This window comes from Streptomyces sp. NPDC005576 (assembly GCF_042871745.1).
In the GTDB taxonomy this organism is placed as follows: domain Bacteria; phylum Actinomycetota; class Actinomycetes; order Streptomycetales; family Streptomycetaceae; genus Streptomyces.
Genome location: NZ_JBIAJC010000008.1, coordinates 1 through 113290, shown reverse-complemented (window position 1 = coordinate 113290; position 113290 = coordinate 1). Strand labels below are relative to the sequence as shown.

The 113290-nt window shown below is 70.5% G+C and carries 104 protein-coding genes, 4 pseudogenes and 1 riboswitch (1 of these 109 cut by a window edge); of the genes and pseudogenes, 36 read left to right on the top strand and 72 right to left on the bottom strand.

Annotated elements, in window-relative coordinates:
* Positions 1-252, bottom strand: partial view of an endonuclease domain-containing protein gene (locus ACFYPN_RS15865; RefSeq protein WP_389298624.1) — the 5' end (the start) only. 276 nt of this gene lie to the left of the window's left edge; only the first 252 of its 528 coding nucleotides appear in the window; it begins with the start codon at positions 250-252; its stop codon lies off the left edge, out of view.
* A 180-nt stretch (positions 253-432) separates the two neighbouring features.
* Between ACFYPN_RS15865 and ACFYPN_RS15860 the strand changes: the two genes are divergently transcribed.
* Positions 433-696 (top strand): hypothetical protein, encoded by a 264-nt coding sequence (locus ACFYPN_RS15860; protein ID WP_389298622.1) that lies wholly within the window; start codon positions 433-435, stop codon positions 694-696.
* A gap of 56 nt (positions 697-752) precedes the next feature.
* Here the strand turns inward: ACFYPN_RS15860 and ACFYPN_RS15855 are convergent, their stop codons facing one another.
* From ACFYPN_RS15855 to ACFYPN_RS15755, 21 genes are all read right to left on the bottom strand, one after another.
* Positions 753-1541 (bottom strand): hypothetical protein, encoded by a 789-nt coding sequence (locus ACFYPN_RS15855; protein ID WP_389298621.1) that lies wholly within the window; start codon positions 1539-1541, stop codon positions 753-755.
* Entirely contained in the window at positions 1541-2419 is an 879-nt protein-coding gene (locus ACFYPN_RS15850) for a hypothetical protein (RefSeq protein WP_389298619.1), read from the bottom strand. Before ACFYPN_RS15850 ends, ACFYPN_RS15855 begins: the two co-directional genes overlap by 1 nt.
* The gene (locus tag ACFYPN_RS15845) at positions 2416-2754 is read right to left on the bottom strand and encodes a hypothetical protein (protein ID WP_389298617.1); all 339 of its coding nucleotides are present in this window, start codon (positions 2752-2754) and stop codon (positions 2416-2418) included. The genes ACFYPN_RS15850 and ACFYPN_RS15845 overlap by 4 nt, the downstream gene beginning before the upstream one ends.
* Positions 2751-3086 carry a hypothetical protein gene (locus tag ACFYPN_RS15840; RefSeq protein WP_389298615.1) on the bottom strand — a complete coding sequence of 112 codons (336 nt, stop codon included), beginning with the start codon at positions 3084-3086 and terminating at the stop codon, positions 2751-2753. Before ACFYPN_RS15840 ends, ACFYPN_RS15845 begins: the two co-directional genes overlap by 4 nt.
* Positions 3083-3820, bottom strand: a complete 738-nt coding sequence (locus ACFYPN_RS15835; RefSeq protein ID WP_389298613.1) for a hypothetical protein — start codon at positions 3818-3820, stop codon at positions 3083-3085. The genes ACFYPN_RS15840 and ACFYPN_RS15835 overlap by 4 nt, the downstream gene beginning before the upstream one ends.
* Positions 3817-4146: a hypothetical protein gene (locus tag ACFYPN_RS15830; protein WP_389298612.1), complete on the bottom strand. Its 330-nt coding sequence runs from the start codon at positions 4144-4146 to the stop codon at positions 3817-3819. The genes ACFYPN_RS15835 and ACFYPN_RS15830 overlap by 4 nt, the downstream gene beginning before the upstream one ends.
* Positions 4147-4228: 82 nt before the next feature.
* Positions 4229-4855 (bottom strand): phiSA1p31-related protein, encoded by a 627-nt coding sequence (locus ACFYPN_RS15825; RefSeq protein WP_389298610.1) that lies wholly within the window; start codon positions 4853-4855, stop codon positions 4229-4231.
* A 69-nt stretch (positions 4856-4924) separates the two neighbouring features.
* Entirely contained in the window at positions 4925-5713 is a 789-nt protein-coding gene (locus ACFYPN_RS15820) for a hypothetical protein (protein WP_389298608.1), read from the bottom strand.
* Positions 5710-6555, bottom strand: coding sequence for a PD-(D/E)XK nuclease-like domain-containing protein (locus ACFYPN_RS15815; RefSeq protein WP_389298606.1), 846 nt, complete (start codon positions 6553-6555; stop codon positions 5710-5712). The genes ACFYPN_RS15820 and ACFYPN_RS15815 overlap by 4 nt, the downstream gene beginning before the upstream one ends.
* Before the next feature lie 133 nt (positions 6556-6688).
* Positions 6689-6913, bottom strand: a complete 225-nt coding sequence (locus ACFYPN_RS15810; RefSeq protein ID WP_389298604.1) for a hypothetical protein — start codon at positions 6911-6913, stop codon at positions 6689-6691.
* A 113-nt stretch (positions 6914-7026) separates the two neighbouring features.
* Positions 7027-8163: a hypothetical protein gene (locus ACFYPN_RS15805; protein ID WP_389298603.1), complete on the bottom strand. Its 1137-nt coding sequence runs from the start codon at positions 8161-8163 to the stop codon at positions 7027-7029.
* Positions 8163-8330, bottom strand: coding sequence for a hypothetical protein (locus ACFYPN_RS15800; RefSeq protein ID WP_389298601.1), 168 nt, complete (start codon positions 8328-8330; stop codon positions 8163-8165). The genes ACFYPN_RS15805 and ACFYPN_RS15800 overlap by 1 nt, the downstream gene beginning before the upstream one ends.
* Before the next feature lie 32 nt (positions 8331-8362).
* Complete coding sequence (locus ACFYPN_RS15795; protein ID WP_389298599.1) at positions 8363-8995, bottom strand: hypothetical protein; 633 nt, start codon at positions 8993-8995, stop codon at positions 8363-8365.
* A 109-nt stretch (positions 8996-9104) separates the two neighbouring features.
* Positions 9105-9617 carry a hypothetical protein gene (locus ACFYPN_RS15790; RefSeq protein WP_389298597.1) on the bottom strand — a complete coding sequence of 171 codons (513 nt, stop codon included), beginning with the start codon at positions 9615-9617 and terminating at the stop codon, positions 9105-9107.
* Between the two features lie 97 nt (positions 9618-9714).
* Complete coding sequence (locus tag ACFYPN_RS15785; protein ID WP_389298595.1) at positions 9715-10062, bottom strand: phiSA1p31-related protein; 348 nt, start codon at positions 10060-10062, stop codon at positions 9715-9717.
* On the bottom strand, positions 10059-10328 hold the full coding sequence (locus ACFYPN_RS15780) for a hypothetical protein (protein ID WP_389298593.1): 270 nt from the start codon (positions 10326-10328) through the stop codon (positions 10059-10061). Before ACFYPN_RS15780 ends, ACFYPN_RS15785 begins: the two co-directional genes overlap by 4 nt.
* Before the next feature lie 91 nt (positions 10329-10419).
* On the bottom strand, positions 10420-10701 hold the full coding sequence (locus ACFYPN_RS15775; RefSeq protein WP_389298591.1) for a hypothetical protein: 282 nt from the start codon (positions 10699-10701) through the stop codon (positions 10420-10422).
* Positions 10698-10970: a hypothetical protein gene (locus tag ACFYPN_RS15770; RefSeq protein WP_389298589.1), complete on the bottom strand. Its 273-nt coding sequence runs from the start codon at positions 10968-10970 to the stop codon at positions 10698-10700. The genes ACFYPN_RS15775 and ACFYPN_RS15770 overlap by 4 nt, the downstream gene beginning before the upstream one ends.
* Positions 10967-11605: a hypothetical protein gene (locus ACFYPN_RS15765; RefSeq protein ID WP_389298588.1), complete on the bottom strand. Its 639-nt coding sequence runs from the start codon at positions 11603-11605 to the stop codon at positions 10967-10969. Before ACFYPN_RS15765 ends, ACFYPN_RS15770 begins: the two co-directional genes overlap by 4 nt.
* Before the next feature lie 90 nt (positions 11606-11695).
* On the bottom strand, positions 11696-11992 hold the full coding sequence (locus tag ACFYPN_RS15760) for a hypothetical protein (RefSeq protein ID WP_389298586.1): 297 nt from the start codon (positions 11990-11992) through the stop codon (positions 11696-11698).
* A 25-nt stretch (positions 11993-12017) separates the two neighbouring features.
* Positions 12018-12245, bottom strand: coding sequence for a helix-turn-helix domain-containing protein (locus tag ACFYPN_RS15755; protein ID WP_389298584.1), 228 nt, complete (start codon positions 12243-12245; stop codon positions 12018-12020).
* Between the two features lie 174 nt (positions 12246-12419).
* Here ACFYPN_RS15755 and ACFYPN_RS15750 point away from each other — a divergent pair, with 174 nt between their 5' ends.
* The 5 genes and pseudogenes from ACFYPN_RS15750 (at position 12420) to ACFYPN_RS15730 (ending at position 15242) form a co-directional block, all read left to right on the top strand.
* Entirely contained in the window at positions 12420-12887 is a 468-nt protein-coding gene (locus tag ACFYPN_RS15750; RefSeq protein WP_358760131.1) for a hypothetical protein, read from the top strand.
* A gap of 153 nt (positions 12888-13040) precedes the next feature.
* Complete coding sequence (locus tag ACFYPN_RS15745; RefSeq protein ID WP_358760129.1) at positions 13041-13238, top strand: hypothetical protein; 198 nt, start codon at positions 13041-13043, stop codon at positions 13236-13238.
* A gap of 107 nt (positions 13239-13345) precedes the next feature.
* Positions 13346-14692, top strand: a complete 1347-nt coding sequence (locus tag ACFYPN_RS15740) for an integrase (protein ID WP_389298582.1) — start codon at positions 13346-13348, stop codon at positions 14690-14692.
* Positions 14677-14814, top strand: a pseudogene (locus tag ACFYPN_RS15735) (undecaprenyl-diphosphatase); the annotation flags it as partial. The gene ACFYPN_RS15740 and the pseudogene ACFYPN_RS15735, both read left to right, overlap by 16 nt.
* A 203-nt stretch (positions 14815-15017) precedes the next feature.
* Entirely contained in the window at positions 15018-15242 is a 225-nt protein-coding gene (locus ACFYPN_RS15730; RefSeq protein WP_358760125.1) for a hypothetical protein, read from the top strand.
* Positions 15243-15331: 89 nt separating this feature from the next.
* Here the strand turns inward: ACFYPN_RS15730 and ACFYPN_RS15725 are convergent, their stop codons facing one another.
* The 3 genes from ACFYPN_RS15725 to ACFYPN_RS15715 all read right to left on the bottom strand — a co-directional run bounded on the left by ACFYPN_RS15725 (position 15332) and on the right by ACFYPN_RS15715 (position 17217).
* Complete coding sequence (locus ACFYPN_RS15725; protein WP_358760123.1) at positions 15332-16111, bottom strand: ABC transporter permease; 780 nt, start codon at positions 16109-16111, stop codon at positions 15332-15334.
* 168 nt (positions 16112-16279) lie between these two features.
* A complete protein-coding gene (locus tag ACFYPN_RS15720; RefSeq protein WP_266701666.1) occupies positions 16280-16546 on the bottom strand; it encodes a hypothetical protein in 267 nt (88 codons plus the stop codon).
* Positions 16547-16593: 47 nt separating this feature from the next.
* Positions 16594-17217: a flavin reductase family protein gene (locus ACFYPN_RS15715; RefSeq protein WP_389298580.1), complete on the bottom strand. Its 624-nt coding sequence runs from the start codon at positions 17215-17217 to the stop codon at positions 16594-16596.
* A 117-nt stretch (positions 17218-17334) separates the two neighbouring features.
* Between ACFYPN_RS15715 and ACFYPN_RS15710 the strand changes: the two genes are divergently transcribed.
* The 3 genes from ACFYPN_RS15710 (at position 17335) to ACFYPN_RS15700 (ending at position 20041) form a co-directional block, all read left to right on the top strand.
* Positions 17335-18375 (top strand): recombinase family protein, encoded by a 1041-nt coding sequence (locus ACFYPN_RS15710; protein WP_389298578.1) that lies wholly within the window; start codon positions 17335-17337, stop codon positions 18373-18375.
* 605 nt (positions 18376-18980) lie between these two features.
* Positions 18981-19463, top strand: coding sequence for a DUF6924 domain-containing protein (locus tag ACFYPN_RS15705; protein WP_389298577.1), 483 nt, complete (start codon positions 18981-18983; stop codon positions 19461-19463).
* A 62-nt stretch (positions 19464-19525) separates the two neighbouring features.
* Positions 19526-20041: a hypothetical protein gene (locus tag ACFYPN_RS15700; protein ID WP_389298575.1), complete on the top strand. Its 516-nt coding sequence runs from the start codon at positions 19526-19528 to the stop codon at positions 20039-20041.
* 140 nt (positions 20042-20181) lie between these two features.
* On the opposite strand, the gene ACFYPN_RS15695 is transcribed toward ACFYPN_RS15700, so the two are convergent.
* The 3 genes from ACFYPN_RS15695 to ACFYPN_RS15685 form a co-directional block, all read right to left on the bottom strand.
* Entirely contained in the window at positions 20182-20682 is a 501-nt protein-coding gene (locus tag ACFYPN_RS15695) for a hypothetical protein (protein WP_358760115.1), read from the bottom strand.
* 47 nt (positions 20683-20729) lie between these two features.
* Complete coding sequence (locus ACFYPN_RS15690; protein ID WP_358760113.1) at positions 20730-25430, bottom strand: DUF6531 domain-containing protein; 4701 nt, start codon at positions 25428-25430, stop codon at positions 20730-20732.
* A 409-nt stretch (positions 25431-25839) separates the two neighbouring features.
* Positions 25840-26016, bottom strand: coding sequence for a TIGR02391 family protein (locus ACFYPN_RS15685; RefSeq protein WP_389298573.1), 177 nt, complete (start codon positions 26014-26016; stop codon positions 25840-25842).
* A gap of 132 nt (positions 26017-26148) precedes the next feature.
* Between ACFYPN_RS15685 and ACFYPN_RS15680 the strand changes: the two are divergent.
* The 3 genes and pseudogenes from ACFYPN_RS15680 to ACFYPN_RS15670 all read left to right on the top strand — a co-directional run.
* Positions 26149-26208 (top strand): annotated as a pseudogene (locus tag ACFYPN_RS15680) (hypothetical protein); the annotation flags it as partial.
* Entirely contained in the window at positions 26209-26418 is a 210-nt protein-coding gene (locus tag ACFYPN_RS15675; protein WP_389299007.1) for a hypothetical protein, read from the top strand.
* A pseudogene (locus tag ACFYPN_RS15670) lies at positions 26319-26815 on the top strand (IS5 family transposase). The gene ACFYPN_RS15675 and the pseudogene ACFYPN_RS15670 overlap by 100 nt, the downstream one beginning before the upstream one ends.
* 226 nt (positions 26816-27041) lie before the next feature.
* On the opposite strand, the gene ACFYPN_RS15665 reads toward ACFYPN_RS15670, so the two are convergent.
* Together ACFYPN_RS15665 and ACFYPN_RS15660 are read right to left on the bottom strand one after the other, a co-directional pair.
* Positions 27042-28010: a TIGR01777 family oxidoreductase gene (locus ACFYPN_RS15665; RefSeq protein ID WP_389298572.1), complete on the bottom strand. Its 969-nt coding sequence runs from the start codon at positions 28008-28010 to the stop codon at positions 27042-27044.
* Positions 28011-28564: 554 nt separating this feature from the next.
* Positions 28565-28930 (bottom strand): flavin reductase family protein, encoded by a 366-nt coding sequence (locus ACFYPN_RS15660; protein ID WP_389298570.1) that lies wholly within the window; start codon positions 28928-28930, stop codon positions 28565-28567.
* Here ACFYPN_RS15660 and ACFYPN_RS15655 point away from each other — a divergent pair.
* Positions 28824-29063: a hypothetical protein gene (locus tag ACFYPN_RS15655; RefSeq protein ID WP_389299005.1), complete on the top strand. Its 240-nt coding sequence runs from the start codon at positions 28824-28826 to the stop codon at positions 29061-29063. The genes ACFYPN_RS15660 and ACFYPN_RS15655 overlap by 107 nt on opposite strands.
* 440 nt (positions 29064-29503) lie before the next feature.
* Here the strand turns inward: ACFYPN_RS15655 and ACFYPN_RS15650 are convergent, their stop codons facing one another.
* The 6 genes from ACFYPN_RS15650 to ACFYPN_RS15625 form a co-directional block, all read right to left on the bottom strand.
* On the bottom strand, positions 29504-31486 hold the full coding sequence (locus ACFYPN_RS15650) for an amino acid transporter (RefSeq protein WP_389298983.1): 1983 nt from the start codon (positions 31484-31486) through the stop codon (positions 29504-29506).
* A 306-nt stretch (positions 31487-31792) separates the two neighbouring features.
* The gene (locus ACFYPN_RS15645; protein ID WP_389298568.1) at positions 31793-33439 is read right to left on the bottom strand and encodes an ATP-binding protein; all 1647 of its coding nucleotides are present in this window, start codon (positions 33437-33439) and stop codon (positions 31793-31795) included.
* A gap of 214 nt (positions 33440-33653) precedes the next feature.
* Positions 33654-34847, bottom strand: a complete 1194-nt coding sequence (locus ACFYPN_RS15640; protein ID WP_389298566.1) for a PP2C family protein-serine/threonine phosphatase — start codon at positions 34845-34847, stop codon at positions 33654-33656.
* Between the two features lie 279 nt (positions 34848-35126).
* Positions 35127-42518: a MupA/Atu3671 family FMN-dependent luciferase-like monooxygenase gene (locus ACFYPN_RS15635; protein ID WP_358760098.1), complete on the bottom strand. Its 7392-nt coding sequence runs from the start codon at positions 42516-42518 to the stop codon at positions 35127-35129.
* Positions 42515-45934: a beta-ketoacyl synthase N-terminal-like domain-containing protein gene (locus ACFYPN_RS15630; protein ID WP_358760096.1), complete on the bottom strand. Its 3420-nt coding sequence runs from the start codon at positions 45932-45934 to the stop codon at positions 42515-42517. The genes ACFYPN_RS15635 and ACFYPN_RS15630 overlap by 4 nt, the downstream gene beginning before the upstream one ends.
* Positions 45934-47247 (bottom strand): MFS transporter, encoded by a 1314-nt coding sequence (locus ACFYPN_RS15625; protein WP_358760094.1) that lies wholly within the window; start codon positions 47245-47247, stop codon positions 45934-45936. Before ACFYPN_RS15625 ends, ACFYPN_RS15630 begins: the two co-directional genes overlap by 1 nt.
* A 522-nt stretch (positions 47248-47769) precedes the next feature.
* Between ACFYPN_RS15625 and ACFYPN_RS15620 the strand changes: the two genes are divergently transcribed.
* The gene (locus ACFYPN_RS15620) at positions 47770-48078 is read left to right on the top strand and encodes a glycosyltransferase (RefSeq protein ID WP_358760093.1); all 309 of its coding nucleotides are present in this window, start codon (positions 47770-47772) and stop codon (positions 48076-48078) included.
* A 129-nt stretch (positions 48079-48207) separates the two neighbouring features.
* Here the strand turns inward: ACFYPN_RS15620 and ACFYPN_RS15615 are convergent, their stop codons facing one another.
* Positions 48208-49110 carry a Gfo/Idh/MocA family oxidoreductase gene (locus ACFYPN_RS15615; RefSeq protein WP_358760091.1) on the bottom strand — a complete coding sequence of 301 codons (903 nt, stop codon included), beginning with the start codon at positions 49108-49110 and terminating at the stop codon, positions 48208-48210.
* 421 nt (positions 49111-49531) lie between these two features.
* Here ACFYPN_RS15615 and ACFYPN_RS15610 point away from each other — a divergent pair, with 421 nt between their 5' ends.
* Positions 49532-49972 carry a hypothetical protein gene (locus tag ACFYPN_RS15610; RefSeq protein ID WP_358760089.1) on the top strand — a complete coding sequence of 147 codons (441 nt, stop codon included), beginning with the start codon at positions 49532-49534 and terminating at the stop codon, positions 49970-49972.
* 101 nt (positions 49973-50073) lie between these two features.
* Here ACFYPN_RS15610 and ACFYPN_RS15605 read toward each other — a convergent pair whose 3' ends face one another.
* From ACFYPN_RS15605 to ACFYPN_RS15560, 10 genes are all read right to left on the bottom strand, one after another.
* The gene (locus ACFYPN_RS15605) at positions 50074-50553 is read right to left on the bottom strand and encodes a hypothetical protein (RefSeq protein ID WP_358760087.1); all 480 of its coding nucleotides are present in this window, start codon (positions 50551-50553) and stop codon (positions 50074-50076) included.
* A 258-nt stretch (positions 50554-50811) separates the two neighbouring features.
* The gene (locus tag ACFYPN_RS15600) at positions 50812-51504 is read right to left on the bottom strand and encodes a uracil-DNA glycosylase (protein WP_389298562.1); all 693 of its coding nucleotides are present in this window, start codon (positions 51502-51504) and stop codon (positions 50812-50814) included.
* Positions 51505-51584: 80 nt separating this feature from the next.
* Positions 51585-53162 carry an ABC transporter substrate-binding protein gene (locus ACFYPN_RS15595; protein WP_358760083.1) on the bottom strand — a complete coding sequence of 526 codons (1578 nt, stop codon included), beginning with the start codon at positions 53160-53162 and terminating at the stop codon, positions 51585-51587.
* A 115-nt stretch (positions 53163-53277) separates the two neighbouring features.
* On the bottom strand, positions 53278-54033 hold the full coding sequence (locus ACFYPN_RS15590) for an SDR family oxidoreductase (RefSeq protein WP_358760081.1): 756 nt from the start codon (positions 54031-54033) through the stop codon (positions 53278-53280).
* 20 nt (positions 54034-54053) lie between these two features.
* Positions 54054-54815 carry a 3-oxoacyl-ACP reductase FabG gene (gene fabG, locus ACFYPN_RS15585; RefSeq protein WP_389298559.1) on the bottom strand — a complete coding sequence of 254 codons (762 nt, stop codon included), beginning with the start codon at positions 54813-54815 and terminating at the stop codon, positions 54054-54056.
* Between the two features lie 270 nt (positions 54816-55085).
* Positions 55086-55469 carry a DUF3037 domain-containing protein gene (locus ACFYPN_RS15580; RefSeq protein ID WP_358760077.1) on the bottom strand — a complete coding sequence of 128 codons (384 nt, stop codon included), beginning with the start codon at positions 55467-55469 and terminating at the stop codon, positions 55086-55088.
* Positions 55466-56311, bottom strand: a complete 846-nt coding sequence (locus tag ACFYPN_RS15575; protein WP_389298557.1) for a HipA family kinase — start codon at positions 56309-56311, stop codon at positions 55466-55468. Before ACFYPN_RS15575 ends, ACFYPN_RS15580 begins: the two co-directional genes overlap by 4 nt.
* A 647-nt stretch (positions 56312-56958) precedes the next feature.
* A complete protein-coding gene (locus ACFYPN_RS15570; RefSeq protein ID WP_389298555.1) occupies positions 56959-58407 on the bottom strand; it encodes a glycosyl hydrolase in 1449 nt (482 codons plus the stop codon).
* A 160-nt stretch (positions 58408-58567) separates the two neighbouring features.
* Entirely contained in the window at positions 58568-58735 is a 168-nt protein-coding gene (locus ACFYPN_RS15565; RefSeq protein ID WP_389298553.1) for a hypothetical protein, read from the bottom strand.
* A 96-nt stretch (positions 58736-58831) separates the two neighbouring features.
* The gene (locus ACFYPN_RS15560) at positions 58832-60472 is read right to left on the bottom strand and encodes a ricin-type beta-trefoil lectin domain protein (protein ID WP_358760069.1); all 1641 of its coding nucleotides are present in this window, start codon (positions 60470-60472) and stop codon (positions 58832-58834) included.
* A gap of 1418 nt (positions 60473-61890) precedes the next feature.
* Here ACFYPN_RS15560 and thpR point away from each other — a divergent pair.
* Positions 61891-62505 carry an RNA 2',3'-cyclic phosphodiesterase gene (thpR, locus tag ACFYPN_RS15555; protein WP_389298551.1) on the top strand — a complete coding sequence of 205 codons (615 nt, stop codon included), beginning with the start codon at positions 61891-61893 and terminating at the stop codon, positions 62503-62505.
* Between the two features lie 310 nt (positions 62506-62815).
* On the top strand, positions 62816-64780 hold the full coding sequence (locus ACFYPN_RS15550; RefSeq protein ID WP_389298549.1) for an FHA domain-containing protein: 1965 nt from the start codon (positions 62816-62818) through the stop codon (positions 64778-64780).
* Positions 64781-64845: 65 nt separating this feature from the next.
* Here ACFYPN_RS15550 and ACFYPN_RS15545 read toward each other — a convergent pair whose 3' ends face one another.
* On the bottom strand, positions 64846-65691 hold the full coding sequence (locus ACFYPN_RS15545; protein WP_389298547.1) for a prephenate dehydratase: 846 nt from the start codon (positions 65689-65691) through the stop codon (positions 64846-64848).
* A 420-nt stretch (positions 65692-66111) separates the two neighbouring features.
* Here ACFYPN_RS15545 and ACFYPN_RS15540 point away from each other — a divergent pair, with 420 nt between their 5' ends.
* Positions 66112-68295, top strand: coding sequence for a discoidin domain-containing protein (locus ACFYPN_RS15540; RefSeq protein ID WP_389298545.1), 2184 nt, complete (start codon positions 66112-66114; stop codon positions 68293-68295).
* A 90-nt stretch (positions 68296-68385) separates the two neighbouring features.
* Entirely contained in the window at positions 68386-69501 is a 1116-nt protein-coding gene (locus ACFYPN_RS15535; protein WP_389298543.1) for a DUF1996 domain-containing protein, read from the top strand.
* Between the two features lie 117 nt (positions 69502-69618).
* Here ACFYPN_RS15535 and ACFYPN_RS15530 read toward each other — a convergent pair whose 3' ends face one another.
* Complete coding sequence (locus ACFYPN_RS15530; RefSeq protein ID WP_358760057.1) at positions 69619-70659, bottom strand: LacI family DNA-binding transcriptional regulator; 1041 nt, start codon at positions 70657-70659, stop codon at positions 69619-69621.
* A 22-nt stretch (positions 70660-70681) separates the two neighbouring features.
* A complete protein-coding gene (locus ACFYPN_RS15525) occupies positions 70682-73177 on the bottom strand; it encodes a glycoside hydrolase family 3 C-terminal domain-containing protein (RefSeq protein WP_389298541.1) in 2496 nt (831 codons plus the stop codon).
* Positions 73178-73544: 367 nt separating this feature from the next.
* Here ACFYPN_RS15525 and ACFYPN_RS15520 point away from each other — a divergent pair, with 367 nt between their 5' ends.
* Positions 73545-75350 carry a gamma-glutamyltransferase gene (locus tag ACFYPN_RS15520; RefSeq protein ID WP_358760053.1) on the top strand — a complete coding sequence of 602 codons (1806 nt, stop codon included), beginning with the start codon at positions 73545-73547 and terminating at the stop codon, positions 75348-75350.
* A 153-nt stretch (positions 75351-75503) separates the two neighbouring features.
* Here the strand turns inward: ACFYPN_RS15520 and ACFYPN_RS15515 are convergent, their stop codons facing one another.
* Entirely contained in the window at positions 75504-75923 is a 420-nt protein-coding gene (locus tag ACFYPN_RS15515) for an arsenate reductase ArsC (protein WP_358760051.1), read from the bottom strand.
* A 94-nt stretch (positions 75924-76017) separates the two neighbouring features.
* Here ACFYPN_RS15515 and ACFYPN_RS15510 point away from each other — a divergent pair, with 94 nt between their 5' ends.
* The 3 genes and pseudogenes from ACFYPN_RS15510 to ACFYPN_RS15500 all read left to right on the top strand — a co-directional run.
* Positions 76018-76326 carry a metalloregulator ArsR/SmtB family transcription factor gene (locus ACFYPN_RS15510; RefSeq protein WP_358760049.1) on the top strand — a complete coding sequence of 103 codons (309 nt, stop codon included), beginning with the start codon at positions 76018-76020 and terminating at the stop codon, positions 76324-76326.
* A complete protein-coding gene (arsB, locus tag ACFYPN_RS15505) occupies positions 76323-77435 on the top strand; it encodes an ACR3 family arsenite efflux transporter (RefSeq protein WP_358760047.1) in 1113 nt (370 codons plus the stop codon). The genes ACFYPN_RS15510 and arsB overlap by 4 nt, the downstream gene beginning before the upstream one ends.
* A gap of 20 nt (positions 77436-77455) precedes the next feature.
* Positions 77456-78345, top strand: a pseudogene (locus ACFYPN_RS15500) (IS5 family transposase); the annotation flags it as partial.
* Positions 78346-78365: 20 nt separating this feature from the next.
* Here the strand turns inward: ACFYPN_RS15500 and ACFYPN_RS15495 are convergent.
* From ACFYPN_RS15495 to ACFYPN_RS15485, 3 genes are all read right to left on the bottom strand, one after another.
* A complete protein-coding gene (locus ACFYPN_RS15495) occupies positions 78366-78887 on the bottom strand; it encodes a nuclear transport factor 2 family protein (RefSeq protein ID WP_358760045.1) in 522 nt (173 codons plus the stop codon).
* A gap of 7 nt (positions 78888-78894) precedes the next feature.
* Complete coding sequence (locus ACFYPN_RS15490; RefSeq protein ID WP_358760044.1) at positions 78895-79821, bottom strand: methyltransferase domain-containing protein; 927 nt, start codon at positions 79819-79821, stop codon at positions 78895-78897.
* A gap of 479 nt (positions 79822-80300) precedes the next feature.
* Positions 80301-80675 (bottom strand): metalloregulator ArsR/SmtB family transcription factor, encoded by a 375-nt coding sequence (locus ACFYPN_RS15485; RefSeq protein ID WP_358760042.1) that lies wholly within the window; start codon positions 80673-80675, stop codon positions 80301-80303.
* Positions 80676-80950: 275 nt separating this feature from the next.
* Between ACFYPN_RS15485 and ACFYPN_RS15480 the strand changes: the two genes are divergently transcribed.
* Both ACFYPN_RS15480 and ACFYPN_RS15475 read left to right on the top strand, forming a co-directional pair.
* Complete coding sequence (locus ACFYPN_RS15480; protein WP_358760040.1) at positions 80951-82369, top strand: NAD(P)-binding domain-containing protein; 1419 nt, start codon at positions 80951-80953, stop codon at positions 82367-82369.
* A 399-nt stretch (positions 82370-82768) separates the two neighbouring features.
* Positions 82769-82930 carry a hypothetical protein gene (locus tag ACFYPN_RS15475; RefSeq protein ID WP_358760038.1) on the top strand — a complete coding sequence of 54 codons (162 nt, stop codon included), beginning with the start codon at positions 82769-82771 and terminating at the stop codon, positions 82928-82930.
* A 23-nt stretch (positions 82931-82953) separates the two neighbouring features.
* Here ACFYPN_RS15475 and ACFYPN_RS15470 read toward each other — a convergent pair whose 3' ends face one another.
* On the bottom strand, positions 82954-84579 hold the full coding sequence (locus tag ACFYPN_RS15470) for an FAD-dependent monooxygenase (protein ID WP_358760037.1): 1626 nt from the start codon (positions 84577-84579) through the stop codon (positions 82954-82956).
* Positions 84580-84807: 228 nt separating this feature from the next.
* On the opposite strand from ACFYPN_RS15470, the gene ACFYPN_RS15465 reads away from it, so the two are divergent.
* Both ACFYPN_RS15465 and ACFYPN_RS15460 read left to right on the top strand, forming a co-directional pair.
* Positions 84808-85317 carry a Rieske (2Fe-2S) protein gene (locus ACFYPN_RS15465; protein WP_389298537.1) on the top strand — a complete coding sequence of 170 codons (510 nt, stop codon included), beginning with the start codon at positions 84808-84810 and terminating at the stop codon, positions 85315-85317.
* An 83-nt stretch (positions 85318-85400) separates the two neighbouring features.
* On the top strand, positions 85401-85871 hold the full coding sequence (locus tag ACFYPN_RS15460; RefSeq protein WP_389298535.1) for a pyridoxamine 5'-phosphate oxidase family protein: 471 nt from the start codon (positions 85401-85403) through the stop codon (positions 85869-85871).
* 11 nt (positions 85872-85882) lie between these two features.
* Here the strand turns inward: ACFYPN_RS15460 and ACFYPN_RS15455 are convergent, their stop codons facing one another.
* The gene (locus ACFYPN_RS15455) at positions 85883-87214 is read right to left on the bottom strand and encodes an aminotransferase class I/II-fold pyridoxal phosphate-dependent enzyme (RefSeq protein ID WP_389298533.1); all 1332 of its coding nucleotides are present in this window, start codon (positions 87212-87214) and stop codon (positions 85883-85885) included.
* Between the two features lie 35 nt (positions 87215-87249).
* On the opposite strand from ACFYPN_RS15455, the gene ACFYPN_RS15450 reads away from it, so the two are divergent.
* Positions 87250-87969, top strand: coding sequence for a pyridoxamine 5'-phosphate oxidase family protein (locus tag ACFYPN_RS15450; protein WP_389298980.1), 720 nt, complete (start codon positions 87250-87252; stop codon positions 87967-87969).
* An 88-nt stretch (positions 87970-88057) separates the two neighbouring features.
* Here the strand turns inward: ACFYPN_RS15450 and ACFYPN_RS15445 are convergent, their stop codons facing one another.
* Both ACFYPN_RS15445 and ACFYPN_RS15440 read right to left on the bottom strand, forming a co-directional pair.
* Positions 88058-89116, bottom strand: coding sequence for a DMT family transporter (locus ACFYPN_RS15445; protein WP_389298531.1), 1059 nt, complete (start codon positions 89114-89116; stop codon positions 88058-88060).
* A gap of 66 nt (positions 89117-89182) precedes the next feature.
* Positions 89183-89578 carry a cupin domain-containing protein gene (locus tag ACFYPN_RS15440; protein ID WP_358760027.1) on the bottom strand — a complete coding sequence of 132 codons (396 nt, stop codon included), beginning with the start codon at positions 89576-89578 and terminating at the stop codon, positions 89183-89185.
* Positions 89579-89630: 52 nt separating this feature from the next.
* On the opposite strand from ACFYPN_RS15440, the gene ACFYPN_RS15435 reads away from it, so the two are divergent.
* Complete coding sequence (locus tag ACFYPN_RS15435; RefSeq protein WP_389298529.1) at positions 89631-90623, top strand: GlxA family transcriptional regulator; 993 nt, start codon at positions 89631-89633, stop codon at positions 90621-90623.
* A 113-nt stretch (positions 90624-90736) separates the two neighbouring features.
* On the opposite strand, the gene ACFYPN_RS15430 is transcribed toward ACFYPN_RS15435, so the two are convergent.
* A complete protein-coding gene (locus ACFYPN_RS15430; RefSeq protein ID WP_358760023.1) occupies positions 90737-91387 on the bottom strand; it encodes a PadR family transcriptional regulator in 651 nt (216 codons plus the stop codon).
* A 184-nt stretch (positions 91388-91571) separates the two neighbouring features.
* On the opposite strand from ACFYPN_RS15430, the gene ACFYPN_RS15425 reads away from it, so the two are divergent.
* Positions 91572-92006 (top strand): GNAT family N-acetyltransferase, encoded by a 435-nt coding sequence (locus tag ACFYPN_RS15425; RefSeq protein ID WP_389298526.1) that lies wholly within the window; start codon positions 91572-91574, stop codon positions 92004-92006.
* A 129-nt stretch (positions 92007-92135) separates the two neighbouring features.
* Positions 92136-92957 (top strand): PhzF family phenazine biosynthesis protein, encoded by an 822-nt coding sequence (locus ACFYPN_RS15420; RefSeq protein ID WP_358760020.1) that lies wholly within the window; start codon positions 92136-92138, stop codon positions 92955-92957.
* Positions 92958-93048: 91 nt separating this feature from the next.
* On the opposite strand, the gene ACFYPN_RS15415 is transcribed toward ACFYPN_RS15420, so the two are convergent.
* Entirely contained in the window at positions 93049-93789 is a 741-nt protein-coding gene (locus tag ACFYPN_RS15415; RefSeq protein ID WP_358760018.1) for a CPBP family intramembrane glutamic endopeptidase, read from the bottom strand.
* Positions 93790-94013: 224 nt separating this feature from the next.
* Between ACFYPN_RS15415 and ACFYPN_RS15410 the strand changes: the two genes are divergently transcribed.
* Together ACFYPN_RS15410 and ACFYPN_RS15405 are read left to right on the top strand one after the other, a co-directional pair.
* On the top strand, positions 94014-95807 hold the full coding sequence (locus ACFYPN_RS15410; RefSeq protein WP_358760016.1) for a VWA domain-containing protein: 1794 nt from the start codon (positions 94014-94016) through the stop codon (positions 95805-95807).
* Between the two features lie 80 nt (positions 95808-95887).
* Positions 95888-96091, top strand: a complete 204-nt coding sequence (locus tag ACFYPN_RS15405; RefSeq protein WP_358760014.1) for a hypothetical protein — start codon at positions 95888-95890, stop codon at positions 96089-96091.
* 62 nt (positions 96092-96153) lie between these two features.
* Here ACFYPN_RS15405 and ACFYPN_RS15400 read toward each other — a convergent pair whose 3' ends face one another.
* Positions 96154-97659, bottom strand: coding sequence for a glutamate--cysteine ligase (locus tag ACFYPN_RS15400; RefSeq protein ID WP_358760012.1), 1506 nt, complete (start codon positions 97657-97659; stop codon positions 96154-96156).
* Between the two features lie 496 nt (positions 97660-98155).
* On the opposite strand from ACFYPN_RS15400, the gene ACFYPN_RS15395 reads away from it, so the two are divergent.
* Positions 98156-98746 (top strand): hypothetical protein, encoded by a 591-nt coding sequence (locus tag ACFYPN_RS15395; protein WP_358760010.1) that lies wholly within the window; start codon positions 98156-98158, stop codon positions 98744-98746.
* 326 nt (positions 98747-99072) lie between these two features.
* Complete coding sequence (locus tag ACFYPN_RS15390; protein ID WP_266702118.1) at positions 99073-99279, top strand: DUF5999 family protein; 207 nt, start codon at positions 99073-99075, stop codon at positions 99277-99279.
* Between the two features lie 151 nt (positions 99280-99430).
* Here the strand turns inward: ACFYPN_RS15390 and gcvP are convergent, their stop codons facing one another.
* Positions 99431-102316 (bottom strand): aminomethyl-transferring glycine dehydrogenase, encoded by a 2886-nt coding sequence (gene gcvP / locus ACFYPN_RS15385; RefSeq protein ID WP_389298522.1) that lies wholly within the window; start codon positions 102314-102316, stop codon positions 99431-99433.
* A 190-nt stretch (positions 102317-102506) separates the two neighbouring features.
* Positions 102507-102603, bottom strand: a riboswitch (glycine riboswitch).
* A gap of 130 nt (positions 102604-102733) precedes the next feature.
* Between gcvP and ACFYPN_RS15380 the strand changes: the two genes are divergently transcribed.
* Positions 102734-103105, top strand: a complete 372-nt coding sequence (locus tag ACFYPN_RS15380) for a PRC-barrel domain-containing protein (protein WP_389298520.1) — start codon at positions 102734-102736, stop codon at positions 103103-103105.
* Here the strand turns inward: ACFYPN_RS15380 and ACFYPN_RS15375 are convergent.
* The 10 genes from ACFYPN_RS15375 to ACFYPN_RS15330 form a co-directional block, all read right to left on the bottom strand.
* Positions 103027-104559: a DNA polymerase IV gene (locus ACFYPN_RS15375; protein WP_358760004.1), complete on the bottom strand. Its 1533-nt coding sequence runs from the start codon at positions 104557-104559 to the stop codon at positions 103027-103029. The two genes, ACFYPN_RS15380 and ACFYPN_RS15375, sit on opposite strands and share 79 nt — an antisense overlap.
* A gap of 87 nt (positions 104560-104646) precedes the next feature.
* Positions 104647-105264: a MerR family transcriptional regulator gene (locus tag ACFYPN_RS15370; RefSeq protein WP_358760002.1), complete on the bottom strand. Its 618-nt coding sequence runs from the start codon at positions 105262-105264 to the stop codon at positions 104647-104649.
* A gap of 168 nt (positions 105265-105432) precedes the next feature.
* Positions 105433-105906, bottom strand: coding sequence for a bifunctional nuclease family protein (locus tag ACFYPN_RS15365; RefSeq protein WP_266702124.1), 474 nt, complete (start codon positions 105904-105906; stop codon positions 105433-105435).
* Between the two features lie 53 nt (positions 105907-105959).
* Positions 105960-106703, bottom strand: a complete 744-nt coding sequence (locus ACFYPN_RS15360) for a MerR family transcriptional regulator (protein WP_358760000.1) — start codon at positions 106701-106703, stop codon at positions 105960-105962.
* Between the two features lie 44 nt (positions 106704-106747).
* Positions 106748-107512, bottom strand: coding sequence for an FHA domain-containing protein (locus ACFYPN_RS15355; protein WP_358759998.1), 765 nt, complete (start codon positions 107510-107512; stop codon positions 106748-106750).
* A gap of 202 nt (positions 107513-107714) precedes the next feature.
* On the bottom strand, positions 107715-108515 hold the full coding sequence (locus ACFYPN_RS15350) for a DUF881 domain-containing protein (RefSeq protein WP_389298517.1): 801 nt from the start codon (positions 108513-108515) through the stop codon (positions 107715-107717).
* 5 nt (positions 108516-108520) lie between these two features.
* On the bottom strand, positions 108521-108853 hold the full coding sequence (locus ACFYPN_RS15345) for a small basic family protein (RefSeq protein ID WP_031069011.1): 333 nt from the start codon (positions 108851-108853) through the stop codon (positions 108521-108523).
* The gene (locus ACFYPN_RS15340) at positions 108850-109770 is read right to left on the bottom strand and encodes a DUF881 domain-containing protein (protein WP_358759994.1); all 921 of its coding nucleotides are present in this window, start codon (positions 109768-109770) and stop codon (positions 108850-108852) included. The genes ACFYPN_RS15345 and ACFYPN_RS15340 overlap by 4 nt, the downstream gene beginning before the upstream one ends.
* Before the next feature lie 111 nt (positions 109771-109881).
* Complete coding sequence (locus tag ACFYPN_RS15335) at positions 109882-112377, bottom strand: mannose-1-phosphate guanyltransferase (RefSeq protein WP_358759992.1); 2496 nt, start codon at positions 112375-112377, stop codon at positions 109882-109884.
* A gap of 110 nt (positions 112378-112487) precedes the next feature.
* The gene (locus ACFYPN_RS15330) at positions 112488-113096 is read right to left on the bottom strand and encodes a CDP-alcohol phosphatidyltransferase family protein (RefSeq protein ID WP_358759990.1); all 609 of its coding nucleotides are present in this window, start codon (positions 113094-113096) and stop codon (positions 112488-112490) included.
* Positions 113097-113290: the final 194 nt, after the last annotated feature.

The window sequence follows — 113290 nt, the reverse complement described above, 5'->3', positions numbered from 1 at the left end:
CGCCTTCTCGCGGAAGGGGAGGGAGGCAGGGCCCCAGACGACGGCCCGGTCGTGGCGGGACATGACCGAGTTGCAGCGGTCGCAGAGCAGTCCTCGGACGAACCAGGCGCCACCTCCGTGGAAGTGGTCGACGACAAGCATTCCGCGGGTGGTCTCGGCTTCAGGGGTGCGGCATATCTCGCAGCGCTCCTGAGCTCGGCGGCGCATGTCGTCGTACTGGTCGCAGGTGAGGTCGTAGTTCAGGAAGTGCACGCAGGTATTGCCGGGTGTCGCGTGACGGCTCTCTGTGTGCCGGTTCGGCAGCGGGAGCGCTTCGGGCATGGGTGATGAGGGATGAAGAGTGTCTTCGCTCTGCATAGAATGAGAATAGCGTTCACGCATCGCGTTCACAATGCGCGGCCACATAGCGCTTTCGTCACAAGGTGTGTCACCATGGGTCGCATGGACGCCCTCGACCTGGAGATTCAGACCGCAGCCCGCCGTCGCAGCGAAGCCGAGACGGCCTTTCTGCGCGCAGACGCAGAGCTTCGGGAGCTCCTGATCAAGGGGCGTGCGGCCAACAAGGGCCCCTCGCATATGGCGAAGCTGACCGGATTCACCCGCGAGTGGATCTACAAGATCGCGCCCGACCCGGAGAAGTCGCGCCAGGGCGCCATCCAGCGCCGGCTCGACAAGCTGAACACCGACTCCGACTGACGTCATGTCCCTCTCCTCCCTGGCCCCGCGGTCTCCCGCGGGGCTTCGCTGTGTGGTCAGGCGGCTTTGAGCTGGGCGCGGTGGTCGGCTTGCGCGTGGCGGCAGGGTTCGCAGGCAGGGATGTGGAGCCGGTAGTGGGCGCGGTAGCCCTCTGGGGTTCCGCACTGGCCGGTCCAGTCGGCGCACGCTCCGGGGTCGTCGATGGTGTCGTCGTCCCACGCCCCGATGGGCGCCCACTGGTGCTTTGCCGCGGTCCGGCGTGCGGAGTTCGCTCGATGGGCGGGGATGCCCTGCTCGACGGGGTCGAGCCGCCACAGCTCGTCGTACAGCGCCCTGGTGGCCCGGACAGTGCTGACCTGGATGAGGTCGCTGACGATGGTTCGGCCGAAGTTGCCCCGATCGACACCGAGCCGGCGTGCCAGTTCGGACTGCGGCCAGCCCTTCACGGCGAGCGCCTGGAGGCGGCGCCGCGTACCGGTTCCGTCGATGGAGACGCGGGCGCCCATGTTGTCGAGGGTGGGCTCCACGGCGAGCAGGGCGAGGGCAACGTGCGGGCGCATGCGGCGGGTCGGCCCGAGGTTGCGGGGCCTGTCGCCGTAGAGAAGTTTCGAGACTCCGCCGGTCGAGACGCCCGCGAGTTTCGCTACCCGGATCCAACCGATGCCAGCTTCGCCGAGTTCTCTTACGTGGGCGCGGACAGGTTCAGCGTCAACGAAGGGCTGCCAGCGCCCGTAGGCGATGACGCGGCGGCGGGACCGGTCGTACTCGGCTGCGGCGTTGGAGCAGGGGAGGCAGCGGCATGCCTCCAGGTGGTACTTGGCGCTCGTGCCGTGGGGGCGGGCCATCACGCCGCCGCCTTGGTGCGGTCACGGCGTTCGCCGACGCGGAGCTCGCGGATGATGGCGTGGACGGTGGAGACAGCCATGCCGAGCCGGCGGGCAATGTCGTCCTCGCACACGCCGAACTGGTCGAGGTGCTCGACGTCGGCCCGGCGGAGCGAGGCGAGTTCGTTGCGGCTCGGTTCGGCCTGGGGGTCTTCGACGTTGGGGTGCGCTTTGGGGTCGTCGATTGCCTCATCACCCCAAGCGGCGGCGGTGACCCACCCTTCGCGGGCCGCGACTCGGAGGGCGAGTGATCGTGCTTGCTGGTGAACCCCGTGCTGTTCTGGCGTGAGGATGAGGAGTCGCCGGTATGCGATCTTGACTTTGCGGGCGGTGGCGACGGTGACCCGTTCGGCGCGCGCCAGGCTGGTCAACGCTCTGTCGTTGAAGCCCATCTCGTTGGCGAGTGCGACGAAGCTCCACCCCGCAGCAACGAGGGCCTGAATACGTCGGCGTGTTCCTGTGGCGTCGATGCGGCTGCCGTTGCTGAGATTGCAGTCCTGGATGCGTACCCGAAGGATGGCGTCCGCAGATTCGCGGCGGATCTTCGTGGTGGGCTTGCCTGCCGGGATGCCGTAGACGATGCGGGCGACGGTCTGCCGGGTGACGCCCGCTGCGTCGGCGATGACGTCGACGGGTGCGCCGGCCTCCCGGAGCTGGTTGATGTACTGGAGGACAGGTTCGGCGGGGGTGAAGGGGTTCCACGTGCCGTAGGCGCTGTGACGGCGCCTCTTCTTGGCGTAGGCGCTGTAAGCGACCCTGCAGGTGAGGCATTTGCAGCCGTGGTACTTGTGCCGGGACAGGGTTCCGTGGTCGGGCAGGGGCTTGGCGGTGGTGGTCACTTCTCCCCCTCGCGGGCGTGGTCGGCTGCGGCGAGCTGTGCTTCGAGCCGCTGGTTGATGAGTTGGTGGGGCATGGCGAGTTGGGCGTCGGCCCGGCGCGCGACGGTGTGGAGCCGGTTGGTGCGGGCGGTGTAGTGCCGACGGACCGCGCGGCGGTGGGTGGCCCGCTCGATGCGGCGGTCGACCCACTGCTTGGCCCGCCAGGCGCCGACGACCACGGCGGTGAGGACCACACCAGGCCCGTAGTAGAGGGCCCAGTCGATGCCGGTGGCGATCACGTCGTGGTTGATGACGAGCACCTGGGCGCCAGCGAGGAGAAGGTCGAGGTCGCTCACGCGGCGGCCCTCCGTGCTGCGGCGGTGCCGCGCCAGCGTCGGACGGCGGACTTGTCGCGGGTGAGACCGAACCCGTCCGCGCGGAGGAGTCCTTCGCGGTGGAGGGTGGCGGTGAACCGGCCCCAGTCGTGGTCGCGGTCCGGGGGGTCTGGGAGGTCGTTCTCCTTGGCGATCTTCCAGCAGAGGAACGGGGTACCGGCCGCGGCGGCGGCCTCGAAGACGGGCCGTATCTCGGCGGCCCACGTGTCGTAGTCCTCGATCCGGCGACGGGCCCTGGAGACTGCGGCGGCGGGGAGCGTGCCGTCGAGGGTCGGCTGCTCGGCGATCGTCATGACGCGGACTCCTCGTCAACGGGGGCGGCTTCCGTTCCGGCGGGCAGGTGCCGCCGGACCCGGTCGGGAAGGGTGATGCCGAGCTCGGCGTAGGCCTCGGCGAGGTACGTCCTGAATTCGGGCTGGTGGGCGCGTATCAGCCGGTCGATGGCGATCTCGCCCGCATGCCGCCGCATCTCCTGAACGGTGGCCCCTGCCGCGGCGGCCACTTCGGCGTCGTGCTTGCGGAAGGCGTGCTTGCGGAGCAGGTCGGCGTGCGCCTCGGCTTTCAGGCGGCGGCACTCGCTGAGCCGGAGGGCGAGGTTGTCCCCGTAGCCGGCGGCCCGCTTGCGCCAGTCGTGCGTGGCGAGGCTCTTGTCGCCCTTGCGCTCGCCGTACTGCTGGTTGAGGTCTCCTTGCAGCTGCCCAAGTTGCCGCTTCCACCGGGTGAGGTTGAGGTGGTGCCGGAGTGCTGCCCGGTCGCCCGGGGCCCCTTCGCCTCGGGCGTCTTCCGCTACGACCTCGCGGAAGTCGATGTCAGGGAGTGACGCGAGGCGCTGGATGTCGGCGAGGGTGGCGTCTGCTGCGTTGGGTACGGGCGCGGCCGGCGTCTTGGTGAGGTGCCACCAGGTGCAGGGGCACTCGTAAGGGCGGAGGGGCAGGCCCGCCTGGTGGGTGACCCGGTGGGCGGCCCTGGTCGCGGCTTCGAGGGTGGCGTAGCGGGACTTGGTCGGGTGGGGACACGGGGGCGTCATGCCGAGACCTGCTTGAGCTTGATGGTGCGGCCCTGGTGGGCGGGCTCGAAAGCCCAGTGGCTGCGGTTGCCGGCAAAGGACGGCACGTCGACGAGGTCAGGGCCGAGGGCGACGGCGCCGAGGACGAGGGCCTCGTGAATGGTGGCCCGGTCGAATGTCTTCAGGTGGGCGTAGGGGCCGTCGGCGCCATCGCGGAGCTCGGGCACGATCAGGGCGGCGTGGCGGCTGTTGCGCTTGATGTAGCAGGGCCGGCCGAACGAGGACCGGAAGGCCAGCAGGTTGATGAGGTCGCGGACTGCGGGGCGGTAGGTGGCGGCCTTGGCCATGACGTGTTCCTTTCGGGTGTGGTGTGCTGGGGGTGGGGGCCGCTCGTATTTCGGGTACGAGCGGCCCCGGTGTGCGGGTGGGTTAGAACGGCACGTCGACGGCTTCCTCGGCGCCCCCAGGAGTCAGCGGCCGGTGGAAGATGTAGATCGCGTCGAGCGTCGACGTGGAGCCGGTCGCCTCGCAGCGCATGAGCGGCCCCTGGTCGAACTTGCCGGTCCACTCCCAGGTGTTGCCGTCGCGGTCGACCCACGGGCGATTCAGGTCCCAGGTGGTTCCGCCCAGGTCGGTCCACTGCTTCGTGACAGGGTTGACACGGTCGTGCGGCCCGATCCATGCCTGCTTCGGATCGATATCGCGCTCTTCGAGCCGCTCGTCGACCGCCTGGTCGACGTTCATCCCGTAGGCGTCGAGTTCCTTGGTCAGGTCGCGAGCTGATCGCCAGGACCAGAGGTCTTGGCGGCCAAGGTTGTCGGCGACGTGGTCGACGATGATTCGTCGCATGTTCGCCAGATCGTTGCGGAGCTTCGTGTTGGCGTCGCGGAGGTCGGCGAGCGTGGCCGCGTTGTCCTCGTCGCGGGCGAGGGCGGCGTAGCCCTGTCCGATGGCGGCGGAAACTTCCGCGATCCGCATGTCGGGCGGGTTTTCGTTGCAGTGACGGGCTGCGGTGTCGAGGTGCTTCTCGGCTTCGGCCCTGTGGTTGATGGTCATGGTTGTGGTCTCCTTGGAGGTGGCGCCGCCCGCATTGCCCGCGGGCGGCGCCGTTGTGTGCGGGAGGGGTTACGCGGCGGTGCCGGGCTGGGCGACGTCGGGCCAGTCGGTGGAGTCGGCCGCGGCGTCGTAGTCCCAGGTGCCGTCAGCGGGCTGGTCGTCGCGGGTGACGGTGTACGTCTCCTCGGCGGCCGGCTGCGGTGTGGCCGCCGGGGCGGTGAGGGCTGCGACGGACAGCGGGGCACGGGCCTGGGCGACCTCACCGTGGACGGTGCCCTCCAGTTCCTCGGACACGTAGGCCATGCCGTGCAGGGCGTCGGAGGCGATCAGCCGGCACAGTTCGCCGGTGGCGCGGGCGACGAGCATGGCCTTCGGCTGCTTCTTCCACTGGTCCTTGCCGAGGAGGCCGAGGAGTTGGGCGCGCGGGATGTCCCAGAGGACTTCCTGCCAGGTCTCGGAGTGCTTGCGGCGGCCTCGCATCCGGCAGTGCTTGTCGGTGGACTCGACGAGTTCGATCTCGTGCCCCTGCTTCTGGATGACGGCGCGCATGGCGTGGGCTCGGAGGGCGGGGGTGCCCTGGATGATGTCGATGGACTTGAGGGTGGCCATGGGCTTGAGGCCGAGTTCGGAGCCGGCGAGGATCGCGGCGGCGATGTCACCGGGCTTGCCGCGCAGGGACTGCGGGACGAACGAGGTGACGGCGAGCTTCTGGGCCATGTCGTAGGCGAGGCTGGCCTCCTGCGCCCAGGCCATGAGGGCGTTGGTCCCCTGGGTCGGCGCCGGGGTGGGCAGGGTGTTGGGCTGCTCGGTGGTGGCGACGGTCTGCTCGTTGCGGGTGGCGATCTCGTTGTTGGTCATCGCATGTACTCCTCGGTTTCGGTGAGGACGGCCCAGGTGGGCATGGAGATGGTGGGGATGTCGGTGACGGGGCCGGTCCAGTCGGGCCAGATGCCGGTCTTCTCGCAGTCGGCGTAGATGCGGAGGGCGCGTTCGTTCTTGGCGCGGCCGATGTTTCGGTCGTGGTCGGCGAGCTCCCGCACGGTGACGAGGTAGGGGGCGACCTTGGACTGGAAGACGAAGACGAAGCGGACGTCCTCGGGCTGGAGTGCAGCCCAGATGCCGTCGGTGTAGAGGGCGTCCTGCTGGTGGTACCCGTGGTCCCGGATGGCCTTGGAGACGGTGTCCGGGTCGGCGGCCTTGATCGTCTTGTAGTCGACGCACAGGGTCAGGCCGGGCAGTTGTTTCAGGAAGTCGGGGCGGATGCGGCAGCGGACTCCGGTCCCCGGGTCGGTCCAGAAGATCGACCGCTCCGCCACCCCGCTGCCAGGGGCGAATAGCGGGCCGGCCAACGGGTGCTGGCGGATCACGGCGGCCATCTCCTGGACCATGTCGTGGTCCTTGGTCAGCAGTGGCACCTTGCCCTCGGCGTAGGCGTTGTCGCGCTCGATCTGCGCGTCCTTCTTCCGCCAGTCCGGGTAGTCGATGACCGCGAGTTCCGGACCCTCCCTCAGCGCCAGGAGGTGCGCGGCGTGCCCGAGGTCGAACTCCTTCCTGGGTGCCTGCGGGTGGTCGCGGTCGTACTTGAACTGGGCGGGGCATCCGGGGTTAAGGAGTTTCCGGAGGCCGGTCGAGGAGATCGACTCGCGGTCGGCGTGGTAGTCGTCCGCCGACATGCCGTCGACGATGGCCGGCGATGCCACGACCGGAGGTTCGAGGATTGCGGTCACTTGGTGCCGTCCTGTTCGTCGAGGCACTTCTCGCAGACGGGCCCTTCGGGCTGGCGGGAGAACGGTCCGTTGGTGTTGTCGCAGCGGACGCAGGCGATGGGGCTCATCAGAACGGGGCCTCTTCGTAGTGGCGGGTGGTGCGGGGCCAGAGTGGGATGGTCCAGGTGCGGAGTTGAGCGAGGCAGTGGCACTCGTCCCAGTCGGTGTGCGTGTTGGTGGTCCAGCCGCCCCATGAGCCCCGGCAGTCGGGGCAGTTCGGGTTGGGTTCGTGGCCGATGTACACGGCCCGCCGGATGGCACTGAGGCGCCAGCGGCCGATGTGGATCTTCATGTGCTTCTCCGGTTCGAGGTGGGTGCCGTGGGCCGCCGGCCTGGGGGTGGATGGCGGCCCACGGCGGGCAGACGGAGCAGGGGAGGGCTCTACGTCTGCCGGTCTGTGGATGACTAAGCGGCTGCGGCGGCCTTTGTCGGGTCGCCGATCGGTAGCACGATGTAGCGGTAGGCCTCGTCATCGGCCCCGGTGAGAACGGCCGGCCCCTTCGGTCCGCTGAAGTCGACCCGCGCCGAGCCTTCGACGTGTGCCAGCCCATCGGTCAGGAAGTAGCCCCGGAAGGGGATCTCGAAGGCGCCGCAATCGCCGCTCAGCTCCGCGTCGATGCGGACCTCGGCCGAGTCGAGGTCGCTCGCCGAAACCGCTACGGTCTCCCCGTCGAAGCGCAGCCACACGGGCCGCTTGGTCGAGGTGTTGACCATGGAGACGGTCCGGATCGCGTCGCCCAGCTCTGCGGCATCGAACATGGCCGCGGCCATGAACTGCTTCGGCTCGGCCCGTTCGACCTTGGGGAAGGATTTCGGCGTCGTGAGCTTCGTGACTACCTGGCGCCCCGAGCCCCCGATCCCCGCGACACCCGCTCCGTCGACGGGGAGGGACAGCGCGAGTTGGCCCTTGGCGAACGACCTGATGCGTTCGAGCGCCTGGATCGACACAATGGCGAAGGCGTCACCCAGCTCCGTTCTGGGCTCCCAGGGGATCTTTGTGAAGGCCACCCGGAAGCGGTCTGTAGTGGCGAGCTGCAGAACCCCGTCGGCAGCAGTCAGGCGCACACTCCCGATGCCGGAGAGGTCGTTGACCTCGTTCTCGCTCGCCTTCACCGACGCTGGCTTCACCTTGGTCAGCGCCCTAGTGAAGGCGGGGCCGTCAACGAAGCCGGCAATCTCGGGTGGCTCGGGAGTCGTGGGCCACTGACCCGCGTCGCTCGGCCGGATGTCGATCCGCACGCCAGGGGCCGTGAGGATCCCCGAGCCTTTGGCGCACTCGATCGTGACCTCGTTCTTGCGGAGGCCGCTGACGACCCCCGCCAGGAAGGCCCCCGGCAGGAGGCTCACGCCCTCGGTCTCAATGTCGGCGTCGACCGTCGCATGCAGAGCGGTCTCGCCGTCCCACCCAGAGATGCGCAGGCGGCCATTGGTCGCCTCGAACCTTATGGTCATCATCACCGGGTAGAGCGGATTCTTCGGGAGCCCGCGCTCGACCCACTTCACGGCGGCGGCCAGCTCCGGCTGGGGAACGGTGAGCTGCATCAGGCCGCGTCCTGCACCGTGGTGTCCACGGCGAGGTCGAACAGGGTCTCGGTCTGCGCGCAGCCCTGGGGCTCGGTCGGCTCGTCGGCCACCACCCGTGGGCGGGATCGCCCGGTGGTGACCAGGTCAGAGAGGGGGAACAGGGCGGGCTGGGTGTACTCGGACATGCTCGTCTTCCTTCTTGATCGCGGGGGTGGGGTTATGCCGCGGCGGCAGCGAGCTGCGGCACGTCGTCCATGGAGCGGATCAGCTCGCAGCCTGCGCACTCGCAGCGCTCGCGATTGCCTCTGCCACCCGATTCGGCGTGCAGTCGCTGCCCCTCAGTGGTGATGAGGTTGCGGAGCCGCAGGATTTCCTCGCGTTGCTTTTCCGTCAGGCTGATCGCCTGGTTCTGCTGGCGGGCCTCGTCGAACTGCCCCTGTCCGTGACCCACCAGGCCGGACATCAGCCACTTGGCACGGACTGCCGCTTCCTTCAGTGCGCGGGTCTGCTCTGCGGAAGCCCGTCCGTCAGGCAGCTCTGCCGCCTGGTGCAGGACTTCGTTGATACGTCCGGCTGATCGCGTCACCAGCTGCTGGAGGTACATGCCGCCCAGGGCGATCCGGTCGTCTGCCACCGCCCTGCGTGCCGCCGCGCGCACACTTCGTTCCCACTTCGCCCGGTCGGCCACGAGGTTGCTGTGCGCGTTCTCGATGGTGCGCTTCTCGGTATGCACTCGACCGAGCTCTCGAGAGAGGAGATCCGTGTCTGGCAAGGCGGTGACGTCCTCACCGAGTCGGGCGTACTCGTCCCGCAGATCGGTGACTCGTTGATTGGCGGTCTTGAAGTCCATTGCGTCTCCCGTGAGATGCTGGTGGTGGACGCCCCGCCACTTCGATTGGCGGGGCTTCTGTGTTGGGTCGCCGGGGCCGGCCGGTCTGCTCACGGCCGGCCCCGGCGGGTCAGGCGGCGACGACGCGCAGGGACTGCGTGGTCTCCGAGTCGGTCGGCACCCACGTCGGAGTGCGCGGGTCATCAGCGACGGGTGCGTCAGCGACACGGACCCTGCGGCCGATGCCGAGCGCCTCCCACAGGGGGCGGACGTCGATCGGGGTGGTCGCCTGGTCCTCCCCGGCGGTCGTGTCGCGTACCGCGTCGGGGACGGTGATCGCACCGGCGTTCGCGTCGGCCGCCAGGTACGGAGCCAACTGGGTATGCAGGTACGCGACCTCGGCGAGCGCTTGGTCGCGCTCGGCGGTGCGGTCGTCCAGCTCGGTGCCAAGGCAGAGAACAACCTGCTCAGCCTCCGCCCGGTGCGTGCGGGCCTCGGCAAGTCGGGCGTCCAGGGCGGTGATCGTCCTGCTGGCTCCGACCACCTGGCTCCGCAACTGCTGGAGCTCCTGCTGGAGTTCGGCCCGGCTGGCGAGACGGTGGCGGGCCGGCTTGGTGCGGCGCGGTATGAGGTGCAGGCTCACTTGGTCCCCCGGTTGATGCGGTCTGAGATGCGCTGGCCGAACAGGATGAGGAAGAGAACGGCAGCGAGGAGTAAGGCGGCGATCACCTGGGCGGCGGTCACGACGCCCCTCGGTGCAGCGAGGCGAGGAAGGAGCGGAAGGTGGACTCCTCCAGCGGTGCCGGCACGAACGGGTGCCCGGTCAGGCGCGGGAGGCTCGCGGCCACCGGGTCGCCGGTGATCGCGGCGACCCGCTGGGCGTGCGACGAGCGGGGGCTCATCGGGATGAGCGGCCCGTGGTCGCGGTACACGGTCGGCAGCGGGAGCGGGGAACCGCCACCGTCCGCCTCCATGAGCGGCTCACCGTCGAGCGTGTAGCGGCCGGTCCACGACCACTCGATACCGAGCACGTCGACGTGGCTGACGCCGAGGTCGAAGGTCACACCGTCGTGCGTGTACGTCCTCATGCCGCCACCGGCCCACGCTGGTACGGGACGCCGATGCTGCGGACCCCGTCCTCGGCGGCGACCTCGTTCGGGACGTCGGCCGCGAGGTCCACGCTGTCCTGGTCCTCGTCGAGGACCCACAAGAGGCGGCTGAGCATGCTGGTCAGGTGGGTGTGCGACCGGACCAGGGCGAGGTCATCGTTGACGTCGAGAGCCTCGGCGGTACGGAGGACAGTTGCGGCATCCTCGATCGCGGTGGTCAGCAGGCGGGTGGCGAACGTGCTCACAGGAGTCCTCCGAGGGCGATCAGGGCGGCGTTCAAGATCCACACGTACAGGGCGAGCGAGATGACAACAGCGGCGAGGAAGCGCGGGCCGGTCATGACGTACTGCCGGGCATCTGTTCGCCCGCCGTGACGTTCCGGACGATGCGAATGTCCGCCTCCGGGGCCTGGAGCTGGAGCGTCCACTGGCCGTCGACCTCGGCGTGGAAGGAGATCCGCTGCCCTTCCGACTCCGTTGCGAACTCACCGTTGGAGAGGGCCCGGATCCGGATGCGCAGGCTGCCGTGGGACACCTGGTGGGCGATGACGGTCTCGACGTGTCCGGACCACCAGGTGATCTCGTACTGCTGCGGCGGGGTGTTCTCGTAGTGGCTCATCCGGTTCTCCGGCGCGGGGTGTGGTGGAGGTTTACGAGGGCGGGGACTGTGGAGTCCGGGTCGGCGTCGTAGAGGAGGTGCCGCTGCTCGGCGGCGATACCAGCTGCGATGCGGGCGGCGGCGCCCTGGTCCACGTTCGCGTTCACGTCCGCGTCGGCCGGGGTGATGCAGCGGACGCACGACTCGTCGTCGCAGTCGTCGTGGTGCAGCTCCGGGATGAACGGGTTGGCCGTCAGGTCGAGCAGGTAGTCGAACGTCTCCCGGTTCATGCGGCCACCTGCTTCCGGGCGGCGGCGTGCAGGTCGATGGCGTGGCGGATCGCGTGGCACGAGTGCAGGAAGCCGGGGTTGTAGTCGGAGAAGTTCCATTCCCACGTCTCGCCGAACGACCAGCCCTTGTAGTCGAAGGAGTCGAGCGCGGACCGGGCGCCGGCCTCGTTGTCGATGTCACCCATCTCGAAGATCTCGGTGGTGACCTCGCGTCCCAGGCCGCGCGGCGCGCTTCCCTCGCGGATGGCCTGGACGACGTGTTCCTTCACCAGTCGCTCGAAGGTGTCCGGGTCGAACCCTTCGATCTCGTCACGGCCAGCGCGGACCTTCTCCTGCCAGTAGCCGGGGTTGATCTCCCCGCTGAACGCGGTGCGCCGGAACAGCACGAACATGTCCGGGGTCGCGTCGATGTCGAAGTGGAACGTCCAGCCGGACTTCACGACGAGGTTGTACGGCCAGGTGATCAGCTCGAAGGGGTACTGGCCGGGCTTCTCCGGGTTGTCGAACCGCAGGTGCCGGTACAGGCCGTCCTCGTGGAGCACGGTCATCGTGTGGTTGGCGAACCGGGCGGCGATCGTCTGGTCGGCCGTGGGGTTGGTGACACCCGCAGTGGCAGGTGTGGGATTCTGGGGCACAGTGGCCCGCCTTTCATCAGGAACAGGTGTGTGGTGGGTCCGAGGCCGTTCCCGAGGCTGGCGTTTCGGGGGCGGCCTCATTTGCTGCCGTCAGGCGATGGCGGCGAGCGGGGCCTTGCGGGTCATGCGCCGCTTGCGGGTCACGCTGTTGCCGTGGCGCCGATTGCGGTGCAGCTCGGCGATCTCCGCGAGATCCGAGTCGGAGAACTTCAGCTGCCCGGCCATGCGAAGGCACGGGAAGCCGAGCTTGTTGACTCCGTCGCGGAGCCACTTCTGGCCACGCTTGTCGTCCGGGTCCTTCTCATCGGACAGTCCGAGCCGGTCGCACGCCTGCTTGACGTTGTAGTAGTGCTCAAGGACGGGCTTCGGCTTCGTGGGGGCTGCCATGTCTCTCCTTCCTGCGCCAGCTCCATCAGGCGAGGAGCCGGCTGTCGTCTTGGCTGATCTGGAGGGTGGTGCGAAGCGCCTGGTACGTGGGGGGCCTCAGGTGACGCCGTGATCCGTTCTCGATCTGCGAGAGGTAGGGCCTCGCTATACGGGCTGTGGCGGCGCACTCGGCCTGGCTGAGGCCGAGTTCCTTGCGGCGGGTGCGGATTTCCGCCCCGTCCACCTCGTAGGTGGTGGTTGGGGGTTGTTCCATGGAGAGAATCTAGAGGAACAAGTTAGAGGTTTCTAGAGATACTGCGCGGTAACTTCTAACTTTCTCCAGTTACCTCTAGCCATCTCTCCGTGAACCTCTAGGTAGAGGTCAAGATCTAGCCACACCGGGCGGTACTTCTGGCGGTAGCTAGAGGTAGCTGGGATGATGGCGACCATGGCCGCCACCCCAGACCGCACCGCACGTCGCCTGGCACTCCTCGCCGCTCTCGTGACGCAGCGCCGCACATCCCTCCACCTGGGGATCGACGAGGCGGCACGCCTCTGCGACCTCGCCCCCATGACCTACCGGCGGGTCGAAGGAGGCAAAGACAACGAAGGCGCCTCGGCGGTGCGGGCCACCAGCTACGCCAAGGTCGAGACCGGATTGGGCCTCGTGCCCGGCTCCTGCATCGCAGTCCTCAAGGGCGCCGACTCCATCAAGCTCGTCGACGGCGGCGAACTCATCGCCGGAGCGCAGATCACCCGGCCATCACGTGATCAGATCGCCAGCGAACTACGCGACGCAGTAAGCAAAGTCGCCGGCCTGCACGCCCCCGAACTCACGCACGGCCAGACCGACAAGATGACCGCTGACCTCATGAAGGAACTCCAGAAGCGCGGCGTCCTGCCACCCTCGCGATGATTCGCGCACCCCCTTCGTACAACCATTTCTGCGTAACAGGACTGTGACCGTCCGTTGGCGGAAAATGTTCAACTACCGGCTGACTGGGACCGGTTCGGTGTGCAACGATTCGAACTGACCTGGAGGGGTCTCCGCGAGTAGACAGGGGGACTCATGAGCACAGTCATCGAAGTTGACCTCGGTCCTGGGCACTACGCCCACGGGCTCGAAGTCAACGAAGAGTGGATGTGCGTCCTCAACCCTGCTGTGGCAACCGACACGAGCATTCAGGAGCTCGTCCGGCAGTTCATGGCACGCGAGGGCAGAGACTGCCGGAAGTGTCGCGGCTGCATTGTGGGCACGGCACAGTAAGGAAGTCACGCGGAGTCGGGCGGCAGGGGTGCCCGCCGGCTTCCGCAACACCCTCCAGGAAAGGGGCCGTCATGCCATGGCCTGAGAAGCGCGTCGACACTTGGCGCGTGCGCTGGGACACGGGGAAAGTGCACCCCGAGACCGGCCGACGAATGTACGACAGTGCGTCCGGCTTCAAGGACGAGACCGCGGCCTACGAGTACGGCCTCGACCGCGAGTCCGATGTCCGCAACGACCGGTACATCGCACGCCGCGACGGCGCAGTCCTCATGAAGGAGTACGTCGCGGACTGGCTCGACGGCATCGATGTCGGGCACCTCCGTGAACGAGCCTGCCGGTCCATGTCCAGGCTGTACATCGTCCCCCGGTGGGGCGAGACCCCGGTCGGCGACATCAAACCTTCCTCGTACCGGGCCTGGAGGAAAGAGCTTCTTGCCCGCCCCAACGTTGGTGCCGACTACGGGCGGGAGATCCTCGGACTGTTCGCCATGATGATGGACGACGCCGTTGAGGACGAGCTCCGCAAGGCGTCTCCCGTGTCCCACAAGCGGCGGCGCGGTAAGTACGCCAAGAAGGTCAAAGAGAAGAAGCGCCACATGGATATCGCCGATGTTCACCAGCTGGCGTGCAACGCCTTGATCTACTGGGGGTTCCCCGGCTACGTGTTCGTGCTCACCATGGCATGCACCGGGATGCGTCCGGGCGAGCTGTACGCGCTGCGCCGCGAATACGTGCACCCTCAGTGGCCGGCATCCGATCCGGATGAGGAGCAGCGCGAGGAATCGCTTGAGCGATACGCCGGCGCTGACGTGATGCCCGCGGTGCGGGTGGAGTACCAGCATCAGTGGAAGGACAGCGTTCTGACGCTGCTGCCGCCGAAGTACGACTCCTGCCGCACCCTGGTGATTCCGCCGTTTCTTGCCGAGCTGCTGGAATTGCTGATGGGTAGTCACGAGAACGAGTGGGTGTTTCCTTCAATCAATAACGGCCCACTGGCGAAGGCGAACTTCTCGTACCACTACTGGCGGCGCATTGCGGACGGGCGTCCGGCTTCGGCGGAGTTCGACCGTGTCCGCCTGGGGCAAAGCCAGTCGGTGGTGTCGCGGCGCCCTTTGCCTGGATGGGAGGGCGTGAAAGCGTATGCGGGAAAGCGGCTCTACCTGTTGCGTCACGGGCATAAGGAGTGGCTGGACGAGGATGGGCATAGCCGTGTTGCCGTTGAGTCCCGGATGGGGCACGAGCTGCCTGGCGTGGAGGGGACGTACAGCAACGTCACTCCGGCGATGGAGCGTGCCATCATGGAGTCACTCCAGGCCCGGTGGGAGAAGTTCGTTCTCACCCTGGGAGACGAGTGGGAGCCTGTTTCTCCCAAGCCTCTCCCAGTTGATCTTGCCGGGTGGGTTAAAGCCCAGGTCGCAGCGTTGCGGGAGGCTGACCGATCCAGTGGTTCATGAAGTTCATCTCGTCCAAGAGCTTCATGCCCTTCGTCTACTACCGCGTGATCCTCGGCATCCTGCTCTTCGCCCTGGTCAGCGCAGGTGTGCTGAGCCCCCACGCGGGCGAGTCGGCGGGCTGACCAGCCTCCGTGCAGGCAGAATGCCCCCAGGTTCCTCCTGGGGGCATTCTGGTTACAGGGGGACAATTCCTCCCCCTCTCACCGGGTCGATCTCCCATTCGTCTCCCATTCGTCTCCCACTGGCCCGGGCCGGAACAGCGAGGGGAGCCACCGCCAGCCCCGCGCCGGATGCGACCGGTCCCATCCCGACGCAATCTGGGCGCATGGCAACTCCCCCGATCGTCATACACCGGCCGACCCCCACGGGCGGCCGTCGCGTGACCGTCCACTACGAGGGCCGCGACGAGATACTGGGGCTCGCCCATTCGGACCGGGACGTCATCGTCTTCCTGGCCGAGGCCGGGCTGGACGACCCCGACCGGATACTCGACAACCCGATGTGGGTCGAGTGGCGGGGCGGCCGGGCCCACCGGTACGAAGCGGCGTGAGACCGGACCGCGCCGCCCCGGGGCGTACGGGCCTACGGGTCGTACGAGTCCCGGGGATGGGGTCGTGCGGGTCCTGCGGGTCGCGCACGTCACCCCCGTGCGGTCCGGAAGACGCGGTGGCGGGCGACGAGTTCGAGGGTGATCGCCACCGCGATCGACTGCACGGCCATCAGCGCGACCAGTACGAAGAGTTGCACCGCACCGGCCATCAACGGACTGGCGCCTCCCAGCAGCATCCCGACGAACGCACCCGGCAGCGTGACCAACCCGACGGTCCGTGTCTGATCGAGCCCGGGCAGCAGCGCGTCGGATGCGGAAGGTCTGGCGATCTCCACCCGGGCGTCCCGGTCCAGGAACCCCAGTGCCATGGCCGCCTCCACCTCGCCCCGCCGCTGCTCCAGCTCGTCCAACGCCCGCCGCCCGGCCTGGACGGTCACCGTGAGCGCCCCCCCGATGAGGATCCCGGTGACCGGGATCAGCGCGACGCCTCTCACCGGAACGAGTCCGGTCAGCAGCAACGAGCCGACCACCGGCACCACCCCCGCGGCGATCGGTACGCACGTCAGCCACCAGGTGTGGTTGTCGGTGATCCGGCGCCCGGCCGTGCGCACCGCGACGGAGAACATGACGACCAGGAACGCCAGCAGCCCCAGCACCTCGGTGACCGCCCACGTGATGACGAAGGACACCACGGCCAGTTGCACCGCCGCACGCACGCAGGCGAGGAGGATCTCCCGGGCCCGGCGCGTCTGATCGTCCGGAGACAGCCGGCCCAGACCCACCACGGCCGCCGCCACCAGCACGAGCACACCCAGGAGGATGCCGAGGGTGAGGTTGACCGGGAGAAGGGATGCCGCGCTCAGTGTCACCGGCTCACCCTATGGGTGGCCCCGGTCGCCCGGACCCGTGCACCGGAACGCTCGCGCCCCGGTCGGCCGGGACCGCCCCGGTACCGAGCGGAGGCGGGCCCGGCGCCGGCGGCGGCGGACGGCGCCGGTGCGGGGAACGGAGCGCGGCGCCGGATCAGGGGGCGCAGGTCACGGCGTGTCGCCCTGCCAGTCCCACCGGTGGAGGTCGCCCCGGCGTGGGCCGTACTCGGCCCGGCCGCCCGGGCCGTACGCCCCTATCTCCGTGATCAGGGCCGCCCCCTCGGCCAGAGCCGTCTCCGACCAGCCGGTCACGTCGAGGAGCAGCCCGTCCAGGGGGCCGCCGACCAACTCTCGGTAGGTGTGCCCGGGGCGCGGTCCGGGATCCGGGTCCTCGTGGTCGGCGCCGTACACCCGACGCCGCATCAGCTCGTCCATACGGGCAGGATCGCACCACCCACTGACAACCGCAGTGCGCGGACCGCTTACCGCGCTTCAGACCCCTCGTCCTTCTGCCACTGGGCCCAGGGCACCCGGGAGATCTCGCGGATACCGCCGAGCGTCCCCCATTCGTCCTTGCCGAGCCGGGTGAGCGGGCGCATCCGGGTGATCTCCGGGTGGCCGTCCACCAGGACCGCCTCATCGACGGCAGCGTGCACCACCCGGCCGAAGACCACGGTGGAGTCACCGAGGAGCACGGTGCTGTGCAGCTCGCATTCGAGCGCGACCGGCGACGCCGCGACCCGCGGCGGGGCCACCCGGAGACTGGGCTCCGTCGCGACGCCGACCGCGTCGAACTCGCTCGTACCACGGGGGAAGTCCGTACTGGTGGCATTGATCTGCTCGAAGAGATGTTCGGGGGCGAGGTTCACCACGAACGCTCCCGTCTGCTCGATGTTGCGCAGCGAGTCCTTCCGCCCGACCGAGGTGAACTGCACGACCGGGGGTGTGACACAGGCGATGGTGAAGAAGGAGTGCGGTGCGAGGTTGGCGGTGCCGTCCGCGGCGACGGTGGAGACCCACGCGATCGGCCGGGGCACCACCACCGCGGTCAGCAACTGGTAGAAGGCTCGGGACTGCATGGTCTGAGGATCGAAGTCGACGCGCATGATCAGCAGTATCGCGTGCGGCCGGCGGATTCCAGCCAGGTATCCCGGCTTCGCCCCATCGCGCATTCCGCGGAAGGTGTCCGGTGACGGCAGGATCGCGCACCACCGGAGCCACCCGTGTCCGCAGCACCCCTCTGGGACGACTTCGAAGTCCCCGCACACGCCCGTAACGGCCGCACCACCCTGAACCCGTACGACGAACTCTCGGCCTTCGTGCCAAAGCGCCCCGGCGCCCATCTACGCATCTCCTCCGACCGCTTCGGTCTCGAAGCCGGGGTCGACCGGCAGTACGAGGACGCCGAGGACACCCGCGCACGGCTGGGCTGGGGCCCGTTCGCCCAGATCTACAAGGAGAACGACACCTCCGCCTTCAAGAAGCGCAAGGTCGTCCGCTCCGACGGCACCATCGACTGGGTGGTCGTCCGTCCGGAATTCCGCCGCCTCCTCGCCGACCTGGCAGCCGGCGTAATAGACGGCGTCATCTTCTACGACCTCGACCACCTCGTCCGCCAGCCGCGTGACCTCGAAGACCTCATCGATGTCATCGAGTACGTACAGCGACCGGCACTCGGCGCCACCGGCAGCCGCATGAACCTCGTCAACGACAGCGACCGCCACATGGCCCGCATGCTCTGCGTCATGGCCCTCAAGTCCTCCGAGGACACCGGCCGCCGCGTCGCCCGCATGCACCTCTCCACCGCCCAGGAGGGGAAGATCCAGGGCCGGATCGCCTACGGATGGATCCGCAAAGGGGCTGACAAGGGAAAGCGAATCCCGGAGGAGGCTGCCCGCGTCGCCTGGATCTACGAACAGTGCCTGTCAGGAGAGAGTGGCCACGCCATCGCCACCACGCTCAACGCCGAGGGCGTTCCCTCCCCCGCAGGCACCAGGTGGTCATCGGTGATGGTGAACAAAATGCTGCGCAACCCGCGCTACGCCGGGATGGTCTCGTACGGCGGAAAGCACCGTGTTGGATCGGCGCACACGGACGACGGTTGGTCTCTCGTTCTCTTCGACGACAACGGTCATCCGATCCTCGGCAACTGGGAACAGATCGTCACACCCAAGGACTGCGCAACGAACTTTCCGGAATTCTCGCCTGTGGCCGCTGATCGCGTGGCTGGGAGTCGACTGGCATCCGTCTCCCGCGTCTACTGAGCCATGACCCACGTCATGGCCCGCCGCCTCACCGACGCGAGCACCCCCATCTGGCGCTACCCGCAGACGGTGACCGCGTGAACGTCCAGCCCCAGCTCGACGCGCTCGGCATCCATGAAGACGCCGCCCAGGCCATGGCCGACGACCTCCGAACCCAGATCGGCGAACTACGTGTCCGGCTACGGGAGGCCGGGACCCACCTCGAACACCTCGCGACCACCCGCAAGACCGCCCCACCGCCCTCGCCGACCGCGTCCCCGCCCGAGCCGCCTCACCGGACCTGCCCGAACACCCGGGCTACCCGCGCATCCTCGCCGTCTTCAACGAGGCCACCGGTCCCCTTCGGGCCCGTGACGTCTACCAAGCCCTCGACCACGAACTGCTGCCGAAGAACATCGAGGGCCCCCGCGCCAAGCTGAAACGCCTGGTCACGCTCGGCATCCTCACCGAGGTCGACACCGGCAGCTTCACCAGGAAGCAGTAGCCGACCGAAGCCCTGCGACCATCAGCCGCCCCCAGGGTGAGTGGGTGCTTCAGTGCCCTCGCGCAACATGCATGCCGAATACGTGGGACAGTGACCTGCGCGGATGGGTGGGGAGAGCCGCATGGGTGACCGTATTGAGTGGCCGGCGGGGCGTGACAAGGACGCCGCGCTGATCATCAGGACCGACTATCACGATGAGCGAGCGTGGGCGGCCGTGAAAGCCGCGCTGATGATGACCTGGGGTGAAGAGGACGACTTCGAGCCGTACGTCCACATCGTCGATGAGCCGCAATGGAGGGGATTCACGCCGGCTCAGGCTCTCTCCGAGGCATCCGCGTACGCAGAGCGCCGCGGTGTCGTCTACCTCGCAGACCGCGCCTCGATGCAGGAAACCCCAGTCACGTTGCTGGCGCTGTCTCTGCTGACCAGGGAGCAGTGCGAAAGCGACGAGGAGTTCGAGGCGTACGGCGGCGCCTTCCGCGTGGTGCCGTACGGGATCCATGAGATGAACGCGAACCTGATGCTCGCCAACCTGGACTTCGGCGATTTCGCGGAGGTGGCCAGGAACGATTCCGAGGGCGTCTTCCGAGGATTTGCCGACTGAAGAGCTCAGCCACACCCAGCCACATCGCGAGCGGCCGCCCAGCCCTTCGAAGGCGTTGGAAAATGCTGTCGCAGGCAGCTCAAGACCTACGCGGACGTGGCAATGCGACCGCGGCAGCATGGGCCCTGGGTCGGTACGCGGAGGAGGCTGCTCAGTCGGGCGATACCGCTGGCGCCCTGCGCTCGCTGGATCGAGCCAAGTTCGCCTATGACTTCGCCGACCACGTGAGCGAACAGGCGTGGGTACGCTTCGTGACGCCGTACCGGATGGACTACCTAGCTTTCTCGGTCTTTGGCGAACTCAGGCGTCAGGAGCTGGCGGCCACAGCCGACTCCGCAGTCGAGCGCCTCGGCGGCGAACTGCCCGAATCCGGAGTAGTCGTCCTCGCGGACCTGGCATCGGCACTTCTGCGCGGCGGCGACGTAGACCGCGGAGCATACGTCGCCCACCAGTTCGCAGCGGCGGCGGGATCGAAGCCCCACCCCATGGGCCGACAGCGGGCGCAGGCCATCACCGCTGTCCTTCCGGACACCGAGCACGAACCGGCCTGCCACCTGCTGGCGTTCGCGACGTCGTGACACGCACCCGGACGCAGTTCTGCGGTGGGCGGATGGCGCGAGGGGTGTGGTGGGCCGTGCGGCCGAGCGGGGGCCGGCCGGGTGCACGCCCGGAGAGCCGCTGCCGGTCCGGCCCGGTGGTCGTACGGGGGTCGTGCCGGTCAGCCGCGCGGCTTCTGGAGGTAGTCGTAGTAGTGATCGTCGCCTACCAGGACCGACGTGACGTACGCGGGCAGCCCGTCGGCGTCCCGTTCGACCTCCTGCGAGGTCTGTCGGGTGAAGCCGAGCGACACTCCGGGGATCACCGGGTACTCGGGGCGTGATGTGTCGACCGTCCAGCCTCGTTCAGCGGCGCGCCGGAAGAGCTCCGCGGCGGGGGTGGTGAACACCTCGTCCTTCTCCAGCAGGACGCGCGTGGCGGAGATGCGGCCCTCGCCGGGCCACCACAGCTCGACGGCGGTGACGTGGGTCCCGTCGCCTTCGAGCAGTGCCTGTACGCCGACGTGGTCGAGGGTCCACGAGACCTTCGCCGAGTTCCTGCCGGGGCGCCGCAGCACCCTGGGCTCGCCCCATGCCTCGGGCGCGACGGCGAGTACCTCGTCGCGCGTCATTCCCAGCAGGATCGGCGCGACTCCACGCGGCGGGTCGAGTACCAGATCCATGGTCCGTCCTCAGTCCTTCGGCGTCTGCGCCTTGTCGTTCCAGCCCGTCATTTCAGGAAGTCGTAGTCTATCGTCCACCCCTTGTCCTTGAGCATGGCCTGGAACTTCCTGTTGTGCTGAAGGCTGTCGACCATGTCCTTGATGTGGGTGTCGTACTTGTCTCCGTAGAGCGCGCGGATCTCGTCGATGTCCATCTTCATGGCCTGGTCCCAATGGCCGGCGTCGATGAACTGCCGCTGCCTCTCGCGCCATTCGTCGCTCTCCTTACTGGAGCCCGTGCTCGACAACTCGCGGTGGTCCTCGGCGTCCATGCGGATCGAGGGGCCCATGCCCGCCCCGCCGCCGTTCTTGCTGGTGCGGAACCCGGCCGCGTCGAGATGAGAGTAGGACGCCTTCGCCGGAATGTGGTTGATCTCCTGGTCCACGGAATTCACCCGCTTGCCGTCCTCGTCCAGCAGGTTCGCCGGTTTCATCCCGCTGTACCAACCGCCTTTCTCCGTGCACCCCTTGGCGATCAGACCCTCGGGGTCCATCCGGGTGTGCGGGTTGGTGACGTAGGCGACCGGGTTGGGCGCCGGTCCCAGACCGAGGGGGTCGGGGCTGACGTAGCGCGCGGTCTCGGGGTCGTAGTGGCGCTGGTAGTTGTAGTGGAACCCCGTCTCGGCGTCGTCGTACTGGCCGGGCATGCGCAGCGGGGTGTGGGCGGCCGCGTCGCGTTTCCAGGCGGTGGCACCCCAGACGGTGGACCTGCCCCGCCAGGCGATCTCCCCCTGCTCGTCCACGAGTTCGCTGGGCGCGCCCACCAGGTCCGTGACGATCGCGAAGAACCGCGCGTCCACCTCACCGGCCGGTTCCTCCGGCCCGGGGCCGGTGCGGCGTTCGAGCTGGGTCAACGGGCGGTGGCCGTCGTAGTTCCAGGTGGTGGTGATGTGGTGCGTGGTGTCCGTCTGCTCGGCCAGCCGGGTGCCGTCCCACGTCAGGTGCACGGAGTGCGCAACGGTCCGTCCGTCGTCGGCCATGCGGTGCTTCGCGGTGCGCCGCCCCAGCGGGTCGTAGGAATACGTCCACCGGGTGCCGTCCGGGGTGACGCAGGCGGTGAGGCGGTTCTCCTCGTCCCAGGTGTAGTGCCAGGTGTCCGGTTTCCGCGACAGCCGGGTCTTGCGGCGCAGCACGGTGCGACCCGCAGCGTCGTACGCGTACCGTATGCGCCCGGCCGTCAGCACCCGGGTGCCCTCGTAGTGACGCTCGCCCCGGCCCTCGGTGCGCGCGGTGGCGTCCGGCCAGTCGGCGCTGGTCTCGTTCCCCGCGCTGTCGTACGTGTACGACTCCGACCAGTTCTCCGCCGTGACGCGCAGGGGGCGGCCGACCGGGTCGAGGACGAACCCGGTGCTGGTGCCGCGCAGGTCGTCCGCGACGCGTTCCAGGCAGCCGTCGGCGCGGTAGTCGAAGGACTGGGCGCGCAGTGTCCGGCCCCCGGCGGTCAGCAGCTGCGAGGTGAGCCGGCCCCGGTCGTTCCACCCGGAGGTGAGGGTGACCGGCGCCACGGCGGGGCCGAAACTGCGGGTCACTTCGTTGCCCCACGCGTCGTGGGTGAAGGTCAGGGCGTGCCCGTCGCCGATGAGGGCGGTGCGGTTGCCGGCGAGGTCGTAGGTGGTCCGCGCCACGGCGCCGGTGGGGGTGGTGCGGCCGGTGCGGCGCCCGGCGGCGTCGTACGTGTAGCGGCTGGTGCGTCCGTCGACGGTCTCGGCGGTCACCCGGCCGACGATGTCCCGTTCCAGGGTCAGGGTGGAGGTGGGCGAGGTCAGCGAGCTGATGCGCCCGGCCGCGTCGTAGGTGTAGCGGGTCCGCCGGCCGGCCACGTCCTTCGCGATGACCCGGCCCATCGCGTTGTACTCGCTGGTGATCAGGGCGCCGAGCGGGGTCGTGCGGGCGACGGGCCGGCCGGCCGGGTCGTACGCGTAGGTGACCGCGCGCCCGTCGAAGTCGGACTCGCGGGTCAGGTGGCCGGCCGCGTCGTAGGTGTAGGTCCAGCGCAGCCCCTGGGGGTTGAGGACTTCGGTGAGGCGTAGTTCGGTGTCGTACGCGAACGCGTACCGGGCGCCGTCCGCGCCGGTGCGGGAGGCGAGCCTGTCGAAGTGGGTGTAGGCGAAGCGGGTGACCGCGCCGGTCGGGCCGGTGTGCGAGGTGCAGTTGCCCTCCTCGTCCCAGGTCCAGCGTTCCTCGGTGCCGTCGGGCGCCACGCGCCGGGCGAGCCGCCCCTGGGGGAGCCACTCCATCTCGGTCCTCGCGCCTCCGGGGGCGGTGGCGCGGACGGGCCGGCCGAAGGCGTCGCGCTCCACCGACGCGGTGTGGCCGAGGGGGTCGGTGCGGGTGAGCACCAGACCCGCCGCGTCGTGGGTGAGGTGTTCGGTCGCACCGGCCGGGTCGGTCAGGGTGAGGAGCGCGCCCCGCTCGTCGTAGGTGAAGTGCGTCGTCGTGCCGTCGGGGGCGGTGATCCGGGTGCGGTTTCCGCGCGCGTCGAAGGTCTGGCGCCAGGTCGTGCCGTCGGGCTCCGTGACCTCTTCGGGCAGGTTGAGGGCGTTGTAGCGGGTCTTCGACGTGGAGCCGTCCGGGAAGTGGATGTCCGTCAGGTTGCCGTGCTCGTCCCAGGTGAAGCGGGCGGTGTTGTCGAGCGCGTCGGTGCGTTGCAGGAGGTTGTCGTGGCGGTCCCACACGAAGTGGGCGGTGTGGCCGAGCGGGTCGGTCTCGGCGACGGTCTGCCCGAGTTCGTTGAGCTCCGTGACGGTCACGGCCCCGGTCGAGTCGGTGAAGCGGGTGACGCGGCGTTCGGTGTCGTACGCGAAGCGGGAGGAGCACGCGCCGTCGGGTCCGACCGTCTCGACGACCCGGCCCGCCGCGTCGTACACGTAGGCGTAGGTGTGGCCGTTGCGGTCGGTCCACGATGTCACCCGGTGCTCCCCGTCGTAGGTGAAGCGCAGCGGGACGATGCCGGAGAAGGACCTGACCTCGGTCAGGTCGCCCCGGTCGTAGCCGAAGGACGCGACGGCGACGGGCCCTTCGGCGGTGCGCAGCTCCAGACCCAGGACCCTGCCGCTCGCCCGGTCGCAGGCCGCCCGGACGTCGTAGCCGCCGTGGTGGAGGATGGCGGAGGGCATCCCCTCCGTGTCGCGGACCATCTCGACGGTGTTGCCGTTGCGGTCCTCGATCTCGGTGAGCCAGTACAGGCTGCCGGAGGTGTACGGGCTGCCGGTGAACCGGCGTACGAGCCCGGAGTACGGGTCGGTGGTGGCGTAGGTGACCTCCCCGAGCACATCCCGTCCAACGAACGTCAACGGCATTCGCTCGCCTTCGGCCGGCTCGACCGGGTCGTCCGGGGAGGCCGGCAGCCGCGGGTAGACGAGGAGCGAACCGTCCTCTCGCGCCCACACCGCGCCGCCGCCCGTCAGCTCCAGGCGCTCGTCGAGGGTGGAGGCCCAGCTCGGCCCGAAGCAGCGGCCGTAGCGGTAGCCGGATATGTGGGTGCGTCGCAGTACGAGGGGAAGGATGCCGGGGACCCCGAAGTCGGTCTGGGGCAGTACCATTTCCCCGCTCGCGACGTCGACCGGGTCGGTCTTGCACCGCCGCTGGGACAGGGCGACGGCCTTGTCGCGTGCGTCGGCCGAGACGTCCTTCAAGGATTCGGGCCTGCGCTTGCCCGGGTCGTCGACACGGGAGTGTGTGTCGCCGCCGTGGTGGCCCTTCTTGCCGCCGGCGATCGCGTCGATGGCGGTGCGGACGTCGTGGTCCCTGTCCTTGAACTGGCGGGAGGTGGAGTTCACCCGCACCGGAAGGGTCTCCGTGATGTGCTTGGTCACCTTCTTCAGGGCCTTCTCCGAGCCCTGGACCGCACCGTGCAGCACGCTGTCGAAGACCTGCGTGAAGGGGTCGCGGCCCTTGCTGCGCCCGAAGGCCCCCTTCACCCGGCCCAGCGGCGACGTCGCGGCGGTGTGCATCTCGCTGCCGCGCCGCGCGACCTTTCCCGCCCCGTCCTCGAACTCGACGTGGTCGATCACGGTGACTTTCGCCTCGCCCGGGGAGCCGCCCCCGGAGCCGCCGGCCGAGGCGAGTCGCAGCCCGTCGTGCTTGTCTCCCCCGGAGCTGCCACCGTCCCCGCCGCCGTCCGGGGCGGGCAGGGAGAAGGCGTCGTCGGCGATGTCGAGCACCATGTCCTCGACCATCGCCTCCAGTTTGGCGTTGACCGGCTCGGTGACCTTCGCTATCACTTCGTCGACGATCCGGTCCACCGCTTGGTCGATGATTCGCTTGACCACCTGTCTCATCGCGGTGATCTCGGCCGCGCCGATCAGCGCCGACAGCCCGCCGGTCACCCAGGCGAGCCCGATGGAGATCCCCACCGACCCTGCCATGACGGCGAGTTCGGCCTCGGCCTTGGTCTTCATCCAGAAGATGATCTCCGCGAGTACGTCGCAGGCGTCCGCGAACAGCCTGGCAAGCTCGGGGAGTTTCTCCAGATGGCCGGCCTTGACGTGACTCCAGTGCCGCTCCATCGCGTCGACGGCCCAGCCCTCGGACGAGGACAGTATCCGGGAGAAGGCGGCGTGCGCCTCGCCCCCGTGCCCCTCGAACTGATCAGCGAACTCCCTCATGGCTACGGCCATTTCGCGGTAGTCGTCCTCGTCGACGTTGGGAAAGTTGATTCCGATGAAGTCCAGGATCTCGTCCAGCCATCCCGGAATCGTGTAACCCATCCCCGTATCCTCCCGTCGCCCCGCCCGTGCGCGCGAAGAGCAGGAGCCGGAGCGCGCCGTCGACAGAGAACCCTAACGGGTTGCCGTCGTCGAGCGCATGGGTGGTGGAACCTGGCCGAACCCACCTGACGGCGCGTCATCATCCGACACGGGGGCGGGGGTCCCCCCGGGCGCCCAGGACGCGCCTTCGACCACCTCGCCGACGCCTACGCCGCCATGGACGAACACCGCGCTATCAAGTTCCTCCTCACCATCAGCCAGCCGCAACCAGACCGCAACCGCCCACCGAGTGGGCGAACAGCGGTTGCAGCGAGGCGGCAGCCCCGCCTCCCCCACCCCCCGACCTTGACCGGCGGGGGGCGACCGCCCACCCAGCGGCCTGCCAGAACTGCGATCAACTGAACTGACGTCAGTCCTGACCGAACAGCAGCGCAGCCTCCTCGACCCACCGGGCCAGCACACTCAACGCTGCCAGCTGCTCCAGCGCCTGGTGCTCGGACAGTTCGGACACACCGTCTTCGTGTCTGTTCGGATTGCGCAGGGCGGCATAGCTTCCTTCGCTGAAGGCTGCTGCACCGCGCTGCACGCTACGGAAGTGTCGCTGCCGCCATCAGGCCGCAGACGGGGCGACCGGCTCGGGGCGCGTCCTCAGAGAACATGCTCTGACATCCCGGGGGTTGCGTGTTCCTGACCGATCAGCACTCGCGGCGTCCTGTTCGTGCTGCGGACCGGTGCCGCCTGGCGGGACGTCCCCGCGGAGACTGTGGGCTGTTCCGGCATGACGGCCCGGCGCCGACTGCGGGACTGGACCGAAGCCGGCGTCTGGCCACGCCTGCACGCCGCCTTGCTGACCGAGCTTCGCCGCGCCGACCTGCCGGACCTGGACGACTGCTCCGTGGACGGATCGCACGTCCGGGCCCTCAAAGGGGGGACCACGTCGGCCCCTCACCCGTCGACCGCGCACGCCCCGGCTCCAAGCACCACCTGATCGTCGACCGCCACGGAACCTCACTCGCCGTGACGCTCCATGGCGGCAAGCGACACGACGTCACTCAGCTCCTGCCCCTGCTCGACGCGGTCCCGCCGATGCGGGGAGCTTCGGGATGCCCGCGCCGCAACTCCCGCTGCCGGTACGCGGACCGAGGCTACGACTTCGACAAGTACCGCCGCCTGCTGTGGACACGTGGCATCAAACCCATGATCGCCCGACGGGACATCGCGCACGGCTGGGCAAGGTCCGCTGGGCGGTCGAGCGCGCGTTGGCCAGGTTGCACCAGCTCAGACGGCTCCGCACCCCCTACGAACGCCGCGCCGACCTCCACCAGGGGTTGCTCGCCCTGGCCTGCAGCCACATATGCCTCCGCCGCCTTCGGGCCTCATTCTGAAACGATCAGTTAAAGCCCCCTCAGCACTCCGCACAGCGCAGGAACTGCAGGCAGTGCGGGCCAGCCACAAGCCAGGGCGGCGTCGTTCAATGGGTCTTTCCGGTTTGATCACGTGATGCCGAGGTGGCCAGGGGGAGGATGGCGTTGCGCGCAGGGGGGCTGGTATGCGGCGCAGGCTGGCCAGGGCCCGACGGCGCGGCCGGATCGGCCGCTGTTCCAGATCCGTTCACCGGCGCGCCGCGGAACCGTCTCCGACCCGTTTGCGCACCCGACGTACCAGTTCATCCGCGGCCTGGGGCCACTGTGCGTACTGAAAGTCGAAGCCTGCCTGGGTCAGTCGGCCCGGGACGACACGGCGGCTCTTCAGCAGCAGCTCGGTGTCGGAACGTAGAGCGAACGCGCCGACCTCGGCCATCCACTTGGTCGCAGGGAGACCCACCGGTACACCCCTGGCAGAGCGCAGGGTGCGCATGAATGCGCGCTGCGGCAGGGGATGGGGAGCCGCCAGGTTCACCGGCCCTGCGATGTCCTCCCGGTCGATCAAGAACTCCACCGCGCGCAGGAAGTCCTGTTCGTGGATCCACGACACGTACTGTGCTCCCCCGGCGACCGGGCCGCCGAGACCCAGGCGGGCCAGTCCCAGCAGGACGGCGAAGACCCCGCCGGGATCCGGGCTCATCACCATGGCCGAGCGGAGAGCGACCTTGCGCGTGGCCGGCGTTTCGGCCTGCTGCTGAGCCTGCTCCCATGCCTTGGCGATCTCGACGCTGTACGCCCAGTAGGCGGGCACGCCCGGTTCGGTACCGCCGATCACACCGGTGGCCTCGTCGTTGGGGGCGTCGAAGCGGTGCGCGTATACCGTGGCGGTGCTCATCTGCAGCCAGAGCCGTGGCGGTCGGGCAGCTCCCGCAATCGCGGCGCCCACAACCCGGGTGGAGTCGACCCGGGAGTCCATCATTTCCTGCAGATTGGCTGCCGTGTATCGGCAACTCACAGTGCGTCCGGCCAGATTGATGACGACATCGCTGCCGTCCACCGCCGATGTCCATGGCCCCAGGGTCTGACCGTCCCATGGGACCTCACCCGCGCGCCTGGGGCGTCTGGTGAGAATTACGACCTCGTGGCCAGCGGCTTCGAGTGCGCGCTTCAGGATCGCTCCGACTTGTCCGGTGCCGCCAGGAACCACAATCTTCATCGGCTACCTCTCCTTCGTCTCGGGTGAGCCTAGACCAAGGAATTGAACATGTTCAACACGAGGTGCGATCCGCGATTGCAGCCAGCCTCGCCGTACGGCACTGGGCGCTGGACGTCAGTTGGGAGCGTTGTCCGGTTTGATCACGTGATGCCGAGGGTGGTCAGGGGGCGGCTCGCGTTGCGCGCGTAGTGGCGGAGGCCGACGGCGATACTCCGGTGCCCTGCGCCCCGAATCCACCGGGGTGGTATCGGATGACGACAAACCGGCCCGCCGGGCCGACTACGGAGTCCGCAGGCCGGCCCGGGGGGAGAACTACCGGCCTGTCCGGTCATCCCCAGCTGTTCGCGTACACGACCCCGATCAGGTCCTCCGGCGCCCACTCCTGCCGCACCGATGCCTCCGCGCCTCAACCAACCGGATCTCCACATCGTGGCGACCACCCGCCCCACCTGGACGGAAAGCTCGAAACCCCACCGCAGCCCCATCATGTTCTGCTCCATGACGGGTGGCGGCAGCCGTACGAGAACACGGGCCCGTCCGCCGCGACGGCCGCGTCACTGGCCGGCGAGGCGCGCGTAGTCGCCCTGCAAGAAGATCAGGGGGCGGGGATCACCCGCCACCGCCAGTTCGAGCACGCGGCCCAGGACGAAGAGGTGGTCGCCGGCCGGGACGACGTCCGCCACCTCGCACTCGATCCACGCGGCGACATCGTCGGGTATCGGGGCACCCCTGGCCGACCGCTGCCAGGCGAGCCGGCCGAACTTGTCGCCCCCGCTGGTCGCGAACACCGAGGGCAACTCCGCCTGGTGCTCCGTGCTCGACCATCTGGGCCGCGAGTTCCTGCACCGCGCGCTCACCTCGTACGACGTCTTCGTCCACCTCCCGGTCGAGTTCCCCCTGCACGACGGCACACCGCCCATCGTCGAGCACTTCCGTGTTCTCTCGGACCGCCTTCTCCTGAACACCCTTCACGCGGCGGGTGCCCCCGTCCGTACGGTCTCCGGTCCCCTCGACGACCGTCTGGCGGCCTTGGTGGCCCTCACCGGTGCGTGAACGGGGACCGGGGACGTAACACTGCGGCGAGGACCAGATTCCGCACCACCATGCGGCGGGCTGCCCGCGACAGGCTCACGACGGCGGGGACGGTGGTGGGTTCGTCGCGGACGGTGACGGCGTCGGCGGTCTGCGGACAGGCCGGTGCACTGGCGGCCCGACGACCATGCTGCCCCGTGTCGTGTGGGTGCGGTGGTGCGGAACACGGGAGGGTGCGGTGGTGCGGAACACGGGAGGCGCTCCTTCTCGGCGAGGGGTCGCTCCATCCGACCGACCGGAGGGCCAGGTGGTGTCCGGACGCCAGGACGCCCGACCGGTCGGACGACATCGCGATCGCCAGGGGGACCCGGTGAGGGAGGGGCATCCACCGGACCGGCTGGACGGTCAGGGCCGGTACGCCGTCGTTCCCGACCCCGGTGGGTCACCCGGAGGCGTGCGATTCATCCGCCGACGTGGATGCCGGGGCGCAGGTCCGGATCGGGTTCGTTGCTGCGGATGATCTCGCGGGTGACGGGGGCGGTGTCACCGCGGCCCAGGAGGAAGTAGCGGAACATGTGACGCAGCGGGCTGCCCTCGGCCCATGCGAAGTAGCAGTGCGGGCGGACGCCGGTGGCGTTGCGCAGGGCGAGGAGGATCGCGGCGATGGCGTTGGGTGCGGCCGGGGCCCCGGCGCGCAGGACACGGTGGCCGTCGACTTCGGCGCCGTGGACGGTGAGGGTCTCGCTGAAGTCGGAGGGGTCGACGACGTCGATTTCCAGGAAGATCACGTCGGCCGGGCCCGGTACGGGGTTGGTGCCGCGCTGCTCGCGTTCCTTGGCCGCGTACTCGTCCGCGTCACCCGCCTCACGGCGGTTCGCGATGATGTTGATGGACCGGTCGTGGGCAAGGGTGTCGGCGATGAACCGGCGGGCGGTGTCGTCGAAGACGATGCGGTCGGCGCGCAGTTCGGTTGTCCGCGAGACGCGGGAGACCAGCGACACCGCGATGATGCCGGCGATGAAGAAGCCGGAGATGGCGAGGCCGTCCGGCTTGTCGACGACGTTGGCGATCAGTGCGTAGAGCAGGACCGCCGTGAGCAGCGCGAAGCCGACGGTGGGGGTACGTCGGCGGTGGCGGGCGACAAAGACCGTGACGGCGAAGGCCCCGGAGACCATCATCGCGAGGATTCCGGTGGCGTAGGCCCCGGCCTGGGCGTTCACGTCGGCGCCGAAGGCGATCGTGATGAGGACGCACAGGGCGGTGTAGACGAGGACGACGGGGCGTACCGCGCGCCCCCACTCGGGGGCCATGCCGTAGTCGGGCAGATAGCGGGGGACGATGTTGATCAGGCCTGCCATGGCGGAGGCGCCGGCGAACCAGAGGATGAGAATGGTGCTGATGTCGTAGACAGTGCCGAAGACCTCTCCGACGTGCTCGTGGGCCAGGTAGGCCAGGGCACGGCCGTTGGCGGCGCCCCCCGGCTCGAACTCCTTGTGCGGGATGAGGACAGTGGTGACGAAGCTGGAAGCCAGCAGGTAGACACTCATCACCACGGCGGCCGTGGTCAGCAGTCGGCGGGCGTTGCGGATGCGGTCGCGCAGCCGCTGCTGTGTGTCGGCGCCCTTGGCGGTTATCAGCGGCATCATACTCACCCCGGTCTCGAACCCGGACAGGCCGAGGACCAGCAGGGGGAAGGCCAGCAGTGCCGGGCCGACGAGGTCGCCGAGGCCGCCTCCGCCGTCGGCGAGCGCGCCGGTCCAGCCGGAGAGAGCCCCGGGAGTCGTGAAGACGTCGACCAGGCCGAAGGCGATGACAACGGCGTTGAGCGCCAGGAAGACGGCGACCAGGGGGATCGCGACATTGACCGCCTCGTTGAACCCGATCAGGAACACGGCTCCGAGGACCAGAAGCAGCACCACCGTCAGGGCGACCTCGTGCCCGTGGAGAGCGGCGGGAAAGAACGGGTTCTCCACCACATGTACCGAGGCGTCCGCCGTGGACAGGGTGATCGTGATGATCCACGACGTGGCGACGAACCCCAGCAGGACGAGGACGAAGAGCTTGCCCCACCAGAACGGCAGCAAATCCTCCAGCATGGCGACCGAACCCGCACCGTTCGGGCTCTCCCTGGCCACCCGTCGGTACATCGGCAGCATCCCCAGCAGCGTCAGCGCCACGATCAAGAGGGTGGCCAGGGGCGAGACCGCCCCGGCGGCGAGCGCCGCGATCGCCGGGACGTAGGCGAGGCTGGAGAAGTAGTCGACACCCGTCAGGCACATCACTTTCCACCAGGGCTGCGACTCGGCATGGTCGTCACCGGCCGCCGGCCCCACCGGCTGCACCTGATGCCGCAACAACCAGCGCGCCGCCGCGCCCGTCGGCTGTGCTCGCCGCGCCGGACTCTCCACCACCTCCGGGACCCCGGGCCCACCCGTCCGGGCCATCACCGGCCGGCGTCCTTCGCGCATCTCGCCCATGTCTTCGCCCCACCCCTCGCCAACGATCACGGCGTCACCGCGCCCGTGCGGCCGCGACGATCACCACGGCTGCGGGTGCCCGGGACACCGCACGAAAATCAGAAAGGATGAAGTCCTTTGCCCGATCAAAACCGGGGCACACCGAAAACGCCCGACTTCCGGGTGGTGGCCCGGCCCGGGCGGCCGGATCCCCTCCCGGACCGCTCGCTCCCACTCGGCCCGACCGACGGGCGACGGCCCCTTACGCGGACGCTGGTGCGGGGAACGTCTCCGTCATCCGACGGGCTCTGAGCGCGGCGACCGCACCGGCGCCTCGTCCGGCTCCTCGTCCACCGCTCCGGGGAGGGTGAAGGTGAAGCGGGTGCCGGCGGTGTAGGCGGTGTCCAGCGCGATCGATCCGCCGTGGTGTTCGACGATCTTCTTGCAGAGCGCCAGGCCGATGCCGTTGCCCTCGTAACTGTCGCGGGTGTGCAGCCGCTGGAAGATGACGAAGACCCGCTCGGCGTACTCGGGCGCGATACCGATGCCGTTGTCGGCCACCGAGATCTCCCACAGCGGACGCCGTCCCTCCTCGCTGCCGTCGTGGTGGGGACGGGGTACCTTCCGTGCGCCGATGTGGAGGACGGGCGCGGTGTCGGGCGCGCGGAACTTGATCGCGTTGGAGATGAGGTTCTGCAGGACCAGCCCGAGTTGCGTCGGCTGCCCGTGGACCGTCGGCAGGTCCTCGCACGTGATGGTGGCCCCGGTCTGCTGGACGGCGACGTCGAGGTCGCCGACGGTACGACGCACCAGATTTCCCAGGTCGACCTCCCGGTCGTCCGTGTGGAGCCGGCCGACTCGGGAGAAGGTGAGCAGGTCGTTGATGAGGTTCTGCATGCGGTTGGCGCCGTCGACGGCGAAGGAGATGTACTGCTTGGCCCGGTCGTCGAGCTGCTCGGAGTACCGCCGGTCCAGCAGCTGGCAGAAGCTCGCCACCTTGCGCAGGGGCTCCTGGAGGTCGTGCGAGGCCACGTACGCGAACTGCTCCAGCTCCTCGTTGGAGCGGCGCAGTTCGACGGTCTGGGCGTCGAGGACGGCCCGTGCGCGGTCCTTGAGTTCGAGGTCTTCGGCGAGGCGGCGCCGCATGGCGTCCATGTCGGCCGCGAGATCCCGGATGTCGGAGGGGCCGGTGGGGACGAGCACGTGGGCGTAGTCGCCGGAGGCGACCTTGCGGACGTCGGCCCGCAGACGGTCCAGCGGTCGCTGCACGCCGAGCCGCAGTCCCGCGAAGGCGAGCGCCATCAGAGCCAGCACGACTGCGGCGATGATCATGAAGACCGTGTTCCGCGTCTTGCGTATGGACAACAGGTTGTTGCGGGCCCGGTCGCGCTCGGAGGTGGTGTGCTCCTGCTGGGTCTTCAAGGCGGCGCGCAGCGCGTCGAACTGGGCCCGGCCGCTCTCCGCGCGCTCCTGGGCCAGGGTGGTGGGGTCGGCGGCGGCGGCGATGGGCCGGGCCGCGGTCGCGTGCCACTTCTCGGCGAGGTCGCGCACCCGGACGAGATCGGCCGTGGCCCGGGTGTCCCGCGAGGTGAGGGCGTCGAGCTCGTCCATCGCGGCCCGCTGCTGGGCCAGGCCGCTGCGGTAGGGGGCGAGGAATGCCGTGTCGCCCGCAAGGCCGTAGCCGCGGATACCGGTCTCCTGGTTGACCAGTGCGGCCTCCAGGCGCACCGAGGATACGAGGGCGGGTGACCAGCGGTCGACGAGCTGCTGGTTGACGGCCGTGGACCGCATCAGGGCCCAGGCGCCGCAGCCACTGAGGATCAGCAGCACGACCAGGGCCACGGTGGTGCCGGTGCCGAGCCAGCGGCTGGTGCTCCAGCCGGACCGCTCCCGCACCGGTCGGAGTTCTGCCGACGGGGAACCCTCTTCGGGACTCTGCACGGTGGTTCCTCTTTCTGGCCCGGCCTGTTCTGGCCTGGAGAGCGGCGGGAGATCTCGGACTCCGTCACCCACCGGAGCGCGGGCCACCCTACCCTCACGACAACGCAGGTTGTCACGGGCCTTCCATGCGGACTCTCGCTCCTGAGCACCGTCATCCCTCATCCCCGTGCCCGCATGCCTCGGCGTCAGCCTCCCGAGCGGGCGGCCGTCGCGGTCAGCGGAGCGGGGCCGGTCTGGTTCGGGCTGCTCGGCGGGGGTCTCCGTGCCAGTCCAAGATCAGGACTGTGGCATCGTCCTTGAGGTTGCCGCGGCAGGCATCGAGCACCGCGGCGGTCAGGCTCCGGACCGCTTCCCGCGGGTGCAGCGCTCGGGTGTCGTGAATCACCGAGGCCAGGTCGACCTCGGTCGCACCGCGCTCCTGCATGCCGTCGGTGAGCAGCACCAGGCGGTCTCCGGGCAGCAGTTGGAGTTCCTGCAGGTGATACGCGCTGGGACCTGCCACGCCGAACGGCAGGTTGACGGCGAGGTCGACCTCTTCGACCACGTTGTCGCGCAGCCGCAGGGGGCGGGGGTGGCCGGCGTTGACCAGTTCGCACAGACCCGTTTCGAGATCGATGCAGAACAGTTGCCCGGTGGCGAGGCTGTGGCTGTGATTGAGCAGCGCGTTGTGGGCTTCATGAGCCTGCTTGAGGGCGTCGCAGCCGCTGCGGCGCGCCTGCCGCAGCGCTCCGACCAACAGGGTGGCGAGCAGGGCGGAGTTGGTGTCGTGGCCCATGGCGTCGGTGATGGACAGGTGCAGTTTGTCGCGGTCGAGGGTGTAGTCGTAGGTGTCACCACCGATGTCGTCGGCCGGGATCAGCCCGGCGGCGAGGGTGAACTCGGCCGCCTCGCAGGAGGGGGCCGAGGGAAGCAACTGGTGCTGGATCTCCGCGGCCAGACTCGTCCTGGTGGTACGCCGGCCCAGGTGGTACAGGTCGGTGAAGCGGCGGTCCGTGACGATGATGTACGCCAGCGCGTGGGCCGCTTCGCGGACCTGCCGCAGCACGGTGTCGTCAGCGACCTGCAGGGTCACCTCCAGGACGCCGATCAGGTCGCCCCGGTTGGTGACCGGGGTGATGACGCGATTGCCGACCTGCCCGTCCGCTTCCACGTGCTGGCGCTGGCTCCGCAGGACGCGGTCGTAGACGCTTCCCCGCAACTCGATCGGCTTGCCGGTGTCCTCGGCAGCGCCGCCGGCCGCGGCCAGCCGTACCAGCCGCTCCCCGATGAGGTCGACGAACAGGAACGACACGCACTCCGCACCGAACCGCTTCCGCAGGTTGTGCGCGACCACCTCGACGGACTCACCGGGTGGGGCGGCCTCAGCAGCGGCCAGCAGCTCACCCAAGTCTAGATCTGTACCCTCCACAGCAACCTCCAATTCGGCTGCCGAATCTCCTTCCCCGCATCACCGCAACTTCACCTTCGAAGCTCATTGCACCTGGTCAGGGCCGCCCCATGCCTCCGGGCGCGTCAAGCCGTCCCTGCCGGCAGCCTGCGCGGCATGCGGAACGGAAGAGACTGCCCGGAATCTGAACGCCGCAGCCGAGGCAGAAGAAGCCGGAGGGCCGCAGCTCGTACGGGGCGGGCCCGCGGTCGTCGGAAACGGCCGCGGGCCCGTACCCCGGGGAGCCCCCGGGGGTGCCGGTCAGTCCGTGTCCGGGCCGAGGGCCTCCTGCACCTCGTCCCGCAGCAGCCGTACGTACTCGCGGGTCCATTCCTCGATGGTCTCGCGGTCCCACAGGTCCGCCGAGTACTCCACGTCACCCTGCAGGGCCTGCGGAGTCGGGGTCAGCACCATGATGAGCTCCCCCCGTGAGGCGGCCGGGGCGATGTCCCGCACGGTGGTGGTCAGGCCGGGCAGGTCGACGCCGGTGTCCAGCGAACTCTCGTACGCCAGACCCACGGCCAGCGCGTCCGGGATCTCGATGCCCTTGCGTTCCAGCATCGCCGGCGCGGCCAGCCTCGGCGGCATGGCGTGCTCCATTCCGAGGACGACGGACCGGGACACCTGGTCCGTCAGTGAGGCGAAGGTACCGTGCGCCGCCTCACGTACCCGCAGGGCGAATCCGGTGGCCGTGCACGCCACCAGGGACTCGGATTCCCGGGTCTCCCGGGCCGCGTACGAGATGTGCATCAGCACGTCCGCCTGCCCCGCCTTGGCCGCCAGCAACCGGCCGAGTGCCGCTGCGGTGACCACGAACGGGGTGGTCCCGCGACGCGCGGCCAGCCTCTCGACGCCCTCCCGCACCTCGGCGGGCACGGTGAAGCTGACGACACCGCCCCGGCCGCTGAGCGTCTCGGGCCTCGGCCGGTCGAGCGGCAGGTCGAGGGTGAAGGGGGCGCCGTCGAGCTCCTCCACCCAGTAGTCGATCCGCCGGGGGCCGGTCTTCTCCTCGTGCGCTGCCCGCCAGTGCGCGTACTCCACCTGCTGCGGCACCTCGGCCGACAGGCCGTGGGCCGTTCCGGAGACGGCCGCACGGTAGAGCGCGGCGAACTCCTGCAGCAGCACCGTCACGGCCCAGCCGTCGCAGGCGCAGTGGTGCAGCACCAGCAGCAGCGTCCACTTCTCGGCACCGGCACGCAGCAGACGGACTGAGAGTACGTCTCCGGCGAAGAGGTCGTGAGGCGTTTCGGCCGCCTCCAGAGCGAACCGCCGCACCTGCTCCTCCCGCTCGGGCTCCGGCCTCGATGTGAGGTCCTCGACGGGCATCTCCACCGGGCGGGGTTCGAGCACCTCCTGACGCCAGGACCCGCCCTCCTCGGCAACCAGCCTTGTACGCAACGACTCGTGACGTTCCGTCAGCTGCTGTACCGCTGTGTGCACCGCAGCGGGGTCCAGTGGCCCGGCGAAGTCGATCCGCAGCGCCACGTTGAACACCTGCGGTTTCGCGTGGCAGGAGTGCTGGAATGCGAACCGCGCCTGCTGATCGGTGACCGGGCCCTGCCTGAGGACCCTCCTCGGCGCCGTGCCGAAGAGGAACTCGGTCATGGCCCGCAGGGTCGGTTCCCGGTAGAGGCGGGAGAGGGGGTACTCGGTGCCCCACTCCTCCCTGATCCGATTGACCAGCCGCATCGCGGTGATCGAGTGGCCGCCCTGATCGAAGAGCGAGGCGTCGGGGGCGGCATCTTCGGGAGCGATGCCGATCTCGGCGGCCCAGATCTCCCGCAGGCGGCTCTCCCCGTCGGAGCTGCCGGGTCCCGGCCGGGGCGAGTCGACGGCAGGGCCGAGAGCGGGGCCGACAGCGGGGCCGACGACCGCGTCTGCCGGGAGGACGACGCCGGCCGGCGGCAGGTGGGCCCGGTCGAGCTTTCCGTTGGCGGTCAGCGGGAGGCCGGAAAGAACCTGCCAGGCGCGCGGCACCATGTACTCCGGCAGTCTGCGGGCCAGTTCTCCGGCCAGTCGCCCGGTGTAGGCACGCTCCGCCCCGGGGGCGCCGTCCAGGGGCTCGGCCGGGACCACATAGGCAGCCAGGCAGACCTCGCCGTTCTCCCTCCGGGTGCCGAGGACGGCTGCCCGGCCGACGCCGTCGAGGCCGCTCAGCACCCGGGTGACCTCCTCGGGCTCGACCCGGAAGCCACGGATCTTCACCTGGTCGTCGGTGCGGCCCACGAAGGCGAGCTTTCCCTCGGAGGTCCAGCGCACCAGGTCGCCCGTACGGTAGAAGCGCGCGCCGGAGCCGGCCTCCGGGTCCGCCACGAACCTCTCCCGGGTGAGGTCGGGCCGGTGCAGATAGCCCGTGGCCACCCCCGGCCCGCCCACCTGGAGCTCCCCGGTCACACCGATGGGGACCGGCTTGCCGGACTCGTCGACCACCCGAAGGCGCACATTGTCGACGGGACGGCCGATCGCGATCACGTCCTCGCCCGGGGCGGCCCCGTCCTCCGGAGCCGGTGACGCGGTGGACCGGGGCGTGACCGTCTCGCTGACGCACAGCACGGTCGTCTCGGTCGGACCGTAGACGTTCACCGCCTCGTAGAGCGCTTCGGGCCGGGGTCGGGTACGGAACTGTTCGCCGCCCAGCACCAGATGACGCAACGGTGGCTGGTCGGCCGCCGGCAGGCGCAGCACCTCGTGGCCGAGGGCCGTGGGCACGATGCTGAAGGCAATGCCCTTCTCCGCGTACCAACGGGCCAGCGCGAGCGGGTCCTTGCGGACGTCCTCACCGGCGACGACGACGGTGCCGCCCGCTGTCAGGGCGGGCCAGATCTCCAGGAGCGAGGCGTCGAAGCTCTGGCCGCACACGGCGGCGCTGCGGTCGCCGCGGGTGAAGGCGAATCGCCCGTGGTGCCACTGGCAGGTGTCGACGAGGGAGCGATGGGTGAGGACGACGCCCTTCGGCGTCCCCGTGCTGCCCGAGGTGTAGATGACACAGAACGGTGAGTCCCCGACGGCAGGGTCGACCGGGCCACCGCCGTTCACCGGGGCCGCGTCCGGCGGCACGACGGTCACCGCATCGGGCAGCCGCAGGCCCACGGCCCCGGTGCGGTCGCTGATCACCGTGCGGGCTCCACATTCGAGGATGACCTGGGACGCCCGGACGGCACCGAGGGACGGGTCCAGCGGCACGAAGGCGTGTCCCGCCTTCAGTACGGCGAGCTGAGCCACTACGGACTCCGCCGACCTGGGCAGCCACACGGCGACCACCTCGTCGGGCCGCCCGCCCGCCGACCGCTCCTGGAGCACAGCGGCGAGCCGGTCGGCGCGCTCCTCCAGTTCCTGGTAGGTGAGCACGGTGTCCCCGGCCACCACGGCCGGGTGTCCCGGGCGTTGTGCCGCACGCCGGGTGATCCAGGCGTGGACCGTGGTGTCCGCGACGGCACGCTCCGGTCCCCGCTCCCAGCTCTCCGGCACTTCGTCCCCCTCGGCCGGCGTGCGCGCGAGCCGGGACAGCGGGGTGGAGGTCGCTCCCGTCGCGTCGGTCAGCACATCGCGGAAGGTGAGGAAGAACCGCTCGACGGTACTCGCGTCGAACAGGTCTGAGTTGTACTCCAGATGGCAGCGCACGCCCTCCGGGGCGTCCGTGAAGTAGACCGTCAGATCGGTCAGGGACTTGTCCGGGCCCGCGTCCAGCGGGACGGCCTCGATGCCCGGGAGGTCGAAGCGGAACGGCTCGGCCGACTGGAACTCGGCGCACACCTGGAACACCGGGGTCCGGTCCGTCCTGCGCGGAGGGGCGAGCGCGCGCACCACCCTCTCGAACGGCACACCCGCGTGATCGTAGGCATCCAGCGCGACCGAGCGGACCCGGTCCAGCAGGGTCGCGAAGTCGGGGTCGCCCGAGAGGTCCACCCGCAGAGCGAGGGTGTTGACGAAGAAGCCGACCAGGTCCTCCGCGCGCTGCGGACGGTCCGACACCGGGATCCCGATGACGAGGTCCTCCTGCCCGGTGACCTGCCTCAGCATCGCCGCCCACCCGGCGACCAGGGTCATGAAGAGGGTGGCGCGGTGACTGCGCCCCAACTTCCGTACTTTTTCCGAAAGTACGGGGTCGAGCGAGCGGAAGACGGCGCGTCCTTCGGAGGTCATCTCCGAGGGACGGGGCCGGTCGGTGGGCAGTTCGAGCACCGGCAGCTCTCCACCGAGCGTGGCCAGCCAGTGGTCCAGGTCCTTCGCCGTGTCCGGACCGTCCGCCGCGGCACGCTGCTCCTGAGCGTGCCGGGCGTAACTCCACGTGAGAGCCGGAAGACCGGCCCTCGTACCGTCGCGCTCCGCGCGGTACAGGGCGGAGAGGTCCCGGCTCAGCACGGTGGCGGAGGCGGCGTCGACGACGATGTGGTGGAAGGAGAGGACCAGCACGTGTTCGTCGACGCCGGTGCGGACGAGCCGGCTCACGAAGAGCGGTCCGTGTTCCAGGTCGAAGCGACGGTTGCTCTCCGCCGCCAGCACCTCCCGGACGGCGGACTCGGCGTCGGCGGTACCGTCCACCACCGCGAAGTCGAGCTCGGCCGTGGCCCGTACCACCTGCACGGCCGAATCGCCTTCCGCCCGGAAGACCGTGCGCAGCCCCTCGTGACGGGCGACCAGGCCGCGCAGGGCGGTGCGCAGTACGCCGGTGTCGAGCGGGCCGCGCAGCCGGATCGCCTTCACCTCGTTGTAGGCGGTGCGCCCCGGGAGGAGGCGCTCCAGGAACCAGATCCGCTCCTGGCCCGGTGAGAGCACGGTGCCGGGCCGGTCCTCCTCTCCGTGCTCCGGGGTCCGCGCCCGGGGTGCGGACGACTCGGTGTGCCGTCGCCTCAGGGCGTCCAGGCGGGGAAGACCGGCGCGCAGCTGACCCGCTGTGACGCCGAAGTCGACCAGCGCGACGATCTCGTCGGCGCCCGCTCCGGTCACCGCCTCGACCACCGGCAGGACGCTGTCCACGCTGCCGATGAGGGCGCGTTGGTCGCAGTAGCGGCCGTAGGCGCGGCGGAAGACGACGTCGAGGTCGTCCTCGCTGAGCGCCGCCAGGTCGGCGGTCATGCCCAGACTGTTGCTGACTCCGCTGAACAGGGAGAGGGAGGCCCGCATGTAGCGGGACATCGGCTCGAAGGCCTCGGTACGGGCGCTCTCGTGGTCTTCCGCGAGGTACGTGTGCAGCAGTACGGCGACCCGCCCCGCGTCGGGGTCGAATCCGTGGCGCGCACGGGCCCGACGGTAGCGGTCCACGTTCTCCCGGAGCTGTTCGACGCTCTGGGTCATCAGGTTGGTGACCACGCCCAGATCGTGCCGCGCCGCGAGTTCGTACGACTCCGGGTTGCCGACCACCGCCGTGTAGAGCGGCGGCATGTCCTGCACGGGCTTGGGGAAGAGCCGGATCTCGCGCACCCCGTCCCCGGTGGTACGACGGACCGCCTCTCCCCGCCAGAGGCGCCGTACCTGCTCCACCTGTTCGTACATCTCCTGCTTGTGGCGCCCGAAGCGCTCGGGGAAGAAGACGAAGTCGTTGGCGTTCCATCCGCTCGCCACGCCGAGGCCGACGCGCCCTCCGGAGAGGTTGTCCGCCATGGACCACTCCTCCGCCACCCGGACCGGATCGTGCAGCGGGAGCACGACCGAACCGGCGTTGAGACGGATGCGCCGCGTCTCCCGGGACAATGCGGCTGCCAGCACGGCGGGGTTGGGGAAGAGGCCGCCGAACGAGTCGAAGTGCCGCTCGGGCATCCAGAGCGCCTCGAAGCCGTGCTCGTCCGCGAACCGGGCCGCCTCCATGAGCAGTTCGTACCGGCCGCCCTCGGGGTCCGATCGCTCCCGGGGGTAGTCGCCGAAGAAGTAGAGGCTGAAGTCGGCCGTGCGGACGGCGGTTCGCGGCCCCGGCCCGCGCACCGGCTCTGGTACCGACTCCCGGGCGGGTGCGGCTGTGGTGAGGGGTGCGGGTGCGGCCGTAGCGATGGGTGCGGGCGCCCGGGGCGCTTCGGACGCGGTCCTCGGCGCGGGGGCCGGGGGGCGGACGGCCGGGAAGAAGCCGGCCCTCCGCAGGTCCTGGAGCGACTCGCGGACGGCGCACGCCACCTGCTCGATGTCGCTGTCGGAGTGGGCGGTCGAGAGGAAGAAGTTGCGCCACTCCCAGACGTGCACGCCCCGCAGCATCAGGTGGTAGTACAGCAACTCCATGTCGGCGCGGTGCTCGAAGCGGAACTGTGAGCCGAACCAGCCGACTCTCAGGGGGAATTCCTCCTCCTCGAAGAAGGCGTTGAGTCCCGTGGCCAGTTCGCTGGTGCGGTCGTTGAGCTGCTGCTGCAGCCGGGGACTGTGCTCCTTGAGGTGGGCGAGGACGGCACGCGCGGCGGTCATCGACACCGGGTGCTGGAGATAGGTGCCGCCGAAGAAGGTGGTGTCGGCCGGCGGGCCGCTGTCGTCGCCGTAGCTCCAGTACCCGCCGTCGACCCCGTCCATGATGTCCGCGCGACCGGCGACCGCACCGATCGGGAATCCGCCGCCGAGGAGCTTGCCGTAGGTGGCGAGGTCCGGAGTGACGCCGTAGAGCTCCTGCGCACCGCGGAGCGCCGGGCGGAACCCCGTCAGCATTTCGTCGAACATCAGGACGATACCGTGACGGTCCGTCAGGTCACGCAATCTGCGAACGAATTCGACCGGCTGGAGGGAGGGGTTCCGGCTCTGCACCGGCTCGATGATGACCGCCGCTATCTGCGCGGCGTCCCGTTCGATCGCCTGCAGCGCCTCCTCGCTCCCGTAGGTCAGCACCGTCAGTTCGGCGACGGCGCTCTGCGGGATGCCCCGGGACACGGGTACGGTCCCGGCACCGCCGCCCCGGCCCGCGAAACGCCCGAGCACCTGGTCCGCGTGGCCGTGGTAGGCGCCCTGGAAGGTGACGATGCGGTCGCGGCCGGTGGCGGCGCGCGCCAGCCGGATCGCCGCCGCGTTGGCCTCCGTACCGGAGTTGGCGAACGCCACCCGGTCCATTCCCGTCAGCTCGGTCAGCAGCTCCGCCGCCTCCCCGGTCTCCACACTGCGGGGGCCGAGTCGGATTCCCCGGGAGAGGTGCTCACGCACCGGCTCCCGGACGAAGTCCGGCTCGTGACCGAAGAGCAGGACACCGAAGCCCATGGTGATGTCGACATAGCTGTTGCCGTCGACGTCCTCCACCCGCGAACCCTCCGCGCGGCGGGCAGCCACCGGGTAGAGCATCTCCTTGGTCGACGCGCGGAAGCCGACGACCGCCCTGCTGTCGGCCAGTTTCCTGCGGTGGCGCTGAGCCAGTCGTTTGGAGGTCGCGGTCCGCGCGGTGTAGCGGCGCACCAGGTCGTCCAGATGTTCCTGCTGCCCGCGCGATGCGGTGCGGCCCACCATGCCGGAGCCGGGAGCGACCACCACCCGGGGGCCGTGTGCCTGGGGCTGGTCCGCCGGCTCCTGCCCCCCGGGCTGCTCCCCCGGCGGCTGCGTCCCGGGCTGCTCCCCCGGCGGCTGCGTCCCGGGCTGGTCCGCCGGCGCTGCGGCGGGCAGCCGTGCTGCCATCTGCTCGGCGATGCGCTCGGCCAGCCCGGCCATGGCGCTCAGGTCCTGGTCCAGCTCCTGGGTGAGCCCCCCCGAGTCGTTCATCGGACCGCCTCACCGTCGAGCCGGTCGACCGCCGAGGCGTTCTGCACGGCGAGCAGCTGGGAGAGCTGGGTCATCAGCTGGAGCTGGATCTGAGACATCTGCCTCACCTGACGCGTCAGTTCGTCGAGCTCTGCCCGAGTGACGTATCCGGCAGGGGGAGCGACCGCGCCGGACGTGTCGGCTCCGCCGGGGGACGGGACGGGCCGCACCGCCGTCGGAGCTGCGGTCGCCGCGGGCGCGGGTGACGCGGGGGGCGGCGTCGCGAGGGCGGACGGGGCTGTGCGCTGCGACGGGACCGCGAGCTGTGCCGGAACGGCGGCAGGGGTGGCCGGGGGCGGCGCGGGGGCGGCCGGTTCCGTGGCCGCTGCCTCGGGAGCGTGGTGCGGCCCGGAAGCCGCTCCGGACGGCCGGGGCAGTCGCGCCGCGATCAGCTCGGCCAGCAGGCGGGGTGTCCCCGTGTCGTCGAACAGCTCCCTCATCGTCACTTTGACCTGGTGCTCCCGCTCCAGCTCACGCAGGACGTTGATCATGAGGAGGGAGTCCGCGCCGAGATCGAAGAAGGGGGTGTCGACCGGTACCGAGGTGAGATCCTCTCCGAAGCTCTGCGACAGCACCCCCAGAATGCTGTCGAGTATGTGCCCGGCGTCTGCGTTGTCCGCTGCCACGATGGCTTCCTCTCTCACTCGGATGTCGGGTCCTGGGGCCATGGGTGGCGCCCCCGCCCAGTGGTGTCGGTGCTGGAAGCGGTAGCCGGGCAGCGGGATCCGCCGCCCCCCGGTGCCCGCAAGGAACAGCTCCCAGTGCACGTCCGCGCCCGCGCAGTGGAGCTCGGACGCGGCGCCCCAGAGCGGGGCGAGGCCGGCGCCCCGTCGCAGGGACGGGACCGCCCGCACCGCGGGCAGGGCCCGGCGGGCGAGACCGCTGAGCGTGCTGTGCGGCCCGATCTCCAGCAGTACGTCGGGCCGCAGACCGGCGACGGCGCGCAGGGCTTCGTCGAATCGGACCGGTTCGCGGGCGTGGCGCACCAGATGGCCCGCGTCCGGGACCCACCCCGGTGCGCGGGTCCGCCCGTCCAGGGAGCTGACGAGTGGGATCCGCAGAGGGGCGAAGGATGTCTTCTCCGCCAGTGCCCGGAACTCGTCGAGCATCGGCTCCGTCAGGGCGGTGTGGAACGCCCGGTCGACCGCGAGCCGTTCGTGAGGGGTCCCGCGCCCGTCGAGCAGCGCGCACACCCGGTCCACCGACTCCACGGGACCCGCGAGCACCCGTGCGCGCTCCCCGTTGGTCACGGCGAGCTCCAGGCCGGGCACCGCGGCGACGAGCGAGGCCGCGGACTCCTGGTCGACGGCCGCCGCCACCATCGCGCCGGGCGGGCAGTGCCGCCGCATCAGCAGTCCCCTGGCCGTGACGAGCTCCAGCCCGTCCGCGAGGGTCAGCGCCCCGGCCGCGTACAGTGCCGCGTACTCCCCCACGCTGTGGCCGGTCACGGCCTGCGGGGCGATGCCCGCCTCCTGCCAGAGCCGGACCAGGGCGCACTGCAGTGCGTACAGGGCGGCCTGCGCCGTCCCGGTCGGCCAGGTGCCGCCCTCCGGACCGCTCTCGGCGCCGGGGCCCATGCCGTCAGGGACGGGACTGCCGGTGAGCAGCCCCGCGAGCAGTGGGTCGCCGGTGAGCTCGCGGTGGAGGCTCTCGCAGCTGTCCAGTACCTCGCGCACCACGGGGAACCGCTCGTACAGATCTGCCGCCGCTCCTGGGTACAGGGCGCCCTGACCGGTGAACTGGAAGATGACTGCGGGTTGATCACCCTCCCTGGGTGCCGAACCAGTGACGGTGTGCGCGGAGGCGGCTCCGGCGAGCCAACCGTCGAGGGAGTCAGCGAGTGCGGACGGGGTGGCGCCCCGGACGGCGATCCGGTGTCGGCCGTGGGAGCGGCCGAGCGCGGCGGTGGTGACGAGATCGGCCGGGGGAAGCGCGGCCCGTCGCCGCAACTCGTCGCGCAGCGCGCGGGCGTTGTCCGCCAAGGCGTCCTCGGAGGTCGCGGAGACCAGGAGTACGTCCGGCGGAGCGGCCGAGCCCGAACGGGGAGCCGGTTGGGGGGCCTCCTCCAGAATGAGGTGCACATTGGTGCCGCCGATGCCGAGGGAGGTCAGCCCCGCCCGGCGGGGGGTTGCGGTCTCCGGCCACGGCTGGGGCGACCGGGGCGCGTAGAAGGGGCTGTCGTCCAGCCGGAGCAGGGGGTTGGGTTCCTCGAAGCCTCCGATCGGCGGGATGACGCCGTGCTTCAGAACCAGCAGGGCCTTGACCAGGCCGGCCAGGCCGGACGCCACGTCGAGGTGCCCGATGTTGGTCTTGACCGCCCCGAGGGCGCAGTAGCCGGTGCGCTCCGTGTCCTCCCGGTACGCGGCGGTGGCTCCCTCCAGTTCGATGGGATCGCCCTTCAGAGTGCCCGTGCCGTGGGTCTCCAGATAGCCGATGGTCTCCGCGCCGACACCCGCGTGGTCCAGCGCCCGGCGGACGGCTACCCGCTGGCCCTGGGCGCTGGGCGCGGCGAACGCCTTCTTCCCGGAGCCGTCGTTGCAGATGCCCCAGCCCCGGATCACCCCGTGCACGGTGTCACCGTCCGCGAGGGCCCGGTCGAGCCGCTTCAGTACCACGGTCACCACCCCGGTACCTCCGACCGTTCCGTTCGCCGCGGCGTCGAATGCCCGCAGTCGGCCGGTCTTCGAGAGGATCGATCCCTTCACGTAGTGATAGCCGAGGACTTGGGGGAGGTGTATGGCGGCGGCTCCGGCGAGGGCGACATCACAATCGCCCAACAACAGTGACTGGGCGGCCAGATGGACGCCCACCAGCGAACTTGAGCACGCGGTCTGCACATTGACGGCGGGGCCGGTGAGACCCAGGCGGTAGGCGACCCGAGTGGCGTTGAAATCGGTGAAGTTGCCCACCAGGATCTGCATTCCCGCCAGCCAGTCGGTGACATCCTCCTCCGGGAGAACGTTGTTGAGCAGGTAGGACTGCATGTTGTAGAGGTGGTAGCCGGTGCTGGCGTAGACCCCCACGCGGGTGCCGTCCCGCTCGTCCGGACGCCCGGCATTTTCCAGGGCATGCTGCGCGCACTCCAGGAAGATGCGCTGCTGGGGGTCGGTGAGACGGGCCTCTCGGGCACTCATCCCGAAGTGCCGGGCGTCGAACCCCGCGATGTCGTCCAGGACCGCGGAGGCGCCGACGAAGTCGTCGCGCCGGTACAGTTCCTCCGGAACACCGGCGGCCGCCAGTTGGCTCTGTGTGAAGCGCGTGATGCGGTCCTCACCGTTGCGGACGATGCGCCAGAGATCCTCGGGGGTGTCCGCTCCGGGCAGGCGGAAGGCCATCCCGATCACGGCGATGCGCGGGTCCATGTCGTCGGCGCCCATCAGCCGCGCCCCTCCGGCACCGGATCGTCACTCTTCTCACGCCGTTTCCCGAGGTCCGGGGTGGGACGCCGGGCGGCAATGTCCGGCCGACGGCGCACGATCACCATCACCAGCAGCGCGAGGCACAGGACGATCGCCAGCCCGTGCAGCGTGGCCACCACCTGGAACGGCGAGAAGGACTCCAGCAACGACCCGCTGATCAGCATCCCGAGGCCGAATCCGGCGTTCTCCGTCGACGCGGAGAGCCCGAAGAGGCGGCCGCGCTGCTCGTCGGGGACGTCCTGCAGCCGGGACACGTAGACGACCTCGGTGACTCCGTCCGCCGCGCCCGCGACGAGCGCCATCACGAGTGTGGGCACGGTCGGCAGGCCGCTGAACACGACGATGAACGCCCCCGACATGACGCAGGCGCCGAGCGCGAAGGTGCGCTCGCCCGGCGTGTGTCCGGTACGGCCGGTGTAACGGGCCAGCACCTGCTGGGCGATGATGGTGCCGACCGCCCAGGTCGCCCAGAACTGGCTGATGAAGGTGGCCGGATGATCCGGGTCGAGCAGGCTGGAGTAGACCGGTAGCGCGACGTTGTGGGAGGAAGATCCCAGTCCGTCCACGGCCCGCACCGCGATCATCGCCATGAGCAGCGGCGCGGAGGCGAGCAGCATCCGGATCGTCCACCGGGGGGAGGCAGGCGCCCCGTCGGCGTCTTCTTCCGCCCCTCCTTCCCCGTTCTGTTCCGCGTTCCCGTCCGTGTGGCGGGGGACCGGCCTCGTGCGGATCGGCAGCAGGAGCAGGATCGTCGCCGAGACCAGGAAGGTGGCAGCGTCCAGCGCGAACGCCGTGCGGTATCCGAGTTGCGCCACCACGATGCCGGCGGAGGAGAACCCCGCGATCATGGCGAGTGAACGGCCGGTGACCAGAAGGCCGTTGGCGCGGGTACGGAGATCGGGGCCGACGATCTCCGGGATGCTGCTGCGCAGAGCCACCTGGGAGAGGGTGGAGCAGGCCCCCGTGATCACGGCCAAGCCGTACAGCAGGGCGACACGGCCCGTCTCCGGCGCGAGCAACAGCGCCAGGAGCGCCAGCGCCTGACAGGTGTCGGCGCCGACGATGAGGCGTTTGCGATCGTACGCCGAGACCAGGCGGCCGCTCACGAACCCGGCACCCACGCTCGTGCCCAGTCGCACCGCCATGAAGAGACCTGCGGCCAGTGCGCTCCCGGTGACGTGGTAGACGAACACGTTGAGCGCGACCATGTTGAGATAACTGCCGTACGCGGATATCCCGTTGCCGAGAACGAGCAGCCGGAAATGCTTCATGCGCACCTTTCCCTGGGCGAGGAGAGGGAACCGGCGCACCATTTCCCCCACGGAGTCCATCTGGCCACCTGTGTACCTGCCAACTCCGTCAAGCCTTGCCCGTCCGTTGCGCGCTTCACACCAGGGGAGACGGTGATTCGGGGGACGATCCGCCTGCGGATCGTCCGTGCGTGCGGTCGCCCGTGGGCCCCGGCGAGCGGGACAGGGGCGATCAGCCCGACCAGGGCTGCCCCCGAGCGCCCCGGGCGGGCCGACCGGCACGCAACGGATGCGACAGCGCGTCACCGGCTCGCACGGCGCGCTCGGACGTCAACTCAACTGTCCCTCACGTGAGTTGACGCCCTCGCATCAGCCGATCCACGAGCCGGGACCGGTTCGTTCGACTCTTCGGCTCCGGCTCCCGCTCCCGCTCCCGCTCCCGCTCCCGCACGTGGGCTGCCCCGCTCCATGAGCGCCGCACTTCGACCGGCCCTATGATCATGCCCCTGACATATCATCACCGCCGGAGGAGTCCCACCGATCATGCGCATGACTCGCCTCACCACCACCGTCCTGGCCATCGCACTCGGCTGTGCCGGGGCACTCGCCACCGCCCCCGGCGCCTCGGCTGCGGCGGGCTGCCAGTACAAGGTCGTCTGGCCGACCGCCGGGGTGTACGAGAACCCGAACCCCAGCAGCGTGGTGGTCAAGACCAAGTACGCCGGTGACATCGTCGGCGCGTCGACCTGCGAGGGCGCGTCCTACAACGAGTACGGCTACGTCCTGGTCACCACCGATGCGGCTGCGGACGGCCGGGGCTGGATGCGCGAGGGGGCTGTCGTTCCCGTCTGAGGCCGAGGTCGCGCCTCTCCGGCATCCGCAGGGCATCGCGGGCACCGTCGAGGTCCCGGCGGTGCCCCGGCGGTGCCGCAGCTGCGGACCACCCGCCGGCCGTGTCCCCACCCTCACGGGTCAGTACGCCTACGCCTGGTCCAGCGCCTCCCGCACCACGCGCTCGCACAGTTCGTGGGTGGCGAGCGCGTCACGCGCACTGAGCGTCGCGCCGGTGCGTACCGCGTCGAGGAACGAGGTGACACAGCTCTCGATCCCGCGCTGACGTGCCACGGACACCCAGTCGCCGCGCCGGCGGAGGCTGGGCCGGCCCCGGTGGTCGATGACGTCCGCGAGGTTGAGGACCTGCCGCTTGCTGTCCTGGCCGGAGACTTCGAGGACCTCCTCGGTGGAACCGCTCCGGCGGTTCATCATGCCGAGGGCGGTGAAGCCGTCGCCGGACAGTTCGAGTACGACGTGGTGCATCAGCCCGTCCTCGATCCTGGCCCGCACCGAGACGCGGTCGACGGGGCCCGGTGCCAGGAAGCGCAGCGTGTCCACGACGTGGATGAAGTCGTCCAGCACCATCGTCCGGGGGTCCTCGGCCAGTCCCACCCGGTTCTTCTGCAACAGGATCAGCTCGCGCGGGTGGTCGGCGCACTGCGCGTAGCCGGGGGCGAGACGCCGGTTGAAGCCCACCGCGAGACTGGTGCCGCGTTCCTCGGCGAGCTCGACCAGCCGGGTGGAGTCGGCGAGTTCGTACGCGAGCGGCTTGTCGACGTAAGTAGGGACGCCGGCTTCCAGCAGTCGGGTGGCGATCTCCGGGTGGACGTTCGTCGGGGCGTGGACGAACGCGGCGTCGAGCCCCTGCTCCAGCAGCGAGTCCAGGGTGGTGTGGCACCGCGCGGCGGGGATGCGGTGCGCGGCGGCGACGGTGTCCAGCGTGGCGGGGGTCCTCGTCTGGAGGTGCAGTTCGATCCCCGGCAGAGCGGTGAGCACGGGCAGATACGCCTTCTGCGCGATGTCTCCGAGTCCGATGCAGCCGACCTTCACGAGTACTCCTTCGCCTTGCCGTGTGCCCGTCCTTGATCGGCAGCATACGGGCGTGACGCCGGCGGCCGGTTGGTGAGGCCGGTCACGCGCCGACGGCAGCCACCGGCGCAAACGAGCCGACAGCGCGCCCGTGATGATCGTTCAAGGGCTGTCCCGCCATTCCTGGCGGGTGCGCGGCGTCAGCTACGGCACCTCGCCGCGTTGTCGGAACGTCCGCATACATCCAGTATGCGGACGCCCCTCCGCCGTGCGATGCACCGCATCCGACGCCGCGCACTGATCCACCACGCATTGCGGGCAGCCCTCAGCCCTCAACCGTCCGAACGGGCGCCGGTTCGCACCGCGCTGACCGGGTCACTCATGCGGGGCATTCGGCGCGTACGGACTCCCGCAACGCCCTGCTCACCCGCAGAGTGACCAGGTGCAACGAACCAGAATGACCGTGGCCGTCCTTGTGGGAGTGGCTGTCGCCACCATGTCCGGCTGTGTGACGGTCGATCCCGGCGGGCCTGCGGCGCCACCGTCGGCGTCGAAGGGGCCCGTCCAGGAGGTGGAGCCGCAGATCGGCCAGCCGCCCGCCCGTGAGGTGCTGGACGCGCTGCCGGAGGCCTCCCCGTCCGCGTCCCGTCCTGCGCCCGCCCCGGCTCAGGTGTCCCGGCCGCACGTGCCGCCGCCGGGCGGCGCTCCCCGGCCGACCTACCCACCGCCGCGCCCGTCCGTCCCGCTCCCCGCACCGGCGGTCTCCGGCCTGCCCCGGCTTCCGGCGTCCGGCAAGGGGGTCTGCGCGCTCGGGCGCGGTATCGGGGGGTGGTCCGCCGGTAGCCCGCAGTCCAGGATCTGCGACCAGGCATACGGCCACTGAGGCGGCCGGTCCGGCCGGGAGGATCACGGGGCGGGTGTGGCCACGACGCGGGTGCTGTCCGCGGCGGGTGGGGCCGCGGGCCGGGGGCGGGTGGCCGCGGGTCAGGGTGTCCTGCGGAGCCGCACCTCCAGCCGGTCGATGGCGGTCCTGACACCGTTGCCGCGGCCTCCGTCGGGGAGCGCGTCCGCCGCCTTCCGGGCACGGTCCAGATGGTGGCGGGCGGCCTCGGGGCGATGGAGCTCGAGGTAGTCCGCGGCAAGGCCCAGGTGCAGCGTCGGGGAGAAGGCGTGCAGGGCGAGCAGATCCTGACGAGCGGCCGGCCGCTCACCGGTCAGCCCCTCGGCCGCCGCGTTCCACGCGCGCAGGTCCCAGGCCAGTTCGTCACCGGGATCGTCCTGGGTGTCGGCCATGTAGTGCGCCAGGGTGCAGCGGTGGAACGGGGCGGCGTCCTCGCCCAGCTCGGACCAGAGGGCGGCGAAGCGGTTACGGGCCTCTTCACGGTCCCCGCCGTGCAGGAGCATGACCGCCTGGCCGATCCGGGTGCTGACGGCGTCCGTGGACGACTGCTGCTGCTCCGCCACTGCGGCCTCCCTCGTGCGGGTGATGCGGCAACGGAGGCCGCGGGGCGGGAGCGGGCCCTGCACGGGTGCGGGACGGGGGCGGGAGCGGACCCGGAGCCTTCCGGCGGGGCGTGCCGGACCCGGCTCCGGTGACGGGACAGACCCTAGCCGCACCGGTGGGCGATCACGCTCAGGCGCGGCAGGACGGGGCTCACGCTCCGCCCCCGCGCCCCCCGCTGCGTACCCGGCGCGTCCCCTCCCCCCGGGATCAGCCGATGGTCAGCCGAGGTTCGGGATGCACCAGTCGATGGGCTCGTGGCCCTGGGCGGCCACGGCTTCATTGATCTGGCTGAAGGGCCGCGACCCGAAGAACCTCTTCGCGGAGAGGGGCGAGGGGTGCGCGCCCTTCACGACCACGTGGCGCGATTCGTCGATCAGCGGGAGCTTCTTCTGCGCGTAGTTGCCCCAGAGGACGAACACGGCGGGCTCGGGGCGCTCGGCCACGGCGCGGATCACCGCATCCGTGATCTTCTCCCAGCCCTTGCCCTTGTGCGAGTTGGCCTCGCCGGCACGCACGGTGAGGACGGCGTTGAGCAGCAGGACCCCCTGCTCGGCCCACGGCATGAGGTAGCCGTTGTCCGGGACGGGGAGACCGAGCTCCTCCTGCATCTCCTTGTAGATGTTGCGCAAGGAGGGGGGCGTCCTGACGCCGGGGCGCACGGAGAAGCACAGCCCGTGCCCCTGTCCCTCGCCGTGGTAGGGGTCCTGGCCGAGGATGAGGACCTTCACCCGGTCGTAGGGCGTGGCCTCCAGAGCGGCGAAGACCTGGTCGCGCGGCGGGTACACCGGCCCCTTGGCCCGCTCTTCCTCGACGAAGTCCGCAAGTTCCTTCACGTACGGCTTCTGCATCTCGTCGCCGAGGACGCCGCGCCAGGACTCGGGCAGCAGCAGGTCGGTGTCGCTCACGTGCACAACCTCCGGAAAGCAATCGGTTCTTGGAGAAGAACCTACCCGGCCCCTCTGACAGCGGGCCGGTGTCCCCGTTCGCCCGATTACCAGCTGGCCTTGCGGTACAGCTCCCACATCTGCATGACGGTCTGCGGGTCGAGGGCGCGCTCGCCACCGCCGATGTCCTCGCCGGCCGCGATGTAGAGCTTGCCCTGCCAGAGAGGCAGCAGCGGGATGTCCTGGACCAGGATCTGCTGGGCCTCGGCGAACTGCTTGCTGACCGCGCCGCGGTCGCTCTCCTGGCGCGAGGCGGGCAGGATGTCCTCGGTGATCTTCTTGTTGACGTACATGCCCCCGGTGGCGCTCTCCTTACCGACGAAGGGCGCGACGAAGTTGTCGGGGTCCGGGAAGTCGGGGAACCAGCCGCGGCCGAAGACCGCGTAGTCGCCCTTGTTGAAGCCCTCCTGGAACGTGGCCCAGGGCGCGCCGCGCAGGGTGATCTTGAAGAGCCCCGACTTCTCCAGCTGCCGCTTGATCTCCTCGAACTCCGGCGCGGTCGAGGAGCCGTAGCGGTCCGTGGTGTACCAGAAGGTCATCTCGACCGGCTCCGTGATCCCGGCGTCGGCGAGCACCTGCCGGGCCTTCTCCACGTCGGGGTCCCCGAAGGTGTCGAAGAAGCTGGTGGTGTGGGCGGCGATGCCCTTCGGCACGATGGAGTAGAGGGGTTCGGCCGTGCCCTGGTAGACCTTGGCGACGAGGGCGTCCCGGTCCACGACACGGGCGATGGCCTCGCGCACGGCCCGCTTGCCGGCGACGGGGTCCTTCGGGTTGAAGACGAGGAAGCGGATGTCCGCGCCCACGGACTCGACGAGCTGGAGACCCTTGTTCTCTTCCTTGTTGCCCTGGAGGCCGATCACCTCGTCGGCGGTGAGGCCGCGGTAGGTGGCGTCGATCTTGTCGTCCCTCAGCGCCGTGACCATCGCGTCGGACTTCTCGTAGTACCGGATGGTGACCGAGTCGTTCTTCCGGTCCGCGAAGCCCTTGTAGCTGTCGTTCTTCTTGAGCTCCGCGACGCTGTGGGGCTCGTAGTGGTCCAGGACGTACGGGCCGGATCCGGTGACCGAGTTACCGGTGCGGAGCTTGTCCTTGGGGTACTGGTGCGGCGCCACGATCGACATGGCCGGGGTGGCGAGAACGAAGGGGAAGGTGGCGTCGGACTTCTTGAGGTGGAAGACGACCAGGTCGTCGCCCTTGGTCTCCACCCGGTCGAGCGAGCCCAGCAGCCCGAGCGGACCGCCCTTGGCCTTGATCGCCACGATGCGGTCGATGGAGTACTTGACCGCCTCGGCGTCGAGCGTCTCGCCGTCGGAGAACTTCAGGCCGTCCCGGAGCGTGCAGCGGTAGGCCATGCTCGTGGAGTCGGTGAAGGTGCACTCCGCCGCGTCGGGCTGGGGCTTCGTGCTGCCCGTGGGGAAGGACACCAGGGTCTGGAAGACGTTGCGCATCAGCTCCCAGGAGTTGTCCCAGGCTCCGGCCGGGTCCAGGGTCGAGGGCGAACTGGTCGTCCCGACCGAGATGTGCTGGTCGACGTCCGAGCCGGCGCCGGAGAACACACTGCAGCCGGCGACGAGTGACAGGGATGCTAGGGCTGCAGCAGCCTGCAGACTGGCCCGGTAGAACACGTGCACGCTCCTCGATCAGCCGTGGGTCGGCAGACCATACCGCAGTGCCCCACCGGGCCAATCACCCGGCTCGGCAGGGCACTTGCGTCAATCGGGGCGAACCGTGGCAGGCTGCTCAGCCCACTCCGGCATTCAGGAAGATTCCCCCGTCGATGACGAGCGTCTGTCCCGTGATCCACCCCGACTGTTCCGAGGTGAGGAAGGCGGCCGCCCCGCCGATGTCCTCCGGAACTCCGAGTCGGGCCATGGGATAGGCGGCGGCCACTTCTGCCTCGCGCCCCTCGTACAGGGCCTCGGCGAACTTGGTCTTGACGACGGCGGGGGCGATCGCGTTGACGCGGACGACCGGCGCGAACTCGTGGGCGAGCTGGAGCGTGAGGTTGACCATGGCGGCCTTGCTCATGCCGTACGCGCCGATGAAGGGCGAGGCCGAAATACCGGCCACCGAGGCGATGTTGACGATCGCACCGCCGTTCTGCGCCTGCCATGCCTTCCAGGTCCGCTGGGCGAACCCGAGCGCCGAGATCACGTTGGTCTCGAAGACCTTGCGCGCGACGTCGAGGTCGAGCTCCGCCATGGGGCCGAACACCGGGTTGGTTCCCGCGTTGTTCACGAGGAAATCGATCCGGCCGAACGCCTCCATGGTGCGCTCGACCGCCTGCGCCTGGTGCGCCTCGTCGTGCGCCTTCCCGGCGACGCCGATCACCCGGTCGGAACCCAGCCGCTCGACGGCCTCCTTGAGCGCCTCCTCGCCGCGGCCCGTGATGCAGACCCGGTCGCCGCGGGCGACGAGCGCCTCGGCGACCCCGTACCCGATACCCCGGCTCGCGCCGGTGATGAGCGCGACCTTCCCACTGTCCTGCACAGTCATGATGGCCTTCGTCCTTCGGGTCAGTTGAGCGGGCCGCCGGCGACGTACAGGACCTGGCCGGAGACGAAGCCCGCGTCGTCGCCGGTGAAGAAGGAGATGGCGTTGGCGATGTCGTCGGGGCGGCCCACCCGCTGGACGGGGATCTGGGTGGCGGCGGCGGCCTGGAACTCCTCGAAGCCCATCCCGACGCGGGCCGCGGTCTGGGCGGTCATCTCCGTCACGATGAACCCGGGCGCGACGGCGTTGGCGGTGATGCCGAACTTGCCGAGCTCGATGGCGAGGGTCTTGGTGAAGCCCTGGAGACCGGCCTTGACGGCCGAGTAGTTGGCCTGCCCCCGGTTGCCGAGCGCCGACGAGGAGGAGAGCGAGACGATACGCCCGAACGTGGCGTCCACCATGTGCTTCTGGACGGCCTTGGCCATCAGGAACGCCCCCTTGAGGTGGACGTTCATCACGATGTCCCAGTCGGACTCGCTCATCTTGAAGAGCAGGTTGTCGCGGAGGACCCCCGCGTTGTTGACCAGGATCGTGGGAGCACCGAGTTCGGCGGCGACGCGCGCCACGGCGGCCTCCACGTGCGACGCGTCGGACACGTCGCAGCCGACGGCGAGCGCGGTGCCGCCGGCTGCGGTGATCTTCTCGACGGTCTCCTTGCAGGCCGCCTCGTCGAGGTCGAGTACGGCCACGGCGCGGCCCTCGGCCGCCAGGCGCACGGCGGTCGCGGCTCCAATGCCTCGCGCCGCTCCCGTCACGATGGCGACACGCTGCTCGGTGGTGGACATGCTGGGTTCTCCTCGCCGTTGAGTCGCGGCCCAGCCGGCACCGGGAGAATCCACCGCGCCGGACCCTCCCGGTGCGACCCCCGCTGGCTGAGCAAGCGCTTAGTACTGTGGTGGTTGCGACGCTAGAAGCCCTGGCACCCGGTGTCAACGGCCTGGGCCGTGTCCGCACGCGCAGGGGCGCATGTCACATCCGGAGGAGACGCCGGAGGGGCTGCCCGCGACCGACCGGTCGTGGACAGCCCCTCCGGGAAGGTGCGGGGTGCCGGGTGCTCAGCGAACCAGCAGATCGAGCAGGCGCTCGACCTCGGCCGCCGGGTCCAGCGTCAGGCCGGTGTGCACGGGGCCCGGCTGGACGACCGTGGAGCGGGGGGCGATCAGCCAGCGGAACCGTCGCCCGGCGTCGTCACCGGCCGCCTGGCCGGCCGCGTCACCGCCGCCGCAGACGTTCTCCACCGCCCGCAGCGCGGCCCGTACGCCCACGAGGTCGGCGGCGGGGTCGAGCGCCCGCAGTTTGCCCTCGTCGAGGTGGGTACGGGCGGCGACGAAGGAGTGCGCCCGGCTGTAGACGAGCACACCCGCGTTGAAGCATTCCCCGCGCTCGACGCGGGGGACGACGCGCAGCAGCGCGTACTCGAAGACCTCGCGCGTACTCATCGGCTCTCATCCTTCTCCGTCGACTGCGCTCTCGGAGCGAGGCGGTCGGCGAGCCAGCCGGGGGCCTTGGACGGGCCGGTCGGCGCCGGAGCGTCCATGACGATGCGCTCGTGGATGGTGGCGGCACGGGCCAGCAGGGGCACCACGTACGCGCGCCGCAGGTCGTCCGTCGAGTCGAACCCGGGTTCGCCGGACAGCCACTCGTCGGGCACCTCGGCCGCCACCTCGGTGAGCAACTCCTCGGTGACGAGCGGCGCCAGGGCGGCGGCGGCTGCCGCGATGTCCGGGCCGGTGGGCGCCAGTACGTGGTCCGAGGCGTTGTACGGCTTGGCCGCGGATGCCTGGGCGCCCGGCCAGTTGTGGTGCCAGATCATCGTGGCGCCGTGGTCGATCAGCCAGACGTCGCCGTGCCAGACCAGCATGTTGGGGTTGCGCCAGGACCGGTCGACGTTGTTGATCAGCGCGTCGAACCAGACGATCCGCCCGGCCTCCGCCGGATCGACGTGGTAGGCGAGCGGGTCGAAGCCCAGCGAACCGGGGAGAAAGTCCATCCCGAGGTTCAGGCCGCCGCTCGCCTTGAGCAGCTCCTGCACCTCCTGGTCGGGCTCACCGAGCCCGATGACCGGGTCGAGCTGCATGGTCACGAGCTCAGGGACCCGCAACCCGAGGCGGCGGCCCAGCTCCCCGCAGATGACCTCCGCGACCAGGGTCTTGCGCCCCTGACCGGCCCCGGTGAACTTCATGACGTACGTACCCAGGTCGTCGGCCTCGACGATCCCGGGGAGCGAGCCGCCCTCACGCAGGGGCGTGACATAGCGGGTCGCGGTGACCTCTTTCAGCACTTTCGCAAGCCACCCATCTCTTCAACCTTGCCATCCACCAACACCCTCGTGCGGGTGCGGCGGGGAACCGAGCCGACCAGCGACGCCGGGAGAATCCGGGGGCTTCGACCGACACGCCGTTCTCCCTCGCTCCCGAGCAGCCCGCCGATGGCGCCGCGCCCCTTCGCTGCCGCCCTCCGGCAGGAAGTGAGCAGAGTAACTCAGCGTGATCGAGGGACGCGAATGCCGAGTCGGCTCGCCAAGGTCCCGACGGACTCCCCGGCTTCGAGCACGGTGGAGGTGCAGGTGTGCCGGAGCGTGTGAAAGCCGCTCTCCGAAGCCGCACCCTTCCGCGTACTTGTCGGTCGGTGGGGTCTCGCGCGAGCTGCGGCGGAGGGCAGTCGGTCCGTCGCGGCGCGCGATCGGTGCCGCGACGGACACGGGGTTCGTCCCGTGCCCACTCGGCTACCCCGACCACCTCCCGGCAGATCTCCGCACCCTGGCGACAGGCTCACCACCGCCGACCGGGGCGGCCCGCACGGGCTGCCGAACGTGGCTGGGGGGAGTTACGCGAGACCCCTCTTCTTCGCTTCGTCCGGTGGAGCCGCTGTCCGGCCCGGACATGGACGACACGACCATGTCCGGGCCGGCTGCCGGCACGGGCCGGGTCACTTGAGGTTGGGGACCTCGTCGCGGGTGACCACGTAGGAGCTGCCGTACACCTTCTGCAGCTCGGCGACGGAGTTGGACTGGGTGACGTAGGTGTCGGCCCAGGTGTTGAAGAAGCTCCAGCGGGTGCCCGTGGACTGCAGTTGGTCGGGGTCGGGGATGGGTCCGTTCTCGTGGAGGGCGATGGGCATGGTTGAGCCGACGATGTTCTTGACCGAGGCGTACAGGGAGGTCAGCGGGGCGTAATCGCCGTTGGGCGCGTAGGTGTCGGCGCCGGCGATGTCGACGTACGCCTTGCCGGGGTAGAAGGACGGGTCCGGCGAGCCGTTGTAGGGCATCAGCCAGATGAGGTTGTGCAGGCCCTTGGTCTGGGTGAGGTAGGTGTAGGCGAACCTCCACAGCCGCTGGTACTGCGAGCCTCCTTCCTTGCTCCACCAGAACCACGTGCCGCCTGCCTCGTGGAAGGGCCGCCAGATCACCGGGACTCCGGCAGCCTGGAGCTGCTGGAGCTGCCCGGCGGCGTTGTCCAGGCGTTGGAGGAAGGACGTGTACTCGGCGGTGCCGGGGGTGAGGACGGAGTTGATGGACACCGACATCTGGGAGCCCTCGTAGGTGTCCGGCTTGGTGGGTGCTCCCATGTGGTAGCAGATCATCGGGATGCCTCCCGAGTTCCACCACGCCTTGGCCCGCTCGACCTCACCGCTGTAGAGGAAGTCCATGCCGCGGACGGCGGGATACTTGCCCGTCTTGTCGTGCACGTAGTTGATCTCGTAGTCGGGGCCGTTGACCCAGGTGGATTCCTGCTGCCCCGACAGGATGTGGTTGCCGTACTGGCTGTAGAGGTAGCACAGCAGATTCTTGGCCTGCTGGGTGGCGCCGGGCGAGACGGGTGCCACCGAGCATCCCGGCGCGGGAGTGCCGCCTCCGCCCGGGGCCGACCACTTCTGGTTCGACCCGCCGGTGCAGTTCCACAGCTCGATCGCGGTGCCGTTGGCGGTGCCGGCACCGGTGGCGTCCAGGCACAGACCGGATTGGGTGCCGGTGATGGTGCCGTCGGCGTTGACCCGCCACTTCTGGTTGGCACCCCCGGAACAGGTCCAGATCTCCACTGTGGTGCCCGGAGCGGTCTGGTTGTTGTAGGCGTCCAGGCACATCGAGTTGTTGAAGGTGCGGAGTTCGCCTGCCGTGGTGGCGTTCCACGCCTGGTTGGCGCCGCCGTTGCAGTCCCAGAGGTCCACCGCGGCGCCGGCCGTCGGCGAGTTCCCCGCGACGTCCAGGCAGCGGCCCGAAGCAGCGCCGACCAGCGCGGTGCCGGTGGCGGCTGCGGCCGACCGGACGCCGTGCGCGGTGACGGCAACCGCCGCGGTGGCCACCAGGACCAGGGAGAGGAGAAGGCGCAGTGCCCGGCCGGGTGGCGCGGGGTGCCGTACGACGGAACTGTCCATCATGCCTCCGAAAGCAAGGGGTGTCGTCGGGGTGTTCGGGCCCAGCCGCCGTCAGCGCGTGCTGAGACGCGACGGCCGCGGCGCCGGGCGTGCCGCGCTCTCGGTGGGGAGTCCCGGCGGGTCGCGAGTGCGATCCCCCTGGCCGTCACCGTCCCGGCGCGGGTCATGGGGCGTGCGGGGTGTTGCCGGGCTCCTCCTTCATGTTGGCCATGACCAAGGAGGCGCGGCCGTGCGGGTAGTTGTCCCAGCCACCGGTGACCGGGGCGCCCGAGGGGAGGATGTTGCCGGCGTCGCTGCCGAGGCCAGGGCGGTGGTCAGCAGGCGCAGCCATCCGCTGCGCGCGATCGGCCCGGTGTCGGCCGTGGATTTCCGTTTCACAGGAGTACTTCTCGGGTGTGGGGGTGGGACGGACTGGCCCGACCACGGGTCAGACGCGGCTCCATTTCTGGTTGGGCCCGCCGGTGCAGTCCCAGATCTCGGCCGGGGCGCCGTTGGCGGTGGCACCCCCGGTGACGTCGAGGCACCTGCCGGAGGCAGTGGCGGTGATGGTGCCGTCGGAGTTGAGGCGGAACTGCTGGTTGCTCTGCCCGTTGCAGTCCCAGATGTCGACAGCGGTGCCGTTCGCGGTGCCCTGCCCCTTCACGTCCAGGCACTTGCTGCCGAAGACGCGCAGCTCGCCGGCGGGGGTGGAGGTGAAGGACTGGTTGGCCCCGCCGTTGCAGTCCCAGATCTCCGCCAGGACGCCGTTGGTCTTCGCGCCGCCGGTGATGTCCAGGCACCGGGCGGAGCCCTGCCCCTTCAGAGCGGACGTGGTGCCGGTGGGGGGCGTGGTGCCGCCGCCGGAAACGACGTACATCGCGACACCGTGGGCGGGCACGGCGGCGCTGACGGTGCCACTGGTGGTGCCGGAGGTGTGCGCCCACAGGTCGCGCAGTGTGTAGTTCGACGCCGATCCGAGACCGATCTGGGCGGCAGAGGTGGACACAGTGGCCGTGCTGCTTCCGCGGTTGAGCAGAACCACCGCGACGGAGCCGTTGGACATCGGCTTGGTCCACACCTCGGTGTCGCCGTTGTCCACGATCCGGTTGCCCTGGCGGCCGCCCCAGTCCTGGTCGACGGCGATGACGTCGGTGTTGGTCAGGATCGACTTGGTGGTGGCGCTCATGGTGCGCAGGTCGTTGCCGGCGATGAGGGGAGCGTTCATCAGCGCCCAGAGACTGAAGTGGGTACGGGCTTCCGTGTCGGACAGGCCGGAGTTGCCGACCTCCAGCATGTCGGGGTCGTTCCAGGCGCCGGGACCGGAGATACCGGCCCATCCGGGCTGGGCGTCGACGATGCCCATCACCGAGTTCCAGTTGGCCTGGATGTCACCGGTGGTGCGCCAGGAATTGCCGGCGGCCGGCCCCCACTGCCCGACGTCGTCGCTGCCCCAGTTGCAGATCGCGAAGAGGATCTGCCGACCGGACTTGCCCAGTGCGTCGCGCATAGCGGTGTAGCGGGCCTGTCCGCTGAGCCCCTGGTGGTCGCCGCAGTTGTCGTACTTCAGGTAGTCGATTCCCCAGGACGCCCAGGTGTTGGCGTCACGCTGCTCGTTGCCCAGGCTGGCGGGGTAGCCGGCGCAGGTGGTGGTCCCGGCCGAAGAGTAGATGCCCAGCTTCAGTCCCTTGCCATGGACGTAGTCGGCCACGGCCTTCATGCCGTGGGGAAATTTCGCGGGGTCGGGGACGAGATTGCCGCTCCCGTCGCGGGATTTCACCGACCAGCAGTCGTCGATGTTGACGTACTTGTACCCGGCAGCCGCCATGCCGCTGCTCACCATGGCGTCGGCGCTCTGGCGGATCAGGGTGTCGCTGACGTTGCAGCCGAAGCTGTTCCAGTCGTTCCAGCCCAACTGCGGTGTCCGAGCCAGACCGTTGTCGAGAGCCTGGGCCTGTGGAGCGGCGGTCAGTGCGAGGAGTGGCAGGGCCGTGGCGGCCAACGAGGCGGACAGCAGGGTGCGGATGAGTCTGCGCACAGGGGTCTCCTGGGAGGAAGCGGGTTCGATCGGCGGGACGGTGGTGCAGTCCACGACCGGAATCTTTTGCGGGAAGGCCGGCTGGGCAGGGCGTACGGAGCCGTTACGGCACCTGACCATCCGAGCCGTGGCATGCCACTCGCCGGCAGGAGGCGGGTGTGGGCGGACCGGCCTGGACCGCGCGAGCTCGGTCCGGACCGGGAAGAGCCGCGGCACCAGTGAGTGGCGCCCACCGCGCCCGTCGGATACGGCACTCCCTCCGACAGCCCGACCCGGCGCGCACAGCGCTGGTCCGGAAGCGGAGAGAAGCACGAACCAGTCGGCAGCGAGAGCACCGGATGTTCCCAGATCCGATGTGCCGGCTGTCGGCGGCTCGTGCCAAGACGCTGGAGCGGATGCCCGGCGATGCTCACGGAGCGAGCTCGCAGGTCACCCGGACCGGGGGGCTGACACGGTGAGGCGTCCTCACAGTGACGACTCGCCGTGTCCCTGTCAAGGCTCACGATCGGGAAGCCCGACGTCGCTGCCGCTCACCGACTAACCGGTTAAGTGAGAGAGGCCGTGTTGTTCGAGGTCAGCGGGCTTGAAGGTGACGCGACATTTCCCAAATAGCAACATGATGGAACACCGCAATCGGGCAAAAGCCTTGACGGTGCCATGACTTGGTTCCTACGCTCGGCCACGCCCGGTCCCTCGGACACGGTCCATCCGCACGGACCGCGCCCGCTACGGCGTACTTAACCGTTACACCCCATGAACAACTCGCAGCCCCACACTGCTCCATGGGAGCGTTCCCACTGCCATGGTCCGACAGAGCCCACCCCCCACGTCGCGCCGCCGCCTCTCCGACGCTGCGCGACGGCCACCGCTTCGGAGGACAGCCATGAGAAACCACCTGTCAACGGCTGCGGCGTCCTGGCCCGGTCGGACTGGTCGTCGCCCTTCTGCTGGGCGAGATCGGCACCCGGACACAGACCGCGCCAACCGCGCAAGCAGCCACCGCTCAGTTCCCGGCGCGAAGTGGGCGGATCCCGTCGACAACTCCGTCACCGGTCGATCACCCCGGTCGGCCTGTCCCGGTCGGACAGCTGCGCCACCGTCTGCGCCAACTCCACGACGATCCTGAAGGGCTTCCAGAGCCTGGGGGCCGGCACTGGGAGGATGGGCGGTGCCCAGCGCGCCCACCAGCACCATGGATCGCTTCGTCGGTCACCCGCAGGGCTGCTCTCCGTCGGGCGCGGAGTGCTCCACGACGAGCTTGAACTCGACGTCGTCGTGTCCACTGTGTCCGTGGTTTCGCCCTGCCGGCCGAGAGGGCCGTACTTCCGGGTGAACCCACGGGCGACCGTACCGATGTCGACCAGTTCGTTCAGTGCCCATCGCCCACCAGGCCCGGGGCGGCGGCCTGCGCCCTCGCGTCCGTCCGCCCACCCGGCCGTCACGCCGAAGCCCCGGTGCGGTACGAAGTCGATGTGAACGAAGAGACCCAACCCGCGACCGTGCGTGTGTTCATCGCCCTCGCCCCGCCCGACCACGCGAAGGAGGAGCTGGCCCGGGAGCTGCGGCCGGCCTACGCCACGCACCCGCGGATGCGGTGGAACCGCATCGAGGACTGGCACATCACCCTGGCGTTCCTCGGCGAGCTCCCGGTGGAGACGGTGCCGGCGCTGCGTCCGCTCCTGGCCGGCCTCGCGGCGGCGCACCGACCGCCCCGGCTGGCGCTGCGCGGCGGCGGCAGCTTCGACGACCGGGTGCTGTGGAGCGGGATCGACGGCGAGCTCGACACGCTGCACGAGCTCGCCGTCGACGTGCGGAGCGCCGTCAGGAGTCACGGTGTCACCTTCGCGGAACGGCCCTTCCGGCCGCATCTGACCCTGGCCCGTGCCCGCCGGGGCGACCTGACCTCGGCGGGTGAGATCGCTGCGGGGCTCGCGGAGTTCCGCGGCGGCGGGTGGCCCGCGGCCCGTCTGCATCTGGTCGGCAGCAACGTGGGTCGCAGCAGCGGTCCGATCCACTACCGCGACATCGAGGCATGGCCGCTGGGTGACGGGAGGGCGACGGGGGCGCAGGACCCGGACACCGCCTGACGCGCGCCGCGGTACGCACGCCCCGGCCCCGGTACGCCACGCGCGCCGGGGCCAACCCTTGGCCACATTCCGAACCAGTCCCGTAGACTTCGAGGCCTCATCGGTGGCCGGTCAACGCAGCTTGATGCAGAGGCAATTGATGAGGCATCAGGACACGGACGGGACGAACGGGGCTGTCGCGACCGGCGTGGTCGGTGGGGCGACACGTCGGGCCGAAGGCCCGTCGGTACGGGGTAGGGGACCGCTCGTGGGCCGCATCTGCGGCGTCGGGCGGGCCGTTGGGGTGGGCGTCCTTCAATGGGAGCGTGCAATGCCATCAGTCATCGTGGGCCGTACAGGCCCCTTCGCCGGCCAGAGCGTGGTTCTCGGCACCGCACCTCTCACGTTCGGACGCAAGGGCGACAACGGGGTCGTGATCGTGAGCCCGAGCGCCTCCCGTCTGCACGCCGAGATCGTCAAGGAGGACGTCGGCTACGTCCTCCACGACCGCGACAGCAGGAACGGCACGTACGTCAACGACCAGCGCGTCACCCGCCACGTACTGCGCGCCAACGACTGCGTGCGCATCGGTGACGAAACCTTCCTCTACGAGGCGCAGGACGTCATGGAGACGGTCATCGACCTCTCCCAGCTGCACCTGCCCCGGCTGAACGCGGCGGCGAACCCCGGCATCCTGCGGGTCACCGTCACGGGCGGCGGTCCGGTGGGACTCGCTTTCGCACTGGCCCTGGAGGAGGCGCTGAGCGGGCGGGTGGCGATCACCGTCTACGACGGCCGATGGGTGCGGAAGGGCTCCGAGGTCGTCTGGAAAGACGAGTCCCAGGGCAACGTCCGCCGTCAGCAGGTCGTGACGGTCCAGAGCCGGCAGTACCTCGCGCTCTCCGAGGAGGTGCGCTCGGCGCTGTTCGACGACGGCGCCGCGTACTCGGAGATGTGGCCGGTGGGGCCGGATTCGGTCGACGGCCGGCCGCCCCGCAACATCCGGATCGCCTACATCGAGGACCGGCTCCTCGCCCTGGCGAACACGAGGCCGGCCATCCAGCTCGTGCCGCTCCGGTTCGACGCGGCGGAGCGGCGGAGCCGGCTCGCCCAGGAGCACGTCCTGGTGATCGGCGAGGGCGGGCGCTCCCGCACCCGCGACCACTTCGCGGACCGTTTCGGCACGGCCGACGCGTCCATCTACTCCCTGGACGGCGAGCACATCCAGGACGTCGTGCTGGGCCTGCGGGTCAGGTCGCGCCTGTCGGACCCGATGAGTGTGCTGCTCACCGTGTCGCAGAACCGCTTCCTGCTCAACTCGTTGCGGGGCGAGGGCTTCCTGAACATGCGGCTCACCCGCGAGGAGGCCAAGAGCGTGATCGGGATCGATCCGGTCCGCCAGGTCTTCGAGGAGTGCATCGCGGCGCGCCCCTGCCTGATGAGCCGCGAGGAGGACAACGAGTTCCGCTGCTCGACCCACGGGACGCTCTTCCTGCCCGCCCTGCTGCGCAGCTCGCCCCTGTGGAAGGAGATCCGGCAGGGCCTGAACCTGTTCGGTGTGGCCGAGGACGATCTCTCCGCGATCACGTCGTTCCGGCTGGACATGGTGCAGCGCCCCCGGTTCACGGCCCAGCTCCTCCGCCCCACCGCGACGAGTCCGGGGACGTACGGATTCCTGCTGGGCGACGCCGCCAACGCCATCCACTTCTGGCCCGGCCGCGGCCTCAACAGCGGTCTCGCCTCGGCCACTTCCCTGGCCCGGTCGCTCAGCCGCGCCTGGCGGGGGAAGCCGTTGCGGGACGCCGACTTCATCCGGCACGAGGCGGCGATGTCGATGCTGCAGTACCGGCACAAGAGCCGGGCCTGGAACGCCATGGTGACCACCGACGAGCAGGGTGTCACCCGCGCCATCAAGGACATCATCGCCCGCAGCACGGAGGCGGGCCGAGCGGCAGCGCAGGAGGGGCCCCGGGAGCCCGAGCGGGAGGCCGGCCGGGCGCCGGGACGGCCCGACCTGGACGAGTTGCTGGACCGCATGGCGGCGATCCGTGATCGTCTCGCCCCCCGGCTGCCGGGGCTGCCCACCATGGAGCAGCTCCGCTCCCACCTGGCCTCGGTCGACCCGGCGACCCTCCGCACCCTCCAGGAGAGCGGCGCCTGGGACACCTTGATCGTCGGTGGGGAGGAGGCCGACATCGACCTCTTCTACCAGTCCGACTCGCCGGTCTACGTGCCCCGGCCCGGGGGTCCGCATCCGGCCGACCCGCGGAGTCTCCCGTCGGCGGGCGTTTCCTGAGGGCTCTCCCTGCCCGGGGGGACGGTGCCCCGCCGGGGCGCGCCCGCCGGGCGGCCGCCACCGTGTCAGCCGGTGCGTTCCCGAAGCCGGTGTGCGTGCGCGGGGTAGACGCCGAGCACGCGCACCTCGGAGGAGAAGAACCGCAGTTCGTTCAGGGCGAGGGCGACGCGCGGCTCGTCGGGGTGCCCCTCGATCTCCACGTAGAAGCGGCTGGGACTGAGCCCCGCACTCATCTGGTAGCTCTCGATCTTGGTGAGGTTGACGCCGCTGGTGGCGAATCCCCCGAGCGCCTTGAAGAGCGCGCTGGGAATGTTGCGCACACAGAAGAACAGACTGGTCATCGTGGAGCCGTCCGGCTCGGGCCACGCGGTCGAGTCGCGGGAGAGCACCACGAAGCGCGTGGTGTTCTCGGGGTCGTCCTCGACCGCAGGCCGCAGCACGTCCAGCCCGTACAGAGCCGCCGCGGCGGGCGGGGCGAGCGCGGCGTGGCGGGGATCGCCCAGCTCCGCAACCTCGCGGGCCGAACCGGCGGTGTCGTCGCTGACGAGGGTGCGCCAGCCGCCCTCCCGCAGCAGCTTGCGGCACTGCCCGAGCGCGTGCACGTGGCTGCGTACGCACTCCACCTGGCCGAGAGAGGCGCCGGGGACGCCCATCAGGTCGAAGCGGATCGCGAGGAAGTACTCCGCGACGATGAACAGGCCCGACTCGGGCAGCAGATGGTGCACGTCGGCGACGCGTCCCGCGGCGGAGTTGTCCACCGGGATCACCGCCACGTCGGCCGCGGAGAGCGTCACCGCGTCCAGCGCCTGCTCGAAGCCCGTGCAGGGGACCTCATCGCACCCGGGGTACAACGCGTTGGCGGCGGTCGCCGAGTTGGAGCCCGGTTCCCCCTGATATGCGACGATCGTCACCTTGTTTAACCTTCCGCCGTGGAGCCTGTTTTCCGCGAGCGCCGGAGTCTCCTCCGCGTAACCGCATGTACGCAGTATCGGAGTACGGGCCCCGTCCGGGCACACCGGGTGCGGCGCACCGGGCCCTCACGGCGCGCGGGGCCGAGAACCACGTCGAGCGCCCCTGGCGCACCGGCCCCGCGGCGCCTCACGCATGACCGCGACTCCCCCGGGGTGACACCCCCCGATCGATCCCTCACGATTCACCCAGCGGTGCCCCGAATGCCCCGGAAGCCGGATTCGCCCGCAGGAACATCGGTCATCGACACAGAGGTCGCGCGCACACATTGACAGGGACACGCCCCCGCGACACTCTCGGAGAGCGCTCTCCGAGCCGGCTACGGGAAGCCGGTCTCCCCTCAGCACCCGTCAGGAGCCCACGTGTTCAGACCACCTCACGCTGTTTCCGGCCGCCCGCGCGCCGGACGTCGATTCGTCTCACTCGCCGCACTCGGCGCCCTCGTCGCGTCCTCTCTCACCCTCCTCACGGCGCCGGGCGCCTCGGCCGCCGACACCCTGCTGTCACAGGGCCGGCCCGCCACCGCCTCCTCGGCGGAGGGCGACGGCTACTCCGCCGCGGCGGCGGTCGACGGCAACCTCACGGGTACCCGGTGGGCGAGCCAGTGGAGCGATCCGCAGTGGATCCAGATCGACCTGGGCGCCACCGTGAACCTCAGCCGGGCCGTCCTGACCTGGGAGTCCGCTTACGGCAAGTCGTACGAGATCCAGGCGTCCGACAACGGCACCGACTGGCGGAGCCTGCGTACGGTCCCCCAGGGCGACGGCGGCACGGACGATCTCACCCTCTCCGGTTCCGGCCGGTACGTACGGATGCTCGGCACCCAGCGGGCCGGCGGCTACGGCTACTCGCTCTGGGAGTTCCAGGTCTACGGCAGCACCGGCACCACCACCCCGCCGGCCACCGGGGGCGCGGTGAAGGTCACCGGATCGCAGGGGAGCTGGCAGTTGCAGGTGGGCGGTCAGCCCTACACCGTGAAGGGCCTCACCTGGGGCCCCTCCGTCGCCGACTCCCCCAAGTACCTGCCGGACGTGAAGTCCATGGGCGTCAACACCATCCGCACCTGGGGCACCGACGGTTCGACCAAGCCGCTGCTCGACGCCGCGGCGGCCAACGGCATCCGGATCATCAACGGCTTCTGGCTGCAGCCCGGCGGCGGCCCGGGCAGTGGCGGCTGCGTCAACTACGTCACGGACACCACCTACAAGAACGACTCGCTGGCGGAGTTCGCCAAGTGGGTGGACGCCTACAAGTCGCACCCGGCGACCCTGATGTGGAACGTCGGCAACGAGTCGGTACTCGGCCTCCAGAACTGCTACAGCGGTACGGAGCTGGAGGCGCAGCGCAACGCGTACACCACCTTCGTCAACGATGTCGCGAAGAAGATCCACTCGATCGACCCGGACCACCCGGTGACCTCGACCGACGCGTGGACGGGCGCCTGGCCGTACTACAAGCGCAATTCGCCCGACCTCGACCTGTACTCGATGAACTCCTACGGCGACGTCTGCAACGTGCAGCGCGACTGGGTGGCGGGCGGTTACACCAAGCCCTACATCATCACGGAGACCGGTCCGGCCGGTGAGTGGGAGGTCGCGAACGACGCGAACGGCATCCCGGAGCAGAAGACCGACGTGCAGACCGCCGCGGGGTACACCAACGCGTGGAACTGCATCACCGCCCACCGGGGGGTGGCGCTCGGTGCCACGATGTTCCACTACGGCACCGAGCACGACTTCGGCGGGATCTGGTTCAACCTGCTGCCCGGCGGGTTCAAACGGCTCTCGTACTACGCGGTGAAGCAGGCGTACGCCGGCTCGACCGCCGGGGACAACACGCCCCCGGTGATCAGCAACATGACCGTCACCCCGGCGTCGGCGGCCCCGGCCGGGAAGGAGTTCACCGTCCGCGCGGACGTCCGTGACCCGGACAACGACCCGGTGACATACAAGATCTTCCTCAGCGGGAACTACGCCACCGGTGACAAGGCGCTGGTGGAGGCCGCGTGGCGGTCCACCGGGAACGGCACCTTCGCCGTGACGGCGCCCGAGAAGCTGGGCGTCTGGAAGGTCTACATCCGTGCGGAGGACGGGCATGGGAACGCGGGCTTCGAGACGAAGTCGGTGAAGGTGGTGGCGCCGTCGGTGGACGGCACCAACGTGGCGCTGAACAAGCCGACGACGGCCTCCTCCTCGCAGGCGTCGTACGGCGACTGCCCCTGCACCCCGGCGATGGCCACGGACGGCAACCCGGTCACCCGGTGGGCGAGCGACTGGAGCGATCCGCAGTCCATCCAGGTCGACCTGGGGGCGCGTACAGCGCTGCGGACGCTCCAGCTCCTGTGGGATCCGGCTTTCGCATCCGCCTACGAGGTGCAGCTCTCCGACGACGGCACCACCTGGCGCACCGTGTTCACGACCACCACCGGCAACGGTGACATCGACACCATCGCCCTCGGGCAGACGGCCCGCCACGTCCGCCTCGCGCTCAAGGCCCGTGGCACGGGCTGGGGTTACTCACTGCACGAATTCGGCGTGTACGCCTGACGGACCGGCGTCGCACTCCCCCTCCTCCGTGCCGCCGGTGCCGGACGGGCACCGGCGGCATCCCACCCCCCTCCAGCGGAGAGGCACTCCATGAAAGGCACGAAGAACCAGAAGGGCGCCGCGAGAAGGCTCTCGGCGATCCTGGTCGGCACGGCTCTGGCCGCCACCCTCCTCGGCGTCGGATCGACCCTGACCGCGGGCGCTCCCGCCGCGTCGTCCGCCACCGTCGTGGCGGGCGCGAGCACGGCGGACTCACCCCACATGGGGCACGTCGCCGCAGCCGCCTCGGCAGCGTCGGCGGACGACGTGGACGGAGACGGCTACATCCCCGCCGTCCCGCCCGTCACGGGGGTGACCCCGTCGTGGGGGACGCCCGCGCCGCGCTACTTCCACGAGTTCCAGGCGAACTGTTCGGTCACCCACACCGCGCCGGACGACCCGATCGTCTTCCCCGGCCAGGCCGGCGCGTCCCACGACCACACCTTCATGGGCAACACGACGACCAACTCCCAGAGCGTGACCGCCTCGCTGTACGGCGGCAACACGACCTGCAAGGTGCCCGGCGACTCCTCGGCGTACTGGATGCCGTCCCTCTTCAAGGGCGACACCAAGATCCTGCCGACCGGTCCGCAGGTCATCTACTACAAGGCGGGCGTGACCGACTACACCAGCGTCCGTCCCTTCCCGAAGGGGCTGCGCTACGTCGTGGGAAGTCCGCTGCAGAGCGCGGACCAGTTCCGCGCGCTCAAGGGCTGGGTGGAGGGCTGGGAGTGCGGGGAGAGCTTTGGGAACATCGACTTCCCGGCCACCTGCCCGGCCGGTAGTCAGCTCAACATCCGGATGCAGGCGCCCAGTTGCTGGGACGGGCTGCACCTGGACACGCCGAACCACCAGGCCCACATGGCGTATCCGGTCGTGAAGCCCGGCACCAACGACAACGTCTGCCCGGCCGACCACCCGGTGGCGCTGCCGATGGTCGAGTTCAAGATGGCGTTTCCCGTGAGCGGCGACATGTCGCAGGTCAGGCTGGCGAGCGGGCGCGGGTACTCCTTCCACTACGACTTCTTCAACGCGTGGAACGAGCCGACGCTCCGGGCGATGGTGGACCACTGCATCGTCGGTGGTCTGCAGTGCGACGCCCGCGGCTGGGACCAGAACCACCCGGAGGCCGGCGCAGCGCTGAACGCGGAGTACCGCCTGCCCTAGGGGTACTGACCCGTACCGGCCCGCTCCACCCGTGAGCCCCCGGTCCGTCCCGTTTCCCGCCCCGCTGCGGGACGGGCCGGGTCGGAGCGGTGGCGCACCTTCCTGGTGGAGACGCCGCTACGCCGAGGCGCGCACCACGAGTTCGGGGTCGAAGATGACGGCGGTGGGTTCGGTCCGCGTCCCCTCGATCTCCTCCTGCAGCAGGCACGCCATGCGGGCCGCCATCTCCTCCATCGGCTGGCGGACCGTGGTGAGCGCCGGTTCGGCGGCGGTCGCGACGCTGGAGTCGTCGAATCCGACGACCGCGACGTCCTCGGGCACCCTGCGGCCAAGCTCCCGCAGGGCGTCGCAGACGCCTCGGGCCATGACGTCGTTGGCGGCGAACACACCGTCGATCAGCGGGTGTTCACGTAGCAGGCGGCGGAGGGCGGACGCCCCGCTGTCGGCGGTGAACCCGCCCTCGGCGACGGGTACGTACGGGTGGCCGTGGCGTTCCATCGTCTCCCGGAACCCGGCCAGCCGGTCCTGCGCGGCCGGCAGGTCCAGCGGTCCGGTGATGGTGGCGACGCGTCGGCATCCACGGGACAGCAGGTGTTCGGCGGCCAGCCGGGCGCCGTCCCGGTGCGCCAGGTCCACGTAGGTCACGGGGGCGGCGACCCCGGGGCGGGCGAAGAGCACGCACGGCAGCCGCTCGGCCGCGAGGAGCGCGGGCAGCGGGTCCTCGGCGTGCGTGGAGAAGATCAGCGCGCCGTCCGCCCGGCCCTGCCGGAGGTACTCCACCACGTCGTGCCGGGCGGCGTCCGTCTCCGCGAACATCAGCACCGGGTACATCGAGCGGGGCCGGAGGAAGCCGACGACCCCGCTGACCACCCGGCCGAAGAAGGGGTCGGCCAGCGCCTGCGTGGCGAAGACGTTCTGGCCGTCCTCGGAGTCGTCCCCCGCCCCGGAGACCACGAGGGCCAGGGTCCGGGCCCGCCGGGTCACCAGGGCCCGGGCGGCACCGTTGGGGGCGTAGCCGGTCCGCGCGATGGCATCCCGTACCGCGTCCTGGATGGCGGGGTCCACGTTGCGGATGCCGTTGACCACGCGGGACACGGTGGCGCGGGAGACGCCCGCCTCCCGCGCGACGTCTTCGAGCCTGGGGGCGCGTCTGGTCATGCCGGTACCCTACCGGCGGAGCTCAGTGGCCGGGGAAGCGCTCTCCGAGGAAGCGGCCGTCTCCCGTGGAGCGGATCTCCACGGAGGCGACCAGGGGCAGTCGCCCGGCGCTGGGCCCCGCGTGCACCTCGTACGTACCCGGCTCGGTGAGCCAGCCGCGTTCCCGCGGGGACCAGTGGTGCAGGGCGCGGTGCGGCACGCGTACGGCGGCGGTGACGGTCTCGCCGGGTGCGGCTTCGACGGACGCGTATCCGGCCAGCCACCGTACGGGGCGTTCCACCGCCGAGCCGGGCCTGGCCAGGTACACCTGCACGACCTCCCGGCCCCGCCGGCCGCCGGTGTTGCGGAGCCGTACGGAGACCGTGAAGGCGGTCTCCTCGTCGGCCGTCTCCGTTGACGGGGTGACGGACGCGCTCTCGTACCCCCACGTCGTGTAACCGAGTCCGTGGCCGAACCAGTAGGCGGGGGCGCGGTGTTCACGCAGCCAGGCCCGGTGGCCGATGTGCGGGCCCTCGGCGTACCGCAGCACGCCGTCCACCGGCCGCGTGGCGCTGACCGGCGCGTCGGCGAGGATGGCCGGCCAGGTGGTCGGCAGCCGGCCGCCCGGTTCGGCGGCGCCGAACAGCACGTCGGCCAGTCCGGTCCCCGCCTCCTGCCCGGGGAACCAGGCAAGCAGGACGGCGGGAGCATCCTCGCGCCACGGCATCTCCACCGGTCCCCCGGAGTTGACGATGACGACGGTACGCGGCTGGGCGGCGATCACCGCGCGGACGAGGGCGTCCTGGTCGCCGGGGAGCGCGAGGGTGGTCCGGTCGTGCCCCTCCGACTCGCTGTCCTGGGTGGTGCCCACGAACACGACGGCCGCGTCCGCCGAGCGGGCGGCGTCCACCGCTTCCGCCAGGGCGGTCGCACGGTCGGGCCGCGGCGGCGCGGCCGTCACGAGGATGGCGCGTCCGGTCTCCTCGGCGAGCTCACGGCGGGCCACGACCAGCGCGGGCCGCCCGGCGGTGAGGGCGATCTCCCCGTACTGGCTCGGCGGGTTGACGTGCACCACCGCCGGGTCGTCCGTCTCGCGCGGGAACACCCCGTCGACCAGCGGCGTGCCGTCGACCGTGAGGCTCATCCGGCCGAAGCCGCCGACGCCGAAGGTCCAGGTGCCGCCCGCGGCGGGCAGCAGCCGCGCGCTGATCTCCACGGTGTGCGCGCCGGGCGGCAGGGGCGGCTCGATCTGCCGCCCCGACTCCCGGTGTCCCGCGTACAGTTCGGCGCCGTCCGCGGCGAGCACCCGCAGCAGCGTACCGGGCCGGCCGTCGCGCGGGTCGTGGCACCCGGGGCCGCCGAGGAAGGGGGGTGCGCCCAGGGCCGGGCCGGGGGCGTGCACGACCCGGACGGTGGGAGCGAGGGTCTCGCGGAAGGCGCCGAGCGGCGTGGAGACGTGCCGGGGGTGGACGCCGGCGCTGCCGCCGCCCTGCACCCGGGGGTCCGCCGCCTGCGCGCCGATCACCGCGAGGGAGGTGAGCGAGGCCGGGTCGAGGGGCAGCACACCCCGGTTGCCGAGGAGCACGCACCCGGCCGCGACCGCACGGCGCAGCAGGGCGCCCGGCTCCTCCGGTTCCACCACGGGCCCCGGGGAGGGCGCCGGATCCGTCGGAGCGGAGCGGTGGAGCGCGCCGACCCGGTCGGCGAGCCGCAGCAGTCTGGTCACCTTCTCGTCGACCGCGGCCATGGGGACACGCCCGTCCTCGATCGCCCGGCCGAGACGGTTGTCCCAGGGGCTCTCGGGGCCGGGCATCGCCAGGTCCAGGGCGGCGAGGGCGGTGGGGACGGTGGAGCGGACCGCGCCCCAGTCGGAGACGAGGACGCCGTCGAATCCCCACTCCTCCTTGAGCGGCCGTGCCAGCAGCGGGCTCTCGGCCAGCGTGGTGCCGTTGACGGCGTTGTAGCCGCACATCACCACCCGTACCCGGGCCGCCCGCACGGCGGCCTCGAACGGGAGGAGGTAGACCTCGCGCAGGGTGCGCTCGTCGAGGTCGACGGAGACGGTGAGGCGGTCCGTCTCGGAGTCGTTGGCGACGTAGTGCTTGGCGGTCGCGGCGACGCCGTGCGCCTGGATGCCCCGGATCAGGGCGGCGCCGGTGCGGGCGGTCAGCTCGGGGTCCTCGGAGTAGCACTCGAAGTGGCGCCCGCCCAGTGGGGACCGGTGCAGGTTGAGGGTGGGCGCCAGCACGACGTCCACGCCCTTGGCCTTCGCCTCGACGGCGAGCAGGGCCCCCAGGCGCTCGGCCAGGTCCTCGTCCCACATCGCGCCGACGGCCGACGCGGACGGGAGCAGCGCGGAGGTGTTCCGCTCGTCCCAGCTCTCGCCGCGCACCCCGGCCGGCCCGTCCGACATCGTCATCGGGCGCAGCCCCACGGCGGGCTCGTCCGCGGTGCGCCAGGTGGTCGCGCCGGTGAGCAGGCGAACCTTCTGGCGCGGGTCCAACTTGTCGAGCAGCCGGGCGATTTCTTCCTGCGTCACCGAGTTCCCCCTCGCGAGGCGTTCCCCGCAGGGCGTGGAGAGCGCTCTCCCAGAGCATCGCCAAAAGGCCCTCGCGTGTCAACGCGCAAGGACGCCGGGAGGGACGCCGGGAAGGACGCTGGACGACACCTCGGGCGCGCGGGAATCGCCGTACGGGGACGGCGACGGCTCGCGTACGGAGGCGCCCCCGCTGCGCGGGCTTCCCGGCGGCCGGCAGGTCTCCTGCCACAGGTCGCGGACGACGGGACGCCCCCGGACACGACAACTCCGTAGCAGCCGCCGCGCCCGCCGCCGTATCCTCCGCGCACCACCATCCGAGCACCGCTCGCGCAGCCGCACCCGCATGCCGCAGCAAGGAGCCGCATCCATGTTCACCACCCGCCCGACCCTCCAGGGCACCTTCGGCATGGTGTCCTCCACCCACTGGCTCGCCTCGCAGTCCGCGATGGCGGTCCTGGAGGACGGCGGCAACGCCTTCGACGGCGCCGTCGCCGCGGGCTTCGTCCTGCACGTCGTCGAGCCCCACCTCAACGGCCCCGCCGGCGAGGTGCCGATCATCCTGGCACCCCGGGACGGCGGCGTGCGGGTGCTGTGCGGCCAGGGGTCCGCCCCCGCCGGGGCGAGCGCCGCCCACTACCGTTCCCTCGGTCTGGAGCTGGTGCCCGGCACCGGTCCGCTGGCCGCCGCCGTCCCCGGTGCGTTCGACGCCTGGATGGTGCTGCTGCGCGACCACGGCACCCGTACCCTCGCCGAGGTGCTGCGGTACGCGATCGGGTACGCGGAGGACGGCCACGCTCCCGTCGAGCGCCTCGGGCAGACCGTCGAGACCGTCCGGGAGCTCTTCGAGAACGAGTGGAAGACCTCCGCCGAGGTCTACCTGCCCGGCGGTACGTCCCCCGAGCCGGGCAAGCTCTTCCGCAACCCCGCGCTCGCCGCCACCTGGCGCCGGCTCCTCGCAGAGGCCGAGAAGGCGGGCGGCGGGAACCGGGTCGCGCAGATCGAGGCCGCACGGACCGTCTGGCGTGAGGGCTTCATCGCGGAGGCGATGGTCCGGCAGGCCGCCACACCCACCATGGACACCACCGGGACCCTGCACACCGGCACGCTGACCGCCGCCGACGTGGCCGGCTGGTCCGCGTCGTACGAGGCCCCCGCCACCTACGAGTGGAACGGCTGGACCCTCGCCAAGGCCGCCGGCTGGAGCCAGGGTCCGTCCTTCCTCCAGCAGCTCGCCCTGCTCCCCGAGGAGCTGCCCGCGTACGGCTCCGCCGAGTACACGCACCTGCTCATCGAGGGCTGCAAGCTCGCCATGGCCGACCGGGAGGCCTGGTACGGGGACGCCGCCGAGGTGCCCCTGGGCACCCTGCTCTCCCCCGAGTACAACGCCCGGCGCCGCACCCTGATCACCGACCGGGCCTCACGGGAGCTGCGTCCGGGCAGCCCCGACGGCCGTACGCCGGTTCTCAGCGCGCACGCCCTCGCGGTCGCCGCCGGAGAGCCGGGCTTCGACGCCATGGGCCTCGCCGCCGCCGGGGTCGGGGAGCCGACCGTCGCCAGGGACGGCGCCACCCGCGGCGACACCTGCCACGTCGACGTCGTCGACCGGTGGGGCAACATGATCTCGGCGACGCCGAGCGGTGGCTGGCTCCAGTCCAACCCCGTCATACCGGAGCTGGGCTTCCCCCTCGGAACCCGGCTGCAGATGGCGTGGCTGGACGAGGGTCTGCCCAACACCCTCACCCCGGGCCGCCGCCCCCGCACCACCCTCACACCGTCCCTCGCCCTGCGCGACGGTGTCCCGGTACTGGCCTTCGGTACCCCCGGTGGTGATCAGCAGGACCAGTGGCAGATCCACTTCTTCCTCGCCGTCGTGCTGCGCGACCGGGTGCGCGGCGGGCTCGACCTGCAGGGCGCGGTCGACGCCCCCAACTGGCACAACGACAGCTTCCCGGGGTCGTTCTACCCGCGCGGGATGCGCCCCGGCAGCGTCACCGCGGAGGAGGGCATGGACGCGGGGGTCGTGGAGGAACTGCGCCGCCGGGGCCACGACGTCACGGTCGGGGACGCCTGGTCGGAGGGCCGGCTCTGCGCGGTCGCCCGCGACCCCGGTACGGGCGTGCTCTCCGCCGCGGCCAACCCGCGCGGCATGCAGGGCTACGCGGTCGGCCGCTGATCCCTCTGGCCGCTGATCCCTCTGGCTGCTGATCCCTTCGGCCGCTGATCCCTTCGGTCGCCGCTCCCGGTTGCCCCGGTCGCATGGAGGGCGCCGCACAGCTCGCTCACACCGTCCGCTGCCAGGCGATTCACGCCGTCCGCTCGGGGACGATCAAGCCGTCCGTGCCGGGGCGATCTCGGCGATCAGACCCTCGACCAGGGTCTTGATCTCGTCGCGGATCGGGCGGACGGCGGCGACGCCCTGGCCGGCGGGGTCCTCCAGCGTCCAGTCGAGGTAGCGCTTGCCGGGGAAGACGGGGCAGGTGTCGCCGCAGCCCATCGTGATGCAGACGTCGGACTCGTGGACCGCGTCGACGGTGAGGATCTTCGGTTTCTCGGCGGAGATGTCGATGCCGACCTCGGCCATCGCCTCGACCGCGGCCGGGTTGACGGCGGCGCCCGGGTTCGAGCCGGCGGAGCGGACCTCGACGCGGTCTCCGGCCAGGTGGGCCAGCCATGCGGCGGCCATCTGGGAACGGCCGGCGTTGTGGACACAGACGAACAGGACGGACGGCTTGCCGGACTCGGCCATGGTGATCGTTCTCTCTCGTCGCACGACGGCGGTGGCCGCCAGTCACTTCAGCGCCCGCTGGTATCAGCGAACCATGATGTGAAAGTATCAGTGCATGCTGACTTCAGTCGATCCTGATGTGATGCGAGTTCTGGGCGATCCACTCCGCCTGAAGATCGTGACCCTGCTGGCCCGCGAGACGCTCTGCACCACTCACCTCGTGGAGGAGACCGGAGCCAAGCAGACCAACCTCTCCAACCACATGAAGATCCTGCGCGAGGCCGGTGTCGTGGAGACCGAGCCGTGCGGCCGCTACACCTATTACAAGCTGCGACCCGAGGTCCTGGCCGGGTTGTCCGAGCAGTTCGCCGCGCTCGCCGCGTCCGCCCGTACCGCCTACGAGAACAAGAGGGCCTGCCCGTGACCTCCACCGAGCCCACCACCGCCCGGGACGCCGGTCCGACCGGGGACGACTCGGTCGTCCGCAAGCTCTCCACCCTCGACCGCTACCTCGCGGTGTGGATCCTGCTCGCCATGGCCGTCGGCCTGGGCCTGGGCCGCCTCGTCCCGGGCATGGACGACGCGCTCGCGAAGATCGAGGTGGGCGGGGTCTCCCTGCCGATCGCGCTCGGCCTGCTCGTGATGATGTACCCGGTGCTCGCGAAGGTCCGCTACGACCGGCTCGACCGCGTGACCGGCGACAAGAAGCTGATGGTCTCCTCCCTGGTCATCAACTGGATCGTCGGGCCCGCGGTCATGTTCGCGCTGGCGTGGATCTTCCTGCCGGATCTCCCCGAGTACCGCACCGGGCTGATCGTCGTGGGCCTCGCCCGCTGCATCGCCATGGTCATCATCTGGAATGACCTCGCCTGCGGCGACCGGGAGGCCGCCGCCGTCCTCGTCGCTCTCAACAGCGTGTTCCAGGTCATCGCCTTCGGCCTGCTCGGCTGGTTCTACCTCGACCTGCTGCCCCAGTGGCTCGGCCTGGGCGACGGCCAGGGCCTCGACGTACCCGTCTGGCACATCGCGCTGAACGTCGTCGTCTTCCTCGGCATCCCCCTGCTCGCCGGGTTCCTCACCCGCCGCGTCGGCGAGGGGAAGCTGGGACGGGAGAAGTACGAGCAGCGCTTCCTGCCGAGGATCGGCCCCTGGGCGCTGTACGGGCTGCTGTTCACGATCGTCGTCCTGTTCGCACTCCAGGGGAAGACGATCACCTCCCAGCCGCTGGACGTCGTACGGATCGCGCTGCCGCTGCTGGTCTACTTCGCGATCATGTTCTTCGGAAGCTTCCTCCTCGGCAAGGGCCTCGGCCTCGCGTACGACCGCACCGCCACGCTCGCGTTCACGGCCGCCGGGAACAACTTCGAACTGGCCATCGCGGTCGCGATCGCCACGTTCGGCGTCACCTCCGGCCAGGCCCTCTCCGGCGTCGTCGGCCCGCTGATCGAGGTGCCCGTCCTGATCGGGCTCGTGTACGTCGCGCTCGCCTGGCGCCGCAGGTTCGCCGCCGACGCGGTGACGACCGCTCCCTGACGCAGCGGATCGGCGGGGTGGTGGGCCGGCGGTGGCGGGGCGGGCTCATTGCCGGCTGCCACCTCCGCTGCTGGAGCCGCGGAGGTGGTGACGGGCGGCAAGATCCCGCTCGTCGCCCGCCACGACTCCCCGGAGCGCGTTACTACTCCGCCACTGCCCCGCCTCTTCATCAACCACCTGCACGATTCGGTCCGTGGAAGACTGCGTACGAGCGACACCGACACTGGTCGGCGGACGGCACATGGGACCAAGTCTGTGCGGCTGTCCTGGCCGACGCCGACTCGGAAGGCCGCATCGGCTGGTCGACGGTGAGCATGGACTCCACCTCCTGCCGGGCCCACCAGCACGCCGCCGGGGCCCGCAAGAGGCCGCCGCGCCTGGCGGGAAATAGGCGGACGCCTCCGCAGCACCGCCCCGAGGAGGGACTCGGACGCTCCCGGGGCGGTGTGACCTGCAAGATCCACCTCGCCGGTGAGGGCGGACGCCGCCCTTTGGCCCTGCTGATTACTCCGGGTCAGTGGGGAGACGCCCCGCAGCTTCCCGATCCTCGACCGCATCCGAGTCGGCCGACTGGGCGGCGGGCACCCGCGCACCCGCGCACCCGCGCACCCGGCCGGACCATCTCGGCGGCGATAGGGCCCACTCCTCCCACCGCAACCGCCGCTACCTGCGCCGATGCCGGACGGAGAAAACCATCCCCGAACCGCAGAACCAGCGGGCCAACCGCAAGCGCCGTGGCAGCGAGGGCGGCCGGCCCATCGGTTTCCACAAGACGATCCACAAGCGTAGGGACGAGGTCGCGCGGACGATCAACGCGCTGAAGAACTCGCGGGCCGTGGCGACGAGATATGACCAGCGCGCCCACATCTTCCACGACACCGTCACCCTCGCCTCGATCCGGCTCTGGCTCCCGCCCATGAGCCGGCGGGCTCAGCTCGATGCCTGGGCGCCGGTCAGTTCCGTGATACGGATGGCGGTCTCCTCCGGCAGGACAGGCGGCTCACCTGTGGTCCAGACGGCCCGCACGGACATGCGGTCGATGCGCCAACCGCTGTCGGTGCGTCGGAAGTTCCCCTCGTAGATTCCGCCCACTGTGAAGAGGGGGTTGGCACTCTCGCCCCTTGCTCGGAGCGTGGAGTCCAGATGGACGTGGGTCATGTGGGCATTCCAAGAGGCATGGGCCGTCCGCGCGCCCGGTTCGGCCTGGACGAGGACGTCGGAGGAGATGTGCAGGGTGGCGGCGAACCGGCCGGTGGCCTCCTCCACGTGGCGCACCGCGTCGGCACCTTCGGCCACACCGAGCGGCGTCGTCGTCCGCAGATCATCAGTGAAGTAGGCCCCGGGCCAACCCTCGTCGAACCGCCGCTCGTCCATGGTGCGGAAGAAGCCGCTGATGAGGGTGGTGATCTCGAAGTGGTCCCGGAGATTCGTTGTGCTCGTCATCTCGTTCATGGCTCGATCATTCGGCCTCAACCGCGCTTGAGGTCAAGACGTTCCCTCCCCCGTCGCCGTCAAGAGACCGCGCCAGGCGTCGTGGCTTCGAACATGATCCGCCGGACACGCCCTCACGCAGTCGCGTCGTGGCGAGACAGATCTTGAAGGCGCACGGGACGAGCCCATCCGACGTCGTCATGTCTCTCACCTCGGCAAAGAAGGCCGTACGCAACCGCTCCACAGTCGCACGATCGAGCGGGCCAAGATCATAAAGGCTGGAAACCGCAGCCCATACCTGCTCCACCGGTCCGCTCAGATCGATGGGGACGGTCTCCCAGCCCACCGCCGCGAAGCCTGCTGGTTCGAGGACTTCGTCGAGCCCCTCACGACTCCGTGTCCTTCTGTCCCCCAAAGCCGGGATCCGCTGCGAGGCCGGCGTCTCCTCGATCGTGCGCCGCAACAGCGTGAGGAACCGTTCATAAGCCTCGCCGCCTACGGCCCCGCCTCCCACCACACAGGCCAGAACCCCACCGGGAGACAACACCCGGGCGATCTCGGCCGCGACCTGCTCGATCTCGCTCATCAGCATCAGCGCCATGTGGGAAACGCAGGCGTCGAAACTGTCGTCGGCGAAAGGGAGTTCCTGCGCTCGGCCCTCTTCCAGCTTCGCTGCGGAGAGCGCCGGTCGACGTCGCGCCAGCGCCAGAGAGTGCGAGGACAGGTCCACTCCCGCGAGTTGTCTCCCGGCCTTGCGGGCCAGCAACTCGAGCAGGAGACCATCGCCGCAGCCAAGGTCCAGTACGCGCATGCTTCCAGCCACCTGATCGCACAAGATCTCGTAGCTTGACCGGCCGTCCGGAGCATGGCCACGGCCGAACGCCTCCGCGGTCACTGCCGGGTACGCGGCGTGGAACGCCTGCAGAAACACCTCTTGCGGTGCGGTGGTCGTCACTCACCCAACGTACGCCGCAGGCCAATGGCACGGCCGTCCTTCCGTCGGAAAAGCTCGCTTGGAACCTGCGGTCATCCCGGCAGTCCCCGCACGCGAGAAGGACGCGTGTTCAGACAGAACAGTGCTCAAGACCTGTGGATCAGGGGCGCGAGGCGGAGGGCGTCCCTTGCGAAAGGTTCTGTGAGGTCACCGAGGTCCTGCCGCTGCTCGGAGCAGCCAGCCTCCGCCCCAACACCTCAGCCACCGAACTCTTCCCCGTACCGGGCAGCCCGCCATCACGATCAACATGACGACACCCTCGCACCCCCGACCACCGTCCCGGCCAGAACCGGGCGGCCATCCTCGGCTCGGTCATGCGGCACACCAGCTCGTCCACAGGACGTGACGATTACTCGCTCGGACACTCACCACTCGGTGGACGACGTCACGTGCCGCCCCCGCCGGCCACCTCCGCGTCCCACCTCGCCTTCAGGGGCCGCTCAGGCCGCGGCGGGCGTCGCCAGCAGCCGTCCCATCCCGGCGAGGACCGAAGGCTCGACCCGGTAGTAGACCCAGGTGCCACGCCGCTCCGACGCCAGCAGCCCGGCCTCCTTCAGCTTCTTGAGGTGGTGGGACACCGTGGGCTGGGAGACTCCGACGTCGGAGATGTCGCAGACGCACGCCTCCCCGCCCTCGTGCGACGCCACGGCGGAGAACAGCCGCAGGCGCACCGGGTCGCCGAGCGCCTTGAACATCCGGGAGGCCGTCTGTGCCTCCTCGGCGGACATCGGGCGCTCGGTCAGCGGCGGGCAGCACGGCACCACGCCCCGGCCGTCGGCGGACTCGATCAGCGGCAGCACCTTGGCATTCGACATACGTCTATGTTGACACACGTCGAACCAGTTGGCCCGGGGTCGCCGCTCCTAAGCCGATCGGGTGCCGACCACCGCGCGACACCCCCCACGTCGCGGCTCGCCTCGCGCGGGCACTTCGGCAGGGCGCGCGAGCTCGCCGCCGACGACCAGCAGGCCCGCGCACCCCCGCCCCCCCCGGTTTCGACATCCATCTATGTTGACGCTCATCGAATCAGATGCCATGCTGGACTGCGCAAGTCATCGACAGATGTCGAATCACGCAAGGAGCCGCCGTCGTGAACGCGCCCGCCACCACCGCACCGCCCGTCGTCGTGATCGGAGCCGGACCCGTCGGTCTGGCCGCCGCCGCCCACCTGATCGGCCGCGGCATCGAGCCCCTGGTCCTGGAAGCCGGGGCCACCGCCGGCGCCGCGGTGCGCGACTGGGCACACGTACGTCTCTTCTCGACCTGGGGCGAGCTGGTCGACCCCGCTGCGGAGAAACTCCTCGCTCCCACCGGCTGGACCCGGCCAGACCCGGACACCTACCCCTCGGGCGGCGACTGGGCCGAGCTGTACCTCCAGCCGCTCGCGGACGTCCTCGGCGGCCGCGTACGCCTCGGCGCACGGGTCACCGGGGTCTCGCGCACCGGCCGCGACCGGATCGTGGACGCCGAACGCGACCAGCAGCCCTTCGTCGTGCACCTCACCCGCACCGACGGCCGGGAGGAACGCGTCTACGCCCGCGCCGTCATCGACGCCTCCGGCACCTGGGCCACCCCGTCCCCCGCCGGCGGCAGCGGACTGCCGGCCCTCGGCGAGAAGAGCGCCGCCGACCGGATCACCTACCGCGTCCCCGACCTCAAGGACCCGGCCGTCCGCGCCCGTTACGCGGGCCGCCGCACCGCCGTCATCGGTTCCGGCGCCTCCGCCTTCACCGCGCTCGCCCAACTCGCCGACCTCGCGAGGTCGACCGACGGCACGGGAACGAAGGGCGTCTGGGTCCTGCGTCGGGGCATTTCCGGCTCCACCTTCGGCGGCGGCAGCGCCGACCAGCTCCCCGCCCGCGGCGCCCTCGGACTCGCGGCGAAGGCCGCCGTCGACGACGGCCACGCGGACGCGGTCACCGGCTTCCGCACGGAGGCCGTCGAACGTGACGCGGACGACCGCCTGGTCCTGGTCGGCGAAGACGGGCACCGACTGGAACCGGTCGACGAGGTCATCGTGCTGACCGGCTTCCGCCCCGACCTCAGCTTCCTGAACGAGCTCCGCCTCGGCCTCGACGAGCGCCTCCAGGCCCCGACCGCACTGGCCCCTCTGATCGATCCCAACCAGCACTCCTGCGGCACCGTCTACCCCCACGGGCACCGCGAGCTCTCCCACCCGGAATCCGGGGTCTACCTGGTCGGCATGAAGTCCTACGGCCGCGCCCCCACTTTCCTGGCCATGACCGGATACGAGCAGGTCCGCTCCGTCGCCGCCGCCCTCGCCGGTGACCTCGAAGCCGCCGACCGCGTCGAACTCACCCTCCCCGAAACCGGAGTCTGCGGGGGCGCCGGACTCTTCGACGCCCCCACCACCGCCCCCGACGGCGCGCAGACCGACGGCGGCGGCTGCTGTGCGGCACCGGAACCCGCCCTGGTCCGACTCGGCGTCGGCGTACCGGCCACCACCGCCGAGGACGAGGCCCCGGCAGGCGGCTGCTGCGGCTCCTGACCGGCCTCGACACCCAGCACTCAGGGCCGCGACCCGCACGGGGGTCGGGTGGCGGCCCACGCGGCACCGAAGCGCGTACCCCCGCACGGGGTGCCGGGTGCCGAGGTGCCGAGGTGCCGAGGTGCCGAGTGCCGGGGCGCCGAGGTGCCGGGGCGCCGCGACGAATTCCTGGCGAGCGCCGCTCCCGCACCCTCGCGAGCTCGTCCTGGCCACCGCCTCCCGCGGCACCTCGCCCTCCACTCTCCACTCCCCGGTTCGGCCTGCCCCTCGGATCACGCGGGGCTCGACCCGTACGGGCCGTCAGCGCACCTCGCGGCAGCGCCCTCAGGGGCAGACTCCTCACTCTTTCATGTCTTTTGTCGGACTTTCACGTCCACTTCCTGGACACCCATAAGCTACGTGACGGTCCTGTCCGGCAGTGTGACGCTCGTGGTGGACGATGTGCCGCATCTGCTGGGTACGGGAGACACGGCCCGGTTCTCCGGGCTGAGCAGCCACTACTACTCCACCCACGACTACCCCGCCCTCACCCAGACGATCGTGAGTTACCCCGGGGACTGACTCTCCGTCATGTGTGGCGGCGGTCAGGTACGCAGCACCCGGGAGAGGTAGGCGGCCAACTCCGGCGCACCCTCCGGTTCACAGCGCAGGGCGAGGTATCCGTCCGGGCGGACGAGGAAGCCCGTGGGCCGTTCGGCGCGGTAGATCCGGCGGAACTCCTCCCGGCTGTCGCTCCACACCGGGACCCTGGTGTTCCCGTCCGTGCGGCCGCCGGTGCCGAGTACCGCGACGACGGGCACCCGGCCGTGCGAGCGGTGGGAGACCTCGGCCACCGCTCCGCCGAACCGGTCCAGCGTCGCGGTGTCCGGCCCGTAGAGCACCAGCATGTGGTCGGGTGCGCGCCGCAGCAGGTCGAAGAGCCTGACCGGGTAGGTTGCGAGCGGTCCGAGGAGCCCTCCGCAGTCGGGTGCGCGGTCACCGGAGTCGGGGGCGTCGGCGGCTCCGGAGAGCGCTCCGGTGAGCGGGCCGTCCCGGTAGCCGACGAGGAGTTGGGCCTCACGCAGCATGAGGGTGGCCGGGTCGTCGGGACCGGGCCGCACGCCGCCTCCCGTGGCGTGCCGTACGGTGCGGCCGACGACCTCCTCCCCCACCGGTCTGCGCTCGGCGTCGTAACTCTCCAGCAGCGACGGCGCGGTGAGGCCGGCCGTCGCCAACGCCAGTTTCCAGGCGAGGTTGACGGCGTCCTGAATGCCGGTGTTCATGCCCTGGGCGCCGGTCGGCGGGTGGATGTGCGCGGCGTCCCCGGCGACGAACACCCGGCCCTCGCCGTAACGGTCCACGATGCGGTGGCTGATGCGGAACACGGAGGACCAGCGCATCTCGGAGACCGTGGCGGGTTCGGGGGCGAGCCGGTCCACGACCTCCTGGACATGGGCGAGTCCGGGGTGCGGGCCCTCCTGCGCTCCGTGCGCGACGTGGCCGGGCGGGCCGTCCGCCGTGGAGAGTCCGGGCGGCACCAGCATCGACATCCGGTAGCGCGAGCGGCCGGGCAGCGGGATGCAGACGAGCAGATCGTCGGGCTTGCCGTCGTCGCCGAGGTGCGTCGAGCGGACCCCGTACCCCGCGGGCAGGCTCCAGTCGGTCTCCACGTCCGCCAGCATGTACTCCTCGGCGAACGCACCGCCCTCGAAGGTGAGCCCGAGCCCCTTGCGGACCGCGCTGTGCGCCCCGTCGCACCCGACGAGGTAGCGGGACCTGATGTCCCGGGTGGCGCCGGACGCCGTCAGGACGCTGCTCCACACGCCACCGCCGTCCTGGACGAAGGAGATCAGCTCGGTGCCGCGCTCGACGGACGTGCCGTGCCGTTCCAGGTGCGCGGTGAGTATGCGCTCGGTCTCGTACTGGGGCAACGCGGCGAAGGTGTACGGGATGTCGGCGGGAAGTTCCAGGTCGATACGGCCCTGCTCCTCGCCGTTGACGTAGGCGAGTTGGCCGCGCATCGGGACGGCGGCGTCCAGGGCGTCGTCGATCACCCCCGCGCGGTCCCACAGCTCGAAGGTCCTCGGCTGGATTCCGACCGCCTTCGCGTGTGGAACCGGGGCCTGCAGTCTGTCGATCACCCGGCAGGCGATGCCCCGGCGGCGGAGTTCCAGTGCGGCGGTCAGGCCGACCGGCCCCGCGCCCACGATCAGCACATCGGTACGCACCACGTCCACTCCCGTCCCACAGAGCCCCCGGGATTCCCTTCCATCGTCGCCCCGGCACCGTCCCCGGGCGACCCCTGCCCCGCCGGGAGCACCGGAACGGGGCACCGGAGCACGGGTGGGCCACCGGCGCGGGCGGGCCGAACCTGTGAGTGGCGGCCGTTCCGGAACGCGGACCGGGGCCGGTACGTTCCCGGGGTCCAGCCCGCAGTACGACGGAGGGAATGACCCGGCATGAGCACCACGGGCACGACGAGCAGCACGGGCACGACTGGCACCACTGGCACCACTGGCACCACTGGCACCGCTCAGGACCGTGAACCGCAGGGCCACGGATTCCGGCCCGGCAGACGCGCCGTGGTGGCCGCGGTGGGCGCGGCCGGGGCGGTGGCGGCGCTCGGCGCGTGCGGGGCGTCCGAAGGCTCCGGCAGTTCCGACGGCTCCGGGGCGAAGAGCGGCACGGTGCTCGGCAGCACCGGTGACGTCCCGGAGGGCGGCGGCAAGGTCTTCGCGGACCAGGGCGTCGTGGTGACCCAGCCGAGGGCCGGGGAGTTCAAGGCGTTCTCGTCCACCTGTACCCACCAGGGCTGCGCGGTGAGAGGGGTGACCGACGGAGCCATCACCTGCCCGTGCCACCGGTCGACCTTCGATCCGTCGACGGGCGAGCCGACGGGCGGCCCGGCGACCGTCGCCCTGCCCGCGAAGAAGATCAAGGTCGCGGACGGATCGATCACGCTGGCCTGAGAAGGGCCGGTCCCCGGCATTGCGCGACGGCGCCGGGGACCCGATGATCCTGAGCATCCGCTCGGACGACGGGAAGGTGCCCCATGGCCACCACTCAACGGCGAGGCCGCAGGATCATGCTGACCGACGAGGAACGCGACGTCTTTCTGACCGAGCGGCGCACTTGCCGGGTGGCCACCGTCGGCGCGGACGGCCACCCGCACGTCGGGGCACTCTGGTTCGTGTGGGACGGCACTTCGATCTGGCTCTACTCGCTGACCCGCAGCCTGCGTTGGGCACAGTTGCACCGGGACCCGCGGGTGGCGGTGGTCGTCGACGACGGTGACGAGTACGGGGAACTGCGCGGCGTCGAGCTGCGGGGCGAGGCCGTCCCGGTGGGCGAGATACCCCGCACCGGGGAGCCGTGCCCCGAACTCGCGGCGGTGGAAGCGCTGTTCCCGGTGAAGTACTTCGGGATCGACGCCATGCCCCACGACGGCCGGCACGCCTGGCTGCGCCTCACCCCGGCCACCGTCGTCTCCTGGGACTTCCGCAAACTCCCGGACCTCGGCTGACCGGCGCGGCACTAGCCGTAGCTGATCGGCCGGGCGGGGCCGGCGACCGCGGCGACGGCGTCGGCGAGGGGGCCGACATCGTCCGGGGTCAGCGGTGACACGGTGATGCGCACCCCCTGGGGTGTGTCCGTCCGGAACCTCGCCCCGGGCGCCACCGCCCATCCCGCGTGCAGCAGCCCGGCCACGGCGCCGGTCTCGTCGCTGACCGGCACCCAGACGTTCATCCCGGTGCGTCCGTACGCGACGACGCCACGATCCGCGAGGGCGGCGACGAGCGCCGAGCGGCGTTCCCCGTACGACCGGGCGACCGAAGCCGTGTCGACGGCACCCGTGCTCCAGAGGTGAACCACGGCGCGCTGGAGCAGTCGGCTCACCCACCCCGGGCCCAGCCTCTGCCGCCCCGCCACCCGGTCCATGGTGACTCCGTCGCCGGTCAGCGCCGCGACCCGCAGGTCCGGACCGTATGCCTTGGCCACGGATCGGACCATCGCCCAGTGCCGGGTGGCCCCGGCCAGGGGGTGGAGCGGGACGTCGACGAAGGCGTGTCCGTGGTCGTCCTCCACGAGCAGGACCTCGGGGTGCGCGGCAAGCAGGGTGCGCAGCTCTTCCGCCCGCCGCGCACCGATCGCGGCTCCGGTCGGATTCTGCGCGCGGGCGGTGACGACGAGCGCCCGGACCCCCGCGCCGAGGGCCCGTTCCACGGCTGCGGGCAGAGGCCCGTCCTCGTCGACCCCGACGGGTACGGCACGGAGTCCGATCGCGGGAATCAGGTCCAACAGGCTCCCCCAGCCGGGGTCTTCGAGGCCGACGGCGTCCCCGGCCCTGAGGTGGGCCGCGAGTACCCGCTCGATCGCGTCCAGCGAGCCGGAGGTGACGACGATCCCGCCCTCGGGGACCGCGTCGGCGGCGAAGGCCGCGCGCGCGAGGGCGTCGAACTCCGGCACCACGGGCAACTCGCCGTACATGCCGGGGTTTTCGTCGGACGTCCGGACCGCCTCGGCGAATGCCTCGGCCAGTGGGGGCAGCAGCGCGGGGTCGGGGTTGCCCTTGCCCACGTCCTGCACCCCCGGTGGCGCCTCGATGCGCATCGATCCGCGCGTGGTGGTGGCGGGGCGCGGGCGCACCCGGCTGCCTCGGCGTCCGGCAGTCTCGATGACCCCACGCTCCCGCAGGGTCCGGTAGGCGGCGGCGACGGTGTTGGGATTGACCTCCAACCGCGCCGCCAACTCCCGCATAGGGGGCAGCAGTTGTCCGGGGGCGAGCTCACCCGAGCCCACCCCCCGTTCCACGCTCGCGGCAATGTCCGCCGCGCGTCCACCTGTGACCATGTACTCTCCTAGCACAAAAAGCATTATGCACTAGTGCAATGGAGGAAGCAATGCCGGACATCGCCACGCCCGTCGACTCCCACCCCGCGGAGGACGCCCGGACCGGCGCCGCGGACAACGCCCCGTACGTGGCGACCGAGCGCACCACCCCCACCCGCTCCAAGGAGCGCGCCTCCTACGACCCCGAGGTCGTGCACCCGATACTCGACGGCTCGTACCTCTGCCACCTCGGCTTCGTCCGCGACGGCGCTCCGGTGGTGCTCCCGACGCTGTACGCCCGGGTCGGGAGGCGCCTGTACATCCACGGCTCGACCGGTTCCCGGCCGCTGCGCCTGGCGAACGCCACGGACCCGGGCCTGCCGGTCTGCCTGACGGTGACCCAGGTCGACGGACTGGTCCTGGCACGCTCCGCCTTCCACCACTCGATCAACTACCGCTCGGTGGTCGCGCACGGCATCGCGTACGCCGTGACCGACCCCGACGAACGGCGGACGGCCCTCGACGCGATCGTGGACCAGGTCGTCGCGGGCCGGTCCCAGGACTCACGGCCGGCGGACGCCAAGGAGCTCGCGGCCACCGCGGTCATCCGGCTGGACCTGGACGAGGTCTCCGCGAAACTCCGCACGGGCGGCCCCAACGACGCTCCCGAGGACCTCGCGCTGCCGTTCTGGGCGGGCGTGGTGCCGGTCGCCCGGACGTACGGCACTCCCGTCCCGTCCGACGACCTCGACCCGTCCGTACCCGTCCCCGAGTACCTCGCCGCGCGCTGAACCGTACGCAGGGTTGTGTGTGCGGGGCCACACACCGGGGGCCGCACCGGAAGCACGGCGGCCCCGGTCGGCGAGGGGCGAACGGCCGTCAGGCGGACGCTCCGCCGGCCCGCATACGGTCGCGTTCCTCCCCCGCGCCCCCGTCTTCCGCCGCGCCCCCGTCCGCCGCCGTGCCCCGCGCACCGGGCCCGGCCGGCCCGGAGGCCACCGGCCCCGAGGGGGGCTTCGGGGCGGAGGACTGGGCGATGTAGGCACCCGCCAGTACGACGAGTCCGCCGGCCAGCTGCGGGCCGGAGAGGCGCTCGCCGAGCAGTACCCACGCGAGCACGGTCGCCACCACCGCCTCCAGGCACGCGACGACTCCGGCCACCTGCGGGGAGAGCAGCCGTACGGACACCACCCCGGTGAGGTAGGCGAGCACGGTCGCCAGCAGCACCACCCAGGCCAGCAGGAGCCAGGCCGGCACCCCGTGGCCGTTCATCCGCGTGGTGGAGCCGAGCACGGACCAGTCCATGCCCCACGGGCGGGCGACCAGGGTGAGCAGCACGGTGCCGACCAGCAGTCCGTATGCGATGACCCCCACCGGGTGGGGCGGCTCGCGTCGCGCCCCGCCGCCTTCGTCCTCCGCGCCCTGGTCCGAAAGGACGAAGTAGCCGACCTGGCAGCAGGCGGCCCCGAGGGCGAGCAGCAGGCCGAGGGGGTCGAAGCGCAGGCCCGACCACACTTCCACGACACAGGCGAGGCCGGCCGCCGCGAGCAGCACCCCGAGGACGGCGGCGCGGGTGACCGGCCGGCGTCGCACGAACCGGACCCAGCCCAGTACGAGGGCGGGCGCGAGGTACTCGACGAGGAGTGCCACACCCACCGGGATGCGGGAGATCGCCGCGAAGTAGCAGGCCTGGACACCGGCGACGGCGAACAATCCGAAGGCGGCCAGCAGCACGGGCCGTTCCCTCAGCAGGTTCCGGTGCCGCCACGCGGCGGGGGACATGACGAGCGCCGCGCCCGCCACCCTGAGCCACACCACGTGCAGCGGATCGAGACCCGCCTCGATGAGCGGCTTGGCCGCCACCCCCGAACCGCCGAACGCCAACGCGGAGGCCAGGGCGAGTCCCAGACCTGCACTTCTCACCTGAGACGCCTGCATCGGCACATCATGTCAGGCGTGACCGACGCGGTCACCCCTGTCGTGGCCCCGGTCCGGCCGAGGGCTTCAGGAGGAGAGCGGGTGCCCGGTCGTCGCGTCCACATGGGCGGGTACCTCGTCGTGCCGGTCGCCGACCGTCGACGTCCCGGTGGGCTCGAACAGCAGGATCGCGGCACCGGTCGGGGCGTACGGCCTGTGCTCCGTACCCCGGGGGACGGTGAACACCGCGCCTCGGGCGAGCACGACCGTGCGCTCCCCCGCCGGCTCGCGCAGCGAGATGCGCAGTTCGCCGTCGAGCACCAGGAAGAACTCGTCGGTGTCGTCGTGGGCGTGCCAGACGTGTTCGCCCTCGACCTTGGCGACGCGAACGTCGTAGTCGTTGACGCGCGTGACGATGCGAGGGCTCCACAGGGCATCGAAGGAGGCCAGGGCCTTGTCGAGTGCGAGAGGTTCGTTGCTCATGGGCCCATCGTTCCCGACCCCGCAGGAGGGACGTGAGTGCTAGGAATAGCACATGCCGCAAGAATCCTCGCATGCGGTCCGTGAGACCGCCCCGCACCGTGTCGTCGTCATCGTGGACGAGAACTCGAATCCCTTCGAACTCGGTTGCGCGACCGAGATCTTCGGCCTGCGCAGACCCGAGATCGGCCATGATCTGTACGATTTCAGGCTCTGTTCACCCGCTCCCCGCACGCTGATGCGGGACGGGTTCTTCACGCTCACCGGAGTCGAGGATCTGGAGGCGACCCGCTCGGCGGACACCCTGGTCGTCCCGAACCGGCCGGACGTCGGGACGCCCCGGCGCCCGGCCGTGCTCGACGCCGTCCGGCGGGCCCACGAGCGGGGTGCGCGCCTGGTCGGCTTCTGCAGTGGCGCGTTCACCCTGGCCGAGGCGGGGATACTCGACGGGCGCCGGGCCACCGCCCACTGGCAGTGGGCCGACGCCTTCCGGGCCCGATTCCCGGCCGTACGCTTCGAAAGGGACGTGCTGTTCGTGGACGACGGCGACATCCTCACCGCCGCCGGGAGCGCCGCGGCGCTCGACCTCGGACTCCACATCGTCCGCCGCGACCACGGTGCGGAGATCGCCAATTCCGTGAGCCGGAGGCTGGTGTTCGCCGCCCACCGCGACGGTGGGCAGCAGCAGTTCGTGGAACGGCCATTGCCCGACCTGCCCGACGAGTCGCTGGCACCCCTGCTCGCCTGGGCCCAGGAGCACCTGGACTCGGCCGTCACCGTGTCCGGGCTCGCGGCGCGGGCGGCGGTCAGTCCGGCGACGCTGCACCGTCGCTTCCGTGCGCAGTTGGGCACGACGCCACTGGCGTGGCTGACGGGGGAACGGATCGCCCTGGCCTGTCGGCTGATCGAGCGGGGGGAATCACGCTTCGACGTCGTCGCGCGACGCACCGGGCTCGGCACCGCCGCCAACCTGCGCGCCCTGATGCGCCGCGGGACGGGGCTCAGCCCCTCGGCGTACAGAGCCCGGTTCGGACCGGCGTCCGGCTGAACCCCGTACGGGCGCAGGCAGCCCGGCAGGGGTACGACGAGACACGACGAGAAGGGCCCCGCGGCCATCCGGCCGCGAGGCCCTTCGCTCCCCGGCACTCCGTACGCACGGCCTCAGTTCTCGTCGGCGAGAATGAGGTAGAGCTTCTTCTTGGCGTCGTTGATGACGGCGAGTGCCTTCTGGCGCTGGTCGGCGGAGCCGGTCTTCCAGACCTGGCCGAACGCCTCCATCAGACCGAAGCCCGCCTGCCGGATCTCGTTCACGCTCTCCCAGTCGACACCGCGGCCGGCGTCCTCCCAGGGGGCGTCGGGACCGGACTCGGCTTCCGCGCTTCCGGCCTCGGTGAGCGTGAACAGCTTCTTGCCGCCCTCGCTCGCGCTGACGATCAGGCCCTCGTCCTCCAGCAGTTGCAGCGTCGGGTAGACCGAACCGGGGCTGGGCCGCCAGGCCCCACCGCTGCGCTCGCCGATCTCCTGGATCATTTCGTAGCCGTGCATCGGGCGGTCCTTGAGCAGCGCCAGGATCGACGCACGCACGTCACCGCGCCGCGCCCGTCCCCGGCCGCCACCCCGCCCGCGGCCACCCCCGCCGAAGGGCCCCCCGCCGAACGGGCCCCCTCCGAAGGGGTTGTTGCCGCCGAACTGCGGCCCGAAGGGACCGAAGGCGGAACGCCGGCCGTCGAAGTCTCCGTGGCCCGGCCGCCCGGGCCCACCCTGTCCACGACCGCCACGGCCGCGCTCGTTCTCGAATCCATGTGAACGCATGACGCGCTCCTTCCGTTCTTACCGGACCGGTACGTTCGTACCGATGGCTCAACGATATATCGGAAACTATCGCCGAGCAAGGATCCCCGAAGCCTCCCGCCCGGCCGAGACCCGAGCCGGGCAGTTTCCCTGGTCCTGGCAGCCCCACTGGCCCGGCGGTGGGGCGACCGATAGGTTCCGGATCATGAGTGTGGAGACCGAGATCGTTCGCGAGGCGACCCCCGAAGTGATGGAAGCGTTCGCGCGCCTCCTCCCCCAGCTCTCGTCCCGGGCCGAGCCCCTGGACCGTGAAGCGGTGGAGGGACTGGTGCGGACGGATACCAGCACACTGCTGGTGGCCCGTGTCGACGGCGTCGTCGTCGGAACGCTGACGCTGGTGATGTCGCCCTTGCTCTCGGGCCTGCGGGCGCACATCGAAGACGTGGTGGTCGATGCCGACGCGCGCGGCCACGGAGTCGGCGGAGTGCTGATCGACAAGGCCCTCGCCCTGGCCTCCGCGGCGGGAGCCCGGACCGTCGACCTCACCTCGCGGCCCTCGCGGGAGGCCGCGAACCGCCTGTACGAACGGGCGGGTTTCCGGCGGCGGGAGTCGACCGTCCACCGCGTCACCCTGGACTGAGAAGTGCGGACCCGTGGAGGGGAGGCGCGGGTAGGACACGGCCGGGGGAAGCGCGGCGAACCGGGGGTGCCCGGGAAGCGGGGGCCGGCCCCGCGAGCCCTTGACGGTGGCCCTGGTTACGGTCGCCCCATGAGGATCCGTATCGTCGACGCGTTCACCGACCGCCCCTTCGCCGGCAACCCCGCCGGTGTCGTCCTGCTGGACTCCGGGGAATTCCCCGAAGCGGGCCCGCTGCAACGGATCGCCTCCGAGGTCAACCTCTCGGAGACGGCCTTCGCCCATCCGCTGGCGCCGGGCGGTGTCGCGGACTGGGCGCTGCGCTGGTTCACCCCGACGACGGAGGTGGACATGTGCGGGCACGCGACGCTCGCCACCGCACACGTCCTGGAGACGACCGGGGCGGCCACGGGCGCCGTACGGTTCGCCACCCGATCAGGGGTGCTCACCACCGTCGCCCGGCCCGGCTCCGCCTACACGATGGACTTTCCCACCTCCTCCCTCACGCCCGAGACGGCGCCGGCGGGACTGGCCCGGGCCCTGGGCGCCGAGCCACTCCTGACCCTCGGCACCGCCGAACACATCGGCGATCTGCTGGTCGAGCTCGACGACGAGGCGACCGTACGCGGGCTGACACCCGACTTCGCCGCACTCGTGCGGTGTTCGCGGCGCGGTGTGATCGTCACCGCCGCCGCGGAGGACCCCACCCTGGGCTACGACTTCGTCTCGCGGGGCTTCTTCCCCGGGGTCGGCATCGACGAGGACCCGGTGACGGGCAGCGCACACACCGCGCTCGCCCCGTTCTGGTCGGCCAGGCTCGGCCGTGACGCGCTGACGGGCCTCCAGGGCTCCACCCGCACCGGACTGGTCCGCACGGAGCTGCGCGGAGACCGGACTCTACTCACCGGCAACGCCGTGACCGTCATCGACGGGGAGTTGCTCGCCGCGCTCTGAGCCGGCGCCCCGGGCCGGTGCTCCGGGCCGGCGGCAGGGGACCGGTCCGCGAGGACGCCCGCGGTCGGGGGCCGCCCGCCGCCGCGGCGACTCACGGTGTGGGCAGCCAGTCCACCTTCCCGGCGAGGAGCGCGTATCCGACGAAGGCCCCGATGTCGAGGAGCGCGTGCGCGGCGACCAGCGGGCCGACCCGGCCCCAGCGCCGGTAGAGCAGGACGAAGACGACGCCCATCACCATGTTGCCGAGGAAGCCCCCGATCCCCTGGTAGAGGTGGTAGGAACCACGCAGCACCGAACTGGCCACCAGTGCCGCCCGGGGCGTCCACCCCAACTGGCCGAGCCTGCGCAGCAGGTAGCCGACCACGATGACCTCCTCCAGCACCGCGTTCTGCAGCGCGGAGAGGATCAGCACGGGGAACTTCCACCACACCTCGGGCAGCGACTCGGGCACCACCGTGAGGTTGAAACCGGTGGCCCGCGCGACGAGGTAGAAGGCCAGTCCGGCACTGCCGATGCAGGCGGCCACCGCGACGCCGCGCCGCACGTCGGGACCGGGCCGGGTGCGGTCGAAACCGATGGTCCGCAGGCTCGCGCCCTCCCGCACCAGCAGATGCGCCACCAGTGCGACGGGGACGAGAGCCGTTGCGATCCCGAACGTTTGCCATGCCAGATCAAGCCAAGGACGTCCTGGCGCGTACGAGCCGTTGAGCGTGGCCGCCTGCTCCTTCAAGCCCCCCGGTTTCGTCAGTGATCCGACAAAACTGATGAGCGCGGAGACTCCGCTCGCGCCCAGCGACAGTGCGAGCACCAACACCGCCTCGGAGCCCAACATCCTTCTGGAAAGCGACTCTTGGGGACAAGAATCAGCCACGCGCCCCACCTTCACCGGTACACCCGCCTTTTGTTCTGCAATCGCGTCTCATGCCACCCGCCGCACCGCTAGGGTCTCGAAAGCAAGTACGAAGATCATGCGCGACAGGCCGGGGGACGAGCACCATCACCGATGGTGTGGTCCCCCTTTTCCTTGTTTCATTCTCAAGGAGGGGCACCACCGACATGGGACGTCACAGCTTGCCCGACCGCTCTGCGGCGGACAGACCCGGGGCGGCCTCCGCGCCGCCCCGCCGCCGCGCGGTCGCCGTCGCCGGCGTACTCGTCGTCGCAGTGGCCGCCGGCGCGGCCGTGGTCGCGCGCAGCGGCCTGCTCTCGTTCTCCGAGCCGTGCGACAAGGACGCGGTCCGGCTCACCGTGGCCGCTTCACCCGACATCGCCCCCGCCGTACGCGCCGTCGTCGCCCGGGCGCGCAAGGACGAAGTGCGTACGGACGGACGCTGCATGGACGTCGAGGTGGTGGCCGTCGATTCGTACAAGGTCGCCAACACCGTGGCGGCCGGCGGCAGGACCCCGTACCAGGTCTGGCTGCCGGACTCGGACCTCTGGCTCGACCGGGCGAAGGGCGCGGGGGACGGCATACCTCTCACGCCCGGCGATTCGGTGGCCACCTCCCCGGTGGGGTTCGCCGTGGTGCCGTCCGCGGCGAAGTCTCTCGGCTGGCCGGACAAGCGGCTGGGCTGGGCCGAACTGGTCGCCGCGGCCCTGGGGTCGGACGGCGCGGTCCGGCTCGGGGCCGCCGATCCGGCCCGCAGCGCCACCGCGCTGCTGGCGCTCACGGCCATCGGGGCGTCCTCGGCCGACCAGGGCGGCGACAGCGACACCCGGGCCGCGCAGACTGCGAAGATCCTCTCGGAGCGCATGTCGGAGAGCGATCCGAAGGCCGCGGAGACACTGATGCGCGACGATTCGGCCGCCGAGCAGGGCGACGCCGGACGGAACCAGGCCCTGATGATGTCGGAGCAGGCCGCCTTCGCGCACAACGAGAAGGCCACCGGGGGCGGAAAGGTCGACCTCTTCTACCCGAAGGACGGCAGCCCGCAGCTCACCTACCCGTACACGCTGGTGGACGAGACGTCGATGACCGTCGAGCAGAGCCGGACCGCACTGCGTCTGATGACGCTGCTCAGGGACAGCGGCTCGGGCGGACCCGAGGCCGTCCTGCCCGCCCACGGGTTCCGGCCCCCGGACGGCAGTGCCGTGACGCAGGTCGTCCGGGCGGCGGGCGGGAAGGACCCGCAGCCGTACGCCGAGGCTCCCGCCACCGCTCCCACCGATGCCGAACTGCAGGAAGTGCTCGGCATGTGGACCATCACCGTGCAGAGCGCCCGGCTCTTCACGGTGGTCGACGCGTCGGGTTCGATGGCGACCCCGGTCCCCGGCCGCGACGAGTCCCGGATGGACGTGACGAAGGAGTCGCTGCTCCAGGCGCTGAGCCAGTTCACGGACGAGGACGAGATCGGTCTCTGGGAGTTCGCCACCACCCTCGACGGCCCCAAGGACTACCGCGAGCTGACCCCGGCGGACCGCCTCGGCGACCGTACCGCGAGCGGCGCCACGCACCGGGAGGAACTCGCTGCGGCCTTCGACGAGCTGGAGCCCGTGCCGAACGGCGCCACCGGCCTCTACGACACCACCCTCGCCGCGTACCGGGCGGCCGTGGCGAGTTACGTGCCGGGCAAGTTCAACGCGCTGGTCATCCTCACGGACGGCTCGAACCAGGACGACCACGGGATCTCGCGCAGCGGCCTGATCCAGCAGCTCAAGGGAGTCGCCGATCCGGAACGCCCGGTGCCGATCCTCGCCATCGCGGTGGGGCCGGACGCGGACCGCGAAGAGGTCGCGGAGATCGCGAAGGTGACGGGCGGTGGCGGTTACGAGGTGAGCGACCCCGCCGAGATCCAGTCGGTGATCCTGCAGGCCATCATGACGGCCAGTCAGGCCACCCTGCCCGAGTAGACCGGCGCCGGCCGCCCGAACCGCGCCCCCGGGACCCGGGTGGCACCCTCACTGTCAGCGCCTCCGTCTACCGTCCACCCGTGAACAGGACCGACATGGACGACCCGCAGGACGTGGGCGTGGCGTTCTGGACGCGGATCCACGCCTTCGCGATCAGCGAGGAGCCGCCACCGCCGGACTCACCCCTCGCTCGCGTACGCGCCTTCACCGCCGAGTACCCGTCGGTGGAGCTCACGGAGGAACACATCGGGGCCGCGGTCGCGGGTCGCCCGCTGCTCCCCTGAGCGGGCCGGTCCGCCCGCCCGCGCGGATAGGGGCACGGGCGGCGAGCCGTGCGCGCGGGCGCTCACGGCTTCGGGAAGCCGACGGGCCAGGTGTGCACCGGCTCGCCGCTGCGCGCCAGCTCGCCGTACCTGCGGGTGGTGGCGGCGAGGGCGGCTTCCCGTCCCAGTCCCGCCTCCTGCGCCCGGTGGTAGGTGTCGACCTGCCAGGAGGCTCCGTTGACCCGTCGGCGGCACCGCTCCTCGATGATGCCGAGGTAACGGTCGCGGTCGGCGGGCTCGATGTTCCAGGCGTCGAGCCCGGCGGACGCGAGGGGCAGCAGTTCGTCCCGTACGAGCTTGATCGCGGGGACCTTCGCGACTCCGCCGGACCGGCCCGGGCGCGGCCACAGCAGCTCGGCCTCGATGCCGTACCTGCAGGCGTTGTCGAAGTTCTCCTCCGCGGCCTCGAAGGGGAGCCTGGTCCACACCGGACGGGGTTCGTCGGCGAGTGCGCGCACCAGCCCGTAGTAGAAGGCGGCGTTGGCGAGCACGTCCGCGACGGTCGGTCCGGCGGGCAGCACCCTGTTCTCCACCCGCAGGTGCGGCGCCCCGTCCGCGACTCCGTAGACGGGGCGGTTCCACCGGTAGATCGTCCCGTTGTGCAGGACGAGTTCGGCGAGCGACGGTACGCCGCCGTCGTCGAGCACGCGCAGGGGGTCCTCTTCGGAGAGGATCGGGAGCAGGGGCGGGAAGAAGCGGACGTTCTCCTCGAAGAGTTCGTGCGCCGAGCTGATCCAGCGCTCTCCGAACCAGGTCCGCGGGCGCACTCCCTGGTTCCGGAGTTCGGGCGGCCGTACGTCCGTGGCCTGCTGGAACAGCGGCGGCCTGGACTCCCGCATCAGCTCCTTGCCGAACAGGAAGGGCGCGTTCGCACCGAGCGCGATCTGCACCCCGGCGACCGCCTGGGCGGCGTTCCACACGTCCGGGAACCGGGCGGGGGTCACCTGGAGGTGCAACTGCACTGAGGTGCACGCCGATTCGGGGGCGATCGACGCGGAGGTGGACACGAGATGCTCGACGCCCTCGATGTCGATCGCGAAATCCTCGCCCCGCGCGGCGACCATCTCGTCGTTGAGAAGGGTGTAGCGGTCCACGTCGGAGAGGTTGCCGAAGACCAGGTCGTCCGGTCCCAGGGTGGGAAGAATTCCGATCATGACAATGCCGGCGTCGACTTCGGCGGCCTTCCGGTCGGCATATGCCAGCCCGGTGCGCAGCTCCTCCGCGAGCTGATCGAAAACTCGCCCGCTCAACCGGTGCGGAACGATATTCACCTCAAGGTTGAACATCCCGAGTTCTGTCTGGAAATCCCGGCTGGCGATGCGCTGGAGCACCTCGGCATTCATCATGCGGGGCGTGCCGTCCGAGGCCGCGAGATTCAGCTCGATCTCCAGCCCCATGAAATTTCGGGGGCGGTCGAACCTCCGCTCCTCCAGCAGCCTCTCCAGTCCTTCCAGACACCGGGCCAGCTTGCGCCGGTACGCCGGGCGGTCGGACAGGTCAAAGGCGTGCGCCACGACCTTCTCCCCCATCGAAGAATCCCTCCATCAGTGGCGGCCCGCGGCCAGGTCGCTCGCATCTCGATCGATAATGCCCCGTAGAAGTGATCCATAACGCCTGCGGAACCGTGCGGCGCCGGATAGGCTGGGGCCGCTCGGCCATCAGGCACATTCCGTAGGCATGAGGTGGGCGGCTCATTCCGTCTCGCCTTCCCCGCATACAGGTGGCGGAAACACCGCTCTTTTTGAGCCGACCGCGAAATGTGAAAGCCCGCAGGCGGAGCCTGGAGCATGCGTCGCGAATCACCAGAAACTCCGCATTTCAAAGACGCAAAACGGCCTTGCGTGTCATATGACCGACAGCTAGTGGAAACACCAGGCGAACACTTGTCATATAAACTCCGCTCATGAGGCCGATAGTCGACGCGTCCAGCCGTCGGCCGGCCTCCTTCTGACGTCCCGCATGCCGACAGCGCCGTCTGCACCCACCCGCGCATCACCGTGTCTCCGAAGCGAGAGGCGACCCACCATGCCGCTTCATGTTCCCCCGGCCCCCGCGCCCGCACTGCGCAGCGTCCTCACGGCACTCGGTTCTCCCACCGCGGTCCGCGAAGCCCGCACCCCCGCCCTGCGGTCCGCCCAGGGACCGCTGAGCCCCGAACTGCCCCTGCCCGTACACGTTCTCGACCGGGAGACCTCCGACCTGGCCGCACACGCGACCCGTCTCGCCGGCTGGCGCTTCCTGATCCGCGCCGAGTCGGGGATCGTCGCCGGGGCCGACACCGTCCTCACCGCGGACGGCTGGGCGTTCTCGCACTTCTTCGAGGGCCCCTATCTCGGGTCGACCGAACGCGCCCTGAGACAGGCCGAGTCGACGGCCACGCTCCACCAGCCGCGGCTGCTCTCCGTGCCCGAGCTCTACATGCTCACGCTCTGGCTGCACGGTGACACCGGGGCCGACCCCGCCTCCGGTGCGGTCGCGCCCAACGACATCCTCGTCCCCCTCGCTCCCGCACCGACCGGGATTGCCGCACACCGGCCCTACCGGGCCGCCGATCTGCTCCCGGTACTCACCCGGCGCATCGTGCCCCGGCCCGGTCCCCTCGTCGGCTCGGCCTGACCCGCACCGCCCCGCCACACCGTTCCTCCGGCCCGCCCCCGCCCCGCGCGGGGGCGGGCCGTCGTACGTCTGCCCGCCCGGCGCACACCCCGCCGAAACACGCCCATGGCCCACTCGGACTACTCCGCACCCCCCGAAGAGACGGCGACCGCCTGGTGAGCCCTCCGCGCGGGTGACACCTCGGCGGAGCGTGAAACGAGCTGAGCCGAAATCCCTGCGGAACGCGGCGTGTGGCGCAACACTGAGACGGACCGGCCCTTACGGGAAGGCCGTTCGGCACGCACCCGAACCCCGCAACCACCACTCGACACAGCGAAAGAACCCCCATGTGCCAGCATCAACCCCCCTGCCCCACCGCCGAGTCAGCCGCCCGGGAGGCCGCCCGGCTCGTGGCGCACCACCCGGAGCAGGGCTGGAGCCTGCTCTGCAACGGCGTTCTGCTCTTCGAGGACACCGGCGAACTTCTCCCGGACGGACAGATCATCGCCCCACACCGCCCGCTGGCCACCGGCCGGGTGGTGAAGGCCGCCTGAGAAGGCCGCCCGCGAGCCCGCCGCCCGAGCGCCCCCGCTTCCAGGCGGTACGGCCAGGGGCCGGCCCGGAGAGATCTCCGAACCGGCCCCGATGCATGTCCGCGTGCCCGCGTCCACAGGTTCGTACGTTCGTACGCCCGCCCCGCGACCGTCAGTGGTCGTAGGAGTCCAGCGGCGGGCAGGAGCAGACCAGGTTGCGGTCCCCGAACGCACCGTCGATCCGGCGCACCGGCGGCCAGTACTTGTCGGCCGCCGAGACACCCGCCGGGAAGACCGCGACCTCACGGCTGTAGGAGTGGTTCCACTCCCCGCCGAGCGCGTTCGCGGTGTGCGGGGCGTTGGCGAGCGGGTTGTCGTCCGCGCTCCACTCCCCCGAAGCCACCTTCTCGATCTCGCCGCGGATGGCGATCATCGCGTCGCAGAACCGGTCGATCTCGGCAAGATCCTCGCTCTCGGTCGGCTCGATCATCAGGGTGCCGGCGACCGGGAACGACATGGTCGGCGAGTGGAAGCCGTAGTCGATCAGCCGCTTGGCGACGTCGTCGATGCTGACGCCCGTCTCCTTCGAGATCGCTCGCAGGTCCACGATGCACTCGTGCGCGACCAGGCCGGCCGGGCCGGTGTACAGGATCGGGAAGTGCGGCTCCAGCCGCTTCGCGATGTAGTTCGCCGCGAGCACGGCCACCTGCGTGGCACGCTTCAGACCCTCGCCGCCCATCAGCCGGACGTACGCCCAGGAGATCGGCAGGATGCCGGCCGAACCCCAGGGAGCGGCCGAGATCGGTCCCACGCCCGTCTCGGGACCCGCGGAGGGCTGGAGCGGGTGGTTGGGCAGGTACGGCGCGAGGTGCGCGCGCACGCCCACCGGGCCGACGCCGGGACCGCCGCCGCCGTGCGGGATGCAGAAGGTCTTGTGCAGGTTGAGGTGCGAGACGTCGCCGCCGAACTTGCCGGGCCGTGCGAGGCCGACCAGCGCGTTGAGGTTCGCGCCGTCGACGTAGACCTGGCCTCCGGCGTCGTGCACCTCGCCGCAGATGGCGGCGACGTGCTCCTCGAAGACACCGTGCGTGGACGGGTAGGTGATCATCAGGACGGCGAGCTCGTCGCGGTGCTTCTCGATCTTGGCGCGCAGGTCGTCCATGTCCACCTCGCCGTCGTCGGCGGTCTTCACCACGACGACCTTCATCCCGGCCATCACGGCGCTCGCCGCGTTGGTGCCGTGCGCGGAGGAGGGGATGAGGCAGACGGTGCGCCGGTCGTCGCCGTTGGCGCGGTGGTAGGCACGGACGGCCAGCAGACCGGCGAACTCGCCCTGCGACCCGGCGTTGGGCTGGATCGACACCGCGTCGTACCCGGTGACCTCGGCGAGGCGCTCTTCCAGCTCACGGATGAGGGTGAGGTAGCCCTCCGCCTGCTCGGCGGGGGCGAAGGGGTGGAGCGCGCCGAACTCGGGCCAGGTGATCGGTTCCATCTCGGTCGTCGCGTTCAGCTTCATGGTGCAGGAACCGAGCGGGATCATGCCGCGGTCGAGCGCGTAGTCGCGGTCGGCGAGCCGCCGCAGGTAGCGCAGCATCGCCGTCTCCGAGCGGTGCTGGTGGAAGACCGGGTGCGTCAGGTAGTCGTCGGTGCGCAGTGCCTGCTCGGGGAGCGCGTCGGCGGCCGTACCGTCAAGCGCCTCGACGTCGCCCCGCGCGCCGAAGGCGGCCCAGACGGACTCGAGGTGCGCACGGGTGGTCGTCTCGTCGCAGGCGACCGAGACCAGGTCGGCGTCGACCAGCCACAGGTTGACCCCGCGCTCGCGGGCGTCGGCGACGATCCCGGCGGCCTTGCCCGGCACACGCACGGTCAGCGTGTCGAAGAACGAGTCGTGCACGACCTCGGCACCGGCGGCCCGCAGCCCCTCGGCGAGGATCGCCGCGTAGCGGTGGGTGCGCCGGGCGATGGTCCGCAGGCCGTCGGGACCGTGGTAGACGGCGTACATGCCGGCCATCACGGCGAGCAGCACCTGCGCGGTGCAGATGTTGCTGGTGGCCTTCTCGCGGCGGATGTGCTGCTCGCGGGTCTGGAGGGCCAGGCGGTAGGCCTTGTCGCCGTCCGCGTCCACCGAGACGCCGACCAGGCGCCCGGGGAGCGAGCGGGCGAACTTCTCGCGTACGGCCATGAAGCCGGCGTGCGGGCCGCCGAAGCCCATCGGCACGCCGAAGCGCTGGGTGGTGCCGACCGCGATGTCGGCGCCCAGGTCACCGGGTGAGGTCAGCAGGGTGAGGGCCAGCAGGTCGGCGGCGACGGTGACGATCGCGCCGAGTTCGTGGGCGTGCTCGATCACGGGGCCGATGTTCCGCACGGCCCCGGAGGCGCCCGGGTACTGGAGCAGCACACCGAAGACACCGCGCTCGGCGATCTCGGCCGGGATGCCACCGGTGAGGTCGGCGACGACGACCTCGACCCCGGTCGGCGCGGCGCGGGTCTCGATGACCGCGATCGTCTGCGGGAGGGTGTCGGCGTCGACGAGGAAGACACCGTTCTTGACCTTGCCGACGCGCCGGGCCAGCGCCATGGCCTCGGCCGCGGCGGTGCCCTCGTCGAGCAGTGAGGCGCCGGAGGTGGGCAGACCGGTGAGGTCGGCGACCATCGTCTGGAAGTTGAGGAGGGCCTCCAGCCGGCCCTGCGAGATCTCCGGCTGGTAGGGCGTGTACGCCGTGTACCAGGCCGGGTTCTCCAGCACGTTGCGCAGGATGACCGGAGGCGTGAAGGTGCCGTAGTAGCCGAGCCCGATCATCGGGGCGACCACCTGGTTGCGGTCGGCGAGCGTACGCAGCTCCGCCAGGACCTCGGCCTCGGTGCGCGCCGCCGGGAGGTTCAGCGCCTCGGCGCTCTTGATCACGTCGGGCACCGCCGCGGCGGTGAGCTCGTCGAGCGAGCCGTAACCGACCTGCGCGAGCATCTTCGCCCGGGCCTCGCCGTCCGGACCGATGTGGCGCTGCTCGAAGGGGATGCCCTGCTCCAGCTGGGAGAGCGGCGTGCGGCGGGGGGTCATGATGGAGGCCTCCTGGTCTGACACGACCTGCGAGGGGCACCGCGGCGCGGCTGCCCGTACGGCCTCCCCCTCTGTCATCTCGACCTGAGAGCTTCACCGGCGCGCACGGGGCGTACCGGCTTTCACCGTCGGTGAGGGTGGACCGCACCGGACATGTGCCGGGTGGGACCGCCCTGCTTTCCAGAGTGACCTCGTCCATGCGGTACGGGGGCCTGAGAGATTCCGGGGAGGATTTGCTCCTTCGGCGCCTCCGGATTCAGCACCGGAGGCTCTCCCGCACGGGGTCAGCAGCCATGTGCCAGCCTACCAGCGGGGGTATTCGCCGTTTCTTCGAGTGGCCGATATCCGGAATCTGCACTTCTGTAGGGGCTGTGGAGTAGAGGCGAGCCCCAGTCGTCGTGACCAGCGGGAGGCACCGTGCAGACCGACATCGATCCGCGCGCCCTGATCGGCCGCAAGGCATTCGACCGCGCGGGCGTCAAGATCGGCACGGTGGACGAGGTCTACCTCGACGACGCCACCGGCGTCCCGGAATGGGCCGCCGTCCGCACCGGCCTCTTCAGCAGGGACGCCTTCGTCCCGCTGGAACCGAGCGAGTTCGTCGAGGACACCCTGCGGGTTCCCTTCGACCGCACGCTGATCCGGGACGCGCCCGACTTCGGCGTCGGGCGGCACCTCTCGCCCGAACAGGAACTGCAGCTGTACCGGCATTACGGACTCGACTCCTCCTCGGTGACCGATCCGGGCCCCGACAAGGACTTCGGCAGGCTGGCCGGCCAGGAGGAGTAGTCCACCGGGTCCGCCACCAGCGGCAGCGGGTCGGCCGGGTGCAGTTCCGGGTCGTCCACCCGGAACGTGCGCACCCGGCCGGGTGGGTCGCCCGGCCGCTCGAACCGCACGGTGACCCGCCCGACTCCGCTGCCCTGCACCCAGCCGTGCCCGTACGCCCCGTGCCGCACGTCGAGGCCCGGGTACCAGCGCCGCGCGGCGCGCTCGGCGGCCTCGTCCCCGGACGGGTGGGCCGTGTCCGCTCCCGCTCCCGCGACCGCGGGCCCGGGCGACGCGTCGGCGGTACCGTGCTGCCCCTCCGCCCCCGTGGGCGACCCGGAGGCCGGTCCTTCTGGTCCCGCCGACTGCGCCTCGCGCTCGGCATGGGCCTCCCGCTCTGCCTGCGCCGCCTGCGCGAAGAGGTCCTCCTGCGTGTAGTCCGCCAGGCCCGTGACTCCCACTCCCAGCAGCCGGACGCCCCCGGTGGTGTCCACCCCCTCCAGAAGCCGGGCGGCGGCCTCACGCACCACGCCGGGGTCGTCGGTGGGGCCGCGGAGCGTCTCGGAGCGGGTGAGGGTGGAGAAGTCGTAGCGACGCACCTTCAGCACGACGGTGCGTCCGGAGCGTCCGGCGTTCCTCAGCCGCTCGACACACCGGCCGGCCAGCCGCTCGACTTCCGTCCGGACCCGCGTCCGGTCGTGGAGGTCCACCTCGAAGGTGTCCTCGACCGAGACGGACTTGGCGTCGCGCTCGGCGACCACGGGCCGGTCGTCGAGGCCGAGCGCCATCCGGTACAGCGAGACGCCGTGGGCCCTGCCCACCAGCCGTACGAGTTCGGCCTCGCCCGCCTCTGCCAGGTCGTGGACCGTGGTCATGCCGGCCCGGCGCAGATGGTCCCCGGTGGCCGGGCCGACCCCGGGCAGGGTGCGTACGGGCATGGGTGCCAGCAGGTCCCGTTCGGTGCCCGGCTCGATGAGCATCAGCCCGTCGGGCTTGGCTTCCTCGGAGGCGATCTTCGCCAGCATCTTGGACCCCGCGAGCCCCACGGACCCGCTGAGTCCGGTGACCGCCAGGATGGCCTCCCGCAGCCGCTCGCCGACGGCACGGGCCGACGCGGAGTCGTCGGCCGTCCCGCCGGCCTCGAGGTCCACGAATGCCTCGTCCAGGCTGAGTGGCTCCACCAGCGGGGAGAGGCGCCCCAGCAGCTCCATCACCTGCTCGCTCACGGCGCGGTACAGGGAGAAACGCGGCACCAGGTAGGCGGCGTTCGGCGCGAGCCGGCGCGCCTGGGCCGTCGGCATCGCCGAGTGCACACCGAAGCGCCGGGCCTCGTACGAGGCGGTGGCGACGACCCCGCGCGGGCCCACCCCGCCCACCACGACCGGCTTGCCGCGCAGACTGGGCTTGGCGGCCTGCTCGGCGGAGGCGTAGAACGCATCCATGTCGAGGTGGAGGATGGTGGGCGCGGATCTCACACCGCCGATGGTGCCCTACGCCACTGACAACGACACCGCCCGGCACCCGTTCGGAAGGGCGGTGTCCGGCGGTACGGCCACCGGGGTTCAGACGGCGCGGTTGCGGCGCCGGGCCAGTTCGTCCGTGGGGTTGTGCCCGATCAGGGTCTCCCCCGTGTCCACACGCTCCCCGTGCAGCTGCGACAGCGCCGCGTCCACGTCCCGCCACACCACACCGACGGCGATACCGAAGACGCCCTGGCCGCCCTGGAGCAGGTTCACGACCTCGTCCGGCGACGAGCACTCGTAGACGGTGGCTCCGTCGCTCATCAGCGTCATGCGCTCGAGGTCCTGGAATCCGCGGGCCCTCAGATGCTGCACCGTGGTGCGGATGTTCTGCAGAGCCACACCCGTGTCCAGGAACCGCTTCACGATCTTGAGAAGCACCACGTCCCGGAAACTGTAGAGACGCTGGGTCCCCGAGCCGTACGCCGGCCGGACGCTCGGTTCGACCAGTCCCGTGCGCGCCCAGTAGTCGAGCTGCCGGTAGGTGATCCCGGCCGCCGCGCAGGCCGTCGGCCCGCGGTAGCCGATGTCGTTAGCCCCCGCGACGCCGTCCGACACCGGGACCACCGGGTGCACCGGTTGCCTGATGGTGTGGTCGGCCCCACTGCCGTGCTGCGGATACGGTCCGCCCGCCGCCGCACCGTCGCCGCTGCTTCTCACGCCGACCTCCGTCCTTGACCTGCCCCCTCGAAGGTAGGCAGTCACCGGGGGTGCGTCAACGATCGCCACACTCGGCACGCCGAGTGATAATCACCCTGAGGGTGGTTTCCCGTGACGTCGGACCGGGAAAGGCTTCTCGAATGCGCGCCCGCCACCCGGTTCGCGGGGTCACTGGCTGTTGGTGCCGAAGTCCTCGGGCGAGATCTGGTCGAGGAACTCACGGAACTTCTCGACCTCGTCCTCCTGCTCGTCCGGGATCGCGATTCCCGCGTCGTCGAGCACCCCGTCACTGCCGTAGATCGGCGTGCCGGTGCGCAGCGCCAGCGCTATGGCGTCGGACGGTCGCGCGCTCACCTCCACGCCACTGGCGAAGACGAGCTCCGCGTAGAAGATCCCGTCCCGGATGTCCGTGATCCTGACCTCGGTGAGCTCTTGGCCCACCGCGTCCAGGACATCCTTGAAAAGATCATGGGTCAGCGGCCTGGCAGGGGCCATCCCCTGCTGGGCGAAGGCGATGGCCGTGGCCTCGCCGGGACCGATCCAGATGGGGAGGTACCGGTCGCCTCCCACTTCACGCAGGAGAACGATCGGTTGATTGGAGGGCATTTCCACCCGGACACCGACAACGTCGAGCTCGTTCACACAGCAACCCTAGGACGTGCTCGCCATGTTTGGGTAGTCGGGCTCCGCCGAGGTCAGTGGGAACGAATGCGCAGGGCGGTCTGCACGAGTGCCGCGTGCAGCCGTACGGACAGCTCGGCGATCTCCTGCGCGGTGGCCTCGGCACGTGCTCTGGTCTGCGGATTCCTGTGTCGGCGCAGGGGCGCCACCACCTGCTCGACGAGCCCGGCCTCCCGCTCGGCCGCGGCACGCACGGCGCGCAGGTGGCGCGGTTCCAGCCCGAATCGGCCCAGATCGGAGACGAGTTTGGCGACATTCACCGCTTCGGCGTCGTACCCGCCCTCGGGCTCGGGCACGATGAGGCCGTAGGACTCCCACTCGGCGAGCTGTTCCTCGTCCGCGCCGGTGACGGCGAGGAGCTCCGCACGGCCGATGCGGGCCGCGGTCGGCGCTCCGGCCGTCGTGTCCCAGCAGCCGTCCGCGAGGTCCTTCTGGCCCCCCGGGGAGGGCAGGGCTGCCTGCTCCCCCCGGGCCAGTGCGTCCAGATACTCCCGGATGACCTTCAGGGGGAGGTAGTGGTCCCGCTGCATGCGCAGCACCTGCGCGAGCTTCTCCACGTCTCCGGAACTGAACTTCCGGTATCCGGAAGGCGTCCGCTCCGGCTCGACGAGTCCCTCCGCCTCCAGGAAGCGGATCTTGGAGATCGTGACCTCCGGAAACTCCTCGCGGAGCTGGGCGAGCACCGCGCCGATGCTCATCGCACGCCGGTCCGCGGCGGCGGTGCCGTTTCCGGCACCGCCCTGGGATGTTCGCAGCATGGGCCTTCCCGGGGTTCCCCCGGACGTGGTGGTCCGGGGCAGGGTCACACGCTCCGCTGGCTCGCGTAGAAGACCAGCCGGTACTTGCCGATCTGGACTTCGTCACCATTGGTCAGCGCGACGGAATCGATGCGCTCACGGTTGACGTAGGTGCCGTTCAGGCTGCCGACGTCTCCCACGGTGAAGCTACCGTCCGCGCCCCTGCGGAACTCCACATGACGCCGCGACACGGTCACGTCGTCCAGGAAGATGTCACTCTGCGGGTGACGGCCGGCCGTCGTCAGGTCGCTGTCCAGCAGGAAGCGGCTGCCCGAGTTGGGGCCGCGGCGGACCACCAGCAGGGCGCTCCCTCCGGGCAGAGCGTCCACGGCCGCCTGCGCCTCCGGGGAGAGCGACGGCAGCATGGTCTGGCCGGTGACCTCGGCGTCGTACGCCTCCAGTCCGGAGATGGAGATCGTCGACGTGGTCTCGGAGGCGCGCTCGGGGATTCCGCCCTTCAGCGGCGCGCCGCAGTTGGAGCAGAACCGGCTCGTCGCGGGATTCCGGTGACCGCACCTCGCACAGAGGGCGACACCCGGCCCCACCGGGGCGGGGTGGAATCCGGTGCTCGGCCCGGAGTCAGAAAAACCTATGCCGGAGGCACCCGCCTGCGCCCCGGAGCCGTCGCCCGAGGCGGACAACTCGTCGCGGAAGAGGGGACGCTCGACGCCCTGCTCCTCGTCCTGGCCGTGCCGCGGCGCGCGATGGCGGGCAGCACTGTTGCTGTCCTCGCGTGCGCTCTTTCCGAACAACTTCGCAAAAAACTTCACGGGCGATTCCCCTTGACCGACATAGACCCGCCCGTGGGGCAGGACGAACCCTGACTGAACACACCTGCCGACCCGGACATCCTCACAACGTCCGTATCCACCCGACAGTTTCCACCACGCACCGTGGATACGGTGCGGCGACCCCCCGTAACCCCGCACACCTGCTTGGAGTTGCGAAGAGTCTGGCCCCGCCGCTGGACCACTACGACGACGACCGAGCGTAGTCAGGCTGCTTCGCAGGTCGCAAGGCATCCACCACAATGTCGTCGGCCCGTTCCACCAGCGCCGTCGCCTGCTCCTTCTCCAGGGTCTGGACCACCCCGCCCGGGATGTTGAGGGCGGGCTCCAGATCCTGGGGCCTGCCGATCACCTCGAAGGCATAGGGCGCCGTGACCGCGTGACCGTCGACCTTCACGGCTCCGGCGTCCCCGGAGAAGTACGTACTGGCGACCACCCGCACGCCGTTGACCTCGATGGCCTCGGCTCCGGCCGCGCGGAGCTCCTGGATGGCGTCCAGCAGCATGTCCGGGGCGACCGATTTCGTCGGGTCGTCGATGGTGAGAGTGATTCCCGGCCCGTGGGCCGCGACGGTACCCGCGAGGATACCCAGTTGCCGCTCCTTCTCCAGCGTCTGCTTGCGCGCCTCCTCGGCCTGGTCGGAACTGTTCTCCAGTTCCGTCCGCTGGGCGTCGAGGCGCTGCTTCTCGTCCTCCAGCCGCTGGGTCCGGTCGTCGACCTCGTCGAGGATGCGGACCAGGTCCTCCTGGCGCGCGCCGCGCAGGGCGCTGTCGTCGTTGTTGGACCGCACCTGGATCGCAAGACCCAGCCCGAGGCCGAACAGGAGCAGCGCCACCACCAGTTGGGCCCGGGTCACGCGGGGCGGCCAGAGCCCGGCGAGCAACCGCTGACGTCCGCTCAGCCCGTTCTTCTCCGAGGCGTGTGCGGCACGCGTCTCCCGGGCCGGGTCGCCGGCTCCGTCACGGGGCATCTCTTCGTCGCTCATCGGCGTCAGGCCCGGAAGACGTGCCGGCGGATGGCGGCGGCGTTGGAGAAGATGCGGATGCCCAGAACGACGACCACACCCGTCGACAACTGCGCGCCCACGCCGAGCTTGTCGCCGAGGAACACGATGAGCGCGGCCACCACGACGTTGGACAGGAACGACACGACGAAGACCTTGTCGACGAAGATCCCGTCGAGCATCGCGCGCAGTCCGCCGAAGACCGCGTCGAGCGCGGCCACCACGGCGATCGGGAGGTAGGGCTCGACCACCGCCGGTACCTCGGGCCGGACGAACAGTCCGACCACGACTCCCACGACCAGGCCCAGTACGGCGATCACGATGTGCCCTTCCCTGTGTCGGCCGCACCACTGCCGGTGGCTGCGGCCTTCGGTTCTGCTGTGCGTACGATCAGACTCGGCGCGGCAGGGAGCCGTACCTTCGCCTGGTCGGTCAGGCTGGTCCGGATGTCGAAGCCGTCGTGCAGGGCCTGGAGGTACAGGCCGTCCGCGCTCGACCGGAACGCCGAGGCCAGCTTCTTGCTCTCCCCCACCGCGAGCACCGTGTAGGGCGGTACGAGCGGCCTGTTGTCGACAAGTATGGCGTCCCCCGCGGCACGGATCGCCGAAAGTGCCGTCAACCGCTGCCCGTTGATGGCGACGGCTTCCGCTCCGGACTCCCAGAGGCCATTGACGACCCGCTGCATGTCCCGGTCCCGGACCCGACTGGTGTCGGCGAAGCCGCTGGTGCCGCGCGGCCCGTCGTCGCCCTGGTCGGTCTCGTCGGCGTCGTCCACGACGAGTTTCACCCCGGGGCCCTCGACGGGGGTGGCCCCGGAGAGCAGGGCGACCAGCTCGCCCTGGTCCCCTCCGTGCTGGAGGAGGGCCGCGCGCTGCCGCGCCCCGACGTCCTTGCGGAGCTTCTCCACCTCTGATTCGAGGGAGTCGGCCGCGTGGGTCTCGCCGTCGATGCGGTCGATGAGCTCCTGGCGTTCCTTGGCCACGACCGGCGCGGACACCCTCGCCTGGGCGGCCCCGAGGGTGACGACGAGAGCGATGAGGACGAGTCCGGCGGCGAGACCGAGCTTGGCCCGCGCCTGGCGGGGAAGCCCCGCCGTCCCGTCGCCCTCACGGCGCGCAGCGGCCTCGGCGTAGCCCTCGTCCAGGCTGTGGTCCATCACATGGGTCAGCAGCGACATGGAGGCGTCGGGGCGAGGGGGCGGAGCGGACGTACTCCGTTCGGGGGGCGGCTGCGGCATGCCGCACATCGTCGCACGTCACCCCGGCTACCGCCGAATGGGCCTGCCCACACGGCTCCGGGGAGCCGCCGGTGTACGGCAGGCTCCCCGGAGACGGGTGGGGTGCGGGAATCAGTCCCCGGCGCTGTCGACGACCGCGGCCCACTCGTCCAGGAGCAGTTGGGCGGAGGCGTCGTCGGGGCCCTCGGCCCACAGGTGGGTGACCGCCTCGGCCGGGTCCGGCAGAACCATGATCCATCGGCCGTCCGCCTCGACGACGCGGACGCCGTCGGTGGTGTCCACATCCCTGTCGCCGGCGGCTTCGACCACCCGGCGCATCACGAGACCCTTGACCGCCCAGGGCGTGGCCAGGTCACGGCGGAGCACGTGGGCGCGCGGAATGCGGTCGTCGATCTGGCTCAGGGTGAGCTGGGTGCGGGCGATCAGCCCGATGAGCCGGACGAAGGCGGCCGATCCGTCGAAGACGCTGCTGAACTCGGGGACGATGAATCCCCCGCGCCCGTCGCCTCCGAAGATCGTGTTCTCCTCGCGGCCGACCCGGGTCAGGTCGTCCGGCGAGGTCGTCGTCCACTCCACCTGGGTGCCGTGGTACGCGGCCACCTGTTCGGCGACCCTCGTGGTCGTCACCGGCAGCGCCACCCGCCCGCTCCGGCGCTCGGCGGCCACCATGTCGAGCATGACCAGCAGCGCACGGTCGTCCTCGATGATCCGGCCGCGTTCGTCGACGAGCGAGAGCCGCTCGCCGACCGGGTCGAAGCGCACGCCGAACGCGGCGCGCGCCGAGGAGACGATCTCGCCGAGCCGGACAAGCCCGGCACGGCGGGTCTCGGCGGACTCGGTGGGCCGGGACTCGTCGAGTCCTGGGTTGATGGTCAGCGAGTCCACGCCGAGCCGCCCGAGCAGGCTGGGCAGGACGAGTCCCGCACTGCCGTTCGAGGCGTCGACCACGACCTTCAGACCCGCCTCGGCGATCCCGGAGGTGTCGACGTTGCGGAGCAGGGAGCCCGTGTACGAGTCGAAGACGCTCGACGGGAAGTGCAGGTCCCCGATCTCACCGGGGAAGGCCCTGCGGTACTCCTGGCGGGCGTAGACCCTGTCCAGCTTCCGCTGCTGGGCCTGCGAGAGGTCGGCGCCCCGCTCGTCGAAGAACATGATGTCGACCGAGTCGGGGACACCGGGGGACGTCCTGATCATGATGCCGCCGGCACTTCCGCGGGCCGTCTGCTGACGGGCCACCGGCAACGGCACGTTCTCCAGATCGCGTACGTCGATCGCGCTGGCCTGGAGGGCGGAGATGACCGCGCGCTTCAGCGCTCGGGCACCTCGCGAGTGGTCTCGCGCGGTCGTGACGGTCGACCCCTTCTTCAGGGTCGTGGCGTAGGCGCCGGCGAGACGGACCGCGAGTTCCGGGGTGATCTCGACGTTCAGGATTCCGGAGACGCCGCGGGCTCCGAAGAGGTGCGCCTGTCCGCGCGACTCCCAGATCACCGAGGTGTTGACGAAAGCGCCCGCCTCGATGGTCTTGAAGGGGTAGACCCGCACGTTCCCCTGGATGATCGACTCTTCTCCGACGAGGCACTCGTCGCCGATCACGGCGCCGTCCTCGATGCGGGCGGCCCGCATGACATCGGTGTTCTTACCGATCACGCAGCCCCGCAGATTGCTGTGGGAGCCGATGAACACGTTGTCGTGGACCACTGCTCTGTGCAGGAAGGCACCGGACTTGACCACGACGTTCGACCCGACGACGGTGTGCTCCCGGATTTCGACGTCCGCCTCGATCTTGGCGTAGTCACCGATGTAGAGCGGGCCGCGGAGGACGGCGTCCGGATGGACCTCGGCGCCTTCCGCCACCCACACGCCGGGAGCGATCTCGAATCCGTCGAGCTCGACGTCGACCTTGCGCTCCAGCACGTCGGCCTGGGCCTTCACATAGCTTTCGTGCGTGCCCACGTCCTCCCAGTAGCCCTCGGCGACATAGCCGTAGATCGGCTTGCCCTCCTTCATGAGCTGCGGGAAGACGTCGCCGGACCAGTCCACGGAGGTGTCGGCCTGGACGTAGTCGAAGACCTCGGGCTCCATGACGTAGATGCCCGTGTTGACGGTGTCCGAGAACACCTGCCCCCAGGTGGGCTTCTCCAGGAACCGCTCGACCTGGCCCTCCTCGTCGACGATCGTGATCCCGAATTCCAGCGGATTGGGGACACGGGTCAGGCAGACGGTGACGAGTCCGCCCTTCGCTTTGTGGAAGGCGATGAGATCGGTGAGGTCGAAGTCGGTCAGCGCGTCGCCGGAAATGACGAGGAAGGTGTCGTCCTTCAGCGCTTCCTCGGCGTTTTTCACGCTTCCCGCGGTGCCGAGCGGCTTCTCCTCATTGGCGTAGGTGAGCTCCATCCCGAGCTCTTCCCCGTCCCCGAAGTAGTTCTTGACGAGGGAGGCCAAGAACTGGACGGTCACCACGGTCTCGTTGAGCCCGTGCCGCTTCAGCAGTCGGAGCACATGCTCCATGATCGGCCGGTTGGCCACGGGAAGAAGTGGCTTGGGCATGCTCGAGGTCATCGGGCGAAGGCGTGTGCCCTCGCCGCCAGCCATCACGACGGCCTTCATGTCGGAAACGTCCTCCTAGAGACGACGGTAAAGCCGACTTCGCCCGTCGGGCGGCATCGCGAGGCATCTGCCGCGGTCCGGCCACACTGCACGGCACCGCTTCAACGAACTCAATCGGCTGTTGCGTCCGCCTTCACCAGCCGGCGGACTTGAACCACGTACAGGAGTCCTGCCCACCAATACAGAGTTGTACCCCACCCGGCGAACGCCCATCCGAAAACTGTGGCCAACGTTTCAAGCCAACCACTTCCGTCGCTGAGCAGCAACAAGGGGAAGGCGTACATCAGGTTGAAGGTTGCAGCTTTCCCGAGGAAGTTCACCTGGGGTGGCGGATAACCGTGCCGGCGGAGGATGCCGACCATGACCAGGAGCATCAACTCCCGGGCCACGAGCGCTGCCGTGAGCCAGAGCGGCAGGATCTCGCGCCAGGTGAGCCCGACGAGAGTGGAAAGGATATAGAGCCGGTCCGCAGCCGGGTCCAGGAGCCGACCGAGGTTGCTGATCTGATTCCACCGGCGGGCGAGCTTGCCGTCGAGGTAGTCGCTGATACCGCTCAGCGCGAGCACCAGAAACGCCCAGCCGTCGCTCTGGGGGCCGCCGAACACCGGGCGAAGGATCAGCCACAGGAAAAGCGGTACCCCGACAAGGCGAGCCATGCTGAGGATGTTGGGGATGGTGAGGACCCGGTCCGTCTGAACCCGAGTCTCCTGGACCTCCACCCGGGGGCCTCCTGTGTGAAGAAATGTGCCAATGATGCCCCCTGACCCTACCGTCAGCGACCGCGCCCAGATGCATCAGGGGTCGGGCAGCCACCCGTGAACGCAGAAAACCCCCGTGCCCAAAGGCACGGGGGTCTCCCGGAAAAATTGTTCGGCGGCGTCCTACTCTCCCACAGGGTCCCCCCTGCAGTACC

Coding starts and splice junctions, on each gene's coding strand:
- ACFYPN_RS15860 (WP_389298622.1), top strand. CDS start 433: ATGGGTCGCATGGACGCCCTCGACCTGGAGATTCAGACCGCAGCCCGC.
- ACFYPN_RS15855 (WP_389298621.1), bottom strand. CDS start 1,541: ATGGCCCGCCCCCACGGCACGAGCGCCAAGTACCACCTGGAGGCATGC.
- ACFYPN_RS15840 (WP_389298615.1), bottom strand. CDS start 3,086: ATGACGATCGCCGAGCAGCCGACCCTCGACGGCACGCTCCCCGCCGCC.
- ACFYPN_RS15835 (WP_389298613.1), bottom strand. CDS start 3,820: ATGACGCCCCCGTGTCCCCACCCGACCAAGTCCCGCTACGCCACCCTC.
- ACFYPN_RS15830 (WP_389298612.1), bottom strand. CDS start 4,146: ATGGCCAAGGCCGCCACCTACCGCCCCGCAGTCCGCGACCTCATCAAC.
- ACFYPN_RS15825 (WP_389298610.1), bottom strand. CDS start 4,855: ATGACCATCAACCACAGGGCCGAAGCCGAGAAGCACCTCGACACCGCA.
- ACFYPN_RS15820 (WP_389298608.1), bottom strand. CDS start 5,713: ATGACCAACAACGAGATCGCCACCCGCAACGAGCAGACCGTCGCCACC.
- ACFYPN_RS15810 (WP_389298604.1), bottom strand. CDS start 6,913: ATGAAGATCCACATCGGCCGCTGGCGCCTCAGTGCCATCCGGCGGGCC.
- ACFYPN_RS15805 (WP_389298603.1), bottom strand. CDS start 8,163: ATGCAGCTCACCGTTCCCCAGCCGGAGCTGGCCGCCGCCGTGAAGTGG.
- ACFYPN_RS15800 (WP_389298601.1), bottom strand. CDS start 8,330: ATGTCCGAGTACACCCAGCCCGCCCTGTTCCCCCTCTCTGACCTGGTC.
- ACFYPN_RS15795 (WP_389298599.1), bottom strand. CDS start 8,995: ATGGACTTCAAGACCGCCAATCAACGAGTCACCGATCTGCGGGACGAG.
- ACFYPN_RS15785 (WP_389298595.1), bottom strand. CDS start 10,062: ATGAGGACGTACACGCACGACGGTGTGACCTTCGACCTCGGCGTCAGC.
- ACFYPN_RS15775 (WP_389298591.1), bottom strand. CDS start 10,701: ATGAGCCACTACGAGAACACCCCGCCGCAGCAGTACGAGATCACCTGG.
- ACFYPN_RS15770 (WP_389298589.1), bottom strand. CDS start 10,970: ATGAACCGGGAGACGTTCGACTACCTGCTCGACCTGACGGCCAACCCG.
- ACFYPN_RS15760 (WP_389298586.1), bottom strand. CDS start 11,992: ATGGCAGCCCCCACGAAGCCGAAGCCCGTCCTTGAGCACTACTACAAC.
- ACFYPN_RS15755 (WP_389298584.1), bottom strand. CDS start 12,245: ATGGAACAACCCCCAACCACCACCTACGAGGTGGACGGGGCGGAAATC.
- ACFYPN_RS15750 (WP_358760131.1), top strand. CDS start 12,420: ATGGCCGCCACCCCAGACCGCACCGCACGTCGCCTGGCACTCCTCGCC.
- ACFYPN_RS15745 (WP_358760129.1), top strand. CDS start 13,041: ATGAGCACAGTCATCGAAGTTGACCTCGGTCCTGGGCACTACGCCCAC.
- ACFYPN_RS15730 (WP_358760125.1), top strand. CDS start 15,018: ATGGCAACTCCCCCGATCGTCATACACCGGCCGACCCCCACGGGCGGC.
- ACFYPN_RS15720 (WP_266701666.1), bottom strand. CDS start 16,546: ATGGACGAGCTGATGCGGCGTCGGGTGTACGGCGCCGACCACGAGGAC.
- ACFYPN_RS15715 (WP_389298580.1), bottom strand. CDS start 17,217: ATGCGCGTCGACTTCGATCCTCAGACCATGCAGTCCCGAGCCTTCTAC.
- ACFYPN_RS15705 (WP_389298577.1), top strand. CDS start 18,981: ATGGGTGACCGTATTGAGTGGCCGGCGGGGCGTGACAAGGACGCCGCG.
- ACFYPN_RS15700 (WP_389298575.1), top strand. CDS start 19,526: ATGCTGTCGCAGGCAGCTCAAGACCTACGCGGACGTGGCAATGCGACC.
- ACFYPN_RS15695 (WP_358760115.1), bottom strand. CDS start 20,682: ATGGATCTGGTACTCGACCCGCCGCGTGGAGTCGCGCCGATCCTGCTG.
- ACFYPN_RS15690 (WP_358760113.1), bottom strand. CDS start 25,430: ATGGGTTACACGATTCCGGGATGGCTGGACGAGATCCTGGACTTCATC.
- ACFYPN_RS15675 (WP_389299007.1), top strand. CDS start 26,209: ATGACGGCCCGGCGCCGACTGCGGGACTGGACCGAAGCCGGCGTCTGG.
- ACFYPN_RS15665 (WP_389298572.1), bottom strand. CDS start 28,010: ATGAAGATTGTGGTTCCTGGCGGCACCGGACAAGTCGGAGCGATCCTG.
- ACFYPN_RS15660 (WP_389298570.1), bottom strand. CDS start 28,930: ATGGGCGGTGTGCCGTCGTGCAGGGGGAACTCGACCGGGAGGTGGACG.
- ACFYPN_RS15650 (WP_389298983.1), bottom strand. CDS start 31,486: ATGGCCCGGACGGGTGGGCCCGGGGTCCCGGAGGTGGTGGAGAGTCCG.
- ACFYPN_RS15635 (WP_358760098.1), bottom strand. CDS start 42,518: ATGAACGACTCGGGGGGGCTCACCCAGGAGCTGGACCAGGACCTGAGC.
- ACFYPN_RS15630 (WP_358760096.1), bottom strand. CDS start 45,934: ATGGGCGCCGACGACATGGACCCGCGCATCGCCGTGATCGGGATGGCC.
- ACFYPN_RS15625 (WP_358760094.1), bottom strand. CDS start 47,247: ATGAAGCATTTCCGGCTGCTCGTTCTCGGCAACGGGATATCCGCGTAC.
- ACFYPN_RS15620 (WP_358760093.1), top strand. CDS start 47,770: ATGCGCATGACTCGCCTCACCACCACCGTCCTGGCCATCGCACTCGGC.
- ACFYPN_RS15590 (WP_358760081.1), bottom strand. CDS start 54,033: ATGACTGTGCAGGACAGTGGGAAGGTCGCGCTCATCACCGGCGCGAGC.
- fabG (WP_389298559.1), bottom strand. CDS start 54,815: ATGTCCACCACCGAGCAGCGTGTCGCCATCGTGACGGGAGCGGCGCGA.
- ACFYPN_RS15580 (WP_358760077.1), bottom strand. CDS start 55,469: ATGAGTACGCGCGAGGTCTTCGAGTACGCGCTGCTGCGCGTCGTCCCC.
- ACFYPN_RS15570 (WP_389298555.1), bottom strand. CDS start 58,407: ATGATGGACAGTTCCGTCGTACGGCACCCCGCGCCACCCGGCCGGGCA.
- ACFYPN_RS15565 (WP_389298553.1), bottom strand. CDS start 58,735: ATGGCTGCGCCTGCTGACCACCGCCCTGGCCTCGGCAGCGACGCCGGC.
- ACFYPN_RS15550 (WP_389298549.1), top strand. CDS start 62,816: ATGCCATCAGTCATCGTGGGCCGTACAGGCCCCTTCGCCGGCCAGAGC.
- ACFYPN_RS15535 (WP_389298543.1), top strand. CDS start 68,386: ATGAAAGGCACGAAGAACCAGAAGGGCGCCGCGAGAAGGCTCTCGGCG.
- ACFYPN_RS15530 (WP_358760057.1), bottom strand. CDS start 70,659: ATGACCAGACGCGCCCCCAGGCTCGAAGACGTCGCGCGGGAGGCGGGC.
- ACFYPN_RS15520 (WP_358760053.1), top strand. CDS start 73,545: ATGTTCACCACCCGCCCGACCCTCCAGGGCACCTTCGGCATGGTGTCC.
- ACFYPN_RS15515 (WP_358760051.1), bottom strand. CDS start 75,923: ATGGCCGAGTCCGGCAAGCCGTCCGTCCTGTTCGTCTGTGTCCACAAC.
- ACFYPN_RS15510 (WP_358760049.1), top strand. CDS start 76,018: ATGCTGACTTCAGTCGATCCTGATGTGATGCGAGTTCTGGGCGATCCA.
- ACFYPN_RS15495 (WP_358760045.1), bottom strand. CDS start 78,887: ATGAACGAGATGACGAGCACAACGAATCTCCGGGACCACTTCGAGATC.
- ACFYPN_RS15485 (WP_358760042.1), bottom strand. CDS start 80,675: ATGTCGAATGCCAAGGTGCTGCCGCTGATCGAGTCCGCCGACGGCCGG.
- ACFYPN_RS15465 (WP_389298537.1), top strand. CDS start 84,808: ATGAGCACCACGGGCACGACGAGCAGCACGGGCACGACTGGCACCACT.
- ACFYPN_RS15460 (WP_389298535.1), top strand. CDS start 85,401: ATGGCCACCACTCAACGGCGAGGCCGCAGGATCATGCTGACCGACGAG.
- ACFYPN_RS15450 (WP_389298980.1), top strand. CDS start 87,250: ATGCCGGACATCGCCACGCCCGTCGACTCCCACCCCGCGGAGGACGCC.
- ACFYPN_RS15445 (WP_389298531.1), bottom strand. CDS start 89,116: ATGCAGGCGTCTCAGGTGAGAAGTGCAGGTCTGGGACTCGCCCTGGCC.
- ACFYPN_RS15440 (WP_358760027.1), bottom strand. CDS start 89,578: ATGAGCAACGAACCTCTCGCACTCGACAAGGCCCTGGCCTCCTTCGAT.
- ACFYPN_RS15435 (WP_389298529.1), top strand. CDS start 89,631: ATGCCGCAAGAATCCTCGCATGCGGTCCGTGAGACCGCCCCGCACCGT.
- ACFYPN_RS15430 (WP_358760023.1), bottom strand. CDS start 91,387: ATGCGTTCACATGGATTCGAGAACGAGCGCGGCCGTGGCGGTCGTGGA.
- ACFYPN_RS15425 (WP_389298526.1), top strand. CDS start 91,572: ATGAGTGTGGAGACCGAGATCGTTCGCGAGGCGACCCCCGAAGTGATG.
- ACFYPN_RS15420 (WP_358760020.1), top strand. CDS start 92,136: ATGAGGATCCGTATCGTCGACGCGTTCACCGACCGCCCCTTCGCCGGC.
- ACFYPN_RS15415 (WP_358760018.1), bottom strand. CDS start 93,789: ATGTTGGGCTCCGAGGCGGTGTTGGTGCTCGCACTGTCGCTGGGCGCG.
- ACFYPN_RS15410 (WP_358760016.1), top strand. CDS start 94,014: ATGGGACGTCACAGCTTGCCCGACCGCTCTGCGGCGGACAGACCCGGG.
- ACFYPN_RS15400 (WP_358760012.1), bottom strand. CDS start 97,659: ATGGGGGAGAAGGTCGTGGCGCACGCCTTTGACCTGTCCGACCGCCCG.
- ACFYPN_RS15395 (WP_358760010.1), top strand. CDS start 98,156: ATGCCGCTTCATGTTCCCCCGGCCCCCGCGCCCGCACTGCGCAGCGTC.
- ACFYPN_RS15390 (WP_266702118.1), top strand. CDS start 99,073: ATGTGCCAGCATCAACCCCCCTGCCCCACCGCCGAGTCAGCCGCCCGG.
- gcvP (WP_389298522.1), bottom strand. CDS start 102,316: ATGACCCCCCGCCGCACGCCGCTCTCCCAGCTGGAGCAGGGCATCCCC.
- ACFYPN_RS15360 (WP_358760000.1), bottom strand. CDS start 106,703: ATGCTGCGAACATCCCAGGGCGGTGCCGGAAACGGCACCGCCGCCGCG.
- ACFYPN_RS15350 (WP_389298517.1), bottom strand. CDS start 108,515: ATGAGCGACGAAGAGATGCCCCGTGACGGAGCCGGCGACCCGGCCCGG.
- ACFYPN_RS15340 (WP_358759994.1), bottom strand. CDS start 109,770: ATGCCGCAGCCGCCCCCCGAACGGAGTACGTCCGCTCCGCCCCCTCGC.
- ACFYPN_RS15335 (WP_358759992.1), bottom strand. CDS start 112,377: ATGAAGGCCGTCGTGATGGCTGGCGGCGAGGGCACACGCCTTCGCCCG.